At 67.1% G+C, this 111644-nt stretch carries 98 protein-coding genes, 2 pseudogenes and 2 riboswitches (2 of these 102 running past the window's edge); of the genes and pseudogenes, 54 read left to right on the top strand and 46 right to left on the bottom strand.

The annotated features are described in order from the left end of the window. The 5 genes from RSO68_RS05280 to RSO68_RS05260 form a co-directional block, all read left to right on the top strand. A protein-coding gene (locus tag RSO68_RS05280; RefSeq protein ID WP_315585702.1) for an SLC13 family permease crosses the window boundary here: on the top strand, window positions 1–11 show its end. It extends 1759 nt beyond the left edge of the window; the window shows 11 of its 1770 coding nt (coding positions 1760–1770); the start codon falls outside the window, past its left edge; it ends in the stop codon at window positions 9–11. A 79-nt stretch (window positions 12–90) separates the two neighbouring features. Next, window positions 91–759: an alpha/beta hydrolase gene (locus RSO68_RS05275; protein ID WP_089849394.1), complete on the top strand. Its 669-nt coding sequence runs from the start codon at window positions 91–93 to the stop codon at window positions 757–759. Window positions 760–790: 31 nt separating this feature from the next. Then, window positions 791–1723, top strand: coding sequence for a prenyltransferase (locus tag RSO68_RS05270; RefSeq protein WP_315585701.1), 933 nt, complete (start codon window positions 791–793; stop codon window positions 1721–1723). A gap of 196 nt (window positions 1724–1919) precedes the next feature. Beyond that, the gene (locus RSO68_RS05265; RefSeq protein ID WP_315585700.1) at window positions 1920–3260 is read left to right on the top strand and encodes a sensor domain-containing diguanylate cyclase; all 1341 of its coding nucleotides are present in this window, start codon (window positions 1920–1922) and stop codon (window positions 3258–3260) included. An 81-nt stretch (window positions 3261–3341) separates the two neighbouring features. Next, the gene (locus RSO68_RS05260; RefSeq protein WP_089849388.1) at window positions 3342–3560 is read left to right on the top strand and encodes a hypothetical protein; all 219 of its coding nucleotides are present in this window, start codon (window positions 3342–3344) and stop codon (window positions 3558–3560) included. A 119-nt stretch (window positions 3561–3679) separates the two neighbouring features. Here RSO68_RS05260 and RSO68_RS05255 read toward each other — a convergent pair whose 3' ends face one another. Together RSO68_RS05255 and RSO68_RS05250 are read right to left on the bottom strand one after the other, a co-directional pair. Then, a complete protein-coding gene (locus RSO68_RS05255) occupies window positions 3680–5092 on the bottom strand; it encodes a PhoH family protein (protein WP_315585699.1) in 1413 nt (470 codons plus the stop codon). A 314-nt stretch (window positions 5093–5406) separates the two neighbouring features. After that, window positions 5407–6441 (bottom strand): patatin-like phospholipase family protein, encoded by a 1035-nt coding sequence (locus RSO68_RS05250; RefSeq protein WP_315585698.1) that lies wholly within the window; start codon window positions 6439–6441, stop codon window positions 5407–5409. Between the two features lie 516 nt (window positions 6442–6957). On the opposite strand from RSO68_RS05250, the gene RSO68_RS05245 reads away from it, so the two are divergent. From RSO68_RS05245 to RSO68_RS05230, 4 genes are all read left to right on the top strand, one after another. Next, complete coding sequence (locus tag RSO68_RS05245) at window positions 6958–8157, top strand: hypothetical protein (protein ID WP_315585697.1); 1200 nt, start codon at window positions 6958–6960, stop codon at window positions 8155–8157. Window positions 8158–8268: 111 nt separating this feature from the next. Next, window positions 8269–8736, top strand: a complete 468-nt coding sequence (locus tag RSO68_RS05240; protein ID WP_315585696.1) for a hypothetical protein — start codon at window positions 8269–8271, stop codon at window positions 8734–8736. 78 nt (window positions 8737–8814) lie between these two features. Then, window positions 8815–9489 (top strand): C39 family peptidase, encoded by a 675-nt coding sequence (locus RSO68_RS05235; protein WP_315585695.1) that lies wholly within the window; start codon window positions 8815–8817, stop codon window positions 9487–9489. A gap of 15 nt (window positions 9490–9504) precedes the next feature. Next, window positions 9505–10239 (top strand): hypothetical protein, encoded by a 735-nt coding sequence (locus RSO68_RS05230; RefSeq protein WP_315585694.1) that lies wholly within the window; start codon window positions 9505–9507, stop codon window positions 10237–10239. 135 nt (window positions 10240–10374) lie between these two features. On the opposite strand, the gene RSO68_RS05225 is transcribed toward RSO68_RS05230, so the two are convergent. The 4 genes from RSO68_RS05225 to RSO68_RS05210 form a co-directional block, all read right to left on the bottom strand. Then, window positions 10375–11475: a transporter gene (locus tag RSO68_RS05225; RefSeq protein ID WP_315585693.1), complete on the bottom strand. Its 1101-nt coding sequence runs from the start codon at window positions 11473–11475 to the stop codon at window positions 10375–10377. Window positions 11476–11625: 150 nt separating this feature from the next. Continuing rightward, on the bottom strand, window positions 11626–13026 hold the full coding sequence (locus RSO68_RS05220; RefSeq protein ID WP_315585692.1) for a sigma-54 dependent transcriptional regulator: 1401 nt from the start codon (window positions 13024–13026) through the stop codon (window positions 11626–11628). 672 nt (window positions 13027–13698) lie between these two features. Further along, the gene (locus tag RSO68_RS05215) at window positions 13699–14385 is read right to left on the bottom strand and encodes an SDR family oxidoreductase (protein ID WP_089849370.1); all 687 of its coding nucleotides are present in this window, start codon (window positions 14383–14385) and stop codon (window positions 13699–13701) included. A 115-nt stretch (window positions 14386–14500) separates the two neighbouring features. Beyond that, window positions 14501–15235 (bottom strand): murein L,D-transpeptidase catalytic domain family protein, encoded by a 735-nt coding sequence (locus RSO68_RS05210; protein ID WP_390882380.1) that lies wholly within the window; start codon window positions 15233–15235, stop codon window positions 14501–14503. A 174-nt stretch (window positions 15236–15409) separates the two neighbouring features. Here RSO68_RS05210 and RSO68_RS05205 point away from each other — a divergent pair, with 174 nt between their 5' ends. After that, the gene (locus RSO68_RS05205; protein ID WP_315585691.1) at window positions 15410–17035 is read left to right on the top strand and encodes a L,D-transpeptidase family protein; all 1626 of its coding nucleotides are present in this window, start codon (window positions 15410–15412) and stop codon (window positions 17033–17035) included. 45 nt (window positions 17036–17080) lie between these two features. Here RSO68_RS05205 and RSO68_RS05200 read toward each other — a convergent pair whose 3' ends face one another. Then, window positions 17081–18886: an ABC transporter ATP-binding protein gene (locus RSO68_RS05200; RefSeq protein WP_315585749.1), complete on the bottom strand. Its 1806-nt coding sequence runs from the start codon at window positions 18884–18886 to the stop codon at window positions 17081–17083. Between the two features lie 84 nt (window positions 18887–18970). Then, a complete protein-coding gene (locus RSO68_RS05195) occupies window positions 18971–20392 on the bottom strand; it encodes an aminotransferase-like domain-containing protein (protein WP_315585690.1) in 1422 nt (473 codons plus the stop codon). 253 nt (window positions 20393–20645) lie between these two features. Between RSO68_RS05195 and RSO68_RS05190 the strand changes: the two genes are divergently transcribed. Then, window positions 20646–21266 (top strand): LysE family translocator, encoded by a 621-nt coding sequence (locus RSO68_RS05190; protein WP_315585689.1) that lies wholly within the window; start codon window positions 20646–20648, stop codon window positions 21264–21266. 62 nt (window positions 21267–21328) lie between these two features. On the opposite strand, the gene RSO68_RS05185 is transcribed toward RSO68_RS05190, so the two are convergent. Further along, complete coding sequence (locus RSO68_RS05185; protein WP_315585688.1) at window positions 21329–23032, bottom strand: peptidoglycan DD-metalloendopeptidase family protein; 1704 nt, start codon at window positions 23030–23032, stop codon at window positions 21329–21331. Between the two features lie 472 nt (window positions 23033–23504). Between RSO68_RS05185 and RSO68_RS05180 the strand changes: the two genes are divergently transcribed. Next, window positions 23505–24407, top strand: a complete 903-nt coding sequence (locus RSO68_RS05180; RefSeq protein WP_315585687.1) for a LysR family transcriptional regulator — start codon at window positions 23505–23507, stop codon at window positions 24405–24407. A 92-nt stretch (window positions 24408–24499) separates the two neighbouring features. Beyond that, a complete protein-coding gene (locus tag RSO68_RS05175; RefSeq protein WP_315585686.1) occupies window positions 24500–25504 on the top strand; it encodes a glutathione S-transferase family protein in 1005 nt (334 codons plus the stop codon). A 219-nt stretch (window positions 25505–25723) separates the two neighbouring features. Here the strand turns inward: RSO68_RS05175 and RSO68_RS05170 are convergent. Next, window positions 25724–25849: pseudogene (locus RSO68_RS05170) on the bottom strand (DUF188 domain-containing protein); the annotation flags it as partial. Between the two features lie 43 nt (window positions 25850–25892). Continuing rightward, window positions 25893–26342: a YaiI/YqxD family protein gene (locus tag RSO68_RS05165; RefSeq protein WP_315585685.1), complete on the bottom strand. Its 450-nt coding sequence runs from the start codon at window positions 26340–26342 to the stop codon at window positions 25893–25895. A 435-nt stretch (window positions 26343–26777) separates the two neighbouring features. Here RSO68_RS05165 and RSO68_RS05160 point away from each other — a divergent pair, with 435 nt between their 5' ends. Further along, window positions 26778–28481 (top strand): DEAD/DEAH box helicase, encoded by a 1704-nt coding sequence (locus tag RSO68_RS05160; protein WP_089852249.1) that lies wholly within the window; start codon window positions 26778–26780, stop codon window positions 28479–28481. A 128-nt stretch (window positions 28482–28609) separates the two neighbouring features. Continuing rightward, window positions 28610–29587, top strand: a complete 978-nt coding sequence (locus RSO68_RS05155) for a DMT family transporter (protein WP_315585684.1) — start codon at window positions 28610–28612, stop codon at window positions 29585–29587. A gap of 160 nt (window positions 29588–29747) precedes the next feature. Here the strand turns inward: RSO68_RS05155 and RSO68_RS05150 are convergent, their stop codons facing one another. Continuing rightward, window positions 29748–30491: a glutamine amidotransferase gene (locus RSO68_RS05150; RefSeq protein WP_315585683.1), complete on the bottom strand. Its 744-nt coding sequence runs from the start codon at window positions 30489–30491 to the stop codon at window positions 29748–29750. A 33-nt stretch (window positions 30492–30524) separates the two neighbouring features. Next, window positions 30525–31679, bottom strand: a complete 1155-nt coding sequence (gene argE / locus RSO68_RS05145; protein WP_315585682.1) for an acetylornithine deacetylase — start codon at window positions 31677–31679, stop codon at window positions 30525–30527. Between the two features lie 147 nt (window positions 31680–31826). Here argE and RSO68_RS05140 point away from each other — a divergent pair, with 147 nt between their 5' ends. After that, window positions 31827–32285: a nucleoside deaminase gene (locus RSO68_RS05140; protein WP_315585681.1), complete on the top strand. Its 459-nt coding sequence runs from the start codon at window positions 31827–31829 to the stop codon at window positions 32283–32285. Window positions 32286–32302: 17 nt separating this feature from the next. Here RSO68_RS05140 and RSO68_RS05135 read toward each other — a convergent pair whose 3' ends face one another. Both RSO68_RS05135 and RSO68_RS05130 read right to left on the bottom strand, forming a co-directional pair. Continuing rightward, the gene (locus RSO68_RS05135) at window positions 32303–33232 is read right to left on the bottom strand and encodes a homocysteine S-methyltransferase family protein (protein ID WP_089852239.1); all 930 of its coding nucleotides are present in this window, start codon (window positions 33230–33232) and stop codon (window positions 32303–32305) included. Window positions 33233–33386: 154 nt separating this feature from the next. Then, window positions 33387–34055: a hypothetical protein gene (locus RSO68_RS05130; RefSeq protein ID WP_315585680.1), complete on the bottom strand. Its 669-nt coding sequence runs from the start codon at window positions 34053–34055 to the stop codon at window positions 33387–33389. 188 nt (window positions 34056–34243) lie between these two features. Between RSO68_RS05130 and mntR the strand changes: the two genes are divergently transcribed. The 7 genes from mntR to RSO68_RS05095 all read left to right on the top strand — a co-directional run bounded on the left by mntR (window position 34244) and on the right by RSO68_RS05095 (window position 41728). Next, window positions 34244–34690, top strand: a complete 447-nt coding sequence (mntR, locus tag RSO68_RS05125; RefSeq protein WP_089852235.1) for a manganese-binding transcriptional regulator MntR — start codon at window positions 34244–34246, stop codon at window positions 34688–34690. Window positions 34691–34868: 178 nt separating this feature from the next. After that, complete coding sequence (locus RSO68_RS05120; RefSeq protein WP_315585678.1) at window positions 34869–35834, top strand: metal ABC transporter solute-binding protein, Zn/Mn family; 966 nt, start codon at window positions 34869–34871, stop codon at window positions 35832–35834. Window positions 35835–35919: 85 nt separating this feature from the next. After that, complete coding sequence (locus RSO68_RS05115) at window positions 35920–36720, top strand: metal ABC transporter ATP-binding protein (protein WP_315585677.1); 801 nt, start codon at window positions 35920–35922, stop codon at window positions 36718–36720. Then, window positions 36717–37862: a metal ABC transporter permease gene (locus tag RSO68_RS05110; protein ID WP_315585676.1), complete on the top strand. Its 1146-nt coding sequence runs from the start codon at window positions 36717–36719 to the stop codon at window positions 37860–37862. Before RSO68_RS05115 ends, RSO68_RS05110 begins: the two co-directional genes overlap by 4 nt. Next, entirely contained in the window at window positions 37862–39001 is a 1140-nt protein-coding gene (locus tag RSO68_RS05105) for a metal ABC transporter permease (RefSeq protein ID WP_315585675.1), read from the top strand. The genes RSO68_RS05110 and RSO68_RS05105 overlap by 1 nt, the downstream gene beginning before the upstream one ends. A gap of 397 nt (window positions 39002–39398) precedes the next feature. Beyond that, a complete protein-coding gene (locus tag RSO68_RS05100; RefSeq protein WP_315585674.1) occupies window positions 39399–40295 on the top strand; it encodes a nuclease-related domain-containing protein in 897 nt (298 codons plus the stop codon). A 416-nt stretch (window positions 40296–40711) separates the two neighbouring features. Then, window positions 40712–41728: a ParA family protein gene (locus RSO68_RS05095; RefSeq protein ID WP_315585673.1), complete on the top strand. Its 1017-nt coding sequence runs from the start codon at window positions 40712–40714 to the stop codon at window positions 41726–41728. 186 nt (window positions 41729–41914) lie between these two features. Here the strand turns inward: RSO68_RS05095 and RSO68_RS05090 are convergent, their stop codons facing one another. Both RSO68_RS05090 and RSO68_RS05085 read right to left on the bottom strand, forming a co-directional pair. Next, complete coding sequence (locus RSO68_RS05090) at window positions 41915–45238, bottom strand: AAA family ATPase (protein ID WP_315585672.1); 3324 nt, start codon at window positions 45236–45238, stop codon at window positions 41915–41917. Beyond that, window positions 45235–46491, bottom strand: coding sequence for an exonuclease SbcCD subunit D (locus tag RSO68_RS05085; RefSeq protein WP_315585671.1), 1257 nt, complete (start codon window positions 46489–46491; stop codon window positions 45235–45237). Before RSO68_RS05085 ends, RSO68_RS05090 begins: the two co-directional genes overlap by 4 nt. 78 nt (window positions 46492–46569) lie before the next feature. Between RSO68_RS05085 and nfi the strand changes: the two genes are divergently transcribed. Continuing rightward, a complete protein-coding gene (nfi, locus tag RSO68_RS05080) occupies window positions 46570–47271 on the top strand; it encodes a deoxyribonuclease V (protein ID WP_315585670.1) in 702 nt (233 codons plus the stop codon). 320 nt (window positions 47272–47591) lie between these two features. Beyond that, window positions 47592–48140, top strand: a complete 549-nt coding sequence (locus RSO68_RS05075; RefSeq protein WP_315585669.1) for a DUF1415 domain-containing protein — start codon at window positions 47592–47594, stop codon at window positions 48138–48140. 31 nt (window positions 48141–48171) lie between these two features. Here RSO68_RS05075 and RSO68_RS05070 read toward each other — a convergent pair whose 3' ends face one another. After that, window positions 48172–49071: an aldo/keto reductase gene (locus tag RSO68_RS05070; protein ID WP_315585668.1), complete on the bottom strand. Its 900-nt coding sequence runs from the start codon at window positions 49069–49071 to the stop codon at window positions 48172–48174. Window positions 49072–49217: 146 nt separating this feature from the next. On the opposite strand from RSO68_RS05070, the gene RSO68_RS05065 reads away from it, so the two are divergent. Then, the gene (locus tag RSO68_RS05065; RefSeq protein WP_315585667.1) at window positions 49218–49643 is read left to right on the top strand and encodes an OsmC family protein; all 426 of its coding nucleotides are present in this window, start codon (window positions 49218–49220) and stop codon (window positions 49641–49643) included. A gap of 186 nt (window positions 49644–49829) precedes the next feature. On the opposite strand, the gene RSO68_RS05060 is transcribed toward RSO68_RS05065, so the two are convergent. Together RSO68_RS05060 and RSO68_RS05055 are read right to left on the bottom strand one after the other, a co-directional pair. Further along, complete coding sequence (locus RSO68_RS05060) at window positions 49830–50510, bottom strand: gamma-glutamyl-gamma-aminobutyrate hydrolase family protein (RefSeq protein ID WP_315585666.1); 681 nt, start codon at window positions 50508–50510, stop codon at window positions 49830–49832. Next, window positions 50507–51502 carry an amidoligase family protein gene (locus RSO68_RS05055; RefSeq protein ID WP_089851823.1) on the bottom strand — a complete coding sequence of 332 codons (996 nt, stop codon included), beginning with the start codon at window positions 51500–51502 and terminating at the stop codon, window positions 50507–50509. Before RSO68_RS05055 ends, RSO68_RS05060 begins: the two co-directional genes overlap by 4 nt. A gap of 132 nt (window positions 51503–51634) precedes the next feature. On the opposite strand from RSO68_RS05055, the gene RSO68_RS05050 reads away from it, so the two are divergent. Both RSO68_RS05050 and RSO68_RS05045 read left to right on the top strand, forming a co-directional pair. After that, window positions 51635–53935 (top strand): mechanosensitive ion channel family protein, encoded by a 2301-nt coding sequence (locus RSO68_RS05050; protein ID WP_315585748.1) that lies wholly within the window; start codon window positions 51635–51637, stop codon window positions 53933–53935. Between the two features lie 6 nt (window positions 53936–53941). Continuing rightward, the gene (locus tag RSO68_RS05045) at window positions 53942–55507 is read left to right on the top strand and encodes a hypothetical protein (protein WP_315585665.1); all 1566 of its coding nucleotides are present in this window, start codon (window positions 53942–53944) and stop codon (window positions 55505–55507) included. Between the two features lie 311 nt (window positions 55508–55818). Here the strand turns inward: RSO68_RS05045 and RSO68_RS05040 are convergent, their stop codons facing one another. Both RSO68_RS05040 and RSO68_RS05035 read right to left on the bottom strand, forming a co-directional pair. Next, a complete protein-coding gene (locus RSO68_RS05040) occupies window positions 55819–56781 on the bottom strand; it encodes a TIGR03571 family LLM class oxidoreductase (RefSeq protein WP_315585664.1) in 963 nt (320 codons plus the stop codon). Window positions 56782–56848: 67 nt separating this feature from the next. Continuing rightward, complete coding sequence (locus RSO68_RS05035; protein ID WP_315585663.1) at window positions 56849–58030, bottom strand: MFS transporter; 1182 nt, start codon at window positions 58028–58030, stop codon at window positions 56849–56851. A gap of 135 nt (window positions 58031–58165) precedes the next feature. Here RSO68_RS05035 and RSO68_RS05030 point away from each other — a divergent pair, with 135 nt between their 5' ends. After that, window positions 58166–59059, top strand: a complete 894-nt coding sequence (locus RSO68_RS05030) for a LysR family transcriptional regulator (protein WP_315585662.1) — start codon at window positions 58166–58168, stop codon at window positions 59057–59059. Window positions 59060–59132: 73 nt separating this feature from the next. Here the strand turns inward: RSO68_RS05030 and cdd are convergent, their stop codons facing one another. The 6 genes from cdd to RSO68_RS05000 all read right to left on the bottom strand — a co-directional run bounded on the left by cdd (window position 59133) and on the right by RSO68_RS05000 (window position 65046). Then, window positions 59133–59552 (bottom strand): cytidine deaminase, encoded by a 420-nt coding sequence (gene cdd, locus RSO68_RS05025; RefSeq protein ID WP_315585661.1) that lies wholly within the window; start codon window positions 59550–59552, stop codon window positions 59133–59135. Beyond that, entirely contained in the window at window positions 59549–60283 is a 735-nt protein-coding gene (deoD, locus tag RSO68_RS05020; RefSeq protein ID WP_315585660.1) for a purine-nucleoside phosphorylase, read from the bottom strand. Before deoD ends, cdd begins: the two co-directional genes overlap by 4 nt. Then, entirely contained in the window at window positions 60283–61566 is a 1284-nt protein-coding gene (locus tag RSO68_RS05015; protein ID WP_315585659.1) for a phosphopentomutase, read from the bottom strand. Before RSO68_RS05015 ends, deoD begins: the two co-directional genes overlap by 1 nt. Beyond that, window positions 61563–62918 carry a thymidine phosphorylase gene (deoA, locus tag RSO68_RS05010; RefSeq protein ID WP_315585658.1) on the bottom strand — a complete coding sequence of 452 codons (1356 nt, stop codon included), beginning with the start codon at window positions 62916–62918 and terminating at the stop codon, window positions 61563–61565. Before deoA ends, RSO68_RS05015 begins: the two co-directional genes overlap by 4 nt. Then, entirely contained in the window at window positions 62918–63685 is a 768-nt protein-coding gene (deoC, locus tag RSO68_RS05005) for a deoxyribose-phosphate aldolase (RefSeq protein ID WP_315585657.1), read from the bottom strand. Before deoC ends, deoA begins: the two co-directional genes overlap by 1 nt. An 89-nt stretch (window positions 63686–63774) precedes the next feature. Beyond that, on the bottom strand, window positions 63775–65046 hold the full coding sequence (locus RSO68_RS05000; protein ID WP_089851843.1) for a NupC/NupG family nucleoside CNT transporter: 1272 nt from the start codon (window positions 65044–65046) through the stop codon (window positions 63775–63777). Between the two features lie 191 nt (window positions 65047–65237). Between RSO68_RS05000 and RSO68_RS04995 the strand changes: the two genes are divergently transcribed. Both RSO68_RS04995 and RSO68_RS04990 read left to right on the top strand, forming a co-directional pair. Further along, the gene (locus RSO68_RS04995; protein WP_089851845.1) at window positions 65238–65987 is read left to right on the top strand and encodes a DeoR/GlpR family DNA-binding transcription regulator; all 750 of its coding nucleotides are present in this window, start codon (window positions 65238–65240) and stop codon (window positions 65985–65987) included. A gap of 124 nt (window positions 65988–66111) precedes the next feature. Continuing rightward, complete coding sequence (locus RSO68_RS04990; protein WP_315585656.1) at window positions 66112–66795, top strand: CBS domain-containing protein; 684 nt, start codon at window positions 66112–66114, stop codon at window positions 66793–66795. Window positions 66796–66918: 123 nt separating this feature from the next. Here the strand turns inward: RSO68_RS04990 and RSO68_RS04985 are convergent, their stop codons facing one another. Both RSO68_RS04985 and RSO68_RS04980 read right to left on the bottom strand, forming a co-directional pair. Beyond that, window positions 66919–68055 (bottom strand): aminotransferase class V-fold PLP-dependent enzyme, encoded by a 1137-nt coding sequence (locus RSO68_RS04985; RefSeq protein WP_089851850.1) that lies wholly within the window; start codon window positions 68053–68055, stop codon window positions 66919–66921. Window positions 68056–68154: 99 nt separating this feature from the next. Continuing rightward, window positions 68155–68973 carry an IclR family transcriptional regulator gene (locus RSO68_RS04980; RefSeq protein WP_089851852.1) on the bottom strand — a complete coding sequence of 273 codons (819 nt, stop codon included), beginning with the start codon at window positions 68971–68973 and terminating at the stop codon, window positions 68155–68157. A gap of 239 nt (window positions 68974–69212) precedes the next feature. Between RSO68_RS04980 and xsc (RSO68_RS04975) the strand changes: the two genes are divergently transcribed. From xsc (RSO68_RS04975) to RSO68_RS04965, 3 genes are all read left to right on the top strand, one after another. Next, window positions 69213–71033, top strand: a complete 1821-nt coding sequence (xsc, locus tag RSO68_RS04975; RefSeq protein WP_315585655.1) for a sulfoacetaldehyde acetyltransferase — start codon at window positions 69213–69215, stop codon at window positions 71031–71033. 103 nt (window positions 71034–71136) lie between these two features. Continuing rightward, entirely contained in the window at window positions 71137–72171 is a 1035-nt protein-coding gene (pta, locus tag RSO68_RS04970; RefSeq protein ID WP_315585654.1) for a phosphate acetyltransferase, read from the top strand. A gap of 134 nt (window positions 72172–72305) precedes the next feature. Further along, on the top strand, window positions 72306–73055 hold the full coding sequence (locus tag RSO68_RS04965) for a sulfite exporter TauE/SafE family protein (RefSeq protein WP_315585653.1): 750 nt from the start codon (window positions 72306–72308) through the stop codon (window positions 73053–73055). Window positions 73056–73075: 20 nt separating this feature from the next. Here RSO68_RS04965 and RSO68_RS04960 read toward each other — a convergent pair whose 3' ends face one another. Genes RSO68_RS04960 through RSO68_RS04940 form a run of 5 tightly spaced genes read right to left on the bottom strand, consistent with a single transcriptional unit; the run spans window position 73076 to window position 76921 of the window. Beyond that, the gene (locus RSO68_RS04960) at window positions 73076–73450 is read right to left on the bottom strand and encodes a Lin0512 family protein (protein WP_315585652.1); all 375 of its coding nucleotides are present in this window, start codon (window positions 73448–73450) and stop codon (window positions 73076–73078) included. Then, window positions 73443–73796 (bottom strand): Lin0512 family protein, encoded by a 354-nt coding sequence (locus RSO68_RS04955; protein WP_089852447.1) that lies wholly within the window; start codon window positions 73794–73796, stop codon window positions 73443–73445. Before RSO68_RS04955 ends, RSO68_RS04960 begins: the two co-directional genes overlap by 8 nt. A gap of 15 nt (window positions 73797–73811) precedes the next feature. Beyond that, entirely contained in the window at window positions 73812–74180 is a 369-nt protein-coding gene (locus tag RSO68_RS04950) for a cupin domain-containing protein (protein ID WP_089852449.1), read from the bottom strand. 33 nt (window positions 74181–74213) lie between these two features. Then, window positions 74214–75944: a cobaltochelatase CobT-related protein gene (locus RSO68_RS04945; RefSeq protein WP_315585651.1), complete on the bottom strand. Its 1731-nt coding sequence runs from the start codon at window positions 75942–75944 to the stop codon at window positions 74214–74216. Next, entirely contained in the window at window positions 75941–76921 is a 981-nt protein-coding gene (locus RSO68_RS04940) for an AAA family ATPase (protein WP_315585650.1), read from the bottom strand. Before RSO68_RS04940 ends, RSO68_RS04945 begins: the two co-directional genes overlap by 4 nt. Window positions 76922–77168: 247 nt before the next feature. Between RSO68_RS04940 and xsc (RSO68_RS04935) the strand changes: the two genes are divergently transcribed. The 3 genes from xsc (RSO68_RS04935) (at window position 77169) to RSO68_RS04925 (ending at window position 81118) form a co-directional block, all read left to right on the top strand. Beyond that, window positions 77169–78989 (top strand): sulfoacetaldehyde acetyltransferase, encoded by a 1821-nt coding sequence (xsc, locus tag RSO68_RS04935; protein WP_315585649.1) that lies wholly within the window; start codon window positions 77169–77171, stop codon window positions 78987–78989. 256 nt (window positions 78990–79245) lie between these two features. Further along, complete coding sequence (locus RSO68_RS04930) at window positions 79246–79629, top strand: nuclear transport factor 2 family protein (RefSeq protein WP_315585648.1); 384 nt, start codon at window positions 79246–79248, stop codon at window positions 79627–79629. 46 nt (window positions 79630–79675) lie between these two features. Further along, complete coding sequence (locus RSO68_RS04925) at window positions 79676–81118, top strand: NAD(P)/FAD-dependent oxidoreductase (protein ID WP_315585647.1); 1443 nt, start codon at window positions 79676–79678, stop codon at window positions 81116–81118. A 114-nt stretch (window positions 81119–81232) separates the two neighbouring features. Here RSO68_RS04925 and pdxR read toward each other — a convergent pair whose 3' ends face one another. Next, on the bottom strand, window positions 81233–82705 hold the full coding sequence (gene pdxR, locus RSO68_RS04920) for a MocR-like pyridoxine biosynthesis transcription factor PdxR (RefSeq protein ID WP_315585646.1): 1473 nt from the start codon (window positions 82703–82705) through the stop codon (window positions 81233–81235). Between the two features lie 400 nt (window positions 82706–83105). Between pdxR and RSO68_RS04915 the strand changes: the two genes are divergently transcribed. The 9 genes from RSO68_RS04915 to RSO68_RS04875 all read left to right on the top strand — a co-directional run bounded on the left by RSO68_RS04915 (window position 83106) and on the right by RSO68_RS04875 (window position 91624). Continuing rightward, window positions 83106–84119, top strand: a complete 1014-nt coding sequence (locus RSO68_RS04915) for a TRAP transporter substrate-binding protein (protein WP_089851412.1) — start codon at window positions 83106–83108, stop codon at window positions 84117–84119. A 95-nt stretch (window positions 84120–84214) separates the two neighbouring features. Next, the gene (locus RSO68_RS04910; RefSeq protein WP_089851410.1) at window positions 84215–84778 is read left to right on the top strand and encodes a TRAP transporter small permease; all 564 of its coding nucleotides are present in this window, start codon (window positions 84215–84217) and stop codon (window positions 84776–84778) included. A gap of 2 nt (window positions 84779–84780) precedes the next feature. Next, window positions 84781–86121, top strand: coding sequence for a TRAP transporter large permease (locus tag RSO68_RS04905; RefSeq protein WP_089851408.1), 1341 nt, complete (start codon window positions 84781–84783; stop codon window positions 86119–86121). 60 nt (window positions 86122–86181) lie between these two features. After that, window positions 86182–86673 carry a universal stress protein gene (locus RSO68_RS04900; protein WP_175535111.1) on the top strand — a complete coding sequence of 164 codons (492 nt, stop codon included), beginning with the start codon at window positions 86182–86184 and terminating at the stop codon, window positions 86671–86673. A 357-nt stretch (window positions 86674–87030) separates the two neighbouring features. Further along, window positions 87031–88101 carry a YeiH family protein gene (locus RSO68_RS04895; RefSeq protein WP_315585645.1) on the top strand — a complete coding sequence of 357 codons (1071 nt, stop codon included), beginning with the start codon at window positions 87031–87033 and terminating at the stop codon, window positions 88099–88101. 397 nt (window positions 88102–88498) lie between these two features. Then, complete coding sequence (locus RSO68_RS04890; protein ID WP_315585644.1) at window positions 88499–89383, top strand: amino acid ABC transporter substrate-binding protein; 885 nt, start codon at window positions 88499–88501, stop codon at window positions 89381–89383. 142 nt (window positions 89384–89525) lie between these two features. Then, window positions 89526–90242 carry an amino acid ABC transporter permease gene (locus RSO68_RS04885; RefSeq protein ID WP_089851402.1) on the top strand — a complete coding sequence of 239 codons (717 nt, stop codon included), beginning with the start codon at window positions 89526–89528 and terminating at the stop codon, window positions 90240–90242. Continuing rightward, window positions 90243–90899, top strand: coding sequence for an ABC transporter permease subunit (locus RSO68_RS04880; RefSeq protein WP_089851400.1), 657 nt, complete (start codon window positions 90243–90245; stop codon window positions 90897–90899). Further along, window positions 90896–91624: an amino acid ABC transporter ATP-binding protein gene (locus RSO68_RS04875; protein ID WP_315585643.1), complete on the top strand. Its 729-nt coding sequence runs from the start codon at window positions 90896–90898 to the stop codon at window positions 91622–91624. Before RSO68_RS04880 ends, RSO68_RS04875 begins: the two co-directional genes overlap by 4 nt. A 101-nt stretch (window positions 91625–91725) precedes the next feature. Here RSO68_RS04875 and pta (RSO68_RS04870) read toward each other — a convergent pair whose 3' ends face one another. Both pta (RSO68_RS04870) and RSO68_RS04865 read right to left on the bottom strand, forming a co-directional pair. Then, window positions 91726–93927, bottom strand: coding sequence for a phosphate acetyltransferase (pta, locus tag RSO68_RS04870; protein ID WP_315585642.1), 2202 nt, complete (start codon window positions 93925–93927; stop codon window positions 91726–91728). Continuing rightward, entirely contained in the window at window positions 93914–95119 is a 1206-nt protein-coding gene (locus RSO68_RS04865) for an acetate/propionate family kinase (RefSeq protein ID WP_315585641.1), read from the bottom strand. The genes pta (RSO68_RS04870) and RSO68_RS04865 overlap by 14 nt, the downstream gene beginning before the upstream one ends. 256 nt (window positions 95120–95375) lie before the next feature. On the opposite strand from RSO68_RS04865, the gene RSO68_RS04860 reads away from it, so the two are divergent. Next, on the top strand, window positions 95376–95882 hold the full coding sequence (locus RSO68_RS04860; RefSeq protein ID WP_089851392.1) for an outer membrane beta-barrel protein: 507 nt from the start codon (window positions 95376–95378) through the stop codon (window positions 95880–95882). Window positions 95883–96017: 135 nt separating this feature from the next. Here the strand turns inward: RSO68_RS04860 and thiC are convergent, their stop codons facing one another. The 4 genes from thiC to RSO68_RS04840 form a co-directional block, all read right to left on the bottom strand. Further along, window positions 96018–97952: a phosphomethylpyrimidine synthase ThiC gene (thiC, locus tag RSO68_RS04855; RefSeq protein ID WP_315585640.1), complete on the bottom strand. Its 1935-nt coding sequence runs from the start codon at window positions 97950–97952 to the stop codon at window positions 96018–96020. Between the two features lie 78 nt (window positions 97953–98030). After that, window positions 98031–98142: riboswitch (TPP riboswitch) on the bottom strand. Between the two features lie 86 nt (window positions 98143–98228). Then, window positions 98229–98897, bottom strand: a complete 669-nt coding sequence (gene tenA / locus RSO68_RS04850) for a thiaminase II (protein ID WP_315585639.1) — start codon at window positions 98895–98897, stop codon at window positions 98229–98231. 69 nt (window positions 98898–98966) lie between these two features. After that, window positions 98967–99109, bottom strand: a riboswitch (TPP riboswitch). Between the two features lie 55 nt (window positions 99110–99164). Beyond that, window positions 99165–99785 carry a YceI family protein gene (locus RSO68_RS04845; RefSeq protein ID WP_089851387.1) on the bottom strand — a complete coding sequence of 207 codons (621 nt, stop codon included), beginning with the start codon at window positions 99783–99785 and terminating at the stop codon, window positions 99165–99167. Window positions 99786–99850: 65 nt separating this feature from the next. After that, the gene (locus RSO68_RS04840) at window positions 99851–100543 is read right to left on the bottom strand and encodes a CDP-alcohol phosphatidyltransferase family protein (protein ID WP_315585638.1); all 693 of its coding nucleotides are present in this window, start codon (window positions 100541–100543) and stop codon (window positions 99851–99853) included. 194 nt (window positions 100544–100737) lie between these two features. On the opposite strand from RSO68_RS04840, the gene RSO68_RS04835 reads away from it, so the two are divergent. The 5 genes and pseudogenes from RSO68_RS04835 to RSO68_RS04815 form a co-directional block, all read left to right on the top strand. After that, window positions 100738–101724, top strand: a complete 987-nt coding sequence (locus RSO68_RS04835; RefSeq protein WP_315585637.1) for a zinc-dependent alcohol dehydrogenase — start codon at window positions 100738–100740, stop codon at window positions 101722–101724. 17 nt (window positions 101725–101741) lie between these two features. Then, a complete protein-coding gene (locus RSO68_RS04830; RefSeq protein WP_315585636.1) occupies window positions 101742–102140 on the top strand; it encodes a 6-pyruvoyl trahydropterin synthase family protein in 399 nt (132 codons plus the stop codon). 17 nt (window positions 102141–102157) lie between these two features. Next, complete coding sequence (locus tag RSO68_RS04825; RefSeq protein ID WP_315585635.1) at window positions 102158–103282, top strand: glycosyltransferase family 4 protein; 1125 nt, start codon at window positions 102158–102160, stop codon at window positions 103280–103282. Then, window positions 103279–104160 (top strand): hypothetical protein, encoded by an 882-nt coding sequence (locus RSO68_RS04820; protein WP_315585634.1) that lies wholly within the window; start codon window positions 103279–103281, stop codon window positions 104158–104160. The genes RSO68_RS04825 and RSO68_RS04820 overlap by 4 nt, the downstream gene beginning before the upstream one ends. A gap of 2 nt (window positions 104161–104162) precedes the next feature. Beyond that, window positions 104163–105038 (top strand): annotated as a pseudogene (locus tag RSO68_RS04815) (lysylphosphatidylglycerol synthase transmembrane domain-containing protein); the annotation flags it as partial. A gap of 69 nt (window positions 105039–105107) precedes the next feature. Here the strand turns inward: RSO68_RS04815 and RSO68_RS04810 are convergent. Next, on the bottom strand, window positions 105108–105953 hold the full coding sequence (locus RSO68_RS04810) for a RibD family protein (RefSeq protein WP_315585747.1): 846 nt from the start codon (window positions 105951–105953) through the stop codon (window positions 105108–105110). Between the two features lie 76 nt (window positions 105954–106029). On the opposite strand from RSO68_RS04810, the gene ribA reads away from it, so the two are divergent. Beyond that, entirely contained in the window at window positions 106030–107166 is a 1137-nt protein-coding gene (gene ribA, locus RSO68_RS04805; RefSeq protein ID WP_315585633.1) for a GTP cyclohydrolase II RibA, read from the top strand. Between the two features lie 36 nt (window positions 107167–107202). Here the strand turns inward: ribA and RSO68_RS04800 are convergent, their stop codons facing one another. From RSO68_RS04800 to RSO68_RS04790, 3 genes are read right to left on the bottom strand one after another with little or no spacing between them, the layout of a single operon-like run. Then, on the bottom strand, window positions 107203–108009 hold the full coding sequence (locus RSO68_RS04800; protein WP_315585632.1) for a creatininase family protein: 807 nt from the start codon (window positions 108007–108009) through the stop codon (window positions 107203–107205). Next, window positions 108002–109945: a glucans biosynthesis glucosyltransferase MdoH gene (gene mdoH, locus RSO68_RS04795; protein ID WP_315585631.1), complete on the bottom strand. Its 1944-nt coding sequence runs from the start codon at window positions 109943–109945 to the stop codon at window positions 108002–108004. Before mdoH ends, RSO68_RS04800 begins: the two co-directional genes overlap by 8 nt. Then, window positions 109932–111503: a glucan biosynthesis protein gene (locus tag RSO68_RS04790; RefSeq protein ID WP_315585630.1), complete on the bottom strand. Its 1572-nt coding sequence runs from the start codon at window positions 111501–111503 to the stop codon at window positions 109932–109934. The genes mdoH and RSO68_RS04790 overlap by 14 nt, the downstream gene beginning before the upstream one ends. A 128-nt stretch (window positions 111504–111631) precedes the next feature. On the opposite strand from RSO68_RS04790, the gene RSO68_RS04785 reads away from it, so the two are divergent. Beyond that, a protein-coding gene (locus RSO68_RS04785; RefSeq protein WP_315585629.1) for an alkaline phosphatase crosses the window boundary here: on the top strand, window positions 111632–111644 show its start. The gene runs 1622 nt beyond the window's last position; only the first 13 of its 1635 coding nucleotides appear in the window; it begins with the start codon at window positions 111632–111634; its stop codon lies beyond the right edge, outside the window.

Here is a 111644-nt window from a genome sequence, read left to right as displayed (position 1 = left end):
GGCCCTTCTGAGCGCGCTCGCCGCCGGGCGGCGTTTGCGGTAGGGTGTCGTCCTTCGACCGACCCGATTTACGGCCCTGGAGGCGACTTAATGAACCATCCCGGCGAACTGATCATCGAGCCGAGAAACGGCCAGCCGGCCGATGCCTGCGTCATCATTCTGCACGGCCTGGGCGCCGACGGCCGTGACTTCGAGCCGCTGGTGCCGGCGCTTCCCCTGCCCGACGATGCCGCGGTGCGCTTCATCCTGCCCCACGCGCCGCGCCTCCCGGTGACCGTCAACGGCGGCATGACCATGCCGGCCTGGTACGACATCAAGGAGATGAGCCTCGATCGTCAGATCGACGAGGCCCAGCTGCTGGTCTCCGCGGAGCGTATCCAGGCCATGGTGCGTGAGCAGATCGAGCACGGCATCGACAGCCGCCGGATCATCCTGGCGGGCTTCTCCCAGGGGGGCGCGGTGGCCTATCAGGCGGCGCTCTCCTTCGAGGCGCCGCTGGGCGGCCTGCTGGCGCTCTCCACTTACTTCGCCACGGCCGACAGCGTCACGCTCAGCGAGGCCAACCGTGAGCTGCCCATCGAGGTCCATCACGGCAGCTTCGACCCGGTGGTGCCCGAGTCGCTGGGCAGGGCCGGGTACGACCGCGTGCTGACGCTCGGGTATCCGGCGCACTACCGCCGCTACCCCATGGCCCATGCGCTCTGCCCACAGCAGATCAGCGACATCGGCCGCTGGCTGGCCGAGCGGCTGGCGCGCTGAGCGGGTGGCCGTGCCCGGCCATGACGCCCGCGTGACGGCCCCCGCCGCCTCGACGAGCGATCTGCGCGTCATCTGGCGATGCGCGCGTCCCAACTTCCTGGTGCTGGCGCCGCTCTGCGCGGGGCTTGCGGTGACCAGCGCCTGGCTCGACGGCTGGGCGCTGGAGGGCGTCGCGATCCTGCTGGTGCTGCTCGCCGCGCTGCTGGCCCACGCCGCGGTGAACCTGTTCAACGAGCATCACGACTTCGTGAGCGGCCTGGATGCCACCACCCGGCGCACGCCTTTCTCCGGCGGTAGTGGCGCGCTGCCCGCGCAGCCCGAGGCGGCCCGGGCGGTGCATCGTGCCGCGCTTGCCTGCCTGGGCGGGGTCGTGATCGTCGGCGGCTGGTGTCTGTGGCGCGCCGGCCCCGCGCTACTGTTCTACGGTCTGCTCGGCATGGTGCTGGTGGTGGCCTATACCGGCTGGCTGACCCGCCGCCCCTGGCTCTGCCTGGTGGCGCCGGGGATGGGCTTCGGCACGCTGATGGTGGTCGGGGCGAACCATGCGCTCACCGGCGGCTTCTCTGCCACGGCGCTGGCCGTCTCAGCGGTGCCGACCCTGATGGTCAGCGCCCTGCTGCTGGCCAATCAGCTGCCGGATATCGAACCCGACCGCCGGGTGGGGCGCCATCATCTGGCCATCACGCTGGGCGCACGGCGGGCGGCGCGCCTGGTGGCAGTGCTGGTGCTTGGGGCCTTCGTGTCGGTCCCGCTGGCCTGGGCGGCGGGTTGGCTGCCCGCCGAGACCTGGCTGATGTGGCTGGCCGCGCCCGTGGCCCTGCGGCTCGTCGTAGGGCTGTGGCGCCTGCCTCCCGAGGTGGAGGAGGGCGAGGTCGCGGCCCTGCTACCGCTACTGGGCCTCAATGTCGCGCTGCTGCTCTTGAGCCTCGCGCTGCTCAACCTGGGGCTCTGGCTCGCCGCCTGAGGCCTCGGCTCGGCTGGCGTCGGTGCGTCGGCGGGGTGACTGGCTGGCCGGCGTCATACCCTCCCGCCAGGGACCCGTGGTCCTGTTGCTCGCCTGGCATCGGGCATGTGCCCGCGACCATCCTGGGCTAGGGTGTGAAGTGTAGGAGGGCAAGAGATCCTTCATGATCGACGCGGGGAAGCCCGGGACGGTGGGCATGGCACTCATCAAGGATAACTGGCGGCACTGGGTCTCGTCCCGGAGCCAGCAGGCATCGCTGGCCTCATCGCTGCTGGCGGGGTTCGCGGGCATGGCGATGCTCGTCGATGCCGACGGGGTCATCCTGAGCGTCAACCCCGGCTTTGCGCGCTACAGTGGTCATCCTGCCCATACGATGCTCGGTCGCCGTGTCACCTGCCTGGACGTCGATCCACTGCACGGCGACATCGGCCGGGCCCTGGCGTCCAGCCTGGCGCGTCGGTCGATCTGGCGAGGGGTGCTGCAGTGTCGCCGGGCCGACGGGCAGATCCTTCATCAGCAGGGCGTCTTCCAGCCGCTGGATACGCGGCCGGGCGAGTCGCTGCGCGTGCTGGTGACGCTGCACGACATCACCGACCTGTATCAGGGCGCCCTGCGTGATCATGCCCGGCTCGAATCCCTGCAGGGGACGCTCGACCGCCTCCCCGACGTGGTCTTCCAGCTTTGCCAGTCGGCGCGGGGCAATCTCGAGTTTCGCTACCTCAGTGCTGGGCTTCAGGCGCTGGCGGGCCTCGCGCCGCACAGCGTGATGAACGATGCCGAGACGCTGCTGGCGAGGATAGAGGACGATGATCGTCAGCGGTTGGACACCGCCCTGGCGCAGTCGGCCGTCAGTCTGACTCCCCTGGTACTGGAATGTCGCCTGGCGCTCGGCGATGATGCCTGCTGGATAGAATGGAGGGCCTCGCCACGTCGGTATCACGACGGCGATACCCTTTGGGATGGCGTGCTGCTGGATATTTCGACGCGCAAGAGAGAAGAGCAGCGCGTCAAGAAATTGATCAGTACCGACATGCTCACCGGGGTGCTCAATCGTCGCGCCTTCTTCGACTACGGCGAGGCCGTGCGGGCCCTGGCTGCACGTCACGGGCGAGCGGTGCCGATTGCCATGCTCGATATCGATCACTTCAAACGCCTCAACGATACCTATGGCCATGCCGCTGGCGATCTGGCGCTGAAGGCGTTCGCCGCGACCAGTCGTGACTGCCTGCGTCCCTACGATCTCTTCGCGCGCATCGGCGGCGAGGAGTTTGCCGTCATGCTGGTGGACACCTCACCTGTGGAGGCGCGAATAGTGCTGGAGCGCCTGCGCGCGGCGGTGGAGGAGATCAGACTCGACGTGCAGGGCGAGATGCTGGGCGTAACGGTCAGCCTGGGCCTGGCGGTGATGCCTCCTCAGGGGAGCCTCGAGCTTGCGCTCTCGCGGGCCGACGAGGCGCTCTACCGTGCCAAGCACAAAGGCCGCAACCGTCTCGTTCCGGCGCCGGGCTATCCCGAGCCCGATGGGCTCACTCGTTGATCGAACGGTGAATGGCTGGAGAAACGCCGCAGAGATCGGCAGGATAGGTACCCTCTACACGACAACACGAGGAGCCATGCCATGTCCCTATCGGAAGACTTTCGCCTGCCTGTCGCCTGCCCGAGTTGCGGCAGCCATCTGATGCGCGTCTCCAGCGTCAAGAATCCCGATGATCAGGTGCACTGCTCCTCCTGCCATCGTTTCGTCTGCCTGTGGCACGAGGCGCAGTCTGTACTGAGAAGGGGGGCCGGCAGCGAGAGCGAGGCCCTGATCGAAAAGGCGGTCAACCGCGGCGCCTGACGGGCCAGTGCAGGGCGGCTCGTGGCGAGGCGGACTGTCAGCAAGGGCCGGGCCGTGAGGCACCGGCCCTTCGGCATTTAGAGTGGTTCCTTTCAAGGCTGTGCCTTTAAGACCCCCCTTTAGAGCAGCTCCTCGCCGGCCAGAGCCAGGCGCGAGCGCTCGACGCTCTTGAGGGTGACGTGGCCGGCGTGGGGCCAGTCGCGGAAGTTCTGGACCACCGCCGCCATGCCGCAGGTATTGGCGGTGAGGTAGGGGGTATCGATCTGACCGACGTTGCCCAGGCAGACGATCTTGGTATTGCGTCCGGCCCGAGTGATCAGTGACTTGAGCTGCTTGGGCGTGAAGTTCTGGGCCTCGTCGATGATCAGGAAGGTGTCGTTGAGCGTGCGTCCGCGCATGAAGCCGGGCGCGCGGATCTGCACCCGTGAGGCCAGCAGTTGGCGAGTGGCCTCCTGGTTCCAGGTGCTGCTGCCGTCGTGCTCGTCGCGCAGCAGGTTGTCCATGTTGTCATGAAAGGCGCCCATCCAGGGCGACATCTTCTCCTCCTCGGTGCCGGGCAGAAAGCCGATATCCTCGCTCATGGAGATCGGCGCCCGGGTGAAGACGATACGCTCGAAACGCTTGCTGTCCAGAGTCTGCTGGAAGGCGGCGGCCAGCGTCATGAAGGTCTTGCCGGTGCCGGCACTGCCGGCGATGGTGACCAGGTCGATCTCCTCGTCCATCAGCAGGTTGAGGGTGAAGTTCTGCCGGCTGTCATGGGCGTGGACGCCCCAGACGCTGGCGCCATGGCGATAATTGGTCAGCAGTTCCAGGTGGGCATGCTTCGGTCCCGCCTCGCGCACGATGGCCTCGAAGCTGGCGCCCTCGTCACTGTCGGACACCAGCATCCCCAGGTGCCATTCCCGCGGCATGTCGCCGGCGAGACGATAGACGACGCGCTTATGCTGGCGCTCGACCTTCACATCTACCTCGAGGCTGTCCCACAGCCCGCTGCCGTCGTGGCCGGCATCGGGATAGATTCGCGCGCCGTCGATCATGGCGTCGCTGTCGTCGAAGGCGCGATCGGTGAGGTAGTCCTCGACCGGCACCTCCAGGGCCGCCGCCTTGACCCGCAGGTTGATGTCCTTGGTGACCAGGATCACCGAGGCGTCGGGGCGCTCATCGCGTAGGCGGCAGGTCTCGGCCAGCAGGCGGTTGTCGGGGCTCTCCTCGAGCGGGTCCAGCGGTTTCAGGTCGTTGTAGCAGAGCAGGCGCAGGCGACCCTCGGGACCGACGAGTCGCGGGATGGGAATGCCGTCGCGAATCTGGTCGATATCGACGTTGGCGGTGAGGTCCGAGAGGGTGCGGCTGACTTGGCGGGCGGTGCGGGCGATCTCGCGGATGCCGTTCTTGTGCTTGTCGAGCTCCTCGAGCACGGTCATGGGAATGACGACCTCGTGCTCGTCGAACTGATAGAGGGCGGCGGGGTCGTGGATCAGGACGTTGGTGTCCAGCACGTAGAGCCGTTTGGCCTTCTTGTCGATGCGTACCATCGGCGCAGTTCTCCTGTGTCATGGTGTCGACACTGCCGGCGCGCGATGTCAGGCAGGTGACAAGGGCGCAAGCGCTGTCGTCCCGCTCGTTGTCTGTCGTGTCACCTCCTGGTGGCCCTTTGATCCGTGGCCTGATGATGGTGGGCTGGCGCAGTACTGAGCTTCAAGTACTGAGCTTCAAGTACTGAGCTTCTAGTACTGAGCTTCTAGTACTGACCCCTTTACTACTGACTCATCGGTGCCGGCATGGTTCGAGCATGGACGCCGTTCACCGATGCTGCAATGCAATATCATGATGGACGATCAACGCTGGCTCAGCGAGTGGCTTCGACCTCCTGGAAGATGCGCTCCATATCCAGCGTGGAGTGCTGGCCCAGCGCCGCGAAGTGATCGGCCAGCCAGGCCTCGGTGGTCGCGCGTCCCAGGTCGTGCAGATGGGACAGGAAGGCCCACTCGGCGTTGAGCTTGCTGGACACCGAGAGATGCGAGAGCGGCTCGTCGCCGCTGAGGTGGTGAAGCCGGGCATCGCGATAGCAGCCGATGTCGATGTCGTGCTCGCCGAGCAGCTTCTGCAGCATCGCGATCATGCGCACCTCCTTGATCAGGGCGGCATTGAAGGTGATCTCGTTGAGCCGGTTGAGGATGTCCGCGGCGCTGGTGGGCAGCTCCTGACGATGCATGGGAGTGATCTGCACCATCAGGATGTCGCCCGCCGTGCAGTCGTGCAGCAGGGGCGAGAGCGAGGGATTGCCCATGTAGCCGCCGTCCCAGTAGGCCTCACCGTCGATCTCCACGGCCTGAAATACAGTGGGCAGGCAGGCCGAGGCCATCACCGCATCGAGACTCATCTCCTCCCGGGAAAAGATTCGCTGCTTGCCACTTCGCACGTTGGTGGCGGTGACGAAGAGCTTGAGGGTCTCGCAGGCGCGCACCCGGTCGAAATCGACGCGCTCGGCGACGATGTCGCGCAGCGGATTGAGGTTGAAGGGGTTGAAGTGGTAGGGCGAGACCAGTCGGCTCATCAGGTCCAGGGCTATGTATCCCGGGGAGTGGTCGAGGCTCCAGTTGCCGGTCATCACGTCCAGCGGGGTCCGGCGAACGGGGCTGGTCATGCCCGCCCGGCTCACCGCGCGCCAGAAGTCGCGCAGCGCCTGGCGCGCGCTCTCCTCGCCACCGCGGGTCAGGGCGTCAGCCATCACCACGCCGTTCATGGCCCCGGCACTGGTGCCGCTGATGCCCTCGATCTCGATGCGCTCATCCTCGAGCAGGCGGTCCATGACCCCCCAGGTGAAGGCGCCGTGAGCACCGCCTCCCTGCAGGGCCAGATCGATGCGCTTTCTCTCGCTCATGTCCGCTCCCTCGGCCGGCGAACCGGCACGCGACTGCCTGTGGTCAAGTCAGCATAAGGGGGGAGAGCGGCAGCCGCTAATCAGCCAATCACTCAATCGGCATCTTCCCTCTCCGCGAGCGGGGCCGCCTTGCCGGTCGACCGTCGAGTCGATACGCATCTCCTGGACTGTAACGTTCTCGAATCACTGAGCAGCATGTCGTTAATTAATTGTTCTAAAAGAGAATAAATGTACATCTGTGCAGCTATTCCGGCTCCGTGTTCAGGATATGGGGCACTCACGGTTCGGCTACAAATGGGTCGTCGAAACGGATCATCGTTCCGGAAACCTCCGAGATTTATAAATTTCTTACTCTTACAGTTGCTTACATCTGAGTCGAGATGCCGTTGGCACGTTTCCTGCTCAAGTATTCACGACTGCGAGCGGGAAGCGTCGTTCAAGGGTCCAGCACTTAACGTTGAGGACGATGGCGCGAGTTCGCAGGCTGCAGCAGACACAACAAATGGAGACATGATCATGAAAAAGCATCTTGTACTCGCGGGAACACCTCTGCTGGCCATCGTCATGGCCATTTCTACGGCGCACGCCAACCCGACCGCGACCTTCTCCGATGGAGCCGATCAGGACGTGAACTCTACTGCTACCGCGGTTGGAGGTGCTAGTGGTAGTGCTGTTGGCGGAGCAGGGCTTGGCTTGGGCGCTGGTGGTGCTGGTACCGGCGGCAGTGCCGATGGCGGAGACGACAATGACGGCGGCCTGCTGGGTGGCGGCGGATCTGGCGGGGCCGGTGGTAACGGCGGCGCAGGTTCAGGTGGCTATGCCAATGGCTCAGGTGCTGGTGGCATGGGAGGCTCCACCGGCCGTGGCGGCGACGCCTGGGCGATGAGCGAGTCCTACAATACCTCCACCAGTGTTATCTCTCGTCAGGATATGACCTCCACCGTCACCGGAACTCCCATCACGATCCTAGGTGGCGGAGGGGCTTCCGGCGCGGCCGGTGGCGCAGGTGGCGGAGCCCTCTCTCTCAACGTCGGCCTGGGCGTTGGCGGTAGTGGCGGAAATGGAAATGGCGGTGACGGCGGCGATTCCGGCGCGATTGGCCTTGGCGCCGGGACCGGGGGTACCGGTACCGGTACCGGTACTGGTGCCGGGACTGGTACCGGTACCGGCTTCGGTGTAGGTGGTAGTGCCGATGCCGGTAGCGGCGCGCTCTCCGCCTCTAATGCCGACAACGACCAGAGCGGTGACGGTGGCGCGGGCGGCTTCCTCGCTCCCGGCGGTGCGGGTGGTACCCAGTCTGCCGGCTCCTCAGCCGGGGCCTCTTCCGGAGCGACGGCCGGCACTGGAGGTAGCGGCAGTGGCACCGGCAACGGTAGCGGTAGCGGTACCGGCACTGGTTCCGGTGCAGGCGGGAACGGCAGCGGTACCGGCTGGGCCAGCGCGGTGGCCGGCGCCGGCGGCGACGGCTACGGTGGCGGCGGCGGTGGCGGCAGTGCTGCCACTGGTGATGCCTACGCATATGCGGGTGGTGGCGGTGCCGGCGGCAACGGCGGCAACGGCGGTGCGGCCATCCTGCGCACCGGCGCGGCCAATGTGTCCGTAGGTGGTGGAGTGTTCGGTGGCATCAACAACATGAACGTGTCCACCGGCCTCTACAACTCCCAGCTGTCCGGCACCAGCGTGGCGGCTCACAGCAACGTGAGCATCGGCAACTGATCCGGAGCGCGTGACGCGCGGATACGACGCAAGAATCGGGAGCCGGTGGAGACAACTCCACTGGCTCCTCGATGAAACGTCCCTGTGGATCGGAGTTCGGGAGTTCACGCCATGAAGAGCAACAGATTTTGTCCATATGCCGGTATGGGGCGTCATCGCCACACGGCGACGGTCTCCTTTCTCCTTTCGGCGCTGCTGGCGATAGGTGCGTCGAATAGTCAGGCGGACACGAACACTACTTTTTACCATGAAGTCGCCGTGATCGGCGGTGACGGCGATAAGTATATGACGGAAGGCTTCTCAGCCGTGGAGCAGCTGGATCTTGCGGAGATGGATCAGTCCAGGGCCCGGGAAGGGCAGACAGTCGTCAATATCAACACGGTGAAGAGCGTCCAGAAGATGAAGGCATCGGTGAACGACACGTCCTTCGATATCGGGGGAAACATGGTGTCGGGCAACATCACCTTCTCGCCGGAAGCGCTGGGCAGCTATAGCGGCACCGGTATCTTCAGCGCCGTGACCGGCAACGGTAACTCCATCAACAACGCGGTGGGTATCAGTGTGTTCATCGCTGACTAACGCGATGAACGTCGGTCACACAACGTGCCTACCAAGAGATGATTCGCCATGAACGTGCACCGGAGCCTTTGCTGTGGCATGGCATCACTGCTACTCATCGCGGGTAGCATGGAAGCCATCGCCGGCCAGGTCACCATTACCAATCGGTTCGGCAACTTTCAGGTAGAGGCCAAGAGTCTCCAGGAAAAGGGCTGGGACAGGGTGATCAGACAAGAGTACGACTTCAGCTGCGGTTCGGCCGCTGTGGCTACCTTATTGACCTACCACTATCAGCGTGACACGACCGAGGCCGAGGTCTTCGAGACCATGATTCGTGCCGGGGATGCTGAAAAGATCCAGCGCCATGGTTTTTCCATGTTGGACATGAAAGGCTACCTGGATGGCCGTGGACTCAATGCCGACGGCTTTCGAATCTCGCTGGATGATTTCATTCGCATCGGCGTTCCGGCCATCACCATGGTGAACACCGGTGGCTACAAGCATTTCGTCGTCGTCAAGGGTATCGATGCCGACAATATCCTGGTGGGGGACCCTGCCGCCGGTACCCTGGTAGTGCCTCGAGAGCACTTCGAGAACTTATGGAACGGGACGGTACTGGGTGCCCGGGATGAGATCGAGGTGGCTCGCCAGCATTTCAACCATGACCAGGACTGGGCCGTGCGCCCTGACTCCCCGCTCGACAGGGGCGTAAATCGCTCGAGCGTCGGGGCCAGCTTGCTGACCCTACCCGCCTACAACGAACTGGGGCGGTAACGAGGAGATAACACGATGAACTCTCTGTGTTGTAGGGGAGCGACGGCGAGCCGGCTCGGTTTGGCCTGTGCGGCTGCTCTGCTCCTGGCGGCTGCCTCTCAGGCGGCAACGACCGCTTCTTCTGAAACGGCTTCTTCTTCTGAAATGTCAGCGTCGGACCTTGCGGCTGGCTCCCATCAGCGTCACGTACCCGTCATGGTCCATGACGCGGAGAGGCTCTATACCGAGGTATCGCTGTCTCGTGGAGCCCATGACGGTTTCTATCGCGGCACTGTGATCGCGGCTGAGGAAATGGGCCAGATGCGTGCCGGCTTCAACCTTGGTGGGATTGATGTGGACTTCGGCGCCCGTCTCCAGACGCTGATCGATAACCGCGTCGAGATGATCTCCGTTATCAACTTTACCCGGGCGGGCACCAATATTGTCTCGCAGTCCTTCAGTGATCCTGCTGGCGCGGCTATCCCCGTGGGTAACGGTGCGGTTTCGGTAGCCGACGTGACTCCCGGTGGGGTGAACTTGACGGGCCTAGCCGACTTTTCGGGTATTGCCCTGAACGATGCCAAGGGCTTTACCACCGCCCTGCACAATATCACCCGGGATGCCATCATCAGCGGCGTGGTGAGCAATGCATCGAGCAGGAGCATCCAGCAGCGAATCGATATCAACGTTCGGCTCAATAACATGGGCGCCCTGGATGCCGCCAGGAAGCGGGCAGCGATCGTGGATTCGTTCTCTGGCATACTGCGCTGACACTGCCTGACTTTCCCATCGTTCTTTTATCGAGCCACAGAGTGAACAATGAGGCTGCCTTTTACGGGGAGCCTCATTGTTGTTGAATCTACTGCTTTTCTTACCCTGCGTTGACGTCTCTCCGTGCGTGTCAGTTTAGAAGACGTTCATGCCGATGGGCATACGCAGGGTCAAGGTGGTGTCAGGGGCGTCCTCGGTGATGCCGAGCTCGAGACCCAGATTGATATTAACATCCTGGCTAAGGGAGTAATTCCAGCCAAGCAGCAGGGAGCCGACGTTCAACGTTTGTGACTCAACCTGAGTCGTGCTGCCGTTAAGCGTATTGACGTATTCGGTCTTGGTCTTGCCGATGAAGTCGTTCTTGTAGCCCAGGGTAAAGGACGTGCGCGGATTGATCGCATACGCCATGCCGAAGCTGAGGCGTACGGCATCGCCCGGATCGACGTCGCCAACAAGTATATTCTCATCATCAATGCTTAGTCTCTGATCGACACTGTCTTCTAGGTGAAAGACATAGCCCAGGTTGGCGAAGTAGACCGCCGGGGCCGAGGGCAGAAGCACCGTAATGCTGGGCTCGATCGAGTGGAACCCCGTGCCGGTCGAGAGCTCCAACGGGTTGCCTGAACTGTCGCGATCGATGTCGAAGGGGCCATTGCCAGTGGTGGTCTTGTAGCGCAGGTTGCCGATGAAGAAGGGCATACCGTTCTGGCCGCGGTTCAGCTGATAGTGGGCCGCCAGCTCAATATCGCCCAGGCTATCGCCGGAGAGTTCGCGATCGAGGCTGAAGACATCGTCCTGGTTATCCTCGATGGGGACATTGACCCTCTCGTTTTCATCCCGATAGACGTAGGGCACCTTCATCTCGAGCTCCAGGCGATCGGTGAAGCCAAGACGACCGGTCAGGGAGGCGGTGTAGTTGTCGCGATCGACGTCCTGAGCCGTGAACACCCCGATCAGCAGCGTGCTCAGCACGCTGACCCCCTCGAAGGTCATGCGGTTAATGCTTTCGTGGGAGTATTGGAACTCGGGTTCCAGAATGAGACGGCCCTTAGGGGTGAGTACCCCGCCGTACTCGGCGATGGACTGAATCTGCGGTCTCTCTTCCTGCGTTTCGGGCGCTTGACCCACCGGTTGGATCTGAGAATTACGCCCCGCCTCTTGTGCGAGCGCTGGCATGCAGCCTAGCACTGTGAGGATACCCGCGGCATAGCGGATGGTCGTGGTTGCTGAGCTCATGGCTTCGATCCTTTTCTTGTTGCTTATCACGCGCCACTTTTTGCGCCGCACCTTAAGCACTTAGAGGCGTGCAGTAATGATCCCAGTTACTTCGTCCCCACCCCAGGGGCGAGCCGTCAAGCTTCGGTAAGCGCTGACACAGGCTCACTTTCAGGTTAGTTGAATGGTCTCGGATGTCGACGGAAAGTCTGCCGCGGCCTCATCCTGGACGCCGTTCCTGTCGATACCGTGCTTCTCGAGCAGTCTATACAGGGTGACCCGTGCGATGCCGAGTTCGCGCGCCGCGTGCAGTATCTTGTACTTGTTGCGTGCCAGCGCGGCCCTGATCGCCTCGCATTCTGCCGAGTCGCGAGCCTGCTGTAGGGAGTCGGTGTCTCGGGAATGGCCATTTCGCCGTTCCAATCCCAGATCGCCGGGGCTGATCAGGCGATGCTCGCACATGATCATGGAGCGCCTCACTCTGTTCACCATTTCTCGTATGTTTCCAGGCCAGTGGTACTGTTGCATGACCACCAGGCTCTCTTGGCTGAATCCACGCAACATGGCGGGTTTGTCCGATGAATATCGCTGGAAGAAGAAGTTGGCCAGCGGTTCGATATCCTCAGGATGCTCTTTCAGGGCGGGTGTCCGCACTTGAAGGACATTGAGGCGGTGAAAGAGGTCCTCCCGGAACTCTCCCTTCTCGATAGCCTTTTCGAGATCGACATGGGTGGCCGCCAGGACTCTGACATCGACGGGGATCTCCTTTTGTCCGCCGACGCGAAATACAGTTAATCTTTCCAAAAATCTCAGGAGATTGACCTGCATTTCCAGGGGAAGGTCACCAATTTCATCTAGAAAAAGGGTGCCGTTAGATGAGTTTTCTATAATGCCGATTTGTCGCTGATTGGCACCAGTGAAGGCGCCTTTCTCATGGCCGAAAAGCTCCGACTGGATGAGGCCCGCCGGCAACGCCCCGCAGTTGATTGCATTGAACGGTCCTTGGCGGCGAGACGACAGCTCATGAATGGCTCTTGCAGTCAGTTCCTTTCCCGTTCCGGATTTTCCGGTAATCAATACGGGAGCATCAACGGAAGCTACCTTGCGAATGGTCCGGTAGAGGTGCTGCATGACAGGCGTATCGCCAACCATGCATAAGGCTTTATTTTGACAACGCTTTCTGTTTTTTTCGCAAAGGTCACTCAGCTTGGCCATGCTCAGTGCACTCTCGATGAGCGTGTTGATGTATTGAGCGTCTAGTGAGCCGGAATGATAAGCAAAGCAGCACCTGTATATCAGATCTCGGGTTTCGTCACTCAGCAGCTCGACATTCTCGATGATCGATATCCAGTATAGATCAGGCATTTTTTCCATATACAACGGTATTGATGAAGGAGCTTCATCGAGAAAAACAAGTCCAACCCTGTAGTCTTGTTCGCTCAAGATCGCTCGGGCTTCTTCGAGAGTTCCGGGATGAAAGATCGACCAGTCATATCGTGACAGTGCCTCTACGGTGTTCCGCAAGGCCGAGTGATTACCGATAGCCATGATCTGCCTTGATGATTCCATCATCAGTCTTCCTTACGGTTACTGGTAATCATTGTGGATGGTGATCAAGGGTCGGTACGACTGTTCAAGGGTGATGCTCCTTGAACGACCTATTATTTATTCGTGCCTGTGTAAGCGTAGTTTTTCCAACCCGCTATTGAAATCGTGTGGCGATAAAGCCGTTACTCATGCAGAGGTGACTCTCCCAATATCGACCATGTTAGTGTTGGTGGATTTTACTTTACTGTAAAGTCATGTTACGTCGAGGTTCTCAACCTCGAATTGGTGCAATCCTTGGTAAGTAAATAAAAAATCCTTTTAATTCAAAAGATTGCAATCTTGATGGCGGTGTGGGTGTAGAGGGTGAGGTTAAGATGGGGTATTAAATTGGTACACGAGGTTGCAGGGAAATGTGAGGGGGGTAGTGAGGATGCAAAAGCGATCATGGGTGATGATGAGTAGCGATCATCAGGCTGGTTCATCACTATTTTAATCCTGTTTTTTTATACCAATTATTTCTTTAGTTATTTTTCTATAGCGCTGTTGCCGATTAATCTTGACTCGACCGGTACGCCGGGAGGAATCGGCAGGCGTAGTTCTTCCCTTCCCCCCGCTTGGGATGGCTCATCATAAGGCGGGGGGCACCAAATGCCGTCAGGTCGCGATGGCGTCTGCGGCGGTGACGACATAGAGCGCTTATTCCACGGGAGGAGTGGGACGAATCAGAATCTCGTTGACGTCCACATGGGGTGGCTGGTTGAGCGCGTAGATCACCGCGTTGGCGATATCGCGATCTTCCATGGCGTGTTCTGGAGGTTCGTCGAAGAAGGGCGTGTCCACCATGCCGGGCTCAATCAGCGTCACCCGGATGCCGCTGCCGCGCAACTCTTCACGCAGGTTGTAGCCGATGCCGGTGACCGCCCACTTGGTGGCGCTGTACATGGAGCCGGGGATGGTGGCCCGGCCGGCGGCCGATCCCGTGAGTAGCACCTGACCGCGACTGTGACGCAACGCTGGCAGGGTCGCCTGCAGGGTCAGGCCCACTCCATAGACGTTGGTCAGGATCATGTCGCGCCAGGCGTCGTGATCGGCGCCGCTGAAACCTCCGGGTGAGCCGCCGCGCCCCGCGTTGGCGAACACCGCATCGATACGGCCGAAACGCTCCAGCGCCTGCTCAACCATGGCCTGCTGGTCGTCCATGGAGGTGACGTCACAGCCGACGGCGAGGACGTTTTCCTGACCCAGCTCCTCGGCCAGGGCGTTCAGCTTCTCCCGGGAGCGGGCCGCCAGCACCAGCTTGTAGTTCTCACGCGCGGCGGCGCGGGCCGTAGCGGCGCCGATGCCGCTCGAGGCCCCGGTAATCAGTAATACCCGATCTTTCATCGTCTTCTCCTGTGCCATTGAGATGCCAGGTTGCAGAATGGCGCAGTCATCGTCGTCTGCGCAATCTCGGCGCGCGGGACGCTCGCCCCGATGATCGCCGACGGCAGGCAGTTCCTCAGTTCATGGCCAGTGGCCCCTCGTCACGGTCGCAGCGGAAGAAGTTCGAGCTCGCCAGCCACTCGGGATCCGGGTAGTAGGTAAAGAGATACTGATTGTCCTTGATGCTGTCGATCAGCGGGGTCGCCACTTCCTGGCGAACCGCCGGACAGCCGTGGCTGCGGCCGAGACGGCCGGTCTGCTGGATGAAGTCCTCGCTGACGTAGTCGGCACCGTGGATGACGATGGCTCGCTCATAGGCCAGGTCGTTGACCCCGGGCTCCAGCCCTTCGAGGCGCAGGGAGTAGCCTTTGCTGCCCCGGTAGCTGTTCATGGTGCGAAACAGCCCGATGCTTGACTGGTGACTCTCGGGGACGTTCGAGAAGCTCTGCGCCACGGCATTGCCCGACCCCTGGCCATGAGAGACCAGCTCCTTGAACAACAACTGCTGTTTTTGCAGGTCGAAGACCCAGAGGCGAGGCTCGGTGGAGGGCAGCGAGAAGTCGATCACTGCCAGTCGCTCGGCGTCCGGGTCGGCGCAGGCGAGTGCCCGCGCCGCGAGTTGCATTACCCGGGCATCGGCGCCGGGGGCCAGCCGTAACAGGGTCTGGTCGAGGGATGGGGAGTGCAGGGTGTTGGGCGTGTCGGCCTGCGCTAGGAAGTCGTCGCTGGCCAGGGAGGGCAGGGCGCCAAGCAGCAGGGCGCTGCAGAGGGCCGCGCCGGGCAGCCATCGGCTCGGGGAATTCATGGACATTCGGGAAACCTGTGGGGTGGGGTGGGTTGCGCTGCCGGCTCGACGTCCGTTCCGGAACGAAGGGGCGATCACGCGAACGGATAAGCGGCTTCCCTGCGGCTCGAGATCCAACACTATGATGATGATGAGCATCATAAAGAACCAGCCACCGACATCAACCTCGAGGAGGTCGCCATGTTCTGGGCAACCGGATGGAAGCCGATCGTTCTCGCGGCGGCGATGCTGCTGGCGTCCGCCTCCTCGGCGCTGGCCGAGGAGGGGGTGCCCACCCCGGGAGATCTCCTCGCCGAGCGCTTGGATGAGCGCCTAGGTGAGCAGGAGGTGGCCCTGCAGGCGTTCTACGCGGCGCGCGATGGACGGCCTGCCTGGCAGGAGACCGCCACCGTGGCGGCCCTTGCCAACGCCCTGCGCACCCTGGACGCCGATGGCCTGACGCCGCAGGACTACCGCCCGGATACCCTGGTGGCCGCTCATCGCCAGGCGCTCGCCGAGCAAAGCTCCCCGGCGGCACGGGCACGCTTCGATGTTCAGACCAGTCAAACCCTGCTGACGGCGCTGCGTCACCTGCAGCGCGGCAAGGTGGATCCCTATCGCATCGATCCGGGCTGGGAGGTGCCCATCGAGGCACCCCCGCTCGATCTCGCGGCGATATCACAGGCGGTGGACGCCCGTCGCTTCGAGCAGGCCTTCGCCTCGGCGCGTCCCTCTTCAGCCTCTTACGAGCGCCTGCGGGCGAGTCTCGCGCGCTATCGTCACATCGCGCGGCAGGGGGGCTGGCCGATGATGCCGCCCCGGTCGCAGTCGCTGCGCCCGGGGGAGCTCCACGACGATGTGCTGCTGCTGCGTGAGCGCCTGGCCATTCTGGGCGAGCTGGAGGTGATGGCGGCGGGTGTCTCCGCCGGGGTGGAGCCGCAAGCGACCGAACCGCGCCGCTACGACGAGCGTCTGGTGGCGGCCGTGGAGCGCTTCCAGCAGCGTCACCTGCTGGAGGTGGACGGCATCGTCGGGCCCCGGACGCGAGCGGCCCTGAACGTTCCCGTGGTCACCCGCATCGATCAGATCCGCGTCAACCTGGAGCGTGCTCGCTGGCTGCTCCATGGCCTGCCGGACTCCTTCGTGCTGGTGGATATCGCCGGCTACCGAATCCGCTACTTCCGCCCCGATGGCGACGTCTGGCGCTCTCGCATCGTGGTGGGGCGGCCCTATCGTCGCACCCCTTCGCTGCGATCAAGCATCAGCCACCTGACGATCAATCCCACCTGGACGGTGCCGCCGACCATCCTGCGCGAAGACGTGCTGCCCAGGGTGCGCCGCAACCTCGGCTACCTGTGGCAGCAGGATCTGATGGTGCTGAGCCCGTCCGGGCGACGCCTCGACCCGAGAGACGTCGACTGGTGGCGGCCCGGCAACGTCATCCTGCGCCAGCGCGCCGGTCCCCGGAACGCCCTGGGGCGCGTGGTGCTGCGCTTCCCCAACGATCACCTGGTCTACCTGCACGATACCCCGGCGCAGGCGCTCTTCGCCCGGGAACAGCGCGCGTTCAGCTCGGGCTGCATCCGCGTGCAGGGCGTGCTCGAGCTCGCCCAGCATCTCTTCGACGACACCGGCACCGAGGCCGAGGTGTCCACGCTGGTCGCCGCCGGGAGGACCCGCAACGTCCATCTCGAGCGCCCCGTGCCGGTCATCCTGCACTACTGGACGGTGCATCCGGATGAAGAGGGCCGGCTGGTCTTCCGCCCCGATGTCTACCAGCGCGATGCCGCACTGCTGGAGGCCCTTGACGCGTCTCCGACCCGCTAGCGCTTCATCAGAGGTTCTTGCCTGTTGCTCACCCTGCGTCGGCGTTCACTCGTAGCCCTTCGCCTGCAGGCGAAACAGCCTCGCGTAGCGACCGTTGGCGGCCATCAGGCTTGCATGGTCGCCCTGCTCGAGGATCTCGCCATTATCGATCACCAGGATCCAGTCGGCGGCCCGCACCGTCGAGAAACGGTGGGAGATCAGGATGGTCATGCGGTCGCGGCTGTGCTCGCGAAAGTCGGCGTAGACGGCGGCCTCCGCCGCGGCGTCCATGGCCGCGGTGGGCTCGTCGAGTACCAGGATGTCGGCGCCCTCGCGCATGTAGGCCCGCGACAGGGCGATCTTCTGCCACTGGCCGCCGGAGAGCTCCTGGCCGCCCTTGAACCAGCGTCCCAGCTGGGTGTGGTAGCCGTTCGGCATCTCGGCGATGAAGTCATCGGCCAGGCCGCGTCGCGCTGCCTCCTGCCAGCGCGCCTCGTCGGTGAAGGCCTCGACGTCCCCGGCGCCCAGGTTCTCGCCCACTTTCATCTGGTAGCGCACGAAGTCCTGGAAGATCACCCCGATGCGCCGGCGCAGGGTCTGGACCTCCCAGTCGCGCAGGTCGCTGCCGTCGAGCAGGATGCGCCCCCCGGTCGGCTCATAAAGGCGCGTCAGCAGCTTGATCAGGGTGGTCTTGCCCGAGCCGTTGGCCCCGACCAGGGCGAGGCTACGTCCCGGTCGCAGGTGCAGCGAGATCCCCGCAAGGGCCGGCGTCGTGCTGCCCGGATAGGTGAAGCTCACCGCCTCGAAGCGGATGCCGTCGCCCGGCTGCGCGCCCTCGGTCAACGTACCGCGCTCCGCCGGCACCGGCTGCTCGAGATACTCGTAGAGGTTCGACAGGTAGAGGTTGTCCTCGTACATGCCGCCGATCGCCGTGAGGCTCGCTGAGAGCGCCGCCTGGCCCTGCTTGAAGACCATCAGGTACATGGTCATCTCACCCAGGGTCAGCGTGCCGGTCACCGTCTCCACCACCACCCAGGCGTAGGCGCCGTAGAAGGCCAGGGTGCCGAGCAGGCCGAGCAGGAAGCCCCAGGTCTCGCGGCGGATGGTCAGGCGACGATCCTCGCCGTAGAGGGTGTCGAAGATCGTCCGGTAGCGATCCAGCAGCAGCGGCTCCAGGCCGAACAGCTTGACCTCCTTGATGCTGTCCTCGCGGGCCAGCACCGTCTCCAGGTACATCTGCATCCGCGTCTGCGGCGAGCGCCAGCGGAACAGCCGGAAGGCATCTCCCGAGAACTTGGCCTCCGAGACGAACACCGGCAGGGCGCCGATCACCAGCACCAGGATCGCCCAGGGCGAGAACTGCACCAGCAGCACCCCGAAGCTGGCCAGCGAGATGGCGTTCTGGGCCAGGCCGAAGGTCTTGTTGACCAGGCCCAGCGGGCGCGTCGAGGCCTCGCGGCGGGCTCGAGTCAGCTTGTCGTAGAACTCGGAGTCCTCGAACTGCTCGAGTGACAGGGTGCCGGCCTTCTCGAGGATCATCACGTTGACCTTCTGGCCGAGCAGCGCGCGCAGCAGCGACTGCTGGCCCGCGAGGCCGCGCTGGGCCAAGGCGATCGTGGCGATCACTCCGGCTTCTGCCAGCACGTAGCGCAGCACTCCCCACCACTCGACGCGACCGGTGTCGCGATGCACCGCCATCGCCGCGACCACGGCATCAACGATCAGCTGGCCGATCCAGGCCGCCACCGCCGGCAGCACGCCGGCGACCAGGGTGCACAGCGCGAGCCCCAGGGTCAGCGGGCGCGAGGTCTGCCAGACCAGCGCCAGGGCGCGATGGCTGTAGCGAAAGACGCCGACGAAGCCGGCGAGCATGCCGCCGGGGCGCGGTGAGGAGGGGGCGTGGGCGTGAGGTGAGGACAAGCGCGTGGCTCCTGGCAGTGAAGGGGAGAGAAGGGGTCAGACCAGCGGCGAGACCCGCCGGGGTTCCTCGTCGAGCAGCGCGGCCAGCCGGGTCAGGCCCTCGTCGAGCCGGGCGCGCTCGGCGGGCGGCGTCACGCAGATGCGCACCGCCTGGGGGGCGGGCTGGCTGCCCACGCAGAAGGGGTCGGCGCCGAGCAGGGTGACGCCGCGTTCGGCGGCGCGGGCCACCACGTCCACCGCTCGCCAGGGCTCGGGCAGGCGCAGCCAGGCATGGAAGCCGCAGGGATGGGCGACGATATCATGGCCTTTGAGACGCTCGGCGAGCAGTCGCTGGCGCGCGGACACCTCCTGCCACTGCCATTCGATCAGGGCCGTGGCCTCGGCGCTGGTCAGCCAGTCCGCGGCGGCGCGAGTCATCAGCTCCGGCATCGCCCAGCACTGGGCCCGCAGGGCGGCGGTAAGGCGCGGCATCAGGTTGGCGGGGGCCCGCAGGGCGCCCAGGCGCAGCCCACCGGCGAGCAGCTTGGAGACGCTGAAGATGTAGAGCGCGCGCTCCGGCGCCAGCCGGTAGAACGGCGTGCCGCGGGTCGCGGCGGTCACGAACTGCACGCCGTCTTCCAGCAGCAGCAGATCATGGCGCCTGGCCACCTCGACGATGGCGTGGCGTCGCGCCTCGCCCATTCGCGCGCCGGTGGGATTGTTGTGCTCGGGCATCAGGTAGAGCAGGCGGATGCGCTGCTGCTGGCACAGGCGCTCCAGCGCCTCGGGCTGGAGGCCTTCGTCATCCATCGGCACCGCCACGTGCTTCAAGCCCAGCTGACGGCTGGTGGCGATCATGCCGGGGTAGGTGAGGGCCGCCGAGGCCACCGCCTCGCCGGGCTGTACCAGCGCCTGCAGGGCCAGGAAGTCGGCGTGCTGACCTCCGGCGGTGAGGATCAGATCCTCGGCCGATAGCGGCAGGCCCTGGCGGGTCAGCCAGCCGGCCAGCGCCTCGCGGCTGGCCGGGCTGCCCTGTTCGGGCGGATAGGCCAGGGCGGCCTCGATGGCCTGGGCAGACTGGCTCAGGCGTGACAGCACGCCGGTAAGCTGCTCTGCCCGCCAGGGATGGGGAATCGGCACGCTGAGCGACAGGTCGATGCTGCCCTCGGCGGCGTGGGACAGATGATGGAAGCGCGGCGCCTCGGCCGACGGCGAGCGAACCCGGGTGCCGCTGCCGACTCGGGCCTCGACCAGGCCGCGGCGCTCGGCCTCGCGATAGGCGCGGGTGATGGTGCCAACGGTCACCTTGAGGGCATCAGCCAGCAGCCGCTGAGGCGGCAGGCGCTCGCCGGGAGCGAGGGTGCCGGCGGCGATATCGGCGGCCAGCTGATCGACCAGCGCCTGGTAGCGCGGGGTGTCGGCCCCCTCGAGGTCGGGCAGCCACTGGCAGCGAGCGCGGGCCTGGGCCTGGATGTCCATGCGGCGACTCTCCAACGGATAACGGTAAAGGCTGACGGGCGATCCTGTCAGTGAGAATCAGGGCGGTCGGGCGAATTCGGGAGCGGACAATGTCGGGGTGACAAAGCATTCCTTGATCGGCGAAAACGGCGGCGCATACTGGGATTGTGCGCGCAATTGGCGTTTTTTCCAGGAATATTTGCAGAATTGCACCCCTACAATAGTCGTCGTTGGCGACGTCCCCGACTCGATTGACGATACGAAGGAGCCCTCCATGACACTCCCGCTGCCCGAGCTGCTCGCCCTGGTGGGTCCGATGATGCTGTTCGCGATCAGCATGTCCGCCACGCCCGGTCCCAACAACATGATGCTGACCGCCTCGGGCGCCAATTTCGGCTTCCTGCGCACTCTGCCTCACATGCTCGGCATCTCGATCGGCGTGATGGGGCTGATGGGGGCCGTGGCGCTAGGGCTCGGGGCCCTGTTCGAGCAGTGGCCGCCGCTGCAGCAGGGGCTCAAGCTCATTGGCAGCGCCTACCTGCTGTGGCTGGCCTACCGGATCGCCACCGCGCCGCCACCGGACGGGGAGAGGGCCGACGCTGAGGCGCGGCCGCTGACCTTCTGGCAGGCCGCCGCCTTCCAGTTCGCCAACCCCAAGGCATGGGTGATGGCGATCTCGGGGATCGCCTCCTTCACGCTCTCCGGCGATGCCTTCCTGGCCTCGTCGGTGGTGGTGATCGCGGTGATGGGCATGACCAACCTGCCGTCGATCGCACTCTGGGCCGGGTTTGGCGTGGCCGTCGGTCGGCTGATGAGAACGCCTCGTCACTGGCGGGTCTTCAATGCGCTGATGGGGCTTCTGACCGCGGCTTGCGTGGTGATGATCCTGGGCTGAGTCGGGCCAGAAACGACGGCGCCCCGCTCGAGGCGGGGCGCTTTACGGCGACGAAGGCGCGATCAGCCTTCGTCGTCATCCGCGGCGGGCTGCTCGGTGCTGGCCACCACACTGCCGGTCTGGCCGCTCTGCAGGGCCGCCAGCATCGGCTTCGCCTGACGCTGGAAGGCCACCAGGCGATCTCCCTGCAGACTCTGATTATCCGGCAGCGACACCTTCATGGCATTCACCTGGGTGTTGTTGACCAGGACCTCATAGTGCAGGTGCGGGCCGGTGCTGCGGCCGGTGTTGCCGGAGAGGGCGATGCGCTCGCCCATGGTGACGCGCTCACCGTTGCTGACCATCGGGCGAGAGAGGTGCAGGTAGCGAGTCTTGTAGCCGTTGTCGTGACGGATCACGATGTAGCGCCCCGCCGCTGGGTGGTTGCCGACCTTCTCGACGCGGCCGTCGGCCGGTGCCAGCACGTTGGACCCGATCGGCATGGCGAAGTCGGTGCCCTTGTGGGGACTGATGCGGCCGGTGACCGGGTGATGGCGGTTGGGGTTGAAGTGCGAACTGAGCCGATAGCGCCCTTCGAAGGGGTAGCGGTTGAAGGCCGGGTCGAGGCTCGCGCCTTCCGGCGTATAGAAACGATTATTGTCGGGATTGCGCACCACGGTGAGGTTCATGCGTGCGCCTTCGTAGGCGACCGCGAGGACGCGAGGGTCGAGGCTCTCGCCGTCGATGATGTCGGATTCCACCAGCACCTGGAAGCGGTCGCCGCGACGAGTGTCGCGGCGAAAGTCGAGCTTCTTTTCCAGCACGCTGGAGAGTTCCGCGACCTCGGCGCTGGTCAGGCCGGTGGCCTTGGCCGATCGCGCGAAGCTGCCGCTGATGGTACCGGCGAAGAGGCGTTGCGTGGCTTCGCCGGCGCGCTCGATGGTGGCGACCTCGAAGGCGTCGTCCTGGCGTTCGACCAGGTAGCCGTCGCGGGCGTTCTTCATCATCCGCAGGGCGAGCAGGTCGCCCTGTTCGTCCAGCTGGTATTCGAAATGGTCGCCGACGCGCCAGTGGGTCAGCAGGCGAGGCTCGGGCAGGGAATCAAGCAGCGCCATGACCTCGCTATAGCCCATCTCGAGATGCTCCTGGGCCATGATGGCGAAGGTGTCGCCGCTCTGCACGCTATAGGTCTGCCACTGCGGGACGAAGGGCTCGGTGGCAACGATCTCCTGGTCGAGAACGATCGGGCCCTCGTCGAACAGCGCGAGCTCGTCTTCGCTGACATCTTCGTAGGAGGTGGCATCGGCGACCATGCCGTCGTCGAGTTCGAGCATGCCGGCGGCGATGGTGCCGACGACCACGGCCATGTGCTGGGCACCCTCGTCGAGGCGAGCAACCTCGACCGCCTCCTGATCAGCGGGTGATGATGCGGCGGTCAGCGCTGCCGACTCGGCGCTGTTGGCTCTGGCGGCGTCGATGAAGTCGATATCGACCACTTCCGAGGCCGTCAATGCGGAGATCGGCACGTGGCCGCGGGTCGCATCCAGCGCCCGGTTGGCCTTGGCCAGGGCGTCGCTCACCGCGTCCTGCTTGGTGCTGAGCGCGGGCAGGCCGGGGCTTGCGTCGGCGTCGAGGGGAACGAGAACGGTATCGAGCGTCTGTCGATCACGCTGAACATCTTCGAAGGTAGTGAACACCTTCTGGGCTCCCAGCACGGTCACCATGGTAGCAACGGGTAACAGCAGCAGCTTGTGAGTGCGGGGTAGCGAATGAAGAATTCGCATCATGATAATTAAGGCCGTGACAGTTTAAGAAAGGAAACGCGAAAAAATGGCCTTAGAACCATACTCTATGACGTATGAGATGCCTAGTCTGTATGGATATACAGAAAAGCTCCCCAAGCGCCGTCACCGCCGTACTTGCGCGAGAAAGTGACGGGGCGTGAGGCCTGTTTTGCCGTTGGCCGACGGCGCTCGAAAGGATGGCGCCTGGCGACGATATCCGCAAGTCAAATGGCCGAGTGTTTTCGTCAAGTTTCCGTCGCTGCGTCACGTCTTATTGTTAGGTAGAGCTTATTTTGTTTGATTCTCTGGAGACGTTATTTTGATTAGGAGTGAAAAAATAAGTCTTTTCTTTATATTTCCTTGTCGTTAATCCGCGTAGCGGAAATGTAAAAAAGCGTCGCAAGGCTGGCATCTCTAGTCGATTTTTTCGAAAATTCAGCGGCAATATAGGCTGTCCCTGTTCGAGGAATTCGACATGTCGCGTGTCACCCTGGCCCAATGGCAGATGCTGGCCGCCGTGGTCGACCACGGCGGCTTCGCGCGCGCCGCTGAAGCCGTCCACAAGAGCCCCTCGACCCTCAATCATGCGGTGCACAAGCTGGAGCAGCAGCTCGGCGTGAGGGTGCTGGAGCCCGTGGGGCGTCAGGTGCGGTTGACCGAGGCCGGCGAGATGCTGCTGCGCCGGGCCCGCCAGCTGATCGAGAACGCCGATTCCCTGGAGGACGTCGCGAGTCATCTGGCCGAAGGCCTGGAGGCGGAGATCGTGCTGGCCATCGACCAGATCTTTCCCCCGGATGCCCTGGCCCAGGCGCTGGAGGCCTTCTCCGAATCCTATCCCCACGTGCGGGTGCAATTGCACGAGACGGTGCTCAACGGGGGGCTCGAGATGCTGCAGGACGGCCATGCCGACCTGCTGGTCTCCGGCCTGGCCGCCAAGGGGTTTTTGGGCGAGCCGCTGGTGACGGTCGCCTTCCTCGCCGTGGCCCACCCCGACCATGAACTCCATTGCCTGGGGCGGATGCTGGACCTGCGCGACCTGGAGCAGCACCGGCAGCTCGTGGTGCGCGATTCCGCTCTGCGCCAGTCGTTGGATGCCGGCTGGCTGAAGGCCGAGCAGCGCTGGACGGTGAGCCATCTGGACACCTCCATCGACATGCTCGAGCGCAATCTCGGCTTCGCCTGGGTGCCCGAGACGCGCATCGCCGAGGCCCTGCAGGCGGGTCGCCTGGTGCCGTTGGCGCTGGCGGCGGGCGGCCGGCGCGAGGTGCCGATCCAGCTGATGCATCGCGACCAGGATCGCGCCGGGCCGGCCACCCGCGCCATGGCCCGCCACCTGCAGGAGGCCGTCCAGGCCTGTGCGCTCAGCGTAGAGGCTTGAAAAAATCGAATGAACGGGCGGAAAAAGTGCGCTTGAGCTTCGATTTTCTGATCTTAAGCTGGGGGCAACGTTTCGCAACCGAGGAGGCCGTGATGGGACTCTTGATCGACGGGCAGTGGCATGATCAGTGGTACGACACCAAGCGGCACGGCGGGGAGTTCGTGCGGGAATCGGCGAAGCTGCGCGACTGGATCACCCCCGACGGTTCCCCCGGGCCGGATGGCCAGCCGGGGCTGCCGGCCGAGGCGGGGCGCTACCACCTCTATGTCTCCCTGGCCTGCCCCTGGGCGCATCGCGCGCTGATCATGCGGCGCCTCAAGGGCCTGGAGGGGCTGATCGGCGTCTCCCACACCAGCCCGCTGATGCTCGATCAGGGCTGGAGCTATCACCGTGACGAGGGCTCCAGCGGCGACGCCGTCAACGGCGTCGACTACCACCGTGAGCTCTATACCCTCACCGATCCTCACTACACCGGCCGGGTGACCGTGCCAGCCCTGTGGGACAAGCAGCAGAGCCGCATCGTCAATAACGAGTCAGCCGACCTGATCCGCATGCTCGACGGCGCCTTCGATGGCCTCACCGGCAACCGGCTGGATCTCTATCCGGCCGACCTGCGCGAGACCATCGATGCCATCAACGCCGACGTCTACGAGCACGTTAATAACGGCGTCTACAAGTCTGGCTTCGCCACCGAACAGGACGTCTACGAGAAGCACGTGATGGCGCTGTTCTCGGCCCTCGATCGGCTCGAGGCGCGCCTGGCTGATTCCCGCTATCTGGCCGGCGAGTGGCTGACCGAGGCCGATATCCGCCTGTTCACCACCCTGGTGCGCTTCGATGCCGTCTACCACGGCCACTTCAAGTGCAACCTGCGGCGCATCGAGGACTACCCGAACCTGTCGAACTATCTGCGCGAGCTCTACCAGTGGCCGGGCATCGCGGAGACGGTGGACCTCGACCATATCAAGCGCCACTACTATTACAGCCACGACACCATCAACCCGACTCGCATCGTGCCCGCCGGCCCGCGCCTCGAGCTGGAGCGGCCCCACGATCGCGAGCGCCTGCCGGGGCAGGGCATCCGCGAGAAGGGGTAAGCCGCTGCCGGGATGGTCTGGCTGTGATGGCGGCGCAGGAGTGCGGTGGGGCGTGTCGCCGTCGACGGCTCTGCGCGGAGGCGCTGTGAACCCGTCCCTGGGCGCTACTTTTTCCATCCCTGGAAAAAGACCTCCGCTTCGTGCCGTCCCCGGCGCCACGGCGGGGACTCTACCGTTATCTCGGTCGCGCCAGCCGGCACAGGGTGTGTGGCACCGGCATCAGCGGCGCTGGTTCTTGGCGAGCCAGCGATTCAGGGCGTTGGCGAACTCGCGCCGGTCGGCGTCGGAGTAGCCGCTGGGGCCGCCGGTGTGCTCGCCGCTGGCGCGCAGGGTCTCCATGCCCGTCCTGGTATCAGTCGCATCTGCACCGGGTGCGGAGGCGTTATGATTAGGGGTTCTTGGCCAGCCACCGGTCCAGGGCGTTGGCGAACTCGCGACGGTCGGCGTCGGAGTAGCCGCTGGGGCCGCCGGTGTGCTCGCCGCTGGCGCGCAGGGTCTCCATGAAGTCCCGCATCTGTACCCGCGCGCGGATGTTGTTGGCATCCAGCCCCTCGCCGCGGGTGGTCATCACCCGCGCCCCGCGCTCGATGGCCTCCAGGGCCAGCGGCAGGTCCGAGGTGATCAGCAGATCGCCCTTGGCGAGTCGCTCGACGATCTCGTTATCGGCGGCGTCGAAGCCCTGGCTCACCGCGAGGCCCCTGACCCACTTCGAGGGCGGCAGCGGTACGGCGTGGTTAGCCACGAACCAGGTCGGGGTGGCGGTGCGTTCGGCGGCGCGGACGATGATCTCGCGCGCTACCCGGGGGCAGGCGTCGGCATCGACCCAGAGGCTCGGCATGAAGGGCTCCTGAAGGGGTGGAACGAATAAAGCTGGCCAGGTCACCGCGACGATGGTAGCATGCGCGCTCCTCGCATGTGTTGACCCCACCATCATGACGACGCGACCTCCTCCTTACCGGAGAGGCAAGCGCCGAAGCGGGAAGCCCAGCAGCTAGAGCTGTGCCTCACGCGTTCGAATTGTGTAGATGGAGCGCCACCGAGATCCGCCACACGGGCGAGATCGGCGCCAACGGTCGCCACAGCGGCTCATGCGGCCATCGATTGCGATGGCATGGGCCGAATGCCAGGTGCGACCGGCGTCCCCGACTCCGATTTATGCTCTGCTCCGTCGCCTTCGGGCTGAATGGTTGGCAGGGTGCCTTGATGGCTTGACCGCGTCAGGGGCGCCACCGATGTTATTTGCCGGCGATGCCGGCCTACCAAGGTGTGATTCATGACCTCGACTTCTGTCGTCTCGCCGACCTTCGGCGAACTGGCCCTGCTGCCTGCCGTTCTTACTGCTGTTGAATCCCAGGGTTACACGACCCCGTCGCCGATCCAGGCGCAGACCATTCCCGCGCTGCTGGAAGGCCGCGACATGCTGGGTCAGGCCCAGACCGGCACCGGCAAGACCGCTGCCTTCGCCCTGCCGCTGCTCTCTCGTCTCGAGCTGACGCGTCGTGAGCCCCAGGTGCTGGTGATGGCCCCCACGCGGGAACTGGCTCAGCAGGTGGCCGCCTCCTTCAGCAAGTACGGTCAGAACCTCAAGGGCCTGGAAGTCGCCACGCTTTGTGGTGGTCAGGAATATCGCGAGCAGCTCTCCGCCCTGCGCCGCGGCGCCCAGGTCGTGGTCGGCACCCCGGGCCGCATCATCGATCACCTGGATCGTGGCAGCTTGAAGCTCGACGGCCTCTCCGCGCTGGTGCTCGACGAAGCCGACGAAATGCTGCGCATGGGCTTCATCGATGACGTCAAGCGCGTGGTCGCCGATACCCCCAAGAACGCCCAGCGGGTCTTCTTCTCCGCGACCCTGCCGACCGAGATCGAGCGTATCGTCAATCGCTATCTCGTCGACCCGGTCAAGGTGGCCATCGAGGCCAAGGTCGGCACCGCGGCCAGCATCGACCAGCGCATGGTGCGGGTCGACGGCGGCGCCAAGCAGGAGGCGCTGGCGCGCATCCTCGAGGTCGAGCCCGTCGACGGCGCCATCGTCTTCGTGCGTACCCGTGCCGCCTGCACCACCCTGATGGAGCAGCTCTCCGCCCGCGGCATGAGCGTCGCCAGCCTGTCCGGTGACCTGGACCAGAGCCTGCGCGAGCGCACCATCCAGCGCCTCAAGCGCGGCAAGGTCGACGTGCTGATCGCCACCGACGTGGCCGCCCGCGGCCTTGACGTGCCGCGGATCACTCACGTCATCAACTACGACCTGCCGCAGGACGCCGAGGCCTACACCCACCGCATCGGTCGTACCGGCCGTGCCGGTCGTACCGGTATCGCGATCACCTTCGTCGGCTTCCGCGAAGGCCGCAAGGTGGGCTGGCTCGAGCAGGCCACCGGCCAGAAGATGAGCGAGATGCCGCTGCCCGACGAGGCCGCCATCCGCGCCCATCGCGACGAGATGTTCCACCAGCGCGTGGTCGCCGCCCTGACCGCCGGTGCCGATGAGCAGCGTGCGCTGATCGAGCGTCTGGTCGAAGAAGGTCACGACCCCATCGAGCTGGCCTGCGCCTTCTCGCGCATGGCACGTGCCGACGAGCCGCCCATCGGTCGCCTGCAGGCGCCCCGCGCCGAGCGCAACAACGATCGCAACGCGCGTGATGCCAAGCCGAAGCGTCGCGACAGCGCGCCGCGCGAGGGCATGACCCGCTACCGCGTCGCCGTGGGCCACCAGGACGGCGTCAAGCCGGGCCAGCTGGTCGGCGCCCTGGCCAACGAGGGCGGCATCGAGGGCAACCGGATCGGTCGCATCGACATCCGCACCGCCTTCTCGGTGGTCGAGCTGCCGAGCTCGCTGCCGGAGAGCATCCTGGCCAAGATGGCCCGGGCTCGCGTCGCCGGTCGTCCGCTGGAGATCAGCGAGGACAAGGGCGCACCCGAGCGTGCTCCGCGTCGTCGTCGTGACGACGAGGCACCGGTGAAGCGTCGCGAACGGGCCTGAGCCCGGCTAGCGTCGCCGCCCCGGGTGTCCACGACACCTGAGGGCAGGACGACGTCGGTAATCATGGCAGGCCGGGGATCCCCCCGGCCTGCTTGTCGTTGATGGTTCGAAAGAGGAATGACACGAGCATGTGGAAGCGCTTGCCATTTCGGCTGCGGGGTTACCTGATCACCATGACCGGGGTGCTGCTGCTCTCGCCGGATGCCCTGCTGGTCAAGGAAACCGGCGTATCGCCGCAGACCTTCCTGTTCTGGCGCGGCCTGCTGCTGGGCAGCGTGCTGCTGATGATCGCCCTTGCGCGCTATGGTCGTCGCCTGCCCGAGGCGATCCGCGCCTGCGGGCCCGCCGCCTGGTGGTGTCCGCTGGCCTTCGCCGCCAGCGGCTGGGCCTTCGTCGTCGCCAACCGCTTCACCTCGGCCGGTAACGTGCTGGTGATGATGAACCTGGCGCCCCTGGTGGCCGGTCTGATCGGCCTGGTGTTCTTCCGGCAGCGGCTGCGCCGCCAGACCTGGGTGGTGATCGCCATCTGCGTCGGGGGGGCCAGCCTGATGGCCGCCGGCGAGGTGGGGCAGGGCAGCCTGCTGGGGCTCGGTGTGGCGCTGTTCGTGCCGATCTCCATCGCCATCAACACCACGGTGGCCAGTGCCCAGAAGGGCGAGCGGCGTCGCGGTATCGACACCACGGTGATCCTGCCGCTGGGCTGTCTGGCGATGTTGCTGCCGGCCGTCCTGGTCGGCGGCGCGAGCCTGCCGCCCGCCGAGGACGTGCCGCTGTTGGCGATCATGGCGCTGTTCCTGCCGGCCGCCTACTTCCTGATCCAGACCGGGACTCGCTACCTGCCCGGCGCCGAGGTCAGCCTGGTGCTGCTGCTGGAGACCCTGCTCGGCTCACTGCTGGTGTGGTGGTGGGTCGGCGAGGTGCCTACGGACCTGGCGCTGATCGGCGGCGGCATCATCGTCGTCACCATGATGACGAGCTCCCTGCGTGACCTGCATCGCCAGCGTCGCAAGGCTGCCGAGGGAGCCCCGGATATCGGGCGCATCCAGCAGCGGGCCCTGGAGGACGAGGCGCCGGGCGGCGAGGCCGCCGAGGGCTCACGCCGCTAGCCCCGTGCCGTTAGTCCGCTAGACGCGACACGAAAGCGCCCCCGCACCGTCCGTGAACTGCACCCCGAAAGTTGGACGCTCATTCCAACCTTCGGGGTGCTTTTATGTTTGAGGTCTTTTTCGAGGCGCGGTCTTATCCGAGCTCTCGCGTGCCCGGGGCTCAGGCGACGCTGGGCGTGAGCGCGAGCCGCTCGGCGAAGCGGGCCAGCAGGCCGCCGGCCTCGGGGGTGGGCGCGACCGCGGCCAGCCGCGCCTCGGGCTCCTCGCCCTGGGCGGCGAGGGCCTCGCGCTGGTGGGCGAGATAGGCCCGCATCACATCGGCGCTGAATTCCGGATGGAACTGCACGCTCCACTGCCGCGGCCCATGGCGCAGCGCCTGGAAGGGGTCATGGTCGTTGTCGGCCAGCACCTCGGCGCCCGGCGGGGCGCTCAGCACCGACTGGGAATGCGTCAGCTGGGCCGGAAAGGTCGCCGGTAGGGCGCCGAGCAGCGGGTCGGCGCGCCCGGCCGCGGTCAGGCGCAGCTGGCGGGTGCCGACCTCGCGGCCGTCCGGGTGGTAGCCGCTCTCGCCGCCGAAGGCCGCCGCCATCAGCTGGTGGCCATAGCAGACGCCGAGCATGGCGACGCCGCGGTCGCGGGCCTCGACGAGCCAGGGCTTGAGCGCCTCGCTCCAGGGTTCGGCGTCGCTGACCATGGCGTGGGAGCCGGTGATCAGCACGCCATCCTCGGCCGCCGGCAGCGGCGGGACGCCCTCGGTGCGGGCATCGTGGACCGTCAGAGTGAGGTCGCGGCCGACTTCGGCCATGGGGGCGAGGGCGGCGAGGAAGAGGTCCTCGAAGTCGCCGTGGTCGCGGATTACGTCGGCGAAGCTGTCACCGGTCTTGACGATCATCAGGCGCGGCATGGGGGCTCCAGGCGAGGGCAGGAAGCCGGCATTCTACTTTCGTTGTAGCCGCTCGCCCAGTGCCGCCATGAATCGCGTGCCCGCCTCGAGCTGCTCGATGTCGATGTACTCGTCGGGCTGGTGGGCCTGGCCGATGCTGCCTGGCCCGCAGATCACCGTGGGCAGCCCCTCGCGCTGGAACTGGCCGGCCTCGGTGGCGTAGGCCACGGCCCCTGCGGGACGCTCGTCGAGCAGCTCGCGGCAGAGCCCCAGCACCTCGGCATTGTTGTCGTCGGCCAGCGCCGGCACCGTGGTGTTGAGCGCCTCGGTGACGATGCCGGCCTCCGGCGCGCGCCTTTGCATCTCGGCCTCGAGCTCGACGGCGGTGGCGTTCACGCGCCCCAGCAGCTCCTCGAAGCGGTCGCTCGGCAGGTGGCGAATCTCCCACTCGAACGAGCACTCCCGGGCCATGATGTTGATCGCCGTGCCGCCCTGGATCTTGCCCACGTGCAGGCTCGAGTGCACGACGTTGAAGGCCTCGTCGACGCGGCCCTCGGCGCGCAGCTCGGCCATCACGTCCTCGATGCGGGTCACCAGGCGCGCGGCCACATGGATCGCCGAGACCCCCTGGTTGACCTGGCTGGAGTGGGAGGCGCGGCCGGTGACGGTGGTGCGCAGGTTGGTGGCACCCTTGTGAGCCACCACCGGGTGCATCATCGTCGGCTCGCCGACGATCACCGCGGCCGGGCGGGGGTGATCGGCGAGAAGCCGCTCGATCATGCGCGGGGCGCCGATGCAGCCCACCTCCTCGTCATACGAAAGCGCCAGCCAGATCGGCGTTTCGAGCGGAAGGCCCGTCCAGCGCGGCACCTCGGCCAGCGCGCAGGCGATGAAGCCCTTCATATCGCAGGTGCCGCGGCCGTAGAGACGGCCGTCGCCCTTGTCGGAAAGCGTGAACGGATCGGTGGACCAGGGCTGGCCGTCCACCGGCACCACGTCGGTATGGCCGGAGAGCACCACGCCGCCCGCCACGTCCGGCCCGATGCGCGCCAGCAGGTTGGCCTTGCCGCCATCGTCGCTCTCGACGCGCCAGTGTTCCACGCCGTGCTCGTCCAGGTAGCCCTCCACGAAGGCGATCAGGTCCAGATTCGAGTCCCGCGAGACGGTGGCAAAGCCCACCAGGCGGTCGAGTAGCTCGGCGGCATTCATGGCGCACTCCTTGATGACGATGATCGAAAGCCTATCACGACGGCCTGGGCGGGAGCGCATCCGGCTGGACCCTCGGCGTACCGGGATGGTCAGATAGCCGGCGGGCTGCGCAAGCGGCGTGTCACCCACTCAGACGGGGAGAACCCCATGACGGATCAGCAGTGGAGATCGCATTGGATCGCGCGGTGCATCGAGCGGGCCGCCGACAACGCCGCTCGCGGCCAAGCGCCGTTTGCCGCCCTGGTCGAGAAGGATGGCATCCTCGTCGGCGAGGGCGTGAACGACGTGAAGGCCACGCAAGACCTGACCGGCCATGCCGAGATCCGCGCCCTGCAGGCCGCAGCCGATCACCTGGGCACCCGGCGGTTGGCCGGTTGTGTGCTCTACACCAGCTGTGAGCCGTGCCCCATGTGCCTGGGCGCCATCTACTGGAGCGGCATCACCGAGGGCTATTTCGCGCTCTCCGTCGCCGAGCAGGCGGCCTTCGACGACCTGCCCGAGTTCCAGTACGCGGAGTTCGGCCGAGCGGCCCACGAGCGCCGGGTGCGGATGGTGCAGGCGACACCCGACGACGTGGATCCGCGACGCCCGTTTCGCGTCGGCTGAGGCGTCTTGGCCGATCCTCACGCGTCCGAGGGCGTGAGGGACGCCACCGGCTGGTATCCCCCGGCGATCAGGCGCTCGGCCAGGGCGGCGATATGTGCGGGGCTGACCTCGCAGCAGCCGCCCACGATGGTCGCACCCCGCTCGATCCAGCGACAGGCATGTTCGGCATAGCCCGCGGGATCGAGATCCTGGCGCGTCTCCAGCGCCTCCACCGTGCCGCCGGGCGCGAGATCCGCCGCCGCCGTGAAGCCGTTGGCGTAGCCGCCGAACGGCACGCCGAGATCGGCCAGCTCCTCCATGGCGGTGGTGACTGCCTCGGGCACCGAGCAGTTGACCAGCACCGCCGCGGCGCCGGCCGCCACCACCGCCCGCGCGGCCTCGACCAGCGGCTCGCCGGAACGCAGACGCGTACCGTCGGTGTCGTCCACCGTGAAGGCGACCCACGCCGGGGCGCCGTGCTCCACCGCCGCGCGGGTCGCGGCTAGCGCCTCGCGGGCCAGCGTCATGGTCTCGCAGATAAAGAGGTCGACCCCTTCGGCCTGGACCTGCACCAGCCGGCGATAGTCGTTCAGGCAGGTGGCGTCGTCGGGCACGACCTCAGAGTGATAGCTCGCCACCAGCGGCGGCAGGCAGCCCGCGATTCGCACCGCCCGCCCGCTCTGCTCGCGGGCCTTTCGAGCGGCGTTCAGCGCGGCGGCCTGCAACGGCTCGAACATGGCGGGCTCGCCGTCGCGCGCCAGGCGCTGCGGTGTGGCGCTGTAGTTGTTGGTGGTGATGATCCCGGCGCCGGCGTCGATGAAGTCGCGGTGGGCGGCGGTGACCAGCTGCGGTTCGTCCAGCATGACCTGCGCGGACCACAGCGGAGAGGCGGGGCGATCGCTGCGCCGCCTGAGCTCCTGTCCCATGCCCCCGTCCAGCAGCACTATGCGATGTTGTTCAGCGCTCATCCGATCACCGTCCTTCTTTGAATGGCCAATGCGTGGTTCGTTGTGTGGCAAATGCATGATGTGGCAAATGCATGCTCAGCCGGGCTATCGCTCGATGACCCCGGCCGTGCCAGTGTGCCTGCTCTAGCCGCTGTCTGCTCGAGCATCTTTCCGGTCAAGGGTCTGTCGGCTCGGGGAGGATCATTCCGGGCGCATACGCGACGATATCCTCGGGCTCGACCCAGCCAAGCGAGAGGCCGACGGTGTAGAAACTGGTCACGGAAAACTCGTGGATCTCGCTTGATGTGTGCGCCACGGTAATGCCGCCGCAGAGCCGGCAACAGCCGGCTTTGGTGACCTCCTGCAACAGGGCGAAGTCGCGGAAGTAGTCCTTCAGGGGCTTCTTGCCGAGGGCGTGGCGGCGCGCATTCTTGCGCTCGATGTCTCGCTCCACGGCCGCCTCGAGCCGCGCCGTCGCGTCGGGCTGGCGGGCATTCAATAGCCGAGCGAGCTGGGAATAGCGCAGTTCCAGGATCACGTTATCGCGGTCCGCGTTGGGCGCATGATAATCGGCGATCGTCTCATCCAGGCAGACCAGGCCCCGGGCCAGCTTGAACTCGGAGGCCACCCGCGGCGTGATGGCCGAGATGCCGCGAGCCTCCAGGGGGTCGCCCTGGGTGACGATCAGCGCCGGCTTGTTCCGGCGCCGCTCTGCCCAGTGCGCGCGCAGCCGCCGAGCCACGTGGGCGGCGACCTCATCGGGGTCGCGCGTATCGTGGCTCCCCATCCCCTCGATCACCACGGGGTGGTAGCGGCTCAGTGCCAGCAGCGGATCCTGGTGCAAGGCGCTTTCCCCCTCGTCGATGAAATCGCGTTACATCCTACCAGTGCGGCGCGGCCCTGGCGTCGGGAAGGGCCGGCGTCGCCTGCCCCGGTGCGCCGCCGAAATTGCAATCCTGTTGCGGCGAGGCATCATGAGAGAAGCAGGATCCACTCTTCTCCCTCCAGCTCTTCATCTCAGGTCAGGATTCGATGTCATCAGCGTTCAAGCCCCGCCATGGGAAACTCATCGAGCCGGATAGCCACGTGCAGGGCTTTCGCAAGGCGCGCGATGCGCGGCGCACCGAGCTGGCGGAGGATTACGTCGAGCTGATTTCTGACCTGATCGCCGACAGCGGCGAGGCCCGGCAGACCGATATCGCCCGGCGCCTGGGCGTCGCCCAGCCCACCGTGGCCAAGATGCTCAAGCGTCTGGCAGAGGAGGGACTGATCGTCAAGCGGCCCTACCGGGGGATCTCCATGACCGAGGCGGGCGAGCGCCTCGCTGCCGAGAGCCGGCGGCGCCACCGCCTCGTCGAGGCCTGCCTGCGCAAGCTCGGGGTCAGCGCCGAGACCGCGCGTCTCGATGCCGAGGGCATCGAGCACCACGTCAGCGGCGAGACCCTGGCCGCCTTCGAACGCTTTCTCGACGACGGCTGAAGCGCCTTCCCGCTCAGCGAGTGCGCGGTCGACGGGTAGCGCCCTTCAACGCACGACAGCACACCATCACGTTCATACTGTTAATGGCTCTATCGGGTCGATAAGAAATGTATACTCTGCTGAGGTATAGCAAAGGCTATATTATCGGTGCGGTGATCACGTTCACGGAGAAGGGCATATGACACGCTGGAAGATGACGCTGGGCCTGCTGGCGCTGAGCGGCCAGACCATGGCGGCAGAGCCGCCGGTGACCACCGTGACCACCATCGGCATGATCGCCGACGTGGCACGCGAGGTAGGCGGCGAGTGCGCCGATGTCTCGGCGATCATGGGGCCCGGGGTCGATCCCCACCTCTATCAGGCCAGCGCCCGGGACGTGGCGACCCTGCAGCAGGCCGAGCAGATCTTCTACTCCGGCTATTCCCTGGAGGGCCAGCTCGGCAACGTGCTGGAACGCTTCGCCGAGATTACCCCCACCGTGGCGGTAGCGCCGTCCTCCATCGACACGGCAAGCCTGATCACCGTCCAGGACGTCTACGGCATCGACCCGCACCTGTGGATGGACGTCTCGCTGTGGGCGCAGATCATTCCCACTCTCGCCGACGCCTTCGTCGAGGTGCGCCCCGACTGCGAGGCCGACATCCGCGCCAACGCCGACGCCTACGCCAGCCAGCTCGAGGCCCTGCACGGCTGGATCGAGGCGAGCATCGCGACCATTCCCGAGGCGCAGCGCATCCTGGTCACCGCCCACGACGCCTTCAACTACTATGGCCGCGCCTACGGCATCGAGGTGGCCGGCATCCAGGGCATCAGCACCGAGACCGAGACCGGGGTGGCGGACATCCGCCGCATGACCCAGGTGGTGATCGAGCGTGAGGTGCCCGCGGTATTCATCGAGAGCACCATCAACCCGCGCACCGTCCAGGCGGTGATCGACGCCGCCCGCGAGAAGGGCCATGAGGTCGAGATCGGCGGCCAGCTCTACTCCGATGCCATGGGCGAGGCGGGCACCGCCGGCGGCACCTACATCGGCATGCTCCACGCCAACACGCGGCACATCGTCGAGGCCCTCGGCGGCGAGTCGGCTGCGCTGCCCGAGGCCCTGGAGGGCTGGGCCGAGCGCTGGGAGATCCCCGCCAGCTGATCGCCGGCTGCCGACGAGCCCTCTCGTCCTGACCGCCGAACGTATTGACCGCCACCCCTGGAACCGCTACCCCGCGAGAGAGCCCATGTCGACGACGCTTCACGAACCGGACCTGGCCCTGCACGTCGAGGATCTGACCGTCAGCTACCACAGCAAGCCGGTGCTCTGGGACATCGACTTCGACGTGCCGCCCGGGGTGATGGCCGCTATCGTCGGCCCCAACGGCGCCGGCAAGAGCACCCTGATCAAGAGCGTGCTGGGGCTGGTGCCCATGGTGGCGGGCCACGTCACCCTGCACGGCCGGCCCTACAAGGCGCAGCGCCGCCGGGTCGGCTACGTGCCGCAGCGATCCAGCGTCGACTGGGACTTCCCCACCACCGCGCTCGACGTCGTCACCATGGGGCTCTACGGCCGGCTGGGCTGGCTGCGTCGCCCCGGGCGCCGCGAGCGTGACGAGGCGATGGAGGCACTGGAGCTCGTCGGCATGGCCGACTTCGCCCGCCGCCAGATCAGCCAGCTCTCCGGCGGCCAGCAGCAGCGGGTGTTCCTGGCCCGGGCGCTGGTGCAGAAGGCCGACGTCTACTTTCTCGATGAGCCCATGGCCGGGGTCGACGCCACCACCGAGCGCGCCATCGTCGACATCCTTCGCCGCCTGCGCGACGAGGGCAAGACGGTGATCGTGGTGCACCACGACCTGCAGACGGTGCGCAGCTACTTCGATTGGCTGCTGATCCTCAACGTGCGGGTCATCGCCCAGGGACCGGTCGCGAAGGTCTACACCGCCGACCACCTGCGTCAGGCCTACGGCGGCCAGATCGCGCTGCTCGACCAGGGGACCTTCCTCTCCGAGGAGGCGGCCGCCGAGCCCGCGGAGCGGGTCGAATGAGCGTCGTCGAGCTGCTCTCCGACTACACCATCCAGAACGTCGTCGCCGGGGCGGCCCTGCTGGGGCTGGTCAGCGGCGTGCTCGGCACCTTCGCGGTGCTGCGCCGCCAGAGCCTGCTCGGCGACACCATGTCCCACGCCGCGCTCCCCGGGGTCTGCCTGGGCTTCATCATCGCCGGCACCCGGGAGATCGGCAGCATCCTGCTCGGGGCGCTCGCCACCGGCGCGCTGGCCGCCCTGATCATGCTGCTGCTGACGCGCATGAGCCGGCTCAAGACCGACGCCGGCCTCGGCATCACCCTGAGCGTCTTCTTCGCCATGGGCGTGGTGCTGCTGACCCATATCCAGGGCATGAACAACGCCTCCCAGGGCGGCCTCGACGCCTTCCTGTTCGGCCAGGCGGCGGCGACCCTGCGCTCCGACCTGTGGATCATGGGCGGCATCACCGCCGTGGCGCTGGCGCTCGTCGCGGCGCTGTGGAAGGAGTTCAAGCTGGTCTCCTTCGACCCCGAGTTCGCCACCTCCCTGGGCATGCCGGTGGCCTGGCTCGAGGTGCTGCTCACGGTGATGGTGGCGCTGGCTGTGGTGGTCGGGCTGCAGATGGTCGGCGTGGTGCTGATGGCGGCGATGATCATCGCCCCGGCGGTGGCCGCCCGCCAGTGGAGCCGCCGCCTCGAAGACATGGTGCTGCTGGCCGCGCTGATCGGCGTGGCCGGCGGCATCTTCGGCGCGCTGTTAAGCGCGCTCTCCCGGGGGCTCGCCACCGGGCCGCTGATCATCCTGAGCGTCTCCGGCGTGGTGCTGGTGTCGATGACCCTGGCCCCGGAGCGCGGCTTCCTGTGGGAGGCGGTGCGCCGGGTGCGCGCACGGCATCGGCTGCGCTACCAGCAGGTGCTCACCACCCTCTACCGGCTCGCCGTGCATCACGACGACCCGGTCTATCGCTCGGAGCAGGGCATGCTCGACACCTACCACGGCCTGCGCACCCGCGCCGTGCTGCGTCAGCTCGAGGGCCGCGGTCTCACTGAATGGCAGGCCTCGCCGCCCGGCGAGCCGGGGCCTGCCCGGCGCTGGGTGCTGACCCCGGCGGGCATCGCCGAGGCCGAGCGGGTGCTGGCATCGCTCGGCAGGGAGAACGCCTGATGCTCACCGCCCTGCTCGACAACGTGGCCCTGCAGATCATGCTGGTGGGCGCCCTGGTGGGCATCGCCTCCACCCTGGTGGGCACCTTCCTGGTGCTGCGCGGCACCAGCATGCTCTCCGATGCCATCGGCCACTCCATCGTCTTCGGCATCGTCATCGTCTGGCTGATCACCCACCAGCAGAGCGGCCCGGTGCAGATCCTCGGCGCCGCCCTGGCCGGCGTGCTCACGGTGTTTCTCACCGAGCTTCTGGTCAGCACCCGGCGGGTCAAGAAGGATGCCGCCATCGGCCTGGTCTTCCCCGTGCTGTTCTCGATCGGCGTGCTGCTGCTCAACCTCTACGCCCGGGACGTGCACATCGACACCCACACCGTGCTGCTCGGCGAGATCGGCTTCGTGTGGCTCGATACCGTGACCCTCGGCGACTACCGGGTGCCGCGTTCGCTGCTCTCCATGGGCACCATGACGCTGCTCAACGCCGCCTTCGTGGTGCTGTTCTTCAAGGAGTTGAAGCTCGCCACCTTCGACGAGGCGTTGGCTAAGGCCCTCGGCCTGGCGCCGGGGCTGCTCTTCTACGGCCTGCTGCTGCTGACCAGCGGCACCGCCGTGGCGGCCTTCGACGCGGTGGGGGCGGTGCTCTTCGTCGCCTTCGTGATCGTGCCGCCCTCGACGGCCTACCTGCTCACCGACCGGCTGTGGCTGATGTTCCTCTATGGCATCGCCGTCTCCATCGGCTCGAGCGTCAGCGGCTACGCCCTGGCGGTGGCCTGGGACGTCTCGATCGGCGGCATGATGGCGGTGATGACCGGTGTCTTTCTGATGCTGGCCTTCCTCGCCGGGCCGCGCTATGGCGTGGTCGCCCAGCTGCTGCGCCGCCGCGGGCAGCGCCGCCACAACGAGATCCGCACCCTCGCCGTGCATCTCTTCAACCACGAAGGGGAGCCTGAGCAGGGCGAGGAGAACGTCATCCGCGCCCTGCGCGACCACCTGCGCTGGGACGCCGCCAAGGCCACCCGGGTGGTGCAGCGCGGCAGCGACCAGCGGCTGATCGTGCGCCAAGGCGAGGCCCTGCGCCTCACCTCGCAGGGCCGCGAGATGGCCCGGGAGATCCTCGACCCCAGCGGCCGGCGCTCCGCATAAGTCTGTTCTCGCGGGCTGACCTCACCGGGAAGCCCCATTCCTTGTGGGAGCGGTGCTTGCACCGCGAAGGGTGCCGCAGGCGCCCCGACGGCGCCTCCTTCTGTCGGCCCGGCGATGCCCGATATTGTGGGAGCGGTGCTTGCACCGCGAAGGGCGCCGCAGGCGCCTGGTTGTGTCGATAGGGTAGACCGGCCAGCGTCGGCGCCCGCAGCGAAAGTAAAATAGCGAGGTTCGTTATTTTATTTTCGCGTTGAATTTAAAATAAGGCCTGCCGCTCACCCTGCGACCTTTGCATGGCTGGCTCTCAGGCCGCTTTGGTGTCAGGCTGACCGGTAACGAATTCTTGCAAAGCGTCAGCGATGGCCCGGCAACCGTGCCGACATGCAGGGACAAGCCCATGATCCTTAAGGAAAAGGATGCCTCCCCGAACGGGGAGGGCCGTGGCGGCGACGAGCGCGCCTTCTACGGCCACAAGCAGGAGCAGGACGTCGCCTTTCAGCTGCGCCGCGAGTTCGGCGAGCACAAGCAGATCCACGTCATCAACGACCTGCGCTTCGAGTACCGCGGCGAGCGGGCGCAGATCGACCACCTGATCCTCCACCCCTACGGCTTCATCATCGTCGAGTCCAAGAGCATCGTCGGTGAGGTCACGGTCAACGCCGCCGGCGAGTGGTCGCGCAGCTACCAAGGCAACTGGGCCGGCATACCTTCCCCGATCCGCCAGGCCGAACTTCAGAAGATGGTGCTGCGTCGTCTACTAAGCGGCAATGTCGAGAAGATCATCAGCAAGGTACTGGGCATTCAAGGGGGAGTAGGTGGGCGTGACTGGCAGTTGCTCTGTGCCGTCTCCAGCACCGCCATCCTGCATCGCGACAAGATGCCCAAGAAGGTTGCCGACCGAGTAGTGAAGACCGAGTTCCTGGCCCAGAAGATCAAGGATGTCGTCGGCAATATCGCTATCGCCTTCATCAAGGCCAAGCCTTCGTTTTCCAAGCGGGAACTGGCTAATATCGGCCGCTTCCTGCTCGAGCAGAATAGGCGGGCGAGTGCCGACCTGGCGCGTAGCGACGGTGCAACCGCCAAGCAAGAACCGGCCGCTCCCGTTGCCGAGCCCGCGCCGCACTACTCGGCCGCGCCAGTGCCGGATGCCGCCTCGTCACCGATCGAGCCCACCGCGCAGGCCCAGAACCTGCTGACCTGCAAGCAGTGCGGTGAATCCCATCAACTCACCGGCATATACGGCCAGTACGGCTATTACGTGAAATGCGGCCGTGCAGCACCAACACCTCGATGAAGCAGCCATGCCCCGCCTGCGGCTGGAAGAGCGTGCGCGTTTCCAAGGGTGGCCGGGAATACACCGGTACCTGTCGAAAATGCGCGCAGCAGTTTTTGGTTTTTTTGGCAGGGGCAGGGAGGGTGTCAGCTACTGTAATGAAGTGAATTTTTCGTTAAATGCAGAAGGCATGCGAATTTTTGATATATAGCTTAGGCTGATTTTATGTATTAAAAACATAGTATTATGATTTTTGTGGCACGCTACCCCAGCCAGCTTGCCTCACCATGTGTAGCTTGCCGGACGTTAATCGGGTCGTAGGACGTGCCGTCACGCACCTGACATCTCCTCGCAGATATCTAAAGCTTGGCCTTCCCGGACGTTGACATGTCCATTTTGGACTCTATAATGTCTTTTTTTGACTCGCGGAGATCGTTATGACGGTATACTCAATTTGGAATAACAAAGGCGGTACAGGAAAAACAAGTTTAGCTTTTCAGACAGTTACTCGTTTTGCACAGAAAAACCCAACCAAAAAAATACTTGTGATAGACATGTGTCCACAAGCAAATATGTCAGAAATATTGTTGGGTGGGCAGGAAGGGTTGGGTAGTAAAAATTTGTTAGCCCAGCAAGGTAGAACACCTCGATGTAGTATCGGAGGATACTTTGACTTAAGGCTTAAGGCGCCATTTAGTCCACCGGTTTATTCGGCTGAAGATTACGTTTCCCGGCCTGGGGAAATCAATTCGGAAATTCCGATTAATATAGATTTAGTATGCGGTGATCCTCTTTTGGAATTACAGGCAATAGCGATGAATACTCTTGCTAATGCTGATATTCCTGGAGTTAATGCATGGCTAGGTGTTATAAATTGGCTGAAAGAGTTGCTTAATCAACTAAGTTATGATTATGTATTCATTGATACCAATCCTAGCTTCTCGATGTATACGCAAATTGCTCTTGCCGCATCCGACCGTGTGATGCTTCCTGTTATGGCTGACGACTCGTCGCGCAGAGCAATTCAAAATGCTTTTTCTTTAATCTACGGGCTGAAGTTACCGTCAGAGGTTTATTCTAAATACACTTTTGCAAAGAAGATGATTGATGCCGGTCGTGATCTTCCTAAAATACATTTGATTATAAAAAACCGGTTAACCCAGTATATGGGTACGGCGTCTGCTTTCCGCGCTGTTCTAGTAGGGATCGATGCGGATATTTCACAGTTGCTCAAAAGCTATCCACAGCACTTTACTTTTTCATCCGTAGCTGATGGGACCGAAAATGTAAGAGATTTTGGGACCACCGGAGTTGTAGCGTTTGCAAGAGGATGTCCATTTTCTAGCATGCCTACTGGAAAGCTCACACTGAGTGGTCGCAGAGTGCAAGTGAAGCCGGAGTATAGAAAACAAGCTTTGATTGCCATCGATGATGTTGTGAGTAAAATATCCTGAATAGCAAACGATGGTGTTGTAAGCGTCTGTTCTAAAGGTAAGCGCGCTGCAATCCGGTAGCATTAAATCAAGCTGTCTATAAGGATTGTCGATATATTTACTTCTGCTTTAAAGCAGACAGCCTAGTGTATGACAATCCGGCTCGCTGACGATGTGCTTATTCACCGCAGCGAGCCGTTTCTCTCCTTACTGACTGACCAGCTTCGCCCGACTCGTGCCATTCCCTAGCGGTTCCACCTGGATCTGCACCGGGATGCGCTCGTGCATCTCCTGCACGTGGGAGATCACGCCGACGCGGCGGCCCAGGGCCTGCAGGCCGTCGAGCGCCTCCATGGCGAGCGCCAGGGACTGCGGGTCCAGGCTGCCGAAGCCCTCGTCGATGAACAGCGACTCGATGGTGAGCTCGCCGGAGGCCATGGAGGCGAGCCCCAGCGCCAGGGCCAGCGAGACCAGGAAGGTCTCGCCGCCGGAGAGCGAGTGCACCGAGCGGCGCTCGTCGCCCATGTCGACATCCACCACCAGCAGGCCCAGGGGACTGCCGCCGCGCACCAGCCGGTAGCGGCGGGAGAGGCCGCTCAGGTGGGCGTTGGCGTGCTCCAGCAGCTGCTCGAGGTTGTAGGCCTGGGCAATGCGCCGGAAGGCCTTGCCGTCGGCAGAGCCGATCAGCTCGTTGATCTGGCCCCAGCGGCGGAACTCGGCCTGGGCGGCCTCCAGCTCGGTCTGGCCGGCCCTGCGCCGCTCGCGGCGGCGATCGTCGTCGCTTAGGGCGAAGGCGGCCTCGTCGCGAGCCTTTTGTGCCGCCTCCAGGCGCGGCGTCAGCTCGGCCTCGGCCTCCTCCAGCGCCTCCCGGCGGCGGCGCAGCGCCTCGGCCACGGCGTCGCCGAGCAGCGCCTCGTCGCGCTCCTCTTGGCTCGCTTCCTCCGTCTCCTCGATCAGGCCCTGGTCGCGGCGGTGGCGCAGCAGGGCGTCGCGCCGCTCGTTGAGTGTTGCGGCGGCGCGCTGTCGGGCCTGGTCGGCGGCCTCGATCTGTCGCTCCTCGTCGCGGGCCGTCTCCTCGGATTGGGCGAGCAGCCGGTCGAGGGTGGCGTCGGTCAGTTCGGGGTGCGCCGCTCGCCAGTCGGCGAGCTCGCGGTCGAGGGTGTCGCGCTCCCGGCGCAGCCCCTCGAGGCGCTCGGCCTCGTGCTCGACTTGCTGGGCGAGGCGCTGCTGCGCCTGCTGGGCGGCGTGCCAGCGCGCCTGGGCGGCGTCGCGGTCCTGGCGGGCCTGCTCCTGGCGGGCGTCGAGGTGCTGCTGCCAGGCGTCCGGCGAGGCGTGCTCGCCTAGCCTGGCGGCGAGGTCCCGGGCGAGTGCCTCGCGTTCCTCGCGCAGCGGCGGCAACCGTTCGTCCAGTTCGGCCAGGGCCGTGTCGGCGTGCTGCTTCTCGGCCTCCAGGCGCGCCAGGGCGACATGGCCCTCCTGCAGCGCCTGCTCCAGTGGGGCCAGTTCGGCCTCGGCCCGGGCCAGCTCGTCCAGGCGCTCTCGCGCCTCGCGGCGGCGGGTCTCGCTCACCTCGCGCTCTGCCTTGAGCCATTCCTTCCGCTCGCTCGAATCATTGACGGCGAGCTCTTGCTGCAGGGGATGCGCCTCGAGTGCCTCGCGGGCGGCGTCTCGCTGCCGTTCGGCCGTTTCATGATCCTGCCGGTGGCGGGCGAGGGCGGCCTCTACCGCGCGATACTCGCCGAAAAGCTCGTCGCGCCGCCGCTGGGCCGCGTCGCGCGCCTCGCGGGCCGCATCGAGCTGACGGGTTTCCTCCGCCTCCTGGGCCTCGAGCTGGGCGGCCTCCGGCGTGGCCGGCGGGTGCTGCCGCCAGGGGTGATCGTGGCCGCCGCACACCGGGCAGGGCTCGCCCTCGACGAGGGCCTCGCGCAGCCGCGCCACGCTCTCACTGCGCACGGCGCGGCTGCGATCGATCAGCGCGCCGACGCTGTCGAGGTGGGCCTGGGCGCGGTCCAGGGCCTGGCGGGCGTTCTGGCCCTCGGTCAGCAAGTGGTTCTTGCGGGTCTCGTCCTCGCCGAGCCGGCGGGCGAGCTGGGCCAGCGCCTGCTCCGCGCGGCCGAGCTCCTGCCAGCGGCTCGCGAGCTCGCCCAGCGCCAGGTGGCGCTGGGCCGCCTGGTCGTGGACCTCTTGAGCGGCTTGGCGCGCGGCATCGAGGCGAGGGTGAGTGCCCACCAACCGCTCGAGGGTCGCGTGCCAGTCGTCGCGCTGTCGCTGCCTGGTCTGCTGGGCCTCGCTGGCCGTGTGGTGCTCGCGGGCCAGCCGCTCGGCCTCGGCCTGATGCCGGGTGCGGGCCGCCTCCCGGTCGGCGAGCTGCTTCTCCTGGGTGGCGAGGCGCTGGGCCTCCTCGCGGGCCTCGCGCAGGGCGGGCTCGGCCTCGCGGCGCGCCGCGGTGGCCGAGGCTAGGGCGCGCTCGCGGGCATCCAAGGCCTCGCGGGTCTTGGCCTGCTCGCGCTCGGCGTCGGTGAGCGCTCGCGTCGTCTCGGCGTGGCTTGCTTCCAGGGCGGCGATCTCGTCGGGCAGGGCAGCCCTGCGGGCCAGCGCATGGCGCTGCGGGGCGATCAGCCGTCGCCACTCGCGGTCGGCGCGCGCCTCGGCGAGCGCCTGCCAGTCGGCCTCGGCGCCCTGCTGCTGGGCCAGGCCCTGGCGATAGGCCTCGTGTAGCCGGGCATCGTCATCGTGCCAGCGGCGCCGGGCCTGGAGCGATGTGGCCTGGCTCTGCAGGTCAGTGAGCGCTCGCTGGGTGGCCTCGGCCGCCTGCTCCAGTTCGGCCCGGGCCTCGGGCTCGGCGGGCCGGTCGTCGGCGAGCCTGGCCTCCAGGGCCTCGACGGCCTTCCTGGCAGCGCTCGCGCGCCGGTAGGCGGCCACGGAGATCGCCGAGTACTCGGCGGTGCCGGTGAGGCGCTCGAGCAGGTCGCTGCGCTCGTTGTCGTCGGCCTGGAGGAAGGCGGCGAACTCGCTCTGGGCAAGCAGCACGGCGCGGGTGAACTGGTCGAAGGTGAGTCCCAGGCGCTCCGGCAGCAGGCGGTCGAACTCGCGCTTCTGGGTGGTGAGCAGGCGGTCGTCGTCGAGGTCGCGCAGCGACTGCTCGGCCTTCTGCAGCTTGCCGGCGACCTTCTCCCTGGCGCGGCGCACCGCCCAGCGGGCGCGGTAGCGGCGCCCGTCGCGCCCCACGAAGTCGACCTCGGCGTAGCCGCTCGACGTGCCGCGGCGCAGCAGGGTGCGCGGGTCGCTGGTGGTCAGGGTGGAGTCCGGGGTGTCGTCGATCTGGCTGTCGCGGGCCGGCGCCTGGCGCAGCCGCGGCGTGCCGCCGTAGAGCGCCAGGCAGAGCGCATCGAGCAGGGTGCTCTTGCCGGCGCCGGTGGGGCCGGTGATGGCGAAGAGCCCGGCATCGCACAGCGGCGCGGCGGTGAAGTCCAGCTCGAGCGGGCCGGGCAGCGAGGCCAGGTTCTCCAGGCGCAGGGCGAGGATCCTCATGACGTCACCTCCTCGTCCCCGTCGAGCACGTCCTGGCAGAGCCGGTCGAAGTCGGCGAGCACGTCCGCCTGTGGCGGCTCGCCCCAGCGGTCGGCCCAGGTGCGCTCGAAGAGCTTGCGCGGGCCGAGGCTCTCCAGGTCGATCCGGGCGGGAGTATCTTCCCCCTTGACCCGGGGCAGGCGACGCTCGAGGCGCAGCAGGCGCAGCGCCTTGCCCTCGAGGGCCGACTCCACCCGGGCCCGCAGGTCGGGGATCGGCGCCTCGAGCTCGACGCGCACCTCCAGCCAGGGCCAGCGGTCTCTTGGTTGCTCTGGATCGTCCTCGAGGGCCGCGAGCTCGGCCAGCACTCGCTCCAGCGGCGCCGGGCCTACGCGGTGCATGGCCACCGGGCGGGGCACGGGGAGCGCCTCGGTGGTGGCCAGCGCCTCGCCGTCGAGGAGGACCTCCACCACCTGATGGGGGTAGGCCACCTCGCTGAAGTCCAGCGGCAGGGGGCTGCCGCTGTAGCGGATGCGGTCCTCGCCGACCCGCTGGGCGCGGTGCAGGTGGCCGAGCGCCACGTAGGCGATGTCGTCCGGGAAGAGGGCGGCGGAGATCGACTCCTCGCCGCCGATGACGATGGGCCGCTCGCTCGCCTCGGAGACGGCGGCGCCGTGCAGGTGGGCGTGGCTCATCGCCACCAGCGCCTGGCCGGGCTCGCGCCGGGTGCGGGCGGCCTCGATCAGCCGGGTGTGCACGCGGTTGATGCCGGCGACGTAGTCGTTGGGCGCGCCGTCGTCCTCGTCGGCGCGCAGGCCGGCGCCGGTTACCTCGGCGGGGCGCAGGAAGGGCAGCGCCAGGCACCAGGCGCGTGTCGCGCCTTCGGCGTCGGTGAGCGGCACCAGCAGACGCTCGGCGTCGAGGTCGCCGTCGTCCTGCCAGTAGACCCGGCCCAGGGCGTGGGTGTTGAGCCGACGCATCAGCGGGGCGGGCAGCTCGATGCGGTTGCCGCTGTCGTGGTTGCCGGCGATCAGCACGATCTCGAGGCCCGGCAGGCGCCGGTGGGCATCGACGATGAAGTCGTAGAGCAGCGCCTGGGCGGCCAGCGACGGATTGACCACGTCGAAGATGTCGCCGGCCACCAGCAGGGCGTCGGCCTGGCGCTCCACCAGGGTGTCGAGCAGCCAGGCAAGGAAGGCGCGGTGCTCGGCGTGGCGCTCCTGGCCGTGGAAGCTCTGGCCGAGGTGCCAGTCGGCGGTGTGGATCAGTCTCAAGGTGGGCTCCCCGGTGGTCCGTCACGCGGCAAAAGCCGTAGTCTAACCCGAGCGACGCCGACACTTCAGGGAGCCCCGATGCCCGATACCGCCTTGCACGACTGGAACCTCGCCCCGAAAGAGGCCATCGCGCTGCAGAAGCGCCTGGCGAGTCGCGTGGAGCGCGAGGATCGCCTGGATTCCGTGCGCCACCTCGCCGGGGTGGATATCGGCTTCGAGCAGGACGGGGCGATCACCCGGGCGGCGGTGGTGGTGCTGGCTTGGCCGCCGGAGGCCGAGGGCGCCTTCACGGTGGTGGAGCAGGTGGTGCATCGCGAGCCGACGCGCATGCCCTACGTGCCGGGGCTCTTGTCCTTCCGCGAGGTGCCGGCGGCGCTCGGCGCCTTCGAGAAGCTGACCACCCGGCCGCAGCTCGTCATGGTCGACGGCCAGGGCATCGCCCATCCGCGGCGGGTCGGGGTGGCCAGCCACCTGGGGCTGTGGCTCGACCTGCCGACCATCGGGGTCGCCAAGACGCGGCTCTGTGGCCGCCACGACGAGCCCGGCCCCGCGCGGGGCGACTGGACGCCGCTGGTGGACGGCCCGGACGACGAGGTGATCGGTGCGGTGCTGCGCTCGCGGCCGAGGGTGAAGCCGATCTTCGTCTCGCCGGGGCATCGGGTGGCGCTGGCCACGGCGCTCGACTGGGTGGTGGCCTGCCTGGGGCGCACCAAGCTGCCGGAGCCGACCCGGCTGGCCGACCGGCTGGCCTCGCGACGTGATCAGAAGCGGAGAGAATGACACGAATAAGGTTCAGCGCAGATCAGTGTGGAGCGGTACGAAGAGGGTGGTAGTACTACTTGCGTCGATAGTCGGTGCCGGCCCGGCCGGCGCTGCGCGCCGGATCGCGGTGCAAGCACCGCTCCCACAAGGCCCCTGTGCATCCTGTGGGAGCGACCGGTCCGACGCTTCGGCTCGCGTCGCGATCCGCCGCGTAGCGGCGGCGGGGTTGGCCGGGCTCCTTTGCATACTGTAGGAGCGACCGGTTCGACACCTCGGCTTGCCAACCGCGACCGGGGGGCCGACCATGGCGGCCCCTTTCCCTGCCTGGATGAGCGCCGATGACCGCCTCTCGCCCCGATCCCCTCGCGGCCACACGCGCCTGGGTGAAGACCTTCGTGGTCGCCCACGACGTCTGCCCCTTCGCCGGCCGCGAGGTGGCTCGCGACAGCATCCGCAGCGTGGCGGTGCCGGCCCACGACCGTGAGGCGGCGCTGCTGAAGCTGTTCGACGAGTGCCGCCATCTGGAGGCGAATCCCGAGGTGGAGACGACCCTGCTGGTGCTCACCGAGGGGCTCGAGGACTTCGACGACTACCTGGACCTGCTGGAGATCGCCGAGGCGCTGCTGGTCGATCAGGGCTACGAGGGCACCTTCCAGCTGGCGAGCTTCCACCCGGACTACGTCTTCGCCGACGCCGAACCGGACGATCCCGCCAACTTCACCAACCGCTCGCCCTATCCGATGTGGCACCTGCTGCGCGAAGCGGGCCTGGAGCGGGCCCTCGAGCATCATCCCGACCCCGAGGGCATCCCCGCGCGCAACGTCGAGGCGATGCGCGAGCTGGGCCATGAGGCGCTCGCCGAGGCGCTGGCCAGGCTGCGCGGCTAGGCTTTCCCCGCCCAGGGATTGAGCGCTTGGGCTAGACGATATCCAGCGGCGGCTTGCGGTTCGGCGCCGGGAAGGCGGCGTCGAGGCTCTCAAGGCTCGCGTCATCCAGCTCGACCGCCAGGGCGGCGGCGTTCTGGGCCACGTGATCCAGGCCGGTGGCCTTGGGGATGGCGATCACGTCGCGCTGGGGGGCGCCACCGTTCGCGCCGACCGGGCGGATCGCCCAGGCCAGCAGCAGCTGGGCCGGCGTGATGCCAAGCGCCGCGGCGATGTCCGTCACCTCGGGGTGGGTGAGCAGGTCGCGGCGCAGGCTGCCGGCCTGGGCCAGCGGGCAGTAGGCCATGGTGGGAATGCCCTGCTTGCGCTGCCACGGCAGCAGCGAGTGCTCGATGCCCCGCGAGCCCAGGTGGTAGAGCACCTGGTTGATCGCGCAGGCGTCGCCGCCGGGCAGGCTTGAGAGCGTGGCCATCTCGTCGACGTCGAAGTTCGAGACCCCGAAGCGGCGGATCTTGCCCGCCTCGCGCAGCCGCTCGAAGGCCTCGAGGGTCTCCTCCAGCGGGATACCGCCGGGCCAGTGCAGCAGGTAGAGGTCGAGGTGGTCGGTGCCCAGGCGCTTGAGGCTCGCCTCGCAGGCGGCGATGGCGCTGTCGCGCCCGGCGTTCCAGGGATAGACCTTGGAGACCAGGAAGGCCTCGTCGCGTCGACCCTTGAGGGCCTCGCCCACCACCTCCTCGGCGCCGCCGTCGCCGTACATCTCGGCGGTGTCGATCAGGCGAAGGCCGGATTCGAGGCCGTGCTGCAGGGCATGCACCTCATCGCGGCGCGGGGCCAGCCCCTCGCCCAGGAACCAGGTGCCCTGGCCGATGGCCGGCAGCTCGATGGCGGGCTCGTGGGCGGTCGCCGCGAGGGTGACGCTGGGCGTGGTCGACATGGGATCTCCTGTTAATGGAAGTATTTTCCATTTATTCTGGTGGCACGCCGTCGACGATGCAATCGCGCGGTGTGGCCACGGGCGGCCCTGCGGGTCTATGGTGTAGTGGCTTGCCTGACCGAACCCCAGATCGACGAGGAGAACACATGACCATCAAGAATACCGCGACCGCACAGTGGAAAGGCGGCCTGAAGGATGGCGGCGGCAGCCTGTCTACCGGCAGCGGCACCCTGAAGGACGTGTCCTATGATTTCCGCCAGCGCTTCGAGGGCGCCGATGGCACCAACCCCGAGGAGCTGATCGGGGCGGCCCACGCTGGCTGCTTCTCCATGGCATTCTCGCTGGTGCTGGGCGAGGCCGGGTACACGGCGGACAGCATCGATACCGAGGCGACCGTGACCCTGGATCCGGACAGCCTCTCCGTGACGGCCGTGCACCTGGTCACCCGCGGCAAGGTGCCGGGCGCCGATCAGGCGGCCTTCGAGGAGGCGGCCAACGGTGCCAAGGACAACTGCCCGATCTCCAAGCTGCTGAACGCCGAGATCACCCTGGACGCCACGCTCGAGGGCTGAGCGCGGGTCGAGGAGCCTATCGCCACGGCCGGTGTCAGCGGCGCGATGGCGAGGTGATAAGTGAATTGGTAAACAGCGCAAGCAAGAGGGCCGCCTTCGGGCGGCCCTCTTTTGCGTATGGCGCGTATGGGCGAGTGCGGGCGCGAGGGCGCGAGGGCGCGAGGGCGCTATCGGGTGCCGGCCGGCTCAGTCCCGGTGGCGGTGGGCGGCGTCCACCAGGGCGCGGATCAGGCGCTGCTGGGGGCGGTTGAAGATCAGCCACTCGGGGTGCCACTGCACGCCCATCAGGAAGTCGTGCTCGCGGGACTCGATGCCCTGCACCAGGCCGTCGCGGTCCCGGGCGACGATCTCGATGCCGCGGCCGGTCTTCTGCACGGCCTGGTGGTGGAGGCTGTTGATGCGACACCAGGTGACCTCGAGGATGCGGTAGAGCTGGCTGTCGGCGACGATATCCACGGTCTTGCGCGGCAGCACGGTGCGCCGGCGCTTGAGCCCCTCGTGGGTGGTGTAGATGTCCGGGTCGAGGGTGCCGCCCAGGTGCACGTTGATCAGCTGGGCGCCCCGGCAGATCCCCAGCGTCGGCGTGCCCTCGGGGATGAAGCGCTCCAGCAGTTCGAGCTCGAGCTCGTCACGCTGCGGGTCGACGCGCACGTCCAGGCGCACCTCGTCGTCGTAGAGGTGGGCCTGGATGTCGTCGCCGCCGCCGATGATCAGGCCATCGAGGTGCGAGGGGACGGGGCGCGAGGGCGACAGCCGCTGTGGCCGGCCGCCGTGGCGCCATATGGCGAACCAGTCGAACCACCAGGCGATACGGCTCTTGGCATCGGAGGTGGTGATGCCGATCAGGGGACGTGGCGAGTGACTCATCGTGTGGAGATCCAGCGACGCAGGCGAATCAATAGCCGGCGGGGGGCCGACGGGCGGTGGCGGGCGAGGAACTGGGCGCTGCGCTCGGCCAGGGTCTCGGGGGTGGCGGCCAGCCGCTCGACCTCGAGCCAGCGGTTCCACTCGGTGACGGCTCCCCAGCCAGGCTCGGAGAGCTGGGCGTTGGGCAGGCGGTAGTGAAAGGTCGGCCGCGCCTTGACCAGCCGATTCTGCAGCAGCTCATGGGGAAAGTCGGGCGCGAGGTGGGCGAACAGCGGCAGCATGTCCAGTTCCCGGTTGCGGGTCGGGTTGTCCGCCAGGTAGTCGGCGATCAGCGTCTCGAGATCCGGGGCATAGTCCGGGTCGAGGATCTTGAGGGCATAGGCCCGGGGGAAGGGGTTGGCATGCGGCAGCACCTCCCGGGTGATGTCTACGTGTATCTGCTCGCGCAGCCAGGCGGCGCTGAGCATGTAGGCGCGCAGATAGGCCAGCAGGCTCTCGACCTCGAGGCTCGGCACCTCGGGGTTCAGGTGCAGGCCGAAGCCGTAGAGCAGGCTGGCGTCGCTGCCCTTGGCGCCGTGCTGGCGCAGCGCTTCGAACAGCGCATCCAGCTCGTCCAGCTCGTCCCAGGGCACCGGCGGACAGACGATCTCGGTGGGCACCAGGCCGGTCACCATATCGCCGATCAGCTCGCGGGTGCGGGCGTGGAAGTCCCGACGCATGCGCTCCCACTCGCTGTCGATGGCGTCCTCGGCGGCCATCACCTCCTGGTCGGGGTGGGCGTACTGGGTGTCGAGCTCGATGCCGAAATCCCCCCAGCGACCGCCGACGACCTTGAGGCGATGGGGGCTCAGGACCTCGATGTCGCCGCCGAACAGCGTCTGCACCAGCTCGGCCGTGCGATGCGGCGGCAGGCCGGCGAACTCGATCTCCACCCCGACGCGGCGCGTCTCGCCGTCGGCATTGCGGGGTTCGGGTGGCGGTTGCGGCGTCATGTCGGCATCCTGTAGGGCATGGTGTCGGCAGCCTAACATACTGCCTCACGAATCATGGACGCGACGCCTGTCGCGTTCCTTTGCCAGTGGAGAGGGAATAGTGGAGAGGGAATCTTGCCTGTAGCGCACCGGATGTTCGTTGTCTTTCGCGGCCTGCTGGTCTGGCTGCTGCTGTCGGTGCTGCTGCTTCCGGCGGTCGCGTCGGCCCAGACCCTGCCGCTGTCCGGCCTGACCAACGGCGGCGAGTCGACTCAGACCCACGATCCCGAGGCCTTCCAGGCCTCGCTGGACGAGGTGATCGGTACCCTGGAGAACGCCGAGGAGCGCCAGGCGCTGCTCGAGAGCCTGCGCCAGCTTCAGCAGGCCCACGATGTGTCCGCCGAAGAGGGCGGGCTGACCCGCCCCCAGGGGCTGCTCGGGGCGTTGGCGGAGACCATCACCGAACTGGGCGAGCAGGCCGACTCCGGCCACTCGCCGGTGGACGAGTGGCGCCGCCAGCTGCGCCAGGGCTGGACCGACCTGGTCAACCTGGTGGTCCAGACCGGCAATGCCGAGCTGTTGCGCTTCGTCATCGAGTTCGCCGTGCTGCTGGCGATCTGGGCCGGCCTGCTGGTGATCCTGATCGCCCTCGGGCGGCAGCTGGCCAGGCGCCGCGGCTGGCCCCTGGACCTGCCCCGCGAGCCCCGCGGCTGGCTGTTGGCGGTGCACTTCCTGCGCCGCATGCTGCCCTGGACCCTGGCCTTTCTGCTGGTGCTGGGCATCGCTCAGCTGGTGCCGCCGAGCGCCGGGCGCACCGCGACTCTGGTGACCGCCTACGTGGCGCTGTGCGGGCGCACCCTGTCGGTGGTGGTGGAAACGGTGATCTCGGTGTTCACCAGCGGCCATCGCTTCACGGCGGTGCAGATCCTGCAGCACCAGAGCCTGCGTACGCTGTTCGTCATCGGCGCGCTGATCGCGCTGGGCGATGCCTTCAACTCCACGCGGCTCTCCGGCATCATCGGCACCGATCTGGCGAGTTTGATGTCGATCCTGTCCAACATGCTGGCGGCGCTGATCAGCGCGCGCTTCATCGTCCGCTTCAAGCGCCCCATCCAGCACCTGATCCGCAACCGGCCCTATGGGTTACGCCGCGATCGGGGCAGCATCGGCGAGGTGATGCGGCTGGTTGGTGGCCTGTGGCACGTGCCGGCCATGCTGCTGGTGGGCGGCTCCCTGCTGGCGATCTTCATCACCGTGGGCGACGTGGGCACGGCGCTGGCGCGCTCGATCATCTCGGCCTCGCTGCTGGTGTTGACCCTGGTGGTGACCGGCTTGATCCGCCGCCACGGGCAGCGCCGCTCCGCACACCGCCGCATGAGCGACTACCGTCGGCGTCTGGAGCGCTTCGGCTATGCGCTGTCCCACGTGGTGGCCTGGATCTCCTTCGCCGAACTCTCGCTGCAGGTGTGGGGCGCCTCGCTGATCGGCATCGGCCAGCAGGGGGTGGCCAGCGTGCGCATCGGCCAGGCGCTGCTGGCCATCGGTTTCACCCTGCTGCTGGCCTGGCTGATCTGGATCTTCGCCGATACCGCCATCCAGCGCGCCCTGACCAGCCCGGCCCGGGCCCGTGGACGGCGCGTCAACATGGCTCGGGCGCAGACCATCACGCCGATGATCCGCAACATCATCTTCGCCACCATCGTGATCATCGCCGCCATCGTCGGCCTGGCCAATCTCGGGGTGAACGTCACGCCGCTGCTGGCCGGTGCCGGTGTGATCGGCCTGGCCGTCGGCTTCGGCGCCCAGACCCTGGTGCAGGATCTGATCACCGGCATCTTCATCCTCATCGAGGATTCGCTGGCGGTGGATGACTTCGTCAGGATCAACGGCCACATGGGCAGCGTCGAGGGACTGACCCTGCGCACGGTGCGTCTGCGCGACCTGGATGGCATCGTGCACATCATCACCTTCAGTCGCATCGAGTCGATCCATAACATGTCGCGTCAGTTCGGCGTCGCCCTGATGCGCATCCGTATCCCCTACGACATGAAGATCGACGACGCGACCACGCTGATCCAGGAGACGGCCCAGCAGCTGCGCCAGGACCCGATGATGCGCCACCACATCTGGTCGCCGTTGGAGATGCAGGGCATCGACAGCTTCGAGGACGGCTGCGCCATCCTGCGGATGCGCTTTCGCACCGCGCCGGAGATGCAGTGGGACGTGGCGCGCGCCTATAACCTGCTGCTCAAGCAGCGCATGGAGGCCCTGTCGGTCGATCTCGGCGTGCCGCGGCTCAGCGTCAGCATGGAGGGCCAGGGCGGTGGCCGCCTGGATGGCACCGGCGAGGGCGCCGAGGGTCGCGACGCCAGTGGCCGCCGGCCCGGCGAGGCGGAGGCCGCCGACCCGGGCAGAGAAACCAGCGCCCGGGGCGCCGCCCCGGACCCGGGTTAAGCGCGCGTGGCGACCCATCAGATCACGGTCGAGCGTCGCGATAGCCTGCACCTGAAGATCTCCCGGGTGCTGCGCGAGGAGAGTTCGCACCGGCTCGACGTCTATCTGTTCGTGCCGGCCGAACTCGGTCTCAATGCCCATGTGCTCTCGGAGGAGGCGTTCTACCACGGCTCGATCCACGTCAAGCGCACCTACTACAGCGATCGTCACCGGCTGCCGCTGGTGATGAGCCGCCTGGCCGGCAAGCGCCTCGATGCCGACCAGTATCGCCTGGGGCTGAGCCTCTACGCCTACCAGTACGTGGTGGCCATGGAGCGCTCGACCCAGACGCTGCTCGATCAGGCGAGGCGCACGCGCAAGGCCGAGAAGCGCGTCGGCGACAAGGCCGAGAAGCGGACCGGCGACAAGGCCGAGAAGCGGACCGGCGACAAGGCCGAGAAGCGGACCGGCGACAAGGCCGAGACCCTCGAGGAGGCCGCTCGGTCGGGCGCCTCGGAGGACGAGACGGCCCAGGCTGGGCGGCTGCGCGAGCAGCTCGAGGAGACCCTGGAGCTCTCCAGCGGCATCCTGCGTCGTCTGCGCCGCCAGGAGCCGAGCGACGAGAGCCTGCACCGCTACTACGCCAACATCGACAACTACCTCTCCTGGTTCACCGAGCAGCGGCTGCTGGAGCTGATCGCCCACCTGCCGCGGGGCAACGACTACCGCGAGATTCGCGAGCGCCTGCTGGGGGTCTGCCGGGAGGAGGACGATCATCGCCGCAAGCGCGAGTACAACGCCGAACGGGTCACCCGCGACCCGACACGGATGTCCAACAAGATGCGGCTCTTGCGCCGGCTGATCGAGTATCCCGTGACCCTCAAGCAGCGCAGCCAGGAGCTCGGCGGCGGCGAGGAGAAGGCGGTAAAGGGCCTGGCCACGGCGGTGGTGATGGTCTTCGTCACCCTGGGCCTGCTGGAGGCGCGGGCGGCGCTCGGGGACATCACCGCGCTGTTCGTGCTGGCGCTCGCCGTGCTCTATGCGCTGCGCGAGGTGTTCAAGGACGACCTGCGCGTGACCCTCTGGCGCCTGCTGCGCCGGGGACGACCCAAGTGGCGACGCCAGTACCTGGATGCGAACAGCAACGCCGTGCTGGGCCGCCAGCTCGAGTGGTTCGACTACCAGCGCTATCCGCGCCTCGACGAGGAGATTCGCCGGGTACGCAAGCGCAACATGGCCCAGCGCGAGGAGGTGGTGCTGCACTACCGTTCGAGCTCACGGATGTCGCCGACGCGCTTTCTCAGCGGCTACGACCGCACCCGGGAGACGCTGACCCTGGATCTGTCGCCGCTGGCGCGGCTGATGAGCAAGGGCAGCCACCACGTCTACCGTCTCGAGGAGAAGGGGCAGGTGGTGCGCGAGCCGGTGGAGAAGCGCCACCTGATCAACCTGGTGATCCGCGAGGTGGAGGGCAACGGCACGCCGCTGCTGCAGCGCTGGAAGATCGTCATGAGCCGCTCGAAGATCGTCGACGTGGAGCTGGTGCACGAGGAGGGGCCCGAGGAAGGGGCGGAGTCAGCCAAGCCTGAGTGAGCCGCCTCCGAACGAGCCGCGTCTCGGTAGCGGCCCGTTCGGGCGATGTGCGTCGGCCGTTCAAGCCAGGGCGCAGTTACCCTGAGCCCTGGCGTCGAGACCTGGATGCTCGACCTGTCTGAAAAGTCTGCTCTCAGGCAACGATATGTGCACGCCAGGCGAAATATGGCCCTGAAGCTGCTGGCCAACGGGCGACGATCACCTCCTGATCGCCCGGGGCCTCCAGCACGAGACGTTCGCGCTTCAGGTCCTCGGGCTCGCCGGGCCTGGATCGGATCCAGGCCTCGAAGGTCTCGGGGAGGTTTGGGTACTCAGTCGACATCGGCGGTCTCCTTGGCATGGGGTTCGATGACGGGCGCCTGGCCCTGGAAGCGCGGCAGCACCTCGCGGCCGATCTCCTCGAGGGTCTCGTCCAGGGGACGCTGGTTGCGGCGGAAATGCAGGCCGATATGGTTGACGCCGGCCGCCTGCATCGCCTCGAGCTCGCGGATCAGGCCCTCGCGGCCGGCGCTGACGCCAAAGCGGTGCCGGGTCGTGGGGGCATCGGGGCGCTCGAGCAGGTCCAGATGAATAAAGCTGACATAGGGCTTGTCGCCGGCGACCTGGCGCCACAGCCCGACGCGCTTGATGTGATCCTGCGGTGTGCCGGGGTAGGCGAGCCAGCCGTCCATCTCGCGGCCCACCCAGTGGGGCGACTGTTGGGCGAGACCGGCCGCCAGCAGGGGCAGTTGGGGCGCGTGGGGCAATAGCGCCTGGCCCGATGACAGCTGCGCGTCGGTCTGTCCCTTGAGGATCTCGACCGCTTCGCGGAACTGGGCGCCACGCTGGGCAAAGTCCTCTCCGAACAAGGGATACTCCACGGGGCGGTCGCCGCTGGCGACCCCCAGAAGCAATCGGTTGCCGCTCAGGGCCTGCACGGTGGCCGCGGCCTTGCGGACCAGCCAGGGCTGGCGCAAGGGTAATACCGCGGCGGCGGTCCCCAGCAGCAGGTGATCGGTATGGCGCGCCAGGTAGCCCAGATAGGTGAACAGTTCGAAGACCTGGCCGGCGTCGCCGAAGGCGGGGTCATAGAGCGGGACATCGCGCAGCCAGGCGGCACGAAAGCCCAGGCGATCGACCTGGGCGATGCGCTCGGCATGGGCGTCCATATCGGGAACGCCGAAGGGGCGGGCGTCGTCGCGACGAGCGCGCTCGCCGCTCGGGCTCCAATCGTTATCCAGCGGTAGCTCTACCCCGAGGGTCAGCGGTCCTTGAGTGAGTCGCGTCAGTGACATGGCAAGAGTCTCCTGAAGACGGAAGACGCGCCCGGCGTCGTTCAAGGCGTCGGGCGCGTGGAGGGGATTAAGCGCGAGCCATGGCGGCGTTGCCGCGACGGTCGAGGCTGCCGGAGAGTCGAGTCAGGCCCAGGGCCAGGACGACGAAGCCGGCACCGATCCAGGCGGTATCGGTCAGGGCCATGCCCTCGACGACGTAGCCGCCGACCACTGAACCCAGGGCGATACCGATATTGAAGGCGGCGATGTTGAGGCCGGAGGCGACATCGACGGCTTCGGGCACGAAACGCTCGGCCTGCTGCACCACGTAGACCTGCAGCCCCGGCACGTTACCGAAGGCGAAGGCACCCCAGATCAGAACGGTCAGTACCGCAGCCACCGGATGGGTTGAGGAGAGGGTCAGCACGAGCAGGATGGCGACCAGGCCCGAGAAGATCAGGGTCAGGGCACGGATGGGGCCCATGCGATCGGCCAGCTTGCCACCATAGATGTTGCCGACGGCCACCGAGACGCCGTAGACCAGCATGATCAGGCTGACGGCGTTGTTGCCGAACCCGCTGACGTCCTGAAGGATCGGCGCCAGGTAGGTGAAGGCGGTGAAGGTGCCGCCATAGCCGAGGATGGTGATCAGGTAGACGAGCAGCAGGCGCGGATGGGTGAGGACCTTGAACTGCTGGCCAAGCGTGGCAGGTACGGACTGCTTGAGGTTGCTCGGCACCAGCAGGGCGCTGCCGATCAGGGCCAGGGCGCCAAGCGCCGAGACCACCAGGAAGGTGGCGCGCCAGCCGAAGTTCTGGCCGATCCAGGTGCCCAGCGGCACACCGGTGACCAGGGCCACGGTCAGGCCGGTGAACATGATGGCGATGGCGCTGGCTTCCTTGTCCTTGCTCACCAGGCTGGTGGCGATGGTCGAGCCGATGGAGAAGAACACGCCATGGGCCAGGCCGGTCAGGATGCGGGCCGTGATCAATGAGCCGTAGCCGGGCGCTTGCCAGGCCAGCAGATTGCCGGCGATGAACAGGGCCATCAGCCCCAGCAGCACCAGCTTGCGATTCATGCGGCCGGTCAGGGCCGTCAGCACGGGTGCGCCGACGGCGACGCCGGCGGCATACAGGCTGACCAGCAGGCCGGCCGAGGGCAGTGAGACACTCAGGTCCTGTGCGATGGTGGGCACCAGTCCGACGATCACGAACTCGGTGGTGCCGATGGCAAAGGCACTGAGCATCAGTGCGTACAATGCAATGGGCATGGCAGATCTCCTTGGGGAAGCGAGGGAACGTCTAACGCTGAGGAGTCTGCGCCGGCTGTCTTATGCGATAAACCGGGGTAAAATCAAAACACCTTTACGATATTGACAATAGTGTGGCGGCCATGGGGAGGACACATGCAGAGTCGAACCGAGGACCTTCAGCTATTGGTGGCCGTGGTCGACAGCGGGGGCTTCAGTGCGGCGGCGCGGGTGGCGGAGGTGCCGGTCGCCAAGGTATCGCGCGCCGTGCAGCGCCTGGAGCAGCAGCTCGACACCCCCTTGCTTAATCGCACCACGCGCAGCGTGACCTTGACCAGCGAAGGTCGCGCCTTCGTCGAGCGGGTGCGGGAGGGGCTCGCCGTGCTGGCGCAGGCGGAGGAGCAGACGCGCTTGAGCCGGGAGCGGCCCAACGGTCGACTGCGGGTGGATGCGGCTACGCCTTTCGTGTTGCATCAGCTGGTGCCCTTGATCGGGGCGTTTCGCGAGCATTATCCGGGGATCGAGCTGGAGCTGTCGGCGTCGGATAACATCATCAACCTGCTCGAGCAGCGCACGGATGTCGCGATTCGCATCGGTGACCTGGAGGATTCCACCCTGCATGCCCGCCCGCTGGGTCGCTCCCCCCTGCAGCTGGTCGCCAGTCCGCCGTACCTGGAGCGCCACGGTGTGCCGGTCAGTCCCGCGGCGCTGCGCGATCATCAGTTGCTGGGGTTTCTGAATGCCTACAATCTCAATCGCTGGCCGGTGGAGGGGCTGACCCAGGAGGGCGCCAATATCCGGTCACAGCTGAGCACCTCCAGCGGGGAGGTCATACGACAGCTGTGCTTGGCCGGCGAGGGGATCGCCTGCCTATCGCGCTTCATGATTCAGGACGATCTCGTCCAGGGGCGGCTGGTGACCCTGATGGCGGATCGCATGATCAGCCCCAATCCACGGGAATCGATCCAGGCCGTCTACTACCGCAACACGGCTCTGTCGGGGCGGATCGGTGCCTTTCTAGATTTTATGGCGCCACGGCTTAGGCTTTGATCGCGCTGAGTGATGACCATCGACACATGCCCGATATCGTGGGGTGGAGATGTGCCGAGTCAGGCCTCTGCTGCTAGAGCATCAGGTTCTCGGGACCGAAGGAGTCCGGCAGCAGCGCCTCCATGGTGTAGTCGCGCAGCAGCCGGCCGTCGGCGTCGACCACCCGGATGCGGGTCTCGGGGGTAGCGAACTCGCGGATGCGCTGGCGGCAGTCGCCGCAGGGCGTGCAGAGATGCTCGCCCGGGCCGATCACGTAGACCTCGCGCAGCTCGCGCTCGCCGGCGCTGACCAGGGCGGCGATGGCCGAGGCCTCGGCGCAGAGCCCCTTGTAGTGGGCGACCTCGACGTTGGCGCCGGCGTAGCGCCTCCCGCTCTCGCCGATCACCAGCGCGCCGACCGGATGGCGCGAGTAGGGCGCATAGGCGCGCTCGCGCACGGCGATCAGCGCCGCCACGATGCCCGTGTCGAGGGCCTGCTGGTCGGTCTGGCTCATCGGTTGGTCTCCTGGGCCTGGTCATCGCGCAGCACGCTGTCCAGCGCGATCTTCATCATCTCGTCGAAGGTGGTGGCGCGCGCCTCGCTGGAGAGTGACTCCCCCTTGAGGATGTGATCCGACACCGTGCAGATGGTCGCGGCCCGGGCGCCGAACTCGGCGGCCACGCCATAGAGGCCGGCGGCCTCCATCTCCACGCCGACGATGCCGTAGCGCTTGAGCAGCTCGGCGGTCTCGGGGCGCGGGTCGTAGAAGAGATCCGCCGAGAAGAGGTTGCCCACCTTCACCGGCACGCCCAGCGCCGCCGCCGCGTCCGCCGCGTGACGGGTCAGGTCGAAGTCGGCGGTGGCGGCGAAGTCCATGCCGGCGAAGCGCGTGCGGTTGACGCCGGAATCGGTGCAGGCGCCCAGGCCGATCACCACGTCGCGCACCGCCACGTCGTCGCGCACCGCGCCGCAGGAGCCGACCCGAATCAGCCGCTTGACGCCGTACTCGGTGATCAGCTCCTTGGCATAGATCGACACCGACGGGATGCCCATGCCGTGGCCCATCACCGAGATCGGTCGGCCCCGGTAGGTGCCGGTGAAGCCGGACATGTTGCGCACGGTGTTCACCTCGCGCACCTGTTCGAGGAAGGTCTCGGCGATGTAGCGCGCGCGCAGCGGGTCGCCGGGCATCAGCACGGTATCGGCGAAGTCGCCGCGTTCGGCGTTGATATGGGGCGTGGCCATCACAAGGCTCCTGTGTCAGCGGGTCGCAGAAAGCGTTTCGCGGCACCGGGAAGAAAGCTCTCGCCGTCTTCCATGGGCGGCAGGCCCAGGTGTACCGCCAGGCTCTGGCCGATATCGGCGAAGCTCGCCCGCGCGCCCAGCGAGCCGGGTTTGATCCCGGCGCCGAGTGCCAGCACCGGGATGTGCTCGCGGGTGTGATCGGTGCCGGCCCAGGTGGGGTCGCAGCCGTGGTCGGCGGTGAGGATCAGCAGGTCGTCTTTCTCGAGCTTTTCCAGCAGCTCCGGCAGCCGGGCATCGAAGGCCTCCAGCGCCGCGGCGTAGCCCGCCACGTCGCGGCGATGGCCGTAGAGCATGTCGAAGTCGACGAAGTTGGTCATGATCAGCGCGCGCTCGCCGGCCTCATTCATGGCCGCCAGGGTGGCGTCCATCAGGGCGTCGTGGCCGCTCGCCTTGAGGGTGCGGGTAATCCCGCAGTGGGCATAGATGTCGGCGATCTTGCCGATCGCCACCACGTTGCCGCCGTCGTCATGAAGCCGCTGCAGCACCGTGGGGGCGGGCGGCTCGACGCTGTAGTCGCGGCGGTTGGCGGTGCGGGCGAAGCTCGCGGCATCGGCGCCCGCGAACGGGCGCGCGATCACCCGGCCGATGTTGTAGGGCTCGAGCAGTCGCCGGGCGATCTCGCATACCTCGTAGAGGCGCTCTAGCCCGAAGGCCTCCTCGTGGGCGGCGATCTGGAACACCGAGTCCGCCGAGGTGTAGACGATGGGCTTGCCGCTCTCGACGTGGGCCTCGCCGAGCCGGGCGATCACCTCGGTGCCCGAGGCGTGGCAGTCGCCGAGCACGCCGGGCAGCTCGGCCTCCTCGATCAGGGCGCCCAAGAGCTCGGCGGGAAAGCTCTGCTCGCGATCCGGGAAATAGCCCCAGTCGAAGCGCACCGGCACGCCGGCGATCTCCCAGTGGCCGGAGGGGGTATCCTTGCCCGAGGAGAGTTCCCGGGCGTGACCGTAGGCGCCAACGACCTCGTCCGGCGCCGCGACGCCCTCGGCCCAGTTACCGGTGCTCTCGCGGTGGGCATGGAAGAGCCCGAGCCGGGCGAGGTTCGGCAGCGCGAGCGGGCCCTGGCGGCCCGGGCCGTCTGCGTCTGCGGCGAGGTTGGCCTCGCCCCGGGCGCAGGCGGCGGCGATATGGCCCAGGGTGTCGGCGCCGGCATCGCCGAAGCGCTCGGCATCCTGCGTGGCGCCGATGCCGAAGGAGTCGAGGACCAGCACGATGGCGCGGCTCATGGCACCTCCCGACGGATCACGTCGTGGGTCAGTGGGGGCAGGGCGATCCGCTCGTCGCCGACGCGCATGGCGTCGCGCAGCTGTCGCCCGGCGGTTTCAGCATCGTCCACGCTGGCGGCATGAACCAGCGCCAGGGGGCGGTGGCCGTCGACGGCTTCCCCGAGCGAGGCGATGCGCGAGAGGCCGACGGCGGGGTCGATGGCCGCGCCCGGCGTGCGGCGCCCGCCGCCGAGCTCCACCACGGTGAGGCCCAGCGCGCGGGTGTCGATCGCCTGCACCCGCCCGGGCCGCTCGGCGTAGATGGCGCGCACCACCGGCGCCTCCGGCAGGTGGGCGGCGGGATGCTCGAGCAGGTCGCTCGGCCCGCCGAGGCCCGCCACCATGCGCGCGAAGCGTTCGGCGGCCGCCCCGGAGGCGAGTGTTTCGTCCAGGCGCGCCAGGGCGGCCTCGTGAGAGTCGGCCAGGCGGCCGGCCATCAGCAGCTCGGCGGCCAGCCGGCGCGTCACCTGCAGCAGCCGGCCGTGGCGCTTCTCGCCGCTCAGCAGGCGGATCGCCTCGTGCACCTCCAGGGCATTGCCGGCGCGGGGCGCCAGCGGCTGGCTCATGTCGGTGACCATCGCCGTGGTGCGGGTGCCGGCGCGACTCGCCACCTCGGCGATGGTCGCGGCGAGCTCCCGGGCGGCGTCGGCGCTGGGCATGAAGGCGCCGCTGCCCACCTTGACGTCCATCACCAGGCCCTCGAGGCCGCAGGCGAGCTTCTTGCCGAGGATCGAGCTCACGATCAGCGGCAGCGACTCCACCGTGGCGGTGACGTCGCGCACCGCATAGAGGCGCCGGTCGGCCGGGGCGAGGTCGGCGGTCTGGCCGATGATCGCCACGCCGACCTCGCGCACCAGGCGGCGGAAGGTGGCGGTGTCGGGGCTCACCGAGTAGCCGGGGATCGCCTCGAGCTTGTCCAGGGTGCCGCCGGTGTGACCCAGGCCCCGCCCGGAGACCATCGGCACGTGGCCGCCGCAGGCGGCGATCCAGGGCCCCAGCACCAGCGAGACCAGATCGCCCACGCCGCCGGTGGAGTGCTTGTCGAGCACCGGCCCCGGGAGGTCGAGGCCGGACCAGTCGAGCACCTCGCCGGAGTCGCGGATCGCCTCGGTCAGCGCCACGGTCTCGTCGGCGTCCATGCCCTTGAGGAACACCGCCATGGCGAGCGCCCCCACCTGGGCATCGGAGAGCCGGCCGTCGCTGATGCCGGCGACCAGCTCATTGATCGCCGCGCGGTCGAGCGCGTGGCCGTCGCGCTTGGTCCGGATCAGCTCCTGGGGCAGCGACACAGAGGGCAGGGCGGCCGCGCTCATCAGGCGCCTCCGGCTTTCCCGGTATCGACCTCGAGGGTCGCGAGCAGGTCGTCGAGCAGGCTCGATGCGCCGAAGCGGAAGTGCGCCGGGGTGAGCCAGGCCACGCCCATCAGGCGCTCCGCGAGCTTCAGGTAGGCCAGGGCGTCCTCAACGGTGCGCACACCGCCGGCCGCCTTGAAGCCCGCGTCGCCGCCGTTGTCGCGGATCGCGGTCAGCATGATCTCGGCGGCCTCGAGGGTGGCGTTGACGGCCACCTTGCCGGTGGAGGTCTTGAGGAAGTCGGCGCCGCCTTCGAGGGCCAGCTCGCTGGCGCGGCGGATCAGCGCCGGGTCCTTGAGCTCACCGGTCTCGAGGATCACCTTGAGCACGGCATCGCCGGCGGCCTGCTTGCAGAAGGCGACCAGCTCGCGACCGGTCTCCTCGTCGCCGGCCAGCAGGGCGCGCCAGGGGAAGACCACGTCGATCTCATCGGCGCCGGACGCCGCGGCGCTGCGGGTCGCTCGGGCGGCGGCCATGATGTCGTCGCCGCCCGCGGGGAAGTTGGTGACCGTGGCCACCTTGACGATGCCCTGGAGGCCATGGGCCTTCAGCGCGCGCTGCGCGGTGACCACGAAGTCCGGGTAGACGCAGATCGCCGCCGGGGTGCCGGCGGGGGTCCTGGCGCGCTGGCAGAGGGCCTCGATGGTGGCGTCGGTATCGTCGTCGTTGAGGCTGGTGAGGTCCATCAGCGCCAGGGCCTGGCGGGCGGCCTGCTGCAGTTCGGTCATGGGGGCTCCGGTATGGCGAGAGAGTGCGTGAAAAATGCAAGCGTCATAGTGCCGTCGTCGCCCGCCGCAGAGGGCCGACGACGGCGCGGTCAGGCGGCGGCCAGGGCCAGGAAGAAGCCGGCCAGAGACGCCGACATCAGGTTCGAGAGGGTGCCGGCCAGCACCGCCTTGAGGCCGAAGCGGGCGATCTCGTGGCGGCGGCTCGGGGCGATGCTGCCCAGCCCCCCGAGCAGGATGGCGATCGAGGAGAGGTTGGCGAAGCCGCACAGGGCGAAGGAGAGGATCGCCATGGTGTGGGGCGTCATGACCTGCCCGGTGGCGGCCACCAGCTGCTCACCCTCAAGGTAGGGGGCGAGATTGATGTAGGCCACGAACTCGTTGACCACCAGCTTCTGGCCGATGAACGAGCCGGCGAGCGTCGCCTCCTCCCAGGGCACACCGAGCAGGAAGGCGAGCGGCGAGAAGAGCCAGCCGAGGATCAGCTCCAGGCTCAGCGATTCCATGCCGAACCAGCCGCCGATGCCGCCGAGCATGCCGTTGAACAGGGCGATCAGGCCGATGAAGGCGAGCAGCATGGCGCCGACGTTGGCGGCCAGGCGCAGGCCGGAGCTGGCGCCGGCCGCGGCGGCGTCCAGCACGTTGCTCGGGCGGTCCTCGTCCTCCTCGAGGCGCTCCTCCACCTCGGAGACGCTGTCCTCCGGCTGCTGGGTCTCGGGCATCAGCAGCTTGGCGAACAGCAGCCCGCCGGGCGCCGCCATGAAGGAGGCCGCCACCAGATACTCCATGGGGATGCCCAGGGCGGCGTAGCCGGCCAGCACCGAGCCGGCCACCGAGGCGAGCCCGCCGCACATCACCGCGAACAGCTGCGACGGGGTCATGCGGGCGATGAAGGGACGCACCACCAGCGGCGCCTCGGTCTGGCCGACGAAGATGTTGGCGGTGGCGGAGAGCGATTCGGTGCGTGAGGTGCCCAGTGCCTTCTGCAGGGCGCCGCCGAGGATGCGGATCACCCACTGCATGATGCCCAGGTAGTAGAGCACGGCGGTCAGCGAGGAGAAGAAGATGATCACCGGCAGCACCTTGATGGCGAAGACGAAGCCGGTGGCTTCGACGTCGGCCAGGCCGCCGAACACGAAGTCGATGCCGTCGTTGGCGTAGAGCACCACCTGGCTGACCGCGCCAGAGACGCTGGCAAGCACCGCCTGGCCGACCGGCACGTAGAGCACGAAGGCGCCGATGCCGGCCTGGATGGCGAAGGCGCCCAGCACGGTGCGCAGGCGAATCGCGCGGCGGTCTGAGGAGAACAGCAGGGCGATGGCGATCAGGGTCGCCATGCCGACCACGCTCATGAAGAGGGTCATGGGGCACCTATCCGATGGGGCGGCCTGGAGGGCAGGCATGCGGGTGAATGTGACGCGCGAGTGTGAGGTGAAAACTATCACATTCGATGTTATTTTTTTAACATTTTCAGCCCTCATTTCAGCCCTCATGGCCGCTACCGAAAGCCCGGCAACGACGTGTCGGCAAGGGGGCATCAGGAGAGCCTGAGCAGATGAACGAACGCAGTGTCCGGCGCCTCGCCCGGCTGAGTGAGGCCCTTGCCCATGGCGGCAGCCTGCGGCTTTCCGAGGCCGCCGTACTGTGCGGCGTCTCCGCGATGACCATCCGCCGCGACCTGGCCGCCGCCGAGAGTGGCTTGCAGCTGATGGGGGGGCACCTGGTGCGCAGCGACGATCCGCGCTATGCGCCGGTCTACGACCTGGATGCCCAGCAGGACCGCCACGCCGCGGCCAAGCGCCGACTCTGCCGGCGGGCGCTCGAGCGCATCGCGCCCGGCGATACGCTGTTCATCGACTGCGGGACGACCCTGATGCCCCTCGCCGCGGGCCTGCCGCATGACCAGTCGCTGACCGTGGTGACCTACGCCCTCAACGTGGCCGAGGCGGTGAGCCTGCTCCCGGGGGTGCGCCTGATTCTCTTGGGCGGACTCTATCACGGCTCGTCGCGCTCCTTCGCCGATGACGAGGTGGATGCCGCCATCCGCCGTCTCGGCATCAACCAGGCCTTCCTCTCCGCCGCGGGCGTGCACGAGCGCCAGGGCCTGAGCTGTTTTCACTTCCACGAGGTGGCGCCCAAGCAGGCGGCCATCGCCACCGCGGCCAGGCGCCTGCTGGTGGTGGACGAGAGCAAGCTCGGCGTCATCCGCCCGATGCGCTTCGCCGGGCTCGACGACATCGACGAGATCATCAGCGACGGCGAGGGTGCGCGGCGCCTCGCCGCGGGTGAGCCCGCCCGGCCGTAGGTGGGGGATGGCCTTGGGGAGCGTGGAAAGCTGTCCGGCATCAAGGCAGGGCGCGCAAAGGATTGCTAACTTGTAAGGCGACTCATCGAGAACAACGACTGCCCATCGTCTGGAGACACGCCCTATGCAAGCCGCAGATGTCATGACGACCAACGTGATCACCGTCACTCCCGACAGCGATGTCGGCGAGATCGCCAGCCTGCTGCTGGAGCACGGCATCAGCGCCGTGCCGGTGGTCGACGCCGACGACCGGGTCCTCGGCATCGTCAGCGAAGGAGACCTGATGGCGCGGATCGAGCCCGAGGAAGATCAGCGCCGCTCCTGGTGGCTCAAGCTCTTCAGCGCCGGCGGCGATGCCGCGGACTACGTGAAGACCCACGGGCGCAAGGCCGGCCAGATCATGACCGCCAACCCCCTCACCGTGGGCGAGAACGAGCCGCTGCACCACATCGCCTCGCTGCTCGAGAAGCGCCGCATCAAGCGGGTGCCGGTGGTGCGCGACGGCAAGCTGGTGGGCATCGTCAGCCGCTCCAACCTGCTGCGCGGCTTCTCCGTGGATCGCCAGTCGGCCGGCGGTGACGATGGCCGCGCGATCCGCGATGCCATCCTCAAGGAGGTCGACGAGAACACCGGCGTGATGGTTGATCGCATCAACGTCATCGTCGCCGATGGCAAGGTGCAGCTGTGGGGGCTCGTCGAGAGCAAGGAGCAGCGCTGGGCCGTGCAGGTCGCCGCGGAGAACATCGACGGCGTCAAGGAGGTCGAGAACAACCTGGGCTTCGTGCCGCGAGGCGTCGGGGCGGTCTGATCCTCGATTCTGAGCTCGTCTGTCGTTCGCGCAAGCTCGACACCAACGCCAGCGGGGCGGCCAAGAGGCCGCCCCGCTGTCTTTTACGTCATCCGCTGCGTGCCGCGGCGGCGGACCGCGGCATTACGCCTCGGCGGCCTGCACCTTGGCAAGCGCCGCCTCCAGGCTCTCCAGGGTGCGCTCCGGGTGGTGGAGCTTGTCGAGGCCGAACAAGCCGATGCGGAAGGTCCGGAAGTGTTCGCCCTCGTCGCACATCAGCGGCACGCCGGCGGCGACCTGAACGCCGGCCTCGAGGAACTTGGCGACGATCGCCTCGTCATCGGCGTAGCTTACCACCACGCCCGGCGCCTCGAAGCCCGGCGCGGCCACGCTCTTGTAGCCGTGCTTGGCGAGCATCTCGCGCACCAGGCGGCCGACCTCGCGCTGCTCCTCGTAGACGCGATCGAAGCCGTACTGCCGAGTCTCGTTCATCACGTCGCGCAGCTGGCGCAGGCCGTCGGTGGGCAGGGTGGCGTGGTAGGCGTGCCCGCCGCCCTCGTAGGTCTCCATGATCGAGAGCCACTTCTTCAGGTCGCAGGCGAAGCTGGTGCTGGTGGTCTCCTCGATGATCTCGCGCGCCTGGCGAGAGAGCATGACCATGCCGCAGCAGGGGCTGCCGCTCCAGCCCTTCTGGGGGGCGCTGACCAGCACGTCGACGCCGACGTCCTGCATGTCGACCCACAGGGTGCCGGAGGCGATGCAGTCGAGCACCAGCAGGCCGCCCTGGTCGTGGATGGCGTCGGCGATCTTCTGCAGGTAGTCGTCCGGCAGCAGCATGCCCGAGGAGGTCTCGACATGGGGCGCGAAGACGATGTCCGGCTGCTGCTCGCGGATCGCCTCGACCACGTCCTCGATGGGCGGCGGCGCGAAGGGCGAGGTGACGTCGTCATCGTCCAGCCGGCGGGCCTTGAGCACGTTGACGTCGGAGGGGATCTTGCCCATCGACAGGATCTGGCTCCAGCGGTAGCTGAACCAGCCGTTGCGGATCACCAGGCAGCGGCGGTCCTTGGCGAACTGTCGCGCCACGGCTTCCATGGCGAAGGTGCCGCTACCGGGCACGATGACCGTCGAGTGCGCGTGGTAGACCTCCTTCAGCGTGGCGGACACGTCGCACATCACGCCCTGGAAGCTCTTCGACATGTGGTTCAGTGCGCGATCGGTATAGACCACCGAGTACTCGAGCAGTCCATCGGGGTCGACATCGGGTAGCAGTCCGGCCATTGCGGTCTCCCTGTTGTGGTTCGGGCCATTGCGTATGCCCCAGAGCATATTCGCAATCACGCGCTCAGGCCAGCCAGTGGCGCCCCATCGGCTATTGGCTCAGCGATCACCGGCGGCGGCCTGGGCGGCGTCGGACAGCGCCTCGCGATTGATGGCGGCGATCTGCTCGGCGGCACGCTGCAGGGCCGGCAGGCACGCAAGCGCCTTGTCGCGGGTCATGCGCATGATCGGCGCCTGGATCGCTAGGCCGGTATTCGAGGGGCCGTCGGGGTTGGGCGCCAGCACCGCGATGCACAGGAGCCCCGGCAGGAACTCCTCGTCGTCGAAGGCATAGCCCTGGCGGCGCACGGCCTCGATCTCGGCCTCGAGGGCCTCGGGATCGATGAGGGTGTTGCGCGTGAAGCTCTCCAACGACAGCTCATTGAGCAGTCGCCGACGCTGGGCGGGCGCCATCTGGGCGAGGAAGAGCTTGCCGCTGGCCGAGCAGTGCACCGGCACCCGGGAACCGGGGTGCAGATAGAAGCGCAGCGGTGCCGAGGTCTCCACACGATCGAGATAGAGCACCTCGCCGCCGGAGAGCGCGGTGATGTTGCAGCTCTCGCCGACCTCATCGACCAGCTTCCTCAATACCGCATGGCGGGCCCCGTGCACGGTGTCGTTGAGCAACAGCGACTCGGCCAGGCGGCGAAGGCGGCTGCCCTTGCTGTAGTGGCGGCCGTCGGCCTCGCGCTGCAGCATGCCCGAGGTCTCGAGCTGCTGGAGCATGCGATGCAGGGTGGGCTTGGGCAGGCCGGTCTCCTCGACCATGCCCTGCAGCGTGAAGAACTGGTCCTTCCCCGCGATCACCTCCAGCAGAGCCAGCAGGCGCTGTGCCGGCGTATCGCCCTCGAGGCGGCTCATCTCGGATTTGGTCGTCATATCGGCTCTCCCTTTGGTCTCAAGGTAATTTGTTCCCGAAAAGAAATCAATTTGTACCGTTTTATGGAATTTTGTTGACGGGCCGTCGGTGGAGCGCTACGTTTTGGTCAGGTTCCATATATCGGAACCCCTGGTATTAAAAACAAAGACCCGGTATCAAAAAACGAATACTCAGATCGAAAAACAATGAGCTGACGCGAATACCAGATCCGTCACTCAGCGCTCCCGCGGAGGTTTCCATGAGCACCCAAGACACCACAGACACTCGCCAGGTCGTGACAGGCAAGCAGACGATGACCCCCTCGGAGGCCTTCGTGGAGACCCTGGTCGCCAACGGGGTGACCGACATGTTCGGCATCATGGGCTCGGCCTTCATGGACGCCATGGATATCTTCGCCCCGGCCGGCATCCGCCTGATCCCGGTGGTCCACGAGCAGGGCGCGGCGCACATGGCCGACGGCTATGCCCGCGTCTCCGGTCGTCACGGCACGGTGATCGGCCAGAACGGCCCCGGCATCTCCAACGCCGTGACCGGCATCGCCGCGGCCTACTGGGCGCACACCCCGGTGGTCATCGTCACCCCCGAGACCGGCACCACCGGCATCGGCCTGGGCGGCTTCCAGGAGTGCCACCAGCTGCCGATGTTCCAGGAGTTCACCAAGTACCAGGGCCACGTGACCCACCCGTCGCGCATGGCCGAGTACACCGGTCGCTGCTTCGACCGGGCGATGTCCGAGATGGGCCCGACCCAGCTCAACATCCCGCGCGACTACTTCTATGGCGAGATCGAATGCGAGATCCCGGAGCCCGCGCGCCTCGACCGCGGCCCGGGCGGCACCCGCACCCTCAACGAGGCCGCTGAACTGCTGGCCAACGCCGAGTTCCCGGTGATCGTCTCCGGCGGCGGGGTGGTGATGGCCGATGGCGTCGACGCCTGCAAGGCGCTGGCCGAGCGACTCGGCGCGCCGGTGGTCAACAGCTACCAGCACAACGACTCCTTCCCGGCCAGCCACCCGCTGTGGTGCGGCCCGCTGGGTTACCAGGGCTCCAAGGCCGGCATGAAGCTGATTGCCCAGGCCGACGTGGTGGTGGCGCTGGGCACCCGCCTGGGGCCGTTCGGCACCCTGCCGCAGCACGGCCTGGACTACTGGCCGAAGGACGCCAAGATCATCCAGATCGACGCCGACCACAAGATGCTGGGTCTGGTGAAGAAGATCGCCGTGGGCATCTGCGGCGACGCCAGGGACGCCGCCGAGGCGATCACCGAGCGCCTGGCCAGCCGTGACCTGGTGTGCGACGCCACCAAGGCCAAACGCGCAGACCAGATCGCCAGCGAGAAGGCCGCCTGGGAGCGCGAGCTCGACGAGTGGACCCACGAGAAGGACCCGTTCAGCCTCGACGCCATCGACGAGGCCCAGGGCGAGACGCCGTTCTCCGGCGGCGAGTACCTGCACCCGCGCCAGGTGCTGCGTGAGCTCGAGAAGGCCATGCCCGAGGACGCGATGGTGTCCACCGACATCGGCAACATCAACGCCGTGGCGCACAGCTACCTGCGCTTCGAGAAGCCGCGCAGCTTCTTCGCGCCGATGAGCTTCGGCAACTGCGGCTACGCCTTTCCCACCATGATCGGGGCCAAGGTGGCCGCGCCGGAGCGCCCGGGGATCGCCTACGCCGGTGACGGCGCCTGGGGCATGAGCCTGATGGAGACCATGACCGCGGTGCGTCACGAGATCCCGGTGACCGCGGTGGTGTTCCACAACCGCCAGTGGGGCGCCGAGAAGAAGAACCAGGTCGAGTTCTACAACCGCCGCTTCGTGGCCGGCGAGCTGGACAATCAGAGCTTCGCCGAGATCGGCCGGTCGATGGGCGCCGAGGGCATCACCGTGGATCGCCTCGAGGACGTGGGCCCGGCGCTGAAGAAGGCGGTGGACCTGCAGATGAACGAGGGCAAGACCTGCATCATCGAGATCATGTGCACCCGCGAGCTGGGCGACCCCTTCCGCCGCGATGCGCTGAAGAAGCCGGTGCGCCTGCTCGAGAAGTATCAGGACTACGTCTGATCGAACCGATTGTCGAATGTGCTGCAAGGGTTCCCCCGGCGCTGCCGGGGGCTTTTTTATCTGACGACTGCCGCGCCATGCGGCAGGCATGAGAGGCCATCCCATGAAAGCCTTGAATCAGATTCTCGAGCGCGCGCGCCGCGATCCCCGGCGCATCGTGCTCTGCGAAGGCGAGGACGAGCGCATCTTGAGCGCGGCCGCCAAGGCGGCGGAGCAGGGCATCGCCCGGATCATCCTGGTGGGAAGCCGCGCGGCGATCGGCGCGGCCGCCGAGCGCGTTGGGGTCGACCTGGCGGCGGTCGAGGTGATCGACCCGGCCGACTCGCCGTTGACCGACGAACTGGCCCAAGCGCTCCTGGCGCTGCGCGAGCAGAAGGGCATGACCCCGGAGCAGGCCGCGACGGCGATACGCGAGCCGCTCTGCTTCGCCAACATGCTGGTCCGCGAGGGCCATGCCGACGGCACCGTGGCGGGGGCGGTGAACACTACCGCCGATGTGGTGCGAAGCGCCATCCAGCTGCTGGGGCTGGCCCCGGGAAGCAAGCTGGTCTCGAGCTTCTTTCTGATGATGCTCTGCCAGCCCTTCCATAACCTCAAGGGCGGCATGATCTTCTCCGACTGCGGCCTGGTCATCGATCCCGACGCCGGCAAGCTCGCCCAGATCGCCATGGCTGCCGCCGACAGCGCCCAGGCGCTGCTCGACGAGGCGCCGCGGGTGGCCATGCTGTCGTTCTCGACCAGCGGCAGCGCCCGACATGGTGCCGTCGAGAAGGTCGTGCAGGCCGCCCGCGAGGTGAAGGCCGCCCGGCCAGCGCTCGCCATCGACGAAGACGTGCAGCTTGACGCCGCCATCGTGGCCGAGATCGCCGAGCGCAAGCTGCCCGACTCGAAGGTCAAGGGCAACGCCAACGTGCTGATCTTTCCGGACCTCGAGGCCGGCAACATCGGCTACAAGCTGGCCGAACGGATCGGCGGCGCCGAGGCCATCGGCCCACTGCTGCAAGGGCTGGCCAAGCCGGCCAACGACCTCTCCCGAGGCTGCGGCGTCGATGATGTCTTTCACGTGATCGCGGTGACCACGGTGCAGGCCCAGGCGGCCGGTGCAGAGCGAGCCGCGGCGGTCGATCAGGTGCCGTGAGCGCCGGGCCGTCGGTCATCGAGATCGACGTCGATGGTCGAACCGATGATGGAGAGCCGGTGATGGAGAGCCAGTGATGGAGAGCCAGTGATGGAGAGCCAGTGATGGAGAGCCAGTGATGGAGAGCCGATGAAATGACCCTCGAGGTACTCCTCTCATTTATCGCCATTGCCGCCATCGCCGGCTACTTCCAGACGGTGACCGGCTTCGGGCTGGGCATGATCGTGATGGGTGCGACCAGCGGGCTTGCCGTCGCGCCCGTGGCCTCGGTGGCGGCGGTGGTCAGCCTGATGATGCTGGCCAACAGTGCGGTGGCGCTGCCCGGCAAGCTGAAGCATCTCGACATGGCGGTGATCGGGGCCACGGTGCTTGGCATCGTACCGGCGACCGTGATCGGTGTGCTGCTGCTCGACGTGATGAGCGGCAGCGCCGAGAGCGTGCTGCGCATCGCCCTGGGCCTGCTGGTCTGCTACGGCGGGCTGAGCCTGGTACTGCGCCCCCGCCAGCGCGAGACCCTCTCCTCACGGGGCAGTTTCTTTATCAGCGGCGTGCTCTCGGGGCTCTGCGGCGGGCTCTTCGGCATCGCCGGGCCGCCGGTGATTTACCAGTGCTATCGCCAGCCGCTGCCGCCGGTGGCAATCCGCAACATGCTGATCCTGATGTTCGCGGCCACCTCGGGCATGCGCACCCTGTTCGTCGCCGCCACGGGCGGGCTGAATCTCGAGATCCTCACCCTTACCGCCTGGGCGATTCCCGTGGTGGCGCTGGTCACCTATGCCGGGCGGCGCTGGCCGCCCCGGTTGTCGCCCCTGGCCATGCGCCGGGTCGCCTTCGTCACGCTGTTGGTGATCGGCGGCGGGCTGATCCTCTCGGAGATGCTGTAAGACGCTCTAATCTCTACTTCCTACTCGGCCCCGTCGCAGAGCCGCCAGGCACCTTCCTCGAGGGGCAGCAGGGCGGCGATGGCCGCGGTGGCCACCACGTGAGTGGTCTCCTGCACGGGGTCGTGGACGTTGAGCCCGCCGTGCACCACGCTCACCTCGGCGCGGCCGCGAGGCAGCTCGGCCGCCACCACCGCGGCATCGACGCGCTCGGGTTCCTGCACGCCGATGGTCACCTGGACCCGCATCTCGCGGTGGTCGATGCCCAGCGACTTGAACAGCACGATGGAGGAGTGGTGCAGGGCGTCGTGCACGGCGCGACAGGCCGCCTTGGTGTAGTCCTCGCCGTAGAGGTCGTTGCCGCTGCCCATTTCCAGGATGATGCGACGCTCAGTCATGATCGGGCTCCATGTCGAAGGAGACGATGATGGCGGCGTTGGCGATCACGCTGGTGCCGCTGCCGTCGGGTTTATCCACGTCAAGCCCCCCCTTGACCAGGCGCACCGATGGCTGGCCGTAGGGGAAGATGCGAAGCAGGGCCGCCGGGTCGACGGCGGCGGGGTCCTGTACTCCGATCTCGACGTCGATCAGCATCGCCTCCTTGGGGAAGTCGAAGGCGTCGGCGACGTTCAGCGAGTTGTGCCACAGGGCATCGCGGATCGCCCGGGCGGCGGCCTCGGTGTAGTCGCGGCTGCGGATCGAGGTGCCCATGCCGAACTGGGTCACCATGCGGGTCTTGGCCATGCGCTCTCTCCGTCGTCAGTCGTGGCCGTGGTGGCGGATCACGAAGTGCTTGGTGGTCGTCTCGATCACCTCCCAGTATCCACGAAAGCCGTCGGGGATCAGGAAGGCGTCGCCAGTGCGGTAGGTCTGGGCGCTGCCGTCCTCGGCGATCAGCCGCACGTGGCCCTCGAGGATATAGCAGAACTCGTCGCGATCGGTGAAGGCGTGCCACTTGCCGGGGGTGCTGGTCCAGGTACCGGCGATCAGCTGGCCATCGGGGCTTGCGAAGTTCAGCGTGGCGTCGTGGTGCGGGTCGCCCTCGACCACGCGGTCCGGCAGGTCGGCCAGGCGCCGGTGGGTTTGCGTCTCGGGATCGTGGCCGATGTCGATGACCTTGACGGGCATGGGGCTCTCCTCTGGAAAGTCAGGCGTCGAGGATCAGCGCCGGTGGCGGCCGCCGATCAGCTCGACGATCTCGTCGAACAGATGGGTGTCCAGCGCCTGGGCCATGTCGGTGGCCAGGCAGCGGCGGTAGAAGGGGCTCAGGTCCAGGCCCACGCCCAGGCCCAGCACCTCCACCTGGCCCTCGCGGCTGCGCCGGGCGACGACCTCCTTGAGGTGGTTGTCCAGGTAGTAGGGGTCGTTGGCCAGGTTGGTGGCGCTGTCTGCCGGGCAGCCGTCCGAGATCACGATCAGGATGCGGCGGTTCTCGGGGCGGGCGAGCAGTCGCTCGCAGGCCCAGTCCACCGCCTCGCCGTCGATCCCCTCCCGGAACAGGTCGGGCTTGAGCAGGGCGGCGATGTCGGTGCGGGCGCGCCGCCAGCTGCGCTCGGCGTCCTTGAACACCATATGGCACACTTCGTTGAGGCGTCCCGGGCCGCGGGGACGCCCGCCGCTCATCCACGCCTTGTAGGCGCGGCCGCCGTTCCAGGCGCCGGTAGTGAAGCCGAGCAGCTCGGCGCTCGCCCCGATCATCTCCAGGGCGCGGATCAGGCTCTCGGCCATCATCGTCACCGGCATGGTGTGGTGCTTCATCGAGCCCGAGCAGTCGATCAGCAGGCTGACGGCGCAGTCGGTGCCGAGCTTCACCTGGTCGCGATAGAACAGGCGCCGCTCGGTGGGCGAGCTGACCAGCTGGGCGAGGCGCCGTCCGTCGATGCGCCCCTCCTCCTCGCCGAAGGAGCGGCCGTCGACGCGCGGCTCCCAGAGTACGCTGCCCAGCCGCCGGGCCAGGCGCGGCAGGTTGATGGCCTGCTCGGCGGTGGCCTGGTCGAGCCGCTCGCGGTTCTCGCGCAGCAGGGCGCGGCGCACCAGGCTGCCGGCGGCGACTTCGCGGTCGAAGCGGGTGGTGAAGACTCGATAGGCCAGGGCGGCGTCCTCGAAGGTCTTGCTGTGCCCGGTGGTGGCGGCCGAGATGCCGTCCTCGTTGCCCTCGCCGTCTTCGAGGTCGAGCAGCAGCGCGAAGGCATCGCTGGGCGCCTCCTCCGGCGCCTCGTCCTCGTCGCCCTCGGCCTGTTCCCGAGCGGCGCGCACCCGTTCGCCGACGATCCTGGCAACTTCCAAGGCATGATCCGCATAGCGACGTTGGTCTTGACGGTGCTGTCGAATGCCGCGCAGCGATGCTCCGAGCTCGGCGACCAGTGAGCCGCGCATGATCTCGATATGGTCTTCGATTTCCTCGGGAAGTTGCCGGCTCATCAGGCGCGACCAACAGATTTCGGCGACGGTATAGAGGAGCATCCCGAGGGAGCCTTCGGTGAGACCCGAGTCGACGAAGTCGCGAGACCAGTGTCGGAAACGCCGGTTCAGGTTGACGGCCATGCCCGGCATGTCGGCGGGGACCCGGGTCTCCACGCGCAGCTGCTCGAGCAGCTCGAAGACCAGCCGCTCGACCGGATCCGCCGGGCAGCGCGCGCGGTGCAGGGCCGGGTCGGAGTGGATCAGCCGCAGGGCCATGCCGTCGGCGGCGGCCCGGCAGTCGGCGAAGTCGTCCTGCTCGGGGTCGATGCGCAGGTGCGGCGCATGGGTCGGCAGGCGGCTTTCGCCTTGATAGAGGCGCCGGCCGCGGTAGTGCAGGTCGGCCCGGCCGGTCAGGGCGCGCAGGCTGGCCGCGCAGAGCTCTTCGATCCGCTGTTGACGGCGCGCCTGCTGCTGGGAGCTTTGGGTCATGACGCGGTCGCCTCCCGCATCCACGACTCGTCGAGCTCCTCGCCGAAGCAGCGCTGGTAGTACTCGGCGACGGTGGGCCGCTCGGCCTCGTCGCACTTGTTGAGAAAGGAGAGCCGGAAGGCCAGCGCCGGGTTGCGGAAGATCTCGCAGTTCTCGGCCCAGGTGATCACCGTGCGCGGCGACATCAGGGTAGAGAGGTCGCCGGCGGCGAAGCCCTGACGCGTCAGGTTGGCCACCGCCACCATCGAGGCGATCAGCTTGCGTCCCTTCTCGGTGTCCTTGCTGGGCACCCGGCCGAGCACGATGGCCGCCTCTTCCTCGCGGGGCAGGTAGTCGAGCTTGGCGACGATGTTCCAGCGATCCATCTGGGCGTGGTTGAGCACCTGGGTGCCCTGGTAGAGCCCGGACAGGTTACCCAGTCCCACGGTGTTGGCGGTGGCGAACAGCCGGAAGTAGGGGTGGGGATGGATGACCCGGTTCTGGTCGAGCAGCGTGAAGTGACCGTCGCGCTCGAGGATGCGCTGGATGACGAACATCACGTCCGGGCGGCCGGCATCGTACTCGTCGAAGATCAAGGCCACCGGTCGCTGCAGCGACCAGGGCACGATGCCCTCCTGGAACTCGGTGACCTGCACCCCGTCGCGGATCACGATAGCGTCCTTGCCGACCAGGTCGAGGCGGCTGATGTGGCCGTCCAGGTTGACCCGCATGCAGGGCCAGTTGAGGCGCGCCGCCACCTGTTCGATATGCGTCGACTTGCCGGTGCCGTGCAGCCCCTGGACCATCACCCGGCGATTGCGGGTGAAGCCGGCGAGGATCGCCAGGGTCACGTCGGGGTTGAAGCGATAGGCCTCGTCGACCTCGGGCACGTACTCGTCGCGCCAGCTGAAGGCGGGGACCTTCAGATCGCTGTCGATGCCGAAGAGCTCGCGCACCGACACCTGGATGTCGGGCTGGGCATTCATGGGGTCTGTCATCACCGTCTCCTCGGCCCGGGGACCGTTGACCTTGGGCGTCCCTGATCGAACCCGCTGGCAGGGGACGTTGCTGCCGGAGTGTTCAGTGAGCATAGATCAGTTTCGTAAAAAGAATCAAATCGTATCGTTTTATGGAATTTGTTCTTGACGAGGGTGGAGTGACTGCCTAGAGTCTGTCCGTATTCCGAAAGCCGGAATAAATCATCTCATATAATACAACCCGGATGACGGGCTCGGAGGACACCCCATGAGCACCCAAGACACCACAGACACTCGCCAGGTCGTGACAGGCAAGCAGACGATGACCCCCTCGGAGGCCTTCGTGGAGACTCTGGTCGCCAACGGGGTGACCGACATGTTCGGCATCATGGGCTCGGCCTTCATGGACGCCATGGACATCTTCGCCCCGGCCGGCATCCGCCTGATTCCGGTGGTCCACGAGCAGGGCGCGGCGCACATGGCCGACGGCTATGCCCGCGTCTCCGGCCGTCACGGCACGGTGATCGGCCAGAACGGCCCCGGCATCTCCAACGCCGTGACCGGCATCGCCGCGGCCTACTGGGCGCACACCCCGGTGGTCATCGTCACCCCCGAGACGGGTACCACCGGCATCGGCCTGGGCGGCTTCCAGGAGTGCCATCAGCTGCCGATGTTCCAGGAGTTCACCAAGTACCAGGGCCACGTGACCCACCCGTCGCGGATGGCCGAGTACACCGGCCGTTGCTTCGACCGGGCGATGTCCGAGATGGGCCCGACCCAGCTCAACATCCCGCGTGACTACTTCTACGGCGAGATCGAGTGCGAGATCCCCGAGCCCGCGCGCCTCGATCGCGGCCCGGGCGGCACCCGCACCCTCAACGAGGCCGCAAAGCTCCTGGCCAACGCCGAGTTCCCGGTGATCGTCTCCGGCGGCGGGGTGGTGATGGCCGATGGCGTCGACGCCTGTCAGGCGCTGGCCGAGCGGCTGGGTGCGCCGGTGGTCAACAGCTACCAGCACAACGACTCCTTCCCGGCCAGCCACCCGCTGTGGTGCGGCCCGCTGGGTTACCAGGGCTCCAAGGCCGGCATGAAGCTGATCAGTCAGGCCGACGTGGTGGTGGCGCTGGGCACGCGCCTGGGGCCGTTCGGCACCCTGCCGCAGCACGGCCTGGACTACTGGCCGAAGGACGCCAAGATCATCCAGATCGACGCCGACCACAAGATGCTGGGCCTGGTGAAGAAGATCGCGGTGGGCATCTGCGGCGACGCCAGGGACGCCGCCGAGGCGATCACCGAGCGCCTGGCCGGCCGTGACCTGGTGTGCGACGCCACCAAGGCCAAGCGCGCCGACCAGATCGCCAGCGAGAAGGCCGCCTGGGAGCGCGAGCTCGACGAGTGGACCCACGAGAAGGACCCGTTCAGCCTCGACGCCATCGACGAGGCCCAGGGCGAGACGCCGTTCTCCGGCGGCGAGTACCTGCACCCGCGCCAGGTGCTGCGCGAGCTCGAGAAGGCCATGCCCGAGGACGCGATGGTCTCCACCGACATCGGCAACATCAACGCCGTGGCGCACAGCTACCTGCGCTTCGAGAAGCCGCGCAGCTTCTTCGCGCCGATGAGCTTCGGCAACTGCGGCTACGCCTTTCCCACCATGATCGGGGCCAAGGTGGCCGCGCCGGAGCGCCCGGGGATCGCCTACGCCGGCGACGGCGCCTGGGGCATGAGCCTGATGGAGACCATGACCGCGGTGCGTCACGAGATTCCGGTGACCGCGGTGGTGTTCCACAACCGCCAGTGGGGCGCCGAGAAGAAGAACCAGGTGGAGTTCTACAACCGCCGCTTCGTGGCCGGCGAGCTGGACAACCAGAGCTTCGCCGAGATCGGCCGGTCGATGGGCGCCGAGGGCATCACCGTGGATCGCCTCGAGGACGTGGGCCCGGCGCTGAAGAAGGCGGTGGACCTGCAGATGAACGAGGGCAAGACCTGCATCATCGAGATCATGTGCACCCGCGAGCTGGGCGACCCCTTCCGCCGCGATGCGCTGAAGAAGCCGGTGCGTCTGCTCGAGAAGTATCAGGACTACGTCTGATCGTAGGGATGACCGAACGTGCTGCAACGTGTTCCCCCGGCCTCGCCGGGGGTTTTTTTTGCCGGTCGGATGGCGCGGCGAGCGTCGCCGAGCATGGCGAGCGCGCTGGTCCAACAGTTGGCGTGTATCTGGCGCTAATGCCCCCTCGGCTTTGTCAGTAGGCTGGATTCGTTCGCGGCCGAGATGCCGCCTCGATGCATCAACGCATCGGTCACTTAACGACAGATCCAACAACGACAACCCTCAGGAGCCCGCCATGAGCCAGCCGACTACCGAACTTCTCGAAGCCTTCAGCGACGCCCTGAACCGTCACGACATCGATGCCGTCATGAGCATGATGACCGACGACTGCGTCTTCCGCGCCATCGCCGGCCCGGAACTGCAGGGCAAGAGCTTCGTCGGCCAGGCCGAGGTGCGTCAGGCCCTCGAGAACGCCTGGAAGACCGCCCCCGATGCCAGCTGGACCGACGCCGAGCACCACGTGATCGGCGACAAGGGCTTCTCCGAGTCCACCTACCAGGGCACCACCGTCGACGGCGTACGCTCCGAGGCGCGCATGATCGACGCCTTCACCTTCCGCGACGGCAAGATCGCCGTGAAGAACGCCTTCCGCAAGAATCGTCCCCCCGTCAACGCCTGATTGCCTCGGGTTCGAGCACGGCATCCAGACTGCTAGGAGTCCGATCATGGAGACAACAATGCCAAGAAGCGGGGCGGAGACCGAGGCGAGCCAGACCTCACCCTCCCAGCCATATGATCCGGCCTATGACCCCCTGAAGAGCGCCACCCCGGGGGCGGGTCGTGACTATGCGCCGACCTACTGGATCGGCACCGCCGGCGAGCCGCCGGCCGATGACGGGCCCATCGCCCAGGACACGGATGCCGATGTGGTCATCATCGGCTCCGGCTTCACGGGTCTGACCGCGGCGATCTTCCTGGCCCAGGAGTACGGCATCAAGGCCACCGTGCTCGAGGCCAACCGCACCAGCTGGGGCTGCTCGACCCGCAACGGCGGACAGGCCCAGTGCGCCTCCGGTCGCCTCAAGCGCTCCCAGTGGATCCAGCGCTACGGCCTGGATACCGCCCTGAAGCTGCATCGCGAGTGCCTCGACGGCATGGCGACCTTCAAGGAGCTGATCCAGGACATCGACTGCGAGCCCCAGCCGGGCGGTCACCTCTACGTGGCCCACCGCGACAAGGTGATGCCGACCCTCGAGAAAGAGGCGAAGCTGCTGCGCGAGACCTTCGACTATGACGCCCGGATCCTAGACGCTGATACGGTGAAGCGCGAATGGCTGGGTGACCAGGAGGCGGCCGGGGCCATGCACGAGCCCGAGGGCATCGGCATCCACGCCGGCAAGCTGGCCTTCGGCTATCACCGCAAGGCCCGGGCGCTCGGCGTGAAGATCCACCCGGCGAGCCCGGTGCAGGGCTTCGAGACCCGCGGCGGCGTGCACTACCTGCAGACGCCTGGTGGGGTGGTCAAGGCACGCGCGGTGGGCATCGCCACCGGCGGCTACACCTCCCAGAGCCTGCATCGCGAGCTCAAGAACCGCCTGCTGCCGATCCTCTCGAACTCCATCGTCACCCGGCCGCTGACCGACCAGGAGCTGGCGGCGTGCAACTTTCGCACCCACCAGATCATCACCGATACCCGGATCCTGCGTCACTACTATCGCCTGCTGCCGGACAATCGCCTGCAGATCGGCAGCCGCAGTGCCATCACCGGCCGCGATGCGCCGCAGAAGAAGTACGAGTCGGTGCTGGTTGGCGACATGCACCGCAAGTTTCCGGCGCTCAAGGGCATCGAGCTCGACTACTCCTGGTGGGGCTGGGTGGATGTCAGCCACGACATGATGCCGCGCATCCATCAGCCCGATGCCAAGGAGACGGTCTATTACGCCCTGGGCTACGGCGGCAACGGCGTGATGTACTCGGCCCAGGCCGGTAAGCGCCTGGCGCAGTGGATCGCCGGGCATGGCCAGGCGCTGGACCTGCCGATCTTCACCTCCAAGCTGCCGTTCCCGAACCTGCGCGAGAAGGTCGAGTCCCAGGCCTTCGCGCCCTTCCGGCGCGTCGGCCAGCGCTTCCTCTACCGCTGGTACCACCTCAAGGACGAGGTGATCTGAGCCGCGTCTTGCCCATCGCTCGAAGCCGCCCATGAGGCGGCTTTCTTGTGGCGGCGACCCGTTTGGAGAAGGCCTGTCAGGAGACGGCTTTCTACGGCGCGAGGATGGCGGGGCTCATGAGGGGGTGATCGCCTGGGGAATCAGCGCCGCGAGGCGCTCGATGCCGGCCTCGATGCGCGCCTCGGGGATCGCCGAGAAGCCAAGCCGGAAGTACTCGCGGTGGGGGCCGTCGAAGAAGTGGATGTCGCCGCACTCGATCAGGATGCTCTGTTCGGCCGCCAGGCGGCGCAGCTCGCGGCAGTCGAGCCCCTCGGGTCCCTTCACCCAGAAGCACGAGCCGCCGTAGGTCGAGGGCACGGAGGCGTCGGGCAGGTGCCGAGCCAGCGCTTCGCTCATGCGCTGCCAGCGGCTGTGGAACACCTGGTGGATTTGGCGCAGCAGGGCATCGTGGTAGCCGCGATCCAGGAACAGCGCCACGGCGCGCTGGTTGTTGGTCGGCGGATGGCGCAGCATCAGGCGGCGCAGCGCCCGAGCCTCGCGGATCAGCGCCGGCGGGCCGACCATGTAGCCCAGGCGCAGGCCCGGCGCCAGGGTCTTGGAGAGGCTGCCCACGTAGATCACCCGGTTGTGGCGATCCAGGCTCTTCAGCGCCGGCGTGGGATTGTCCAGGTAGTTGGTCTCGCTCTCGTAGTCGTCCTCGATGATCAGGAAGTTGTCGATCTCCGCCATGTCGAGCAGCTTGCGGCGACGCTCCAGCGGCATGGTCACCGTGGTCGGCGCCTGATGGCTCGGCGTTACGTAGAGCAGCTGACAATCGGCGATCGTCGGGTCGAGGCGCATGCCCTGTTCGTCGACCGGCAGCAGGTGGATGTCGTCGGTAAAGGTGCGGGCGATGTTGTAGACGTCCACGTAGCCGGGATTCTCCATCCCGAAACGCCGGCCCGCCTTGAGCAGCAGCATGCAGGCGATCCACAGCGCCTGCTGGGCGCCGACCGTGACCAGGATCTCCTCGGGCTTGGCCCACACGCCGCGGCGCGGCAGCAGTCGCTTGTGGATCTGTTCGATCAGCAGCGGGTCGTCGTCATTGAGGTGGTCCACCGACCAGCTGCGGATCGCCGGCACGCTCATGGAGTCACGGCTGCACTCTCGCCAGTGCTGGGTCGGGAAGAGCTCGGGGTCTATCTGGCCATAGAGGAACGGGTAGTCGTAGCGATGCCAGTCGCTGGGCTTGTTGATGGTCTGCTGCCGGGAGGGGTGCATGGTCAACAGCTCCTCCCAGGGCAGGCGCTCGGCGTCGATATCGTTCAGGCGCACCGGTTTCTCGGCCCGGCCCTCGAGGATCTCGGGATTGACGAAGTAGCCGCTGCGCTTCCTGGCGATCAGATAGCCGTCATCGAGCAGGTGCTCGTAGGCCAGCATCACCGTATTGCGGGCGACATGCAGCTCCTTCGCCAGCTTGCGGCTCGAGGGCAGCGGTTCGTCCAGCGGCAGGTGACCGTCGAGAATGGCATGGGCGATCTGCTCGCGCAGCTGTTTCTGCAAGCTCTCCGGAAGATCGGAGTCGAGATGGAAGAGAAGCTGGCTCATTGAAATTGTGTCTCGCCAAGGCTCATGAAAAGGCAGCTAAAGATTATGCCATAGCGTTGAGGCATCATGGCGGCGGACTCGGGGCAAGCCCGTCGCGTCGGTCATCGTTATCTCACCCGGCGGACTGGACCAATCGATGTCGGGAGACTGGTTCTAGTGGCGCTCGGGGGGAGTGCGTAGAACGTTGAGGTGAGGATATGGCGCATAGCATGTATCCCGATGATCGGCGATGGGCGAGATCGCGGAGCCGAGGCAGGCGCGGTGATAATCACAATAAATCACCTCGAATCGTCGCTTTGGACCGCCCTCGATGGACACCCTGGGCTCGCCGTCATCCAGGAGCGCCTTGCGTCACGCAGGCATCCTGTCTTTCCGACAATAACAAGCAGTGGAGATCACAATGCGTATCCAGAAACACCTCCTCCCCATGGCAGTATCCGCCGTGACCCTGGCCGTGAGCGGCCATGCCATGGCCGACACCTGGAAGATGGCTCTGGGCGACGCCGCCGGCGGTACCCAGTACGAGCTGGGCAAGACCTTTGCCGAATTCGTCGAGGAAAAGAGTGGGGGAGAGGTCACCATCGACCTGTTCCCCAACGGCCAGCTCGGCAGTGAGCAGGACACCGTCAACAACGCCAGCATGGGGATTCTCGATCTCTCGGTGCTGGCCATCAACAACATCACGCCGTTCTCGCCGACCGTCGGGGTGTTGACCCTGCCCTACGTGATCCAGAGCCCCGAGGATGCCAAGACGCTGACCCAGGGCGAGATCGCCGAGGAACTCACTCAGAACACCATCCGCGATGCCGGCGTGCGCATTCTGGGCTGGGCCTACTCCGGCTGCCGCCGTCTGACCAACTCCGCACGTCCCGTAGCCTCGCCCGAGGATCTGGATGGCCTGAACATCCGGGTGCCCAAGAACGAGATCATGATCGCTTCCTACCAGTCATGGGGCGTCAATCCTGCTCCGCTGGCCTGGTCCGAGACCTTCACCGCGCTGCAGCAGGGGGTCGTCGACGGTCAGGACAACCCCTACATCACCATCGACACCATGAAGTTCTACGAGGTCCAGGAACACGTCACCGATAGCTGCTACGTCTTCTCCTTGCAGCCGCTGATCATCAGCGAGGGCAAATTCCAGAGCTTGAGCCCTGAGATGCAGGAGCTGGTGCTGGAAGCCGGTGAAGAAGCCACCGACCACAGCTATGACTTCCTGCTGGAAAGCGAGGAGGCCATCAAGAAGCGTCTGGTGGAAGAACACGGCATGCAGATCACCCAGCCCGCCAACGACGAGCAGCAGTGGATCGAGATGGCCACCGGCATCTGGCCCGATTTCTACGACAGCATCGGCGGCAAGGAAAAGCTCGACCAGGCACTCGAGGCCCTGGGGCGCGATCCCGCACCGCAGTCGTAATCGTCGCCACCGCGACATGCAGTGTCCCCCCGCATCGGCTCCCGGCCGGTGCGGGGAACTGCCCATCGGGAGCCTGATCGCAAGGGGCCAGTCTCATGAAATCGCTACTCTTCAAGATCATCGACAGCCTGGAGAGCGTCCTCTGTCAGCTCCTCCTGGTGTCCTTCGTCTTACTGCTGTTCGCCCAGATCGTGCTCAGGAACCTCTTCAGCTATTCGCTGCCCTGGGGCGATGAGCTGGCGACCTACGCCTTCGTGTGGTTCGCCTATCTGGGGGCGGCCTATGCCACCAAGATGTCGGCACACAACCGCGTCACCTTCCAGTTCAGGTTCTTTCCGCGCTGGGTCGAGACGTTCTGCACCCTGCTCACCGACCTGATCTGGATCGGCTTCAATGCCGTCTTCATCTACCTGAGCTACGACTTCGTCTTCAACAAGATGAACCTCTTCTGGAAGTCCCAGACGCTGGGCATTCCGATGAAGTACTTCTACTTGATCCTGCCCATCGCCTTCGTCGCCATGACGCTGCGAATCCTTCAGAACAACTACCTGAAGTTCGTCAAGAAGGTGGACCTCGTGGACCCCGAGTCCCAGGAGGTCGAGAAACTCCAGCACAACGATGACGCGGCGGGTGATGACCCGACGCGACGGGAGCACTGAGTATGGATGCCACGATTGTCTACGTACTGTTCGGCGTCTTCTTCCTGCTGCTGATCCTCGGGGCACCCATCACGGTGTCGCTGGGCGTGGCGGCACTGACGACCTTCATCAGCCTGGGCGAGAACCCCATGGCGTTCGTGCAGATTGCCTTCACCTCGGTGGGCTCCTTTCCGCTGATGGCGCTGCCGGCATTCATCCTGGCCGGGGCGCTGATGGAGGCCGCCGGCATCTCCAAGCGCCTGGTCGATATCGCCGAGGCCTTCGCCGGGCCCGTGACCGGCGGGCTCGCCGCGGCGACAGTGTTCGCCTGCATGTTCTTCGGCGCGATTTCCGGCTCCGGGCCGGCGACCACGGCGGCGGTGGGCATGCTGATGATTCCGGCCATGGCCAACCGCGGCTACGATCGCGGCTACGGTTCGGCCATCACCGCCTCCTCGGGCGGGCTCGGGGTGGTGATTCCGCCCTCGATCCCGATGGTCATCTTCGGCATCTCCGGCATGGGCCTGCAGCCGCCACCGGAGGCCGTCGCCGAACACGGCGCCTTCCAGACGCTGTCGATTCCCAAGCTGTTCATCGCCGGCATCATGCCGGGGGTGGTGATCGCCGGCTGCCTGCTGACCATCAATTACTTCATCTCGAAGAAGCGCGGCTATCGCGGCCTGACCGATCACTGGTCCTGGCCGCAGATCCGCGGCACCCTGCGCAAGGGCATCTGGTCGATGCTGGCGCCGATCATCATCCTCGGCGGCATCTACAGCGGGCTGTTCACGCCCACCGAGTCGGCCATCGTGGCGATCTTCTACACGCTGATTGTGGGGGTCTTCCTGCACCGGGAGCTGGCCTGGAAACCGGCCCTGCGCACGCTGCAGACCACCACCTGGATCACCGGCCGAGTGCTGCTGATCCTGTTCACCGCCACCGTGTTCGGGCGCCTGCTCGTCGAGGAGCGAGTCCCCGGCCTCATCGCCGAGGCGATGCTGGGCTTCACCGACAACACCTACCTCATCTGGGCGATGATCATCTTCTTCCTGCTGTTCGTGGGGATGTTCATGGAGACCCTGGCGGCGATCATGATTCTCACCCCGGTGCTGCTGCCGATCATGTACATGCTGGGCATGGACCCGGTGCACGTGGGCATCGTGGTGGTCTGCGCCCTGGCCATTGGTTTCCAGACGCCGCCGCTCGGGGAGAACCTCTTCGTGGCCTCGGGGATAGGCGGCGCCTCGATTGAGGAGATCTCGCTGAAGGCGCTGCCCTTCGCCGCGGGCTCCATCGTGGCGCTGTTCATCATCGCCTACTTTCCGCAGATATCGCTCTGGTTGCCCGGCTTGCTGGGCTACTAGCCGCGATCCGTTGCTGACATCGGCGCGGTGTCCTCGATGCCGCGCTGAAGGAGGAAAATCATGACGCATGGCATTCGACGCATCCTCTGCTGCGTGGGCCTCAGGGGCGACTGCGACCCGGTGCTGGCCCAGGCGGTGGGACTCGCACAGGCCACGGGCGCGGAGCTGCACGTGTTGCACGCGGTCAAGTCGCTCTCCGACGACGTGCTCAACACCCTCAAGATCAACATACAGGATCGCCAGATGCTCGAGACCCTGATGACTCAGCGCCTCGACCAGGCGCGCCAGGAGCTCGATCAGCACCTCGAGGCCTTTTGGGCCCGTCATCCCGAGCGTCGCGCGGCCTTCGGCGAGCGTGAGGTAACGCGCAGCGTGCTCGAGGGCTATCCCGCGTCGGTGATCACCCACTACGCCACGCGCACCGGCAGCGACATGATCGTGATGGCGGCCAACAAGCGCAGCTTCACGGCCACCTACGCCGGCAAGGTCACCAAGGGCGTGATCAAGCGCGCCCGGGTACCGGTGGTGGTGGTGCCGCCCCGGCAAGATTAGTCGCCGAGTGAGCGGTGTCGTGCCGGCGATGCCTGTCGCCACACGCCGTGTCGCACGCTCTATTTCGCTCTGATATTTCCTTTAATGCGCCCGGCCACGTGCCGGGCGCCGTCGTTGATGTCGGCCCCATCCGTGGTCTTACCTCTCGCCCTCAACTGGTCCTAACCTCGCTTTCGCCATGCCGTCACCATGATGCTCATGTCGGCCGGCGAGGGGGTGCCGTGACCGACATGGGTGGCTCATGAGGCCGTCATCGGCTCCCTTGCCGAATGCCAATGGCCACCACATTCCAACAACGAAGGGCCGATGTCCGTCGCAGGAGGCGACGCTCGTTCCATAGCTTATTGAGGTGGTGACATGACTCGTCGAGACGCCAACGCGGCAACCGATCCGTCGACCCTTCAGGCCGATAAGCGGGTCCTTCCGCGTCGCCTGGAACCCCTCCAGCGGGTGCTTCCCGGAATGATGATCTGCGTCACCATCGCCCTGGCAACGACCTTCATCGCCGATCATTACGGCGGCCCCACGCTGCTCTATGCGCTGCTGTTCGGCATGACCCTGCACTTCCTCGCCGAGGAGGGGAAGTGCCTGGCCGGCGTCGAGTTCGCGGCCAAGAAGGTGCTGCGCATCGGCGTGGCGCTGCTGGGCGTGCGTATCACTATCGAGCAGGTCGCCGAGCTCGGCATCGGGCCGGTGCTGACCGTGGTCTGCGGGGTGATGCTGACCATCGCTCTGGGCGCCCTGCTGGCGCGCCTGCTGGGGCTGGACAAGGACATGGGGCTGCTGACGGGCGGTTCGGTGGCCATCTGCGGTGCCTCGGCGGCGCTGGCCCTGTCGGCGGTAATGCCGCGTCATGAGACCCACGAGCGCAACACCATCATGACGGTGGTGGGGGTGACCACGCTCTCCACCATGGCGATGGTGATCTATCCGCTGATCGTCGGACTCCTGGGCCTCGGCGACACCGAAGCGGGTATCTTCCTCGGCGGCACCATCCACGACGTGGCCCAGGTGGTCGGCGCCGGCTACATGATCTCCGAGGGCACCGGCGACGTCTCCACCTTCGTCAAGCTGCTGCGGGTGGCGATGCTGGTGCCGGCGGTGATGGTCTTCATGTTCCTGTTCCGTCGCGAGCGGCGCCAGGAGGAGGGCACCAGCAAGGTACCGATGCTGCCGACCTTCCTGGTTGCCTTCGTGGCGCTGGTGATCATCAATAGCCTGGGCTGGATTCCGCCGGTGGTCACCGAGGGCTTCACCGACCTGTCGCGCTGGTGCCTGGTCACGGCCATCGCCGCCCTGGGCATCAAGACCTCCTTCCAGAAGCTCGCCGTGGTCGGCTGGAAGCCGGTGGTGCTGATGGTGGCGGAGACGGTCTTCCTGCTGCTGCTGGTGCTGGCCTTCATCTACTTCGGCGTGGCGAGCATCTGACCACGCCTTGAACGCGGCAGGCCATCAACGGGCGTCCCCTCGAGCGATCGAGTGGGGCGCCCGCTGCATGAGGGCATAGGCTCGGCGCCACGGCATGCTGTCAAATGACGGTTTTCTCGTCGGCAGCCCTTTTAGGTTTCGTCGTCGCTGCATAAACCCATGCATGGAGATGCGGCCAACGATAATTCTTCGTTTTCGTTAAAACGAAGTGCTTTTTGTCGCCTATGCTATTAATGAATAACCCTTGAACATCTTGGCATGAGTCGCATTCGGGAATCTTGAACTAGGGTGGAGAAGACCGTCAGTGACGCGAGATTGCTCGTAGTCGCCTGGGCCCTCGGACAGGAATGGCAGTAAACCCAACAACAAACGACTGCATGCTCAATCGAGCAAGGGGATGGAAATGAAGGTGAAACGTCTTGGAACATTGCTGACAGCCGCGGCAATAGGCTTTTTGACCACTGGCACCGCCAGTGCCCAGGAAATGGGCCCCACGCTCAACAAGATCAAGGAGAGCGGTGTCATCACGATCGGCCACCGCGAGACCTCGGTGCCGTTCTCCTATATAGGCGATGACCAGCAGCCGGTCGGCTACACGATAGACATCTGCATGCAGATCGTGGACGAGATCAAGAACGAGATCGGTGTCGATGAGCTGAACATCAAGTGGGTACCGGTGACCCCCCAGACCCGCATTCCGCTGATGGCCAACGGCACGCTCAACCTGGAGTGCGGCTCGACGACCAACAACCTGACCCGCCAGCAGCAGGTGGATTACGCCGCTATCACCTATATCACCGGCACGAAACTGCTGACCAAGAAGGAGAGCGGCATCGCCACGGTGGAAGACCTGGCAGGCAAGCCCATCGCGCTCGCCCAGGGCACTACCAATGAGCGCGTGGTCAAAGAAGCCATCGAGGAGCGTGGTATCGAGGACGTGAACGTGGTGTCCGTGAGGGATCATGCCGAAGGTTTCCTGGCGTTGCAGACCGACCGCGTGGATGCCTATTCGACCGATGACATCCTGCTCTACGGCCTGATCGAGAAGGCCAGGGATCCCGAGACCTACGAGGTGGTGGGCGATTTCCTGTCCTACGATCCCTACGCCATCATGCTCCCGCAGAACGACAGCAAGTTCCGCCTGGTGGTCAACCGCCGGCTGGCCGAGCTGTTCCGCACCGGTGAGATCGAGAAGATCTACAGCACGTGGTTCGAGCCCATGAACGTTCCCATGTCTGACCTCCTGCGCGCCAACTTCAAGATCCACGCCCTGCCGAAGTGACACATCCTTTGAACACTGCCTTTTGAGTGGTTTGTGCCGGATATATGAACGGCTTTAAAGGTGGAAGTAAGCGTTTGTCGTCATGCTGTCGGGGTCGCGGTCGCGACCCCGGCCGCTGAAAAAGCGCAAATAAGGAAGACAAATGAACTACAACTGGAATTGGTCGGTCCTGTTCCAGGAACCCTACCTGGGCTGGCTGTTCTCCGGCTTGCAGTGGACCCTGCTGGTCGCGATCGCCGCCTGGGTCATTGCCTTCGTGCTGGGCTCCGCGATCGGCATCCTGCGTACCGTGCCCAACCGCCTTGTGCGGACCTTGGCGGCGGCCTACGTCGAGCTGTTCCGCAATATCCCGCTGCTGGTACAGCTGTTCATCTGGTACTTTGTCGTGCCTGAACTGCTGCCCGAAGAACTGGGTCTCTGGGTCAAGCGCGATATGCCCAATCCCGAATACGTGACGGCCGTTGTGGCACTGGGCGCCTATACCGCGGCGCGCGTGGCCGAGCAGGTCCGCTCCGGCATCCAGACCATCCGAAAGGACCTGGTGAACGCAGGGCTCGCCATCGGGCTCACCCCTCTTCAGACCTATCTGTACATCCGGCTTCCGATCTCCTATCGGATCATCGTGCCGCCCCTGACCTCCGAATTCCTGACCATCTTCAAGAATTCATCGCTGGCGCTGACCATCGGCGTGCTGGAACTGACCGCCCAGGCGCGGCAGATCGAGAACTATACCTTCCAGGGCTTCGAGGCGTTCACTGCCGCCACGGTGCTGTACCTGGTCATCACGCTTCTGGTGGTGCTGCTGATGCGCCTGATCGATCAGAAGACGCGTATCCCAGGCTCGGTGGGGGCTAACTAGATGAGTGATTTTGATTTCCAGGTCATTATTGAGTCGCTTCCGTTCCTGTTTGATGGCCTGCTCATCAGCTTCCAGCTGACCTTGCTGGCCCTGCTGGCAGGCCTTGCCTGGGGCACTATCCTGGCGGTGATGCGAATCTGGGGGCCGGCGCCGCTACGCTGGTTCAGCGCCATCTACGTCAACATCTTCCGGTCGATCCCGCTCATCCTGGTGATCTTCTGGTTCTACTTCCTGGTACCACTGCTGATAGGCCGCCCGGTGGGTAACTTCACCAGCGCGCTGATCGCCTTCTCGCTGTTCGAGGCGGCCTATTATGCCGAGATCATGCGTGCCGGGCTCAATTCGGTCTCGCGCGGACAGGTCTATGCCGGCCTGGCCATCGGGCTTTCGCCGCGCCAGAACCTCCAGTACGTGATCCTTCCCCAGGCGTTTCGCAACATGATCCCGGTCCTGCTGACCCAGGCGATCATCCTCTTCCAGGATACCTCCCTGGTCTACGTCGTGGCCTTGAGCGATTTCATGACCTCGGCCAGCACGGTGGCCAAAGTGGAGGGGCGGCTGGCAGAGATGTACCTCTTCGCGGCGCTGGTGTATTTCGTCATCTGCTTCTCCGGCTCCATGCTGGTCAAGCACCTGCAGAAAAAGAAGGTCGCATGATAAAAATCGACAACATCGACAAGTGGTACGACGACTTCCACGTCCTGAAGAGCTGTTCGCTCGAGGTCGAGCGTGGCGAGGTGATCGTCATCTGTGGTCCGTCCGGCTCGGGGAAGAGCACCCTTATCAAGTGTGTCAACGCGCTGGAACCGGTCGACAGCGGACGCATCGTGGTCGAAGAGACCGACGTGACTGCCAAGGGCACCAAGCTGCCCCTGGTGCGGGCGCGTATCGGCATGGTGTTCCAGCATTTCGAATTATTCCCGCACAAGACGGTGATCGAGAACCTGATGATGGGCCAGATCAAGGTGCTGAACCGCTCGCGCGATGAGGCGCGCCAGAAGGCGGAGAGCCTGCTGGAGCGCGTCGGTCTGTCCGATCAGGCGGACAAGTATCCCTCTGCCCTGTCCGGCGGACAGCAGCAGCGGGTGGCCATCGCCAGGGCCCTGGCGATGGATCCCATCGCCATGTGTTTCGACGAGCCGACCTCGGCGCTCGATCCCGAGATGATCAGCGAGGTGCTGGACGTCATGGTCGAGCTGGCCAGGGAGGGCATGACGATGATGGTGGTCACCCACGAAATGGGCTTTGCCCGCAAGGTGGCGCGCCGGGTGGTCTTCATGGACCAGGGGGAGGTGAAGGAGGTCGCTGCGACCGAAACCTTCTTCAATAACCCCGAGACCGATCGTGCCAAGGAGTTCCTGTCGAAGATCCTGGCGCACTAGGCGACATACGGAGTGAAGCCAGCCGCGGGCGCCCCCTCGAGCGATCGAGTGGGCGCCCGCGGCATGGGGGGATGACCGAAGCCGACAGGAGGCCCGCGGCGTCAGGAGTCCCCGGCGGCCTGGATGGCGGTCAGGGCGATGGTGTAGACGATATCGTCGACCAGTGCCCCTCGCGAGAGGTCGTTCACCGGCTTGTTGAGCCCCTGCAGCATGGGGCCGACGCTGATCACCCCGGCGCTTCTCTGCACCGCCTTGTAGGTGGTGTTGCCGGTGTTGAGGTCGGGGAACACGAACACCGTGGCGCGTCCCGCCACTGGCGAGTCGGGCGCCTTCTGGCGGCCCACGCTCTCGATGGCCGCGGCGTCGTACTGCAGCGGCCCGTCGATGCAGAGCGACGGCTCGCGCTCCCGGGCGATACGTGTGGCCTCACGCACCTTCTCGACGTCGGCCCCGCTGCCGGAGGCCCCGGTGGAGTAGCTGATCATCGCCACCCTGGGCTCGATGCCGAAGGCCTCGGCGGAGCGGGCGCTCTGGATGGCGATCTCGGCCAGCGCCTCGGCGTCCGGGTCGGGGATCACCGCACAGTCGCCATAGACCACCACCTGCTCGGGCAGCAGCATGAAGAAGATCGACGACACCTGGCGATAGCCGGGAGCCGTCTTGATCAGCTGGAAGGCGGGGCGCACGGTGTTGGCGGTGGTGTGGATCGCCCCCGAGACCAGGCCGTCCACCGCGCCCTCGGCGAGCATCATGGTGCCGAGCACCACGCTGTCCTGGAGCTGGTCCGCGGCGGTCAGGGCGTTGAGCTTGCCGGGGCGGCGCTTGACCATCGGCTTGACGTAGGAAAGGCGGAGCTCGGCCGGGTCGAGGATCTCGAGATCCTCGGGCAGCTCGAGGCCACGGCTCCGGGCCACCGCCTCGACTTCCTCGCGCCGGGCCAGCAGCACGCAGCGGGCGATGCCGCGCCGCTGGCAGATCACCGCGGCCTCCACGGTGCGCGGCTCGCTGCCCTCGGGCAGCACGATGCGCCGGCTCGCCTGCTGGGCCAGCCGCACCAGCCGATGGCGGAAGGCGGCCGGGGAGAGCCGGCTCGGGTAGCCGCGGCTGAGGTTCTCCTTGAGCCACGCCAGGTCGAGGTGATCGGCCACGAAGCGGGTCACCTGCTCGGCGCGCTCGGGATCGTCGATGGGGATGTCGTTGGCCATGCGGTCAAGCTGCTGGGCCGTCGCGTAGCTGTCGGAGTCGACGGCCAGCACCGGTAGGCCGCTCGCCAGCGCCGGGCGGCAGAACTCGATCATCGCCTCGTCCGGCAGTTCGCCGTGGGTCAGCAGCAGGCCCGCCAGCGGCACCCCGTTCATGGCCGAAAGCGAGGCGGCGAGCAGGATGTCGTCGCGATCCCCCGGGGTGACCAGCAGCCGTCCGGCGCGGAACACATGCAGGGCATGGGAGGCGCTGCGGGCGCACAGGCTGGTGCCCAGCACACGGCGACGGTCGGCCTCGCCCTGATGCAGGATACGCGCCTGAAGGGCCCGGGCGACGTCCAGCACCCGGGGAGCGGAGAGGCTGGCGTGCCAGGGGATCGCGCCGATCAGGCGGAAACGGTCGCCGTCCAGCGCCGGCAGGTGGTGGCGCAGGCTGGCGAGCTGCGGGTCGTCGAGTCCGGTGGTGAGTTCGGGCGCCGCCGGCGGCGCGGTGGCCTCGTCGTCGGGCAGCGGTCGCAGGCGCATCAGGATGCAGCCGAGGGTGCGCGGGGAGTCGACGCCTTCGAAGGGCTGGGCGTGCAGGTCCAGGCGCTCCGCCAGGTCGCGCGGGTCGCTCAGGTCGCCGTCGGCCACCAGGATGACCCGCGCATTGAGCGCGTGGGCCAGCGCCTCGTTGAGCCGGCTCGCATAGCTGCTGTGAGGGCTGGGGGCGAGCCCCTCGATGACCACGAGCTCCGGGGCGTCGCCCGCCTCCGGCAAGGCGACCCGGGCATGTCGCTCCACGGCCTCTTCCATCAGCTCGTCGACGCGCTCCTCGCGCAGCAGGCGCTCGAGCCGCGCCTGGGGCAGCGGCGCGGGCGGGTCGAGGCCCAGGGTGCTGGCGGCCAGGGCGCAGGAGCGATCGGGCCCCTGGCCGTTGATCTCGTCCTGGCGGAACGGCTTCATGAAGCCGGCCTTGAGCCCCAGGGTGTCCAGTGCACGGATCAGACCCAGGCAGGCGGAGGTCAGGCCGACGCCGCTGTCGGTGGGCACCAGCAGCAGGTTGCGGGGATCGGGACGGCGCTCACTCGGCCGCTCATTCGGGCGCTCAATTTGGGTCATGGGGGGTGGACTCTTCCTGAAGCAGGTGGCGGGTTTCCTCGGCGATGCGTCCCTCCTCGTCGGTGGGTATGACCCACAGCTGGGGGGTGCGGCCGTCCTCGGCGAGATCGATGCGGCCCTCTCGGCCGCCCACGGTATCGGCATTGGCCCTGGCGTCCAGGCGCAGGCCGAAGTGGCGCAGCAGCTCGACCACCCGGGCACGCACCTCGCTGTCGTTCTCGCCGATGCCGCCGGTGAAGGCGATGCCATCCAGGCGCGGCAGGGCGCAGGTCAGTCCCGCCAGCGACTTGGCCAGGCGATAGCAGAATACCTCGATGGCAAGCTCGGCGCCCGCGTGGTGCTGGGCGGCGGCCTGGTGCAGGCGGCGCATGTCGTTGGAGAGCCCGGAGAGGCCCAACAGCCCGCTCTCCTTGTTGAGCAGGGTGTCGATGCGCTCGAGCGACCAGCCCAGCTGACGAGCCAGGTGGGCGTGCAGGCCGGGGTCCACGTCGCCGCTGCGGGTGCCCATCACCAGGCCCTCCAGCGGCGTCAGGCCCATGCTGGTGTCGACGCTCGTCCCCTGCCACACCGCGCAGGTGGAGCAGCCGTTGCCCAGGTGGGCAATGAGCCAGCCGCCATGACGGCGCTCGCTCAGGGTGTCGACCCGCGCGCTCACGTAGGCGTGGCTGCTGCCGTGAAAGCCGTAGCGGCGAATGCCGTGGCGACGATAGAGCGATTCCGGCAGCGCATAGCGATAGGCCCGCGGGGGCAGGGTCTGGTGAAAGGCGGTATCGAAGACCGCGACCTGGGGCAGGTCGGGGAACAGCGCCTGGGTGGCCTTGAGGCCCTCCAGGTTGGCCGGGTTGTGCAGCGGCGCCATGGCCACGGTGGCCTCGATGGCGCGCTTCGCGGCGGCATCGAGGCGGGTGGCGCGGGTGAAGCGCTCGCCGCCGTGGACGACGCGATGCCCCACCGCCACGGGATGCTGTCCCTCGAGACCCTCGAGGATCTCCGCCATGGCGTCGGCGTGGCCGGCCCCGTGCAGCGGCCGCGAGAACGAGCGGCCCTGGCTATCGACGCCCGTCAGGCGCGCATCCTCGCTGCCCAGGCGCTCGGCCAGGCCGGAGAGGCGGGGCGCGCCGGGCGAGGCGGGCACCAGGGCGTACTTGATCGACGAGGAACCGCAGTTGATGACCAGTACCGGGTCGTTCATGGCACATCCTTCTGTATCGAGTGGCGCGGGGCGTGCGATCGACTGTGAGCGCACGGGCACGGCGCCTTATTCTCGCGAAATTAACACGTTGCGAGGCGAGAAACAGTGACGTGGATCGCGAGACGGCGACGCAGGCGCTTCTCATTCTTTGCGTGACGCCGCTGCCGTCACCTCGAGGTGAGCATTGCACCTTGGTCTAAGCTGGGCCAGAATGAAGTCGTGTATGAAAACAGTGTTTTCTAACTGGAGGCCTGCCATGAAGACCCTTACGATCTCTGCGGTATCCGCGGCCCTGCTGCTGGCCGGCACCAGCGCCTTGGCTCAGAGCAGCGTCATGAACTACGACCCGAGCCCCTATCTGGGTGGCGATGCCCTGTTCTGGGAGCTGGATCCTGATCGCGGCTCCGGCAGCGCCGACAGCACCGGCCTGCGCCTGCGCGGCGGCGTGGCCTTCAACGACTACTTCGCCCTGGAAGGCCACCTCGGCGGCGGCGGTTCCGACGGTCCCGTCGAGCTCGACTACCTCGCCGGCGCCTACGCCAAGGGCATCCTGCCGATCACCCCGGACTTCCGCCTCTACGGTCTGGCCGGCTTCACCGAGGTGGATGTCGATATCGAGGAAGAGAGCGGTTTCTCCTGGGGCGGCGGCGCCGCGTTCGACGTGGCACCGAATCTGGCCCTCGGGGCCGACTACGTCCGCTACCTGGACGAATCGAGCTACACCTTCGATGCCGCGAGCGTCGGGATGACGTTCCACTTCTGATCGGGTGGCGACACGCCGCGTCTACGGTTCGCCACGACACCACGAAAAACGCCCCCGCCGGACAGCCGGCGGGGGCGTTCGAGTGTGTGAGGGGAGCCGGCGACCGTCCGGAACAGCGACAGTCGCGGCGTCGCGTCAGACTTCCTTGTAGAGCTCGGCGCCCTCCTGGCGGAACCGTTCGGCCTGCTCCTGCATGCCACGCTCTACCGTCTCTCGTTCTACCCACTCGGGGTCGCCGTCGAGGCCCTTCTCCTTGGCCTCGCGCTTCAAGAACGAATCGCGGACCTCCTGGCTGATCTTCATCGAGCAGAACTTCGGCCCGCACATGGAGCAGAAGTGCGCCACCTTGGCGGAGTCCTTGGGCAGGGTCTCGTCGTGGTACTCGCGGGCGGTATCCGGGTCTAGCCCTAAGTTGAACTGGTCCTCCCAGCGGAACTCGAAGCGCGCCTTGGAGAGCGCGTTGTCCCGGCGCTGGGCGGCCGGGTGCCCCTTGGCGAGGTCGGCGGCGTGGGCGGCGATCTTGTAGGTGATGATGCCGGTCTTGACGTCGTCCTTGTTGGGCAGGCCCAGGTGCTCCTTGGGCGTCACGTAGCAGAGCATGGCGCAGCCGTACCAGCCGATCATGGCAGCACCGATGCCGGAGGTGATGTGATCATAGCCCGGTGCGATGTCGGTGGTCAGCGGCCCCAGGGTGTAGAAGGGCGCCTCGTCGCACGCCTCGAGCTGCTTGTCCATGTTCTCCTTGATCAGGTGCATGGGCACGTGGCCCGGCCCCTCGATCATCACCTGGACGTCGTGCTGCCAGGCGATGCGGGTCAGCTCGCCCAGGGTCTCGAGCTCGGCGAACTGCGCCTCGTCGTTGGCGTCGGCCACCGAGCCCGGGCGCAGGCCGTCGCCCAGCGAGAAGGCGACGTCATACTGCTTGCAGATCTCGCAGATCTCCTCGAAGTGGGTGTAGAGGAAGCTCTCCTGGTGGTGGAAGAGGCACCACTTGGCCATGATCGACCCGCCCCGGGAGACGATGCCGGTGACACGCTTGGCGGTCAGCGGCACGTAGCGCAGCAGCACGCCGGCGTGGATGGTGAAGTAGTCCACGCCCTGCTCGGCCTGCTCGATCAGGGTGTCGCGGAACACCTCCCAGGTGAGGTCCTCGGCCACGCCGTTGACCTTTTCCAGCGCCTGGTAGATGGGCACGGTACCGATCGGCACCGGGGCGTTGCGGATGATCCACTCGCGGGTCTCGTGGATGTTCTGCCCGGTGGAGAGATCCATGATGGTGTCCGAGCCCCAGCGGATGCCCCAGGTCATCTTGTCGACCTCGTCCTCGATGGAGGAGGTGACCGCCGAGTTGCCGAGGTTGCCGTTGATCTTCACCAGGAAGTTGCGGCCGATGATCATCGGCTCGGTTTCCGGGTGGTTGATGTTGCAGGGGATGATCGCCCGACCCGCGGCGACCTCGTCGCGCACGAACTCCGGGGTGATCTCCTCCGGCAGGCGCGCGCCGAAGCCCTGGCCGGCGTGCTGGTGGCCGAGGATGCGCTCGACCTCCGCAGTACCCAGCGCCTGGCGGCGCTGATTCTCGCGAATGGCGATGAATTCCATCTCCGGGGTGACGATGCCCTGGCGGGCGTAGTGGAGCTGGGTGACGTTCACGGCCTTGCCATCTTTTGAACGGCGTGCCCGACGGGGCGTGCGGGTCAGATCGAAACGCAGGTTGGCAAGCATCGGGTCGTTGGCCCGGCGCCGGCCGTAGTCGGAGGTCGGGCCGTCGAGGCGCTCGGTGTCGCCGCGTTCCTCGATCCAGTCGCGGCGCAGCTCGGCAAGGCCCCGGCGCAGGTCGATCTCGGCCTCGGGGTCGGTGTAGGGGCCGGAGGTGTCGTAGACCAGCAGCGGCGGGTTGGCCTCGTCCTCACCGGAGGTCCTGGTCGGCGAGAGACTGATCTCGCGGAACGGCACCCGGATGTCCGGGCGCGAGCCCTCCACGTAGATCTTGCGCGAGCCGGGCAGCGGCTTTACGGCGGCCTCGTCGACGCGGGCGCTCTCGGCGAGGAAATGGGCGGTCTTGCTCATGGTGTTCTCCCTTGGATTGTCGGGGTCTTGTTCAGGGAGGACACAGGCGGGAAGGACAGGGGCCACGGTGCCGGGGCGTGCGGCCTGTCGCTTGATCCCTACGCTGGTCCTAGCCAGTTCAGGTTCAACGGGATCCATGCTGGCAAGCGCATGGTCTCAGCCGTCATCAACGGCGCCCCGTCAAGCGTTGGTGGTCGGGCAATCTCGCGATTCCCCTTCTATCCCGTGGGTGGGCGGCCTGACCAGAACCAGCCCGGGATGACAGCTGGGGCCAGCTCAGAGGCGCTGGTCGAGCCCCATCTGCCAGAAGTCGATCTCGAGCCGGGTGGCGTCGCGGAACACCGCGGTAAGCTCGGCGAAGCGCGCCGGCGTCACCTCCGCCAGGCGGGCGTCGAGCCAGGCGCGCTCGTCCGCCATGGCCTGCTGAAACGCCTCGCTCTCGTACATGGCGATCCAGGCGTCATAGGGATTCGCGTCGCCGCGCACCGTGGTGGCGCGGCCGTTGAGCCACTGGGCGATCTCGCCGTAGCCGACCAGGCAGGGGGCCAGCGCCACGTGCAGGTCGAGCAGGTCGCCGCGGTGGCCGGTATCCAGCACGTAGCGGGTGTAGGCCAGCGTCGCGCGGGCCTCGGGCAGGCGCGAAAGGTCCTGCTCCGAGATGCCCCAGGCGCGGCAGTAGTCCACGTGCAGCCCCAGCTCGACGTCGAGGATGGTCTTCAAGCCGTCGAAGGCGTGACGTAGCTCGCCGAGGTCGCGGCTCTTGTAGGCGGCCAGGGCATAGGCCCGGGCGAAATGGATCAGGAACAGGTAGTCCTGCTGGAGGTAGTGGCGAAAGGCGCCTTCCTCGAGGGTGGCGTCGCCGAGCCGGCGAACGAAGTCGTGCTCGATGTAGGCGCGCCAGTCGTCCTGGCAGGCCGCGGTGAGATCGTCGAATCGGTAGCCCATCTTGTCTCCGGTCTGAGGGCGATCCGGAAGCGGGGCGGGAGAGGGTGACCGGGGAAGGTGCCGAGATGGCGCTGGTCACCGCTTGATTCCTACGCCGGTACTAGCCGGATCAGGTTCACGGGACCAGCGCTCGGTGTCTCGAGTCTGTTGCGACAGACTCTCGATACCCTGCGCCATCTCAGCCGGCTCTACCGGCACCCCGTCAAGCGAAGCCTTGACTGTAGCATTCTGGCGGAGATTTACCAGCCTGCCTGCGGTGGGAGTCGGCTACTGCCGAATGGCTTCCAGCTCGAGGATCAGCTCCACCTCGTCGCCGACCAGGCCGTTGTCGACCCCGTAGGTCATTCCCCAGTCGCTGCGCTGGAGGGTGGTGCGTGCCGACAGCCCCAGGGTGTGCTGCTCGTGGCCGAAGGGGTAGGTCGCGGCCTTGTTGAGCGTGACCTCCAGAGTCACCGGGTGGGTCTCGCCCAGCAGGGTCAGATCGCCCTCGAGAGTGCCCTGGCGGTCGCTGTGCGTCTCGAGGCCGGTGGCCTCGAAGACGATGGTCGGGTAACGCCCCGCGTCGAGGAAGTCATCGCTGCGCAGGTGGTCGTCGCGATCGTCGTGATTGGTGAAGGCGCTGTCGGCCGTGATTTCGACCCTGCCGGAGTGCAGCCGCTGCGTCTGCTCGTCATAGACGAATTCGCCACGACCCTCCAGGAACATGCCGAGGGTATCCGCGTAGCCGATGTGTTCGGTCAGAAAGCCGATGGAGAAGTGGTCGGGATCGATCTCGTAGGTATGTGGCTCGGCGCTGGCCATGGGCGTCGTGAGGACGCCCAGCGTCAGGACCAGTCCGGTAGCGATCGGCAGGGGGGAGCAGGGTGTCGGGTGGCGAGGCGTGGGCATGGGGGCATCCTCCGGGGGGCTAGGGTCAGGGATCAGGGGCACGGGGTCTTGCCGTCCTGTGGCCATCACGCCGAGGCGCGGCGATACAGCCAGCGTATATCGGTGATGAACGACCAGCTGAGGGCCAAAAGCGCACTGCCCGCCAGCCAGCTCGCCGCTGTGGTGCCGGTCACGGGCAGCAGGGCGATCATCAGGGCGGCCACCTGCCAGACGCATACCGCCTTGCGGCGGCGACTCTCCGGCAGCGGTTCGGTCAGCCAGGTCATCCTGAGCCCGGCAATAACGAAAGCGTAGCGCATGGCGCCGATGGCCAGGACCCAAGGGCCTGCCTTGTCGAGCAGCAGTAGCGCCAGGCACAGCACGAGGATGAAGAAGGCATCGAGCTCCATGTCGAACCGGGCGCCGAAGTCGCTCTGGGTGGACGTGCGCCGGGCGACCCAGCCATCCACGCCGTCCAGCAGCAGGGCCAGCAGGGCCAGGATGGCGAGGGGAAACGCGGAGCGGGCCAGCAGATCCGGATCGGCCAGGGTGCCGGCCAGCAGGGCGACGATAGCGCCTCGCCCCAGGGTGACGCGGTTGGCCCAGCCCAGTTCACGCCAGTGGGCGGGCAGGTTCGCCAGGACTAGCCCGGCCATGATGAGGTAGCAGACCATCGCCAACAGTGGGACCGGCAGGCTCGCCTCTAGCCAGCCAGTGAGCAGTGAGGCCGGAATCACCAGGCCCAGGGCCCCTGTTCCAAGGTCACGAGCGATCGTCATAGGCGCCTCTATCGCGGCATGATGCGGTCGATAAATGACGATACTGCATTGTTCATCGGCGTGCTAGTGTATCAATATTGTAGAAGTTTAGGGCGTGTCGCCATGCGCGATACCGGCCCGGGGCAGGTGGCCAGCACGGGGCCCCTGGATTGTATCCCGTAACACCCGCCGAATATTGCCAAAGGGATCTTGCCATGCCACACGAGACCGCTACCGCCTTCTGGACCCTGGCTCCCGGCCAGGGGGCCCTGCGAGAGGAGGTTCTGGCCAGGCCCGGCCCCGGCGAGGTGGCCGTTCGCACCCTCTATAGCGGCATCAGCCGAGGCACCGAGGCGCTGGTCTTCGGGGGGCGGGTGCCGGAAAGCGAATGGCAGCGCATGCGTGCCCCCTTCCAGGCAGGCGACTTCCCCGGGCCGGTCAAGTACGGCTACATCAACGTGGGTGTCGTCGAAGCCGGGGAGCCCTCCCTGATCGGTCGCGAGGTGTTTTGCCTCTATCCCCACCAGGATCGCTTCGTGGTGTCGGCGGATGCCGTGACGCCGCTGCCGGACGGCCTGCCGGCGGCGCGAGCCGTGCTCGCGGCCAACATGGAGACGGCCATCAATGCGGTCTGGGATGCCGCCCCCGGGGTGGGAGACCGGATCGCCGTGGTCGGCGCCGGCGTGGTCGGCGCCCTGGCGGCCTGGTTATGTGCCGCGATGCCGGGCACTCGGGTGCAGCTGGTGGACGTGATGCCGGGCCGTTACGCCCTGGCCGAGGCCCTGGGGCTCGAGCTCTCGCTCCCGGACTCGGCTCGGCGCGAGAACGACCTGGTGATTCATGCCAGCGGTCGGGCCGAGGGGCTGCGCCTGGCCCTTTCCCTTGCCGGTTCCCGGGCGAAAGTGGTGGAGATGAGCTGGTTCGGCAGTGCCCAGGTCGCGCTGCCGCTGGGCGAGGCCTTCCACTCGCGGCGCCTGACGCTGCAGGCGAGCCAGGTCGGGCACCTGCCCCCCGAGCGCGCGGCCCGCTGGGATTATCGTCGCCGCCTGGCCCTGGCCCTGGACCTGTTGGACGACCCGCGCCTCGACGCCCTGATCAGCGGCGAGAGCGACTTTCACGAGCTGCCGTCGCTGATGCCGCGCCTGGCCGCTGGCGGCGGCGACGTGCTCTGCCATCGCCTGCACTACCCGACCCCTTCCTGATGCGAGGAGCCTGACTCATGTACCGCCTCAACGTTCGCGACCATTTCATGATCGCCCACAGTTTTCGCGGCGAGGTCTTCGGCCCCGCCCAACGCCTGCACGGTGCCACTTACGTGGTCGACGTGACTTTTCAGCGCCGCGAGCTCGACGACGACGGCCTGGTCGTGGACATCGGCCTGGCCGGCGAGGCCTTGAAGCGCGTGCTGGCCGAATTCAACTTCCAGAACCTCGACGAGGTCGAGGAGTTTCAGGGCCGCAACACCACCACCGAGTTCATGGCGCGGGTGCTCTTCGAGCGCCTCGCCACGGCCATCCAGCTTGGCCATCTCGGCGAGGCCGCCCTGGGGCTCGACTCCCTCTGCGTGGCCCTGCATGAGTCACACGTCGCCTGGGCCAGCTACGAGGGCGCGCTGTAATGTCACAGGAGTCGACGATGCCACAGGAGTCGACGCCCGACCTGGTGCTGATCGTCGCCGGTAACCCCGACCAGAAGACCGGCGGGTACCTCTACGACGCCCGCATGGTGGCGGAGCTGCGCCGGCAGGCGTGGCGGGTCGAGGTGGTGGGGCTCCAGGGGCGATTTCCGCTGCCCGATCGAAAGGCTCGCCACAGTCTGGCGACGACTCTGGCGGGTCTTGCCGACGACGCCCTGGTGGTGATCGACGGCCTGGCCATGGGCGGACTGCCCGATGAGGTCGAACGGCATGCTGAGCGTCTGCGGATCGTCGCCCTCGTCCACCACCCCCTGGCCGACGAGACGGGCCTCGACGTCGCCCGGAAGGCCTGGTTTCGCGAGCGCGAGGCCTGGGCGCTGGCGGCGGCCCGCCGGGTGATCGTCACCAGCCATCACACCGCCCGGGGCCTGTCGGAGTACGGCGTTCCCGACCAGCGCATCCGGGTCGCCGAACCGGGCGTCGACAGGGCTCCCCTCGCCGACGCTGCCCTGGACCCCGAGGTCCCGGCGTCGGCCGGCCGACTGCTCTGCGTGGCGACCTTGACGCCGCGCAAGGGGCTCGGCCTGCTGGTCGAGGCGCTGGCCGCGCTCACCGACCGCGCCTGGGCCTGCGAGGTGATCGGCAGCCACCGGCGTGACCCCGGGCACGCACACGCCCTGCTGGCCGAGACGCGACGTCTCGGCCTCGCCGACCGGCTGCGCTTCATGGGCGAACAGGACGACCGCGAGCTGGAGGCGGCCTACCGCCGGGCGGCTCTCTTCGTGCTGCCCTCCTGGTACGAGGGCTACGGCATGGTGGTGACCGAGGCGCTGGCCAGGGGCCTGCCGGTGATCACCACCACCGGCGGTGCGCTGGCCGATACCCTGCCCCCCGCGGCGGGCATCGCCGTGCCGCCCGGCGATGTCGGCGCCCTTCGCGAGGCGCTGTCGGGCTGGCTGGACGATCCCGGCCTCAGGCACCGGCTGCGCCGGGGGGCCCGCGAGGCCAGGAACGGGCTGGCCGATTGGCCAGCGGCGGCACGGGACTTCATGGCCGCCCTGAACGCCATCCCCGAGGCGCCGATTGGCGACGCGGCGCGTCTCGAGGGGAGGGGCTCGTCATGACGGCGTCCCACGACCACGATGTCTTCTCCGCGGCGTGGCTGTCGCTTCGCGAGGGGCTCGATGCCCGGTCGCGCAGCCACCGCCTGACCGGCCTGGCCGCGGACTGGCTGAGCGAGCGCGACGCCCCCCACGGCATCGTCGACCTGGGCAGCGGCAGCGGCAGCAACCAGCGCTTCCTGGCCGCTCGCCTGCCGGGCCCACAGCGCTGGCGACTGGTCGACCACGATGCCGAGCTGCTGGCCCATGCTCGCCGGCGAGGCGCCCTGCTGCGCGACGGGGCGGGGCAGGCGCTTACCCTGGAGACCGCCTGCCGAAGCCTGTTCCCGGTCGATCGCGAGCTGCTGGCCGATGTCGACCTGGTGGTTGCCTCGGCCCTGATCGACCTGATGCCCAAGCACTGGTTGGCGTTGCTGGTGGGCGCCTGCGCCTCTTGCGGCCAGGCCCTGCTGATCACCCTCAGCGTGGACGGCGACTGGGCTTTTCTCGATCGTCGGGGCGAGCGTGTCGAAGACGGAGAGGACATCGCCGTACGTACCCTCTTTCAGGCCCACCAGCTCCGTGACAAGGGCCTGGGCCCCGCGCTGGGCGGCGAGGCGCCCGCAGTGATGGCCAGCCAGCTGACGGCCGCCGGCTTTCGGGTCGAGAGCGCCGCCACGCCGTGGCACCTGGCGCCGGGCGACGCCTCGCAGCGTTCGCTGGCCGAGGCCCTGATCACGGGCTGGCACGACGCCGCCCTGGAGGAGGCGCCGACTCAGGCGTTGCGTCTTGGCGACTGGCGAGACCGTCGCCTGGCGGATATCCAAGCCGGTGAGCTGGGCCTGACCGTGGGGCATCGTGACCTCTTCGCCTGGCCGGCGTCCCCGGCGGGTCGAGCGTGAACATGGATGTCCGTCGAGCCCACCGCCTGTGGCGGCCACTGGCCAGCCTTCTGCTGCTCGGCGGGCTGTGGGCGTGGCTCGAGCCGGGAGAGGTGGTCGACGCGGTCGGTCCGCTGGCACCGGGCTGGCTGCTGCTGGCCCTGGCCCTGACGCTGCCGCAGGTGCTGCTCTCCGCCTGGCGCTGGCGGCTCACCTCGTCGCGTCTCGGCCTGCCCCTGGGCTGGGGGCGCGCCCTGCGGGAGTACTACCTGGCCCTGTTCCTCAACCAGGTGCTGCCCGGCGGGGTGGCGGGGGACGCCGCCAGGGCCTGGCGGCACTCCCGGGACAGCGGCCGGCGAGGCGGCGCCTGGCGGGCGGTGATCATCGAACGCGCCTCCGGCCAGCTGGCCTTGCTGCTGCTGACCCTGATCGTCGTGGTCCTGTCGCCGCTGTGGCAGGGCCTGCTCGGCGAGGCGCTGACGAGCCTGTCATCGCCGCGGATGCTGGGCGTGACAGCACTGCTGGTGCTGCTCGGCGTTGCCGTGACGCGACGTCTGCTGCGCCGCCCGCCGGCGGCACTGGCCGGGCTGGGGGGCGACGTGCGCCGCAGCCTGCTGGCCTCGTCGGTATGGCCGCGGCAGCTCGCCGGCTCCCTGCTGGTGGTCCTGAGCTATGCGCTGGTGTTCGTCTGCGCGGCCCGGGCGATTGGCGTCACGCTGCCCGTGGTCACCCTGCTGGCGCTGGTGCCGCCGGTGCTGATGGCGATGGTGATTCCGCTCTCCTTCGCCGGTTGGGGACTTCGCGAGGGCGCGGCGGCGCTGGTCTGGGGGCTGGCCGGCCTGGCGCCGGCCGAGGGGGTGGCGGTGTCGATGGCCTACGGGCTGCTGGTGCTGGTGGCGAGCCTGCCCGGTGCTCTGTGCCTGTCGGGCCCATCGCGCCGTGGCCCCGTGGCGCCCTCCGGCGTCGGATCAGGGTCGGGTGAGGTCCAGGTCGAAGACGGTGTCGTCGCCGCAGCGAAACGACCGCGCGACGGGGCGCCGCGCCTGACTCAGGGTGGCGATGGGCGTCATGGCCAGTCCCGGCCGGCCGGAGCCAATCAGCAGGGGGGCCACCAGCAGGTGCAGGCGATCGAGCACGCCGGCCTCCAGGAACCTCGACACCGTGATGCCACCGCCCTCGACCAGCACGCGCTCGAGCCCCCGCGCGGCCAGCGCATCGAGCACCGCTGCGGGGTCGAAGCCGTCGGTCCCCACCGGCAGCCGCAGGCGGGTGACATGGTCGGAGGCCGGTGGGACGAGTTCGACCTGCTCGCCGACCAGATGGAGGGTCGGCGCCTCGGCCTCGGCCTCGCTAAGCAGGCGCAGGCTCGCCGGCACCCGGCCCCGGGGATCGAGGATCACCCGCACCGGCTGGCGTCCGCTCACATGGCGCACCGTCAGCAACGGGTCGTCCTCGCAGGCGGTGCCGGCGCCGACCACCACGGCGTCCACCAGCGCCCGCAGCCGATGCAGGTGCGTCCGGCTCTCGAGGCCATTGATGTAGTACGAGTGTCCGCTCTCGGTGGCGATGCGCCCATCCAGGCTCTGACCCAGCTGGGCCAGGGCCAGGCGACCGACATGCCCTGCCAGCGGCGCCAGGTTGTCGAGCAGTGCCCGGGCGTCGTCGCTCACCGGCACGTCAGACGTCCATTCGTGGGCCGTCAGGCGCAGCGGGCCCGCCTCATGCCCCGAGGCGTCGCGGCCGGTCGAGAGGGCTTGGCAGAGGGCCTGCCAGGCCGCCTCCAGGTCCAGGGGCGCGGAAGAGGGCGGGGTCATGAGGGCTCCGGGTCAGTGGAAAGCATTCATCATGCGCAGTCCGACACGGTGGGACAAGGTCTGCAAGGAGGGCATCATGCATCAGGTTGAACGGGCCATCTTCGATCTTCGACGCGGCATGCCGGTGGTCGTCATCGACGGCGACTCCCGCGTGCTGGTCCAGGCCATCGAGGGGGCCGGTGAACAGACCGTGTCACGCCTGGCCGGTCTCGCGGGCGACACGCCCGCGCTGGTCCTGAGTCGTCATCGCCTGGCGGTGCTGGGGGAGCCGCAAGCCCCTCGGCTGGCCCGCCTGCCATTGACCGAGGGCGCCGATCGGCAGCGGCTGGTCGACCTGGCCTTCGGCCTGGCGCCGCAGGCCAGGGGCGGTGGCGAGGCGCTGGCTCGCTGGCGTCGGGCCCTGGAGCCGGCCCAGGCGGCAGATCGAGCGGCGCTGGCGCTGATGCGCCGGTCGCTGCTGATCCCCGCGGCACTGGTGGCCCGGGTCAGTGAGGCCGAGTGGCCAGCCGTGCAGGCCCGGCTGGACGACGGCACCTGGCTGGCGGTCCGGGCGGATGAGGCCGAGCAGTGCCTGGAGGGGGGCGTCGGCATGCTCAAGCGCATCAGCGAGGCGCAGATTCCCCTGGAGGATGCCCGCGACTGTCGCTTCATCTTGTTTCGCGAACCCGACGGCCTGCGCGAGCACGTGGCGGTGGTGATCAACGCGCCTGGCCAGGTGGGCGAGGCGGTGCCGCTGCGCCTGCACTCGGCCTGCCTGACCGGCGATCTCTTCGGCAGCCTGCGCTGCGACTGCGGCGATCAGCTGCGCAATGCCGTGGCCGACATCCAGGCGCTGGGCGGCGGCGTGCTGCTCTACCTGGCCCAGGAGGGGCGCGGCATCGGGCTCGCCAACAAGTTGCGAGCCTATACGCTGCAGGACGGCGGCCTGGACACCCTGGATGCCGACCAGGTCCTGGGGTTCGGCGACGACGAGCGTCGCTACGGCGTCGCGGTGGACATGCTGGATGCCCTGGGCATCCGCCGCGTGCAGTTGCTCACCAACAATCCCGGCAAGATGGCGGCCCTGGCCGAGGGCGGTATCGAGGTGGTCGAGCGCCAGGCGCTCTATGGCAGCCTCAACGATCACAATCGGCGCTACCTGAGCGCCAAGTCGGAGCGCGCCGGCCATCTGCTCGATGCCGTATTCACCGGCGACCGGGATTCGACCGCCTGACCGCGCCGGGCGCGCTTCGGGACGAAGCGGGGCGCGCTATCGCTCCAGGGTGTCCAGGCTCTGGGTCTCGCGAAGGATGCGCGCGATACGCTTCCCGTAGTGGGCCACCAGGCGGGCGCCGAGTTCTGCCGTGCCCAGTCGCGCATTGCCGACCACCCCCGCGGGGTGCAGGTCCTCGGCCAGCCAGGCGAAGGCGGCCTCTCCCTCCGGGCCCAGCAGCCAGTCCTTCTCCGCCATGGCCTCGCCCCGAGAGGGCGGGTGATCCAGGTGCTCGAGGCTTACCTTGTCCGGGGCCAGGTGGCGCATCATGGCGGTCTCAAGCGCGCCCCCATGGAGCCCGTGGCGCAGCTCCTCGGTGGGCAGTCCACCGGCGGGCAGCATGCCCGGCGGCGGCATCCGGGTGTAGTTGACCTTGACCACCATCATGCCGTGACGGCGGCGCAGGCGCAGGGCGGCCAGGTCCATCACCGCCTTGTTGCCGCCGTGGCTGTTGATCAGCACCAGACGCTTCAGGCCGGCGCGGGCCACGGCGTCGCCATGCGCCTCCAGGGTGGCGATGGCCAGCTCCGGGGGCAGGCTGAGGGTCCCGGGAAAGCTCAGGTGCTCGTCGCTGGCCCCTACCGCCATGGGCGGCAGGATCACCAGGGGGAAGCTCGCGGGCAGGTGGGGCAGTGCTTCCTCCAGCAGCCCCTCGCCGATGTCGAGGTCGGTGGAAAGCGGCAGGTGGGCACCGTGCTGCTCGATGGCGCCCATCACCATCACCGCCACCGCACTGTGCGGCAGGAACGATAGCTCGTGACTGGTGAGGTCCAGCCAGCGGGGACAGGGGGGGAGATCATTCATGGGGCGGTGCGCTCCGTGCCGTATGGTTCATGGCCATGATGGGCCTGGCGCTCGCCGGCGGCCAGGCGACGAAAGACTGCAGCGGCATCTCCCCGGGCGCTTCCGGCGGCGGGGGCGCTGGGCGGGCCACAGGCGTGCTGGCCATGGACGGGCCGGGCGGGGCCAAGGCCCACCGCCGCAGCACCGGCGGGGGCGTCGCCTCCGCCGGCACCCTCAGCAGGCCGGCGCGGGTGAGCCAGCGGCCCAGGGTTGGACTGCTGGTCACCCTGACCAGCGGCGCCGCGATCAGCAGGCCTCCCCAGACCGGGGCGAGCCACCAGAAGAACATCGTGGCGAGCAGGTAGGTCGAGGCGGCCCAGCCTACGCCGATCAGGGTCGCGAGCCAGGTGTGGCGAAAGGCCTCTCCCCAGGGCACCGGTCGCCCCTCGCGGTCCTGGGCGTCCCAGCGCACCTCGTGGCCACCGAGCACGCCCAGGATGAACCGGCTGTGCAGCAGCATCATGAGGGGCGCGACCAGGATGGCGAGGGCGATCTCCAGCAGGGTGCTCGCCAGCAGTCTGGCCCGGCCCCCGAAGGCGCCGGGTCGCTGGATGACGCTCAGCAGGCAACCCAGCACCTTCGGCAGCAGCAGGATCACGCCCGTGCTGATCAGCAGCGGCAGCATCAGGTTCGACGTGGCGATGGGCCAGTCGGGGAAGAGCTGGTCGCCGGTGCGGAAGAACTCATGGCGCCCCTGGGCCCGGCCGATGGCATCCACGCTGCTGACCACCAGCATCAGCCCCCACAGCAGGGAGGTCAGGTAGGCCAGCGCCCCGGACAGGAAGTGGAGCCGGCTCATGGGATGCAGGCCGCGGGCGCCGAGCAGCCGCAGGTGCTGCAGGTTGCCCTGGATCCAGCGCCGGTCGCGCCTGGCGAACGCGAGCAGGTGGCTCGGCACTTCCTCGTGGCTCTCGTCGAGATGGACATCCAGGTGGACCCGCCAGCCGGCCCGGCGCATCAGTGCCGCCTCGACGAAGTCGTGGCTGAGTATCTCGCCGCCCAGCGGCGGCGTGCCGGACAGCGTCGGCAGGCCGCAACAGGCCATGTAGGCGCGGGTGCGCAGGATGGCGTTGTGGCCCCAGAAGTTCGCGGCATCCCCCTGCCAGAAGCAGCGCCCGGTGGCGAGCAGGGGGCTGTGCAGCGCAGCCGCGAACTGCGTGAAGCGCCCGAACACGCTGCAGGCGCCCACCGGAATCGGCACCGTCTGGATCAGGCCGACCCCGGGATGGGCCTGCATCCTGGCCACCAGCGACACCAGGGTCTCGCCCCCCATCAGGCTGTCCGCGTCCAGCACGACCAGGTAGTCGTAGCGGTGTCCCCAGCGGCGGCAGAAGTCGGCGAGGTTCCCGGCCTTGCGGCCCCGGTTGTCGTCGCGACGGCGATAGTGCACCGCCAGCTCCGGGGCCAGGCGCCGCTGCAGCCCTGCGATGGCGGCCTGCTCCCGGCGGGCGATCGCCTCGTCCCGGGTATCGCTCAGCACGAAGACCTCGAAGCCCCGTACATGGGGCTGGTCGAGCAGCGAGCGACAGGTGCTCTCCAGCCCTCCCACGACGCGCTCGGGGTCCTCGTTATGGATGGGCATCACCAGTGCCGTGCAGTGCTCGCCCGGATCGCTCGTCGGCGCTGGGGAGTCGAGGCGCTCAAGGGTCAGCGGATCCCGTCGGGTCAGCCGCAGCAGGAAGCCGATGATGGCGGTCCACAAGGCCACCGTGATCCAGCCGAAGATGATCACGAACAGGCCCAGAACGATGCCCTGCAGGACCGTGATGCCGTCGACGTTCAGGATGTCGAACATGGCCCAGCCGCCCAGGGCGGTGGTGGCGAGCACCAGCAGGGCGACGAGCGCCTGGCGGGCGGCCAGCCACGGCGCCCGGAGCGAGCCGTCAGCGGAGCTCATCGGGGTGCCAGACATAGTTCCAGGTTTCGCTCATGGGCCTGTCGCGCAGCGTCAGGGCGAGCCGCATGTCCGCAGGGGTCGTCCCCTCGGGCTGCAGCCGGAAGGAGGCGCGCCAGGTCTCGCCGTCGGGAAGGCGCTGCACCCGGACCTGGCGGGCCTCGCCGCTCGAGACCTCGAGGCTGGCCTCGACCGGATGGCTGGCGTCCAGGCTCGAGAGCTCGCCGCCTCGGAAGTCGACCATGAACTGGCGAAGGCTGCGCGGCGGCGGGTCGCTCTGCCCTGGGACGGCTCCCCAGCCCTGCCGGGTGCGCACGGCGCCGGCCAGGGTTTGCTCGGGACGCCGCGCATCGAAGGTCGAGAGCCGGTAGCGATAGGTGCGCGAGGCATTCGCCGCTAGCGGCGCCTCGGGGACCCAGTAGGCCACGATGTTGTCGTTGGTCTCCGAATCGCTGGGGATCTCGACCAGCTCCACGCTGCCCGGCCCCCAGTCATCGAGCGGGGCGACCCAGTGGCTGGGGCGCCGCTCGTAGCGCGACTCCATGTCCAGGTAGTGGTCGAAGTCTCGGTCGCGCTGGGCCAGGCCGAAGCCCGCCGGATTCACGTCCTGCTGGCGGGTGATACGCAGTTCGAGCGGGTTGTTCAGGGGGCGCCAGATCCACTGCCCGGCGTGGGTCCGCATCAGCAGGCCCTCGGAGTCGTGCACCCGGGGCCGAAAGTCGTCGGCGGGAAAAGGACTGACGTCGCCGTGCATGAACATGCTGGTCAGCGGGGCGATGCCGAGCTTCTGCACGTCGCGCCGGGCGAACAGCCGGGCCTCGACCTCCACCTCGACGTGCTCGCCGGGACGCACCCGAAAATGGTAGGCCCCGGCCAGCGAGGGGCTGTCGAGCAGTGCGATGAGGTCAAGGTGGGTCGCCGTCGGCTCGGGCTTGAACAGCCAGAACTCCCGGAAGGCCGGGAACTCCTCGCCCTGGGGGGTGGCGGTATCGACGGCCAGGCCGCGCGCCGAGAGGCCGTACCCCTGGTCGCGCCCCACCAGCCGAAAGTAGCTGGCGCCCTGGAAGACCATGAACTCGTCGTGGTACTCCTCGCGGTTGAGGGGATAGTGCAGGCGAAAGCCCGCGTAGCTCGCGCCACTGAGATCCGCCTCTGCCAGGGAGGCAGCGGCGCCGTCGTAGCGGAACCAGGACGACCGGAAAGGCACCGGGCGACGCGCGCCGTCCTCGACCAGATTCAGGCGGACCGGCCGCTCGAACAGGAAGCCGGGGTGGAAGAGCTGCACCGAGAACAGTCCCTCGTCGCGCCACCGGGCCGCCTCCGGGCGAAAGCGGATGGAGCGGTAGGCATCGTAGTCGATCTCCCGCAACGCCTCGGGCCGATGGCCGTCCGCCTCCTCGAAGGTGGATGCCGCGAGCCGGCGGGCGCGCTCGGTGACTTCCGCGAAGGTCTCGATGACGGTCTCGGGCAGGGGAGCGTCGGCCCACGTCGACGGGACCGTGCCGGCCACGAGCAGGCCAGTCGCAAGCAGTCCGGTGGCCAGCCAGCGCAGTGGGGTCATGGAGGCTCCTCCTTGGCGCGCGTCTCCCGGTGAGGAGGCTAGGGGTGGCGGCAGGGCGTCGGGATATTTCTTTACAAAGATTATACACTGGGAATCTCTGGGTCCATCTTGTGCGGATGATTGCTGCCATGCCGTTACGTT

This window comes from Halomonas saccharevitans, assembly GCF_032333995.1.
In the GTDB taxonomy this organism is placed as follows: domain Bacteria; phylum Pseudomonadota; class Gammaproteobacteria; order Pseudomonadales; family Halomonadaceae; genus Halomonas; species Halomonas saccharevitans.
The sequence above is the reverse complement of the archived record's forward strand: the minus strand, read 5'-3'. Positions and strand labels throughout refer to the sequence as shown.

What these genes read in the sequence shown, in the direction of transcription:
- RSO68_RS05275 (WP_089849394.1), top strand. Translation starts at nt 91, where the DNA reads ATGAACCATCCCGGCGAACTGATCATCGAGCCGAGAAACGGCCAGCCG.
- RSO68_RS05265 (WP_315585700.1), top strand. Translation starts at nt 1,920, where the DNA reads ATGGCACTCATCAAGGATAACTGGCGGCACTGGGTCTCGTCCCGGAGC.
- RSO68_RS05260 (WP_089849388.1), top strand. Translation starts at nt 3,342, where the DNA reads ATGTCCCTATCGGAAGACTTTCGCCTGCCTGTCGCCTGCCCGAGTTGC.
- RSO68_RS05255 (WP_315585699.1), bottom strand. Translation starts at nt 5,092, where the DNA reads ATGGTACGCATCGACAAGAAGGCCAAACGGCTCTACGTGCTGGACACC.
- RSO68_RS05250 (WP_315585698.1), bottom strand. Translation starts at nt 6,441, where the DNA reads ATGAGCGAGAGAAAGCGCATCGATCTGGCCCTGCAGGGAGGCGGTGCT.
- RSO68_RS05245 (WP_315585697.1), top strand. Translation starts at nt 6,958, where the DNA reads ATGAAAAAGCATCTTGTACTCGCGGGAACACCTCTGCTGGCCATCGTC.
- RSO68_RS05240 (WP_315585696.1), top strand. Translation starts at nt 8,269, where the DNA reads ATGAAGAGCAACAGATTTTGTCCATATGCCGGTATGGGGCGTCATCGC.
- RSO68_RS05235 (WP_315585695.1), top strand. Translation starts at nt 8,815, where the DNA reads ATGGCATCACTGCTACTCATCGCGGGTAGCATGGAAGCCATCGCCGGC.
- RSO68_RS05230 (WP_315585694.1), top strand. Translation starts at nt 9,505, where the DNA reads ATGAACTCTCTGTGTTGTAGGGGAGCGACGGCGAGCCGGCTCGGTTTG.
- RSO68_RS05225 (WP_315585693.1), bottom strand. Translation starts at nt 11,475, where the DNA reads ATGAGCTCAGCAACCACGACCATCCGCTATGCCGCGGGTATCCTCACA.
- RSO68_RS05220 (WP_315585692.1), bottom strand. Translation starts at nt 13,026, where the DNA reads ATGATGGAATCATCAAGGCAGATCATGGCTATCGGTAATCACTCGGCC.
- RSO68_RS05215 (WP_089849370.1), bottom strand. Translation starts at nt 14,385, where the DNA reads ATGAAAGATCGGGTATTACTGATTACCGGGGCCTCGAGCGGCATCGGC.
- RSO68_RS05210 (WP_390882380.1), bottom strand. Translation starts at nt 15,235, where the DNA reads ATGTCCATGAATTCCCCGAGCCGATGGCTGCCCGGCGCGGCCCTCTGC.
- RSO68_RS05205 (WP_315585691.1), top strand. Translation starts at nt 15,410, where the DNA reads ATGTTCTGGGCAACCGGATGGAAGCCGATCGTTCTCGCGGCGGCGATG.
- RSO68_RS05200 (WP_315585749.1), bottom strand. Translation starts at nt 18,886, where the DNA reads ATGCTCGCCGGCTTCGTCGGCGTCTTTCGCTACAGCCATCGCGCCCTG.
- RSO68_RS05195 (WP_315585690.1), bottom strand. Translation starts at nt 20,392, where the DNA reads ATGGACATCCAGGCCCAGGCCCGCGCTCGCTGCCAGTGGCTGCCCGAC.
- RSO68_RS05190 (WP_315585689.1), top strand. Translation starts at nt 20,646, where the DNA reads ATGACACTCCCGCTGCCCGAGCTGCTCGCCCTGGTGGGTCCGATGATG.
- RSO68_RS05185 (WP_315585688.1), bottom strand. Translation starts at nt 23,032, where the DNA reads ATGATGCGAATTCTTCATTCGCTACCCCGCACTCACAAGCTGCTGCTG.
- RSO68_RS05180 (WP_315585687.1), top strand. Translation starts at nt 23,505, where the DNA reads ATGTCGCGTGTCACCCTGGCCCAATGGCAGATGCTGGCCGCCGTGGTC.
- RSO68_RS05175 (WP_315585686.1), top strand. Translation starts at nt 24,500, where the DNA reads ATGGGACTCTTGATCGACGGGCAGTGGCATGATCAGTGGTACGACACC.
- RSO68_RS05165 (WP_315585685.1), bottom strand. Translation starts at nt 26,342, where the DNA reads ATGCCGAGCCTCTGGGTCGATGCCGACGCCTGCCCCCGGGTAGCGCGC.
- RSO68_RS05160 (WP_089852249.1), top strand. Translation starts at nt 26,778, where the DNA reads ATGACCTCGACTTCTGTCGTCTCGCCGACCTTCGGCGAACTGGCCCTG.
- RSO68_RS05155 (WP_315585684.1), top strand. Translation starts at nt 28,610, where the DNA reads ATGTGGAAGCGCTTGCCATTTCGGCTGCGGGGTTACCTGATCACCATG.
- RSO68_RS05150 (WP_315585683.1), bottom strand. Translation starts at nt 30,491, where the DNA reads ATGCCGCGCCTGATGATCGTCAAGACCGGTGACAGCTTCGCCGACGTA.
- argE (WP_315585682.1), bottom strand. Translation starts at nt 31,679, where the DNA reads ATGAATGCCGCCGAGCTACTCGACCGCCTGGTGGGCTTTGCCACCGTC.
- RSO68_RS05140 (WP_315585681.1), top strand. Translation starts at nt 31,827, where the DNA reads ATGACGGATCAGCAGTGGAGATCGCATTGGATCGCGCGGTGCATCGAG.
- RSO68_RS05135 (WP_089852239.1), bottom strand. Translation starts at nt 33,232, where the DNA reads ATGAGCGCTGAACAACATCGCATAGTGCTGCTGGACGGGGGCATGGGA.
- mntR (WP_089852235.1), top strand. Translation starts at nt 34,244, where the DNA reads ATGTCATCAGCGTTCAAGCCCCGCCATGGGAAACTCATCGAGCCGGAT.
- RSO68_RS05120 (WP_315585678.1), top strand. Translation starts at nt 34,869, where the DNA reads ATGACACGCTGGAAGATGACGCTGGGCCTGCTGGCGCTGAGCGGCCAG.
- RSO68_RS05115 (WP_315585677.1), top strand. Translation starts at nt 35,920, where the DNA reads ATGTCGACGACGCTTCACGAACCGGACCTGGCCCTGCACGTCGAGGAT.
- RSO68_RS05110 (WP_315585676.1), top strand. Translation starts at nt 36,717, where the DNA reads ATGAGCGTCGTCGAGCTGCTCTCCGACTACACCATCCAGAACGTCGTC.
- RSO68_RS05105 (WP_315585675.1), top strand. Translation starts at nt 37,862, where the DNA reads ATGCTCACCGCCCTGCTCGACAACGTGGCCCTGCAGATCATGCTGGTG.
- RSO68_RS05100 (WP_315585674.1), top strand. Translation starts at nt 39,399, where the DNA reads ATGATCCTTAAGGAAAAGGATGCCTCCCCGAACGGGGAGGGCCGTGGC.
- RSO68_RS05095 (WP_315585673.1), top strand. Translation starts at nt 40,712, where the DNA reads ATGACGGTATACTCAATTTGGAATAACAAAGGCGGTACAGGAAAAACA.
- RSO68_RS05090 (WP_315585672.1), bottom strand. Translation starts at nt 45,238, where the DNA reads ATGAGGATCCTCGCCCTGCGCCTGGAGAACCTGGCCTCGCTGCCCGGC.
- nfi (WP_315585670.1), top strand. Translation starts at nt 46,570, where the DNA reads ATGCCCGATACCGCCTTGCACGACTGGAACCTCGCCCCGAAAGAGGCC.
- RSO68_RS05075 (WP_315585669.1), top strand. Translation starts at nt 47,592, where the DNA reads ATGACCGCCTCTCGCCCCGATCCCCTCGCGGCCACACGCGCCTGGGTG.
- RSO68_RS05070 (WP_315585668.1), bottom strand. Translation starts at nt 49,071, where the DNA reads ATGTCGACCACGCCCAGCGTCACCCTCGCGGCGACCGCCCACGAGCCC.
- RSO68_RS05065 (WP_315585667.1), top strand. Translation starts at nt 49,218, where the DNA reads ATGACCATCAAGAATACCGCGACCGCACAGTGGAAAGGCGGCCTGAAG.
- RSO68_RS05060 (WP_315585666.1), bottom strand. Translation starts at nt 50,510, where the DNA reads ATGAGTCACTCGCCACGTCCCCTGATCGGCATCACCACCTCCGATGCC.
- RSO68_RS05055 (WP_089851823.1), bottom strand. Translation starts at nt 51,502, where the DNA reads ATGACGCCGCAACCGCCACCCGAACCCCGCAATGCCGACGGCGAGACG.
- RSO68_RS05050 (WP_315585748.1), top strand. Translation starts at nt 51,635, where the DNA reads ATGTTCGTTGTCTTTCGCGGCCTGCTGGTCTGGCTGCTGCTGTCGGTG.
- RSO68_RS05040 (WP_315585664.1), bottom strand. Translation starts at nt 56,781, where the DNA reads ATGTCACTGACGCGACTCACTCAAGGACCGCTGACCCTCGGGGTAGAG.
- RSO68_RS05035 (WP_315585663.1), bottom strand. Translation starts at nt 58,030, where the DNA reads ATGCCCATTGCATTGTACGCACTGATGCTCAGTGCCTTTGCCATCGGC.
- RSO68_RS05030 (WP_315585662.1), top strand. Translation starts at nt 58,166, where the DNA reads ATGCAGAGTCGAACCGAGGACCTTCAGCTATTGGTGGCCGTGGTCGAC.
- cdd (WP_315585661.1), bottom strand. Translation starts at nt 59,552, where the DNA reads ATGAGCCAGACCGACCAGCAGGCCCTCGACACGGGCATCGTGGCGGCG.
- deoD (WP_315585660.1), bottom strand. Translation starts at nt 60,283, where the DNA reads ATGGCCACGCCCCATATCAACGCCGAACGCGGCGACTTCGCCGATACC.
- RSO68_RS05015 (WP_315585659.1), bottom strand. Translation starts at nt 61,566, where the DNA reads ATGAGCCGCGCCATCGTGCTGGTCCTCGACTCCTTCGGCATCGGCGCC.
- deoA (WP_315585658.1), bottom strand. Translation starts at nt 62,918, where the DNA reads ATGAGCGCGGCCGCCCTGCCCTCTGTGTCGCTGCCCCAGGAGCTGATC.
- deoC (WP_315585657.1), bottom strand. Translation starts at nt 63,685, where the DNA reads ATGACCGAACTGCAGCAGGCCGCCCGCCAGGCCCTGGCGCTGATGGAC.
- RSO68_RS05000 (WP_089851843.1), bottom strand. Translation starts at nt 65,046, where the DNA reads ATGACCCTCTTCATGAGCGTGGTCGGCATGGCGACCCTGATCGCCATC.
- RSO68_RS04995 (WP_089851845.1), top strand. Translation starts at nt 65,238, where the DNA reads ATGAACGAACGCAGTGTCCGGCGCCTCGCCCGGCTGAGTGAGGCCCTT.
- RSO68_RS04990 (WP_315585656.1), top strand. Translation starts at nt 66,112, where the DNA reads ATGCAAGCCGCAGATGTCATGACGACCAACGTGATCACCGTCACTCCC.
- RSO68_RS04985 (WP_089851850.1), bottom strand. Translation starts at nt 68,055, where the DNA reads ATGGCCGGACTGCTACCCGATGTCGACCCCGATGGACTGCTCGAGTAC.
- RSO68_RS04980 (WP_089851852.1), bottom strand. Translation starts at nt 68,973, where the DNA reads ATGACGACCAAATCCGAGATGAGCCGCCTCGAGGGCGATACGCCGGCA.
- xsc (WP_315585655.1), top strand. Translation starts at nt 69,213, where the DNA reads ATGAGCACCCAAGACACCACAGACACTCGCCAGGTCGTGACAGGCAAG.
- pta (WP_315585654.1), top strand. Translation starts at nt 71,137, where the DNA reads ATGAAAGCCTTGAATCAGATTCTCGAGCGCGCGCGCCGCGATCCCCGG.
- RSO68_RS04965 (WP_315585653.1), top strand. Translation starts at nt 72,306, where the DNA reads ATGACCCTCGAGGTACTCCTCTCATTTATCGCCATTGCCGCCATCGCC.
- RSO68_RS04960 (WP_315585652.1), bottom strand. Translation starts at nt 73,450, where the DNA reads ATGACTGAGCGTCGCATCATCCTGGAAATGGGCAGCGGCAACGACCTC.
- RSO68_RS04955 (WP_089852447.1), bottom strand. Translation starts at nt 73,796, where the DNA reads ATGGCCAAGACCCGCATGGTGACCCAGTTCGGCATGGGCACCTCGATC.
- RSO68_RS04950 (WP_089852449.1), bottom strand. Translation starts at nt 74,180, where the DNA reads ATGCCCGTCAAGGTCATCGACATCGGCCACGATCCCGAGACGCAAACC.
- RSO68_RS04945 (WP_315585651.1), bottom strand. Translation starts at nt 75,944, where the DNA reads ATGACCCAAAGCTCCCAGCAGCAGGCGCGCCGTCAACAGCGGATCGAA.
- RSO68_RS04940 (WP_315585650.1), bottom strand. Translation starts at nt 76,921, where the DNA reads ATGACAGACCCCATGAATGCCCAGCCCGACATCCAGGTGTCGGTGCGC.
- xsc (WP_315585649.1), top strand. Translation starts at nt 77,169, where the DNA reads ATGAGCACCCAAGACACCACAGACACTCGCCAGGTCGTGACAGGCAAG.
- RSO68_RS04930 (WP_315585648.1), top strand. Translation starts at nt 79,246, where the DNA reads ATGAGCCAGCCGACTACCGAACTTCTCGAAGCCTTCAGCGACGCCCTG.
- RSO68_RS04925 (WP_315585647.1), top strand. Translation starts at nt 79,676, where the DNA reads ATGGAGACAACAATGCCAAGAAGCGGGGCGGAGACCGAGGCGAGCCAG.
- pdxR (WP_315585646.1), bottom strand. Translation starts at nt 82,705, where the DNA reads ATGAGCCAGCTTCTCTTCCATCTCGACTCCGATCTTCCGGAGAGCTTG.
- RSO68_RS04915 (WP_089851412.1), top strand. Translation starts at nt 83,106, where the DNA reads ATGCGTATCCAGAAACACCTCCTCCCCATGGCAGTATCCGCCGTGACC.
- RSO68_RS04910 (WP_089851410.1), top strand. Translation starts at nt 84,215, where the DNA reads ATGAAATCGCTACTCTTCAAGATCATCGACAGCCTGGAGAGCGTCCTC.
- RSO68_RS04905 (WP_089851408.1), top strand. Translation starts at nt 84,781, where the DNA reads ATGGATGCCACGATTGTCTACGTACTGTTCGGCGTCTTCTTCCTGCTG.
- RSO68_RS04900 (WP_175535111.1), top strand. Translation starts at nt 86,182, where the DNA reads ATGACGCATGGCATTCGACGCATCCTCTGCTGCGTGGGCCTCAGGGGC.
- RSO68_RS04895 (WP_315585645.1), top strand. Translation starts at nt 87,031, where the DNA reads ATGACTCGTCGAGACGCCAACGCGGCAACCGATCCGTCGACCCTTCAG.
- RSO68_RS04890 (WP_315585644.1), top strand. Translation starts at nt 88,499, where the DNA reads ATGGAAATGAAGGTGAAACGTCTTGGAACATTGCTGACAGCCGCGGCA.
- RSO68_RS04885 (WP_089851402.1), top strand. Translation starts at nt 89,526, where the DNA reads ATGAACTACAACTGGAATTGGTCGGTCCTGTTCCAGGAACCCTACCTG.
- RSO68_RS04880 (WP_089851400.1), top strand. Translation starts at nt 90,243, where the DNA reads ATGAGTGATTTTGATTTCCAGGTCATTATTGAGTCGCTTCCGTTCCTG.
- RSO68_RS04875 (WP_315585643.1), top strand. Translation starts at nt 90,896, where the DNA reads ATGATAAAAATCGACAACATCGACAAGTGGTACGACGACTTCCACGTC.
- pta (WP_315585642.1), bottom strand. Translation starts at nt 93,927, where the DNA reads ATGACCCAAATTGAGCGCCCGAATGAGCGGCCGAGTGAGCGCCGTCCC.
- RSO68_RS04865 (WP_315585641.1), bottom strand. Translation starts at nt 95,119, where the DNA reads ATGAACGACCCGGTACTGGTCATCAACTGCGGTTCCTCGTCGATCAAG.
- RSO68_RS04860 (WP_089851392.1), top strand. Translation starts at nt 95,376, where the DNA reads ATGAAGACCCTTACGATCTCTGCGGTATCCGCGGCCCTGCTGCTGGCC.
- thiC (WP_315585640.1), bottom strand. Translation starts at nt 97,952, where the DNA reads ATGAGCAAGACCGCCCATTTCCTCGCCGAGAGCGCCCGCGTCGACGAG.
- tenA (WP_315585639.1), bottom strand. Translation starts at nt 98,897, where the DNA reads ATGGGCTACCGATTCGACGATCTCACCGCGGCCTGCCAGGACGACTGG.
- RSO68_RS04845 (WP_089851387.1), bottom strand. Translation starts at nt 99,785, where the DNA reads ATGCCCACGCCTCGCCACCCGACACCCTGCTCCCCCCTGCCGATCGCT.
- RSO68_RS04840 (WP_315585638.1), bottom strand. Translation starts at nt 100,543, where the DNA reads ATGACGATCGCTCGTGACCTTGGAACAGGGGCCCTGGGCCTGGTGATT.
- RSO68_RS04835 (WP_315585637.1), top strand. Translation starts at nt 100,738, where the DNA reads ATGCCACACGAGACCGCTACCGCCTTCTGGACCCTGGCTCCCGGCCAG.
- RSO68_RS04830 (WP_315585636.1), top strand. Translation starts at nt 101,742, where the DNA reads ATGTACCGCCTCAACGTTCGCGACCATTTCATGATCGCCCACAGTTTT.
- RSO68_RS04825 (WP_315585635.1), top strand. Translation starts at nt 102,158, where the DNA reads ATGCCACAGGAGTCGACGCCCGACCTGGTGCTGATCGTCGCCGGTAAC.
- RSO68_RS04820 (WP_315585634.1), top strand. Translation starts at nt 103,279, where the DNA reads ATGACGGCGTCCCACGACCACGATGTCTTCTCCGCGGCGTGGCTGTCG.
- RSO68_RS04810 (WP_315585747.1), bottom strand. Translation starts at nt 105,953, where the DNA reads ATGACCCCGCCCTCTTCCGCGCCCCTGGACCTGGAGGCGGCCTGGCAG.
- ribA (WP_315585633.1), top strand. Translation starts at nt 106,030, where the DNA reads ATGCATCAGGTTGAACGGGCCATCTTCGATCTTCGACGCGGCATGCCG.
- RSO68_RS04800 (WP_315585632.1), bottom strand. Translation starts at nt 108,009, where the DNA reads ATGAATGATCTCCCCCCCTGTCCCCGCTGGCTGGACCTCACCAGTCAC.
- mdoH (WP_315585631.1), bottom strand. Translation starts at nt 109,945, where the DNA reads ATGAGCTCCGCTGACGGCTCGCTCCGGGCGCCGTGGCTGGCCGCCCGC.
- RSO68_RS04790 (WP_315585630.1), bottom strand. Translation starts at nt 111,503, where the DNA reads ATGACCCCACTGCGCTGGCTGGCCACCGGACTGCTTGCGACTGGCCTG.